The following is a 92,844-nucleotide window of genomic DNA, read 5'->3' on the forward strand; positions in this document are numbered from 1 at the left end:
CTGGCGGTACGAATGCCGGCACATCGAATGTTGTTTCGAACGTGACGACGGATAATGCACCGAGCGTGCCTCTTACGGACTTCGCCAATACGGCGGAAACGAGTACAACCGCAAGCTTTAGCTGGACAGCAGCCAGTGGAGCAATAGGGATCGTGATCGAACAATCGCCAGCGGGCGCGAACACGTGGACAGCGTCATCCACAAGCGGAGCCCTTGCGGCCAATGCCACAAGTGCCACGGTAACAGGATTAAACCCGGCCACGTCGTATGACTTCCGACTCGTGGTCACTGGCGGTACAAATGCGGGTACATCGAATGTAGTCTCAAACATCACGACGGACAATGCATCGAGCGTACCGCTCACCGATTTTGCGAGTACAGCGAAAACGAGTACAAGTGCAAGCTTTAGCTGGACAGCAGCGAGCGGAGCAATAGGGATTGTGATTGAACAATCGCCAGCAGGCACGAATACGTGGACTACAGCGTCCACAAGCGGAGCTCTTGCGTCCAATGCCACAAGTGCAACCGTAACAGGATTAAACCCGGCCACGTCGTATGACTTCCGACTCGTGGTCACTGGCGGTGCGAATGCGGGCACATCAAACATTGTCTCGAGTGTGACGACGGATAATGCACCGAGCGTGCCGCTCACGGACTTTGCGAGTACGGCGAAGACGAGTACAACGGCAAGCTTTAGCTGGACAGCAGCGAGCGGAGCAACCGGAATTGTGGTTGAACAATCTCCAGCGGGCATGAACACGTGGACAACGGCACAAACGAGTGGAGCGATTTTAGTAAACGCCACAAGTGCCACGGTAACAGGATTGAACCCAGCCACGTCCTACGATTTCCGACTCGTGGTCACTGGCGGTACAAATGCGGGTACATCGAATGTAGTCTCAAACATCACGACGGACAATGCACCAAGCGTACCGCTCACCGATTTTGCGAGTACAGCGAAAACGAGTACAAGTGCAAGCTTTAGCTGGACAGCAGCGAGCGGAGCAATAGGGATTGTGATTGAACAATCGCCAGCAGGCACGAATACGTGGACTACGGCCTCTACAAGCGGAGCCCTTGCGTCCAATGCCACAAGTGCAACCGTAACAGGATTGAACCCGGCAACGTCATATAATTTCCGCCTCGTAGTCGCTGGCGGCGCGAATGCCGGTACATCGAACGTTGTCTCGAACATCACGACGGATAATGCACCGAACGTGCCTAACAACCCTAACGTACCAAGTTCGCCGACTAGTTCGATAAATAGCGGTTCTGGTAGCATCGCTCCTTCAAGCGGCACTACTGGAGTAGACATTCTTGTTAACGGGAAAGTGGAGAGTGCGGGTACAGCCACGACATCGCAACGCAACAATCAAAGCGTGACCACGATATCCGTCGACCAGAACAAGCTGGACAACAAGCTTGCATCGGAAGGTTCAGGAGCCGTAGTGACTTTACCGGTTAATACGAAATCGGATATTGTGATTGGTGAATTGAACGGTCAGATGATTAAAAATCTGGAAAACTATAGTGCAACATTGGAGATTAGAACAGCCCGAGCAACATATACCTTGCCAGCTCAACAAATAAATATTAATGCCCTATCCGCCCAATTGGGTAAAGAGTTGAACCTGCAAGACATCAAAGTTCGCATTGAAATTGCCGCTCCAATAACGGATATGATGCAAGTGGTAGACCAAGCGGCAGGGAAGATTGGGCTCACGCTCGTTGCTCCACCGACGGATTTCAAGATTAGCGCAACATATGGAAGTACGACCATTGACGTATCAAAATTTAACGCATATGTTGAAAGAAGCGTTGCTCTTCCGAACGGTATTGATCCGAATAAGATCACAACAGGCTTGGTGGTAGAGCCGGATGGATCGGTAAGGCATGTACCAACCAAAGTGATTTTCAAGGAGGGAATGTATTACGCTCAGATCAACAGTTTAACAAACAGCACTTATAGCGTTGTCTGGCACCCACTAGAATTCAGTGATGTTGCAAAGCACTGGGCTAAAGAAGCTGTGAACGATATGGGTTCCCGAATGATTGTCAACGGTACCGGCAATGAACAGTTCAATCCCGACCAAGATATTACACGTGCCGAATTCGCAGCCAGCATTGTTCGAGGACTGGGACTTAAACTTGAGAACGAGACTACGCTTTTCTCGGACGTTAAGTCTTCCGATTGGTACAGCAGTGTAATTAGTACGGCTTATGCATACGAATTGCTTGATGGCTATCCAGATGGTACCTTCCGTCCGATGGATAAGATTACACGTGAACAGGCAATGGTGATCCTTTCCAAGGCAATGACTCTGACCAGATTGAAGGAAAAGCAGCCTGTACAATCGACAGATGGAATACTTCATTCATTCCAAGATGCGGCTAGTGTCTCTCAGTGGGCACAAAGTAGCGTTATGGAAAGTGTACAAGCAGGCATCATATCTGGCAGAAGTGCCACAGCACTTGTACCTAAGGCTTATATTACAAGAGCTGAGGTAGCCACGATTATCCGGAAGCTTCTTCAAAAGTCCGAATTGATCTAATGTAAATACAGTTCTATTCATCAAGTGATCTAAAAAAAGAGAGTTGACTAAAAAAGGGTGATCTCTGCATCTTGCAGAAATCATCTTTTTTTCGTAGTGAGTTTTATTGTTACTGGAGTCACAGGTTTTACTAGAAATAGCCAACACAATTCAATGATTTGGTTGAATCATAAAAATAAGGGTACACAAATGATAGGAAATGAACTAAAATGAACTCATATGAACTTTAATAAACATAGTGAACTTCATTGAAAGCCACAAGGCATCAATGAGCTCAACTCTAAACTTAATTCACAAGACGAAAGGAATGGATTACTAATGGAAAACCGTTATGCAGCACACCCGAATGAAGTGAAAACGTATGATACAGCTCGTTTGCGTGAGGAATTCCTCATGGAGCAATTGTTTGCCAAAGACGAACTGGTGACTGTGTACTCCCATGTGGATCGTTACATCGTAGGAACTGCAGTGACACAAAGCAAGGACATCACCCTTGAAGTCAACTTGAAAGATATCGGAACCGACTTTTTCCTGGAACGCCGTGAAATCGGTATCATTAACGTGGGTGGACAAGGTACAGTAACCGCGGACGGAGAAGTGTATGAGATTGGAGCCAAAGAATGCCTCTACATCGGTAAGGGCGTTAAGGAAGTGGTATTCAAGAGCAATGGCACAGAGCAGGCGGCTCAGTTCTACTTTGTTTCTACACCGGCTCACCATACCTACCCAACGGTAAAAGCAACTCAAGAGCAAGCACAGCCGAACCACCTCGGGAGCATTGAAACTTCCAACGAACGTACCATCTACCGTTACATTCACCAAGGTGAAGGCGGAATCAAGAGCTGTCAGCTCGTTATGGGTATCACAGAGTTGAACAAAGGTAACATGTGGAACACGATGCCGGCACATACGCATAACCGCCGCTCCGAAGTATACCTGTACTGGAATCTGCCTGAAGATGGCGTTGTATTCCATATGATGGGCGAGCCAACGGAAACACGTCACCTCGTGGTGCGTGATCGTCAGGCGATCATCTCTCCAAGCTGGTCCATTCACAGTGGTGTGGGCACAAGCAACTACACCTTCTGCTGGGCAATGGCTGGAGAAAACCAAACGTTCGAGGACATGGACGGCGTAGCGATGAAGGATTTGAAATAAGAAAGAAATAGGAAGTTGATTAGATGAATCCATTGAAACGACATGAAAAGATCATGGAGGCTCTGCTGGAACGCCAGGAGGTCACGGTTAGTGACCTGAGCGAACTGTTGCAGGTGACTGGAAAAACGGTGCGAGAGGATCTCGATAAGCTGGAGAGTATGGGATTGCTCGTGCGTGTACACGGCGGAGCTATGCTGGCTCAGAATGACCAATATGGGATTCTGAACAGCCGCGGGGCACTGGAGAAACACCAGTCCGAGAAAACCGAGATTGCGGAACGTGCTCTTGCGTACATTAAACCTGGTGACATTGTAGCACTGGATGGTGGAAGCACGACGTTAGAGATGGCCAAGCGGCTTGATAACCAGCCGATTACGGTGATCACAAGTGACTTGTACATCATTGCAGAGCTAACCAAAAAGGAGCAGGTGCGACTGGTCGTTCCTGGAGGAGCGCGTGTGCGTAATATGTTGGTGGGTGAAGATACAGCGGCGTTTATCTCCGGTCTGAACATTCACAAAGCCTTCATTTCCACAACGGCGCTGCATCCCGAATTTGGATTGTCGATCTATACAGGGGATTTGGTTCCGCTGAAAAAAGCGATGATCGGCGCCGCACAGCAGGTATTTGGCGTAGTGGATCATTACAAATTCGGGCAATTTGCACTCCGTACCTTCGCACAGTGCTCTGAACTGGATTATATCATCAGTGACCGGAATCTGGACGAAGAGACAGCAGCTTTATACAGGCAGAGCGGTGTCAACGTGGATTACCAAAGTTAACTTCATGCACTTTTAACGGAATGAAATATTAATATAAATAGTGTTGTTATTTGCATATCAAAGACATGCGGAGGAATTGTTCATGAACCCATTTGATTTAAGTGGACAAGTTGCAATGGTGACAGGTACTTCTGGAGGACTCGGGCAAGGAATGGCTGTTGGCCTCGCTGAAGCGGGAGCAGATGTGGTGCTCGTGTCTTACTCCAAACCGGCAGAGACGGCTAGTGCTATTGAAGCATTGGGACGCAAAGCGTATATCATCGAAGCAGATCTGAGCAAGGAAGAGGAACTGTCAGCTGTGTTTGAAAAAGCGCTCGCTTTCCAAGGTCGAATTGATATTCTCGTCAACAATGCCGGCATTATTCGCCGTACTCCGGCAGCAGATCACGCACATCAGGACTGGCATGACGTGATTGCTCTGAACTTGAACAGTGTGTTCTTCCTGAGCCAATTGGCAGGCAGACATATGATTGAACGTGGAAGCGGTAAAATCATTAACATCGCATCGATGCTTTCTTATCAAGGCGGCATTAATGTACCGGGATATACGGCGAGTAAACACGGCGTTGCCGGGTTGACAAAGGCACTCGCCAATGAGTGGGCTGGCAAAGGCATTCAGATTAACGGTATCGCTCCAGGTTATATGGAAACGGATAATACAACCCAAATTCGAGCGGACGAGAATCGTTATCGTGATATTACGGCACGTATTCCAGCAGGTCGCTGGGGAACACCTGAGGACTTGAAAGGTCCAGTGGTGTTCCTGGCTTCTGCTGCATCGGATTATTTGAATGGTCACGTACTTAATGTGGATGGCGGATGGATGGCGCGTTAATCCGTCATCCAAGATCCGTATTGCAGAAGGAGGCAATGAGATGAAACTTGGTGTTCTGGCCCATACGTTTGGTAAACGGCCTACAGCTGAGCTGGCGCAAATCATTGCGGACAACGGATTCAACTCCGTGCAACTGGCTCTTGCCAAAGCGTTGTCGGACATGGATTCAGCGAATGGCAAATTGAGTCCTGGATTCGCTAACGAGGTGGGAGAACAATTTGCTAGCCGCGGGGTGAAAATTGCTGTTCTGGGATGTTATATCAACCCAATTGATCCTGATCCAGTGAGTCGTCGCGCAGACATTAACCGGTTCAAGGAACATTTGCGTTATGCCCGGGATTTTGGGTGCAGTATGGTTGCAACAGAAACGGGTGAACGAACTACGTATAAGGATTCCCATCCAGACACATATGATGAAAAATCATGGAGTGTTTTGAAAGATACGCTGGAGGAGATCACAGAGGAAGCTGAAAAATGGGGCGTACATGCTGCCATTGAACCCGTGGCGACCCATACGCTTCATACCCATGAACATATGACCCGGTTGTTTGAAGAGATTCCGTCATCCAATCTGGGCATGTTGTTTGATCCGTGTAATCTGATTAAACAGCATCATACAGCAGATCAAGGAGCTTTTCTGCGTGAAGTCATGGAGAAGCTGTATGAGAAGATGATCGTGATTCATGCGAAAGATGTAGCTTTCAATGCACAGGGTGAGAAGTATAATCCCGTTCCTGGTGCGGGCATTCTGGATTATCCGTTGTTCTTCGAATTGCTCAAGACATATAAACCACACATTGATATCTCGCTGGAAGGTGTGAATGCAGAAGAGGCTGTGCCTGCTGCCAAGCATCTGCGAGCGGTATGGGACGCTGTGAAGGTTTAATAACCGTAAGCATTGAATGACTAGTAGAGAATCGGTCAACGATCCGTTCCTTTAGCGGATGAAAAATTTTATGCTGAATGATGAAGCTGCACGAAATGCAATGAGAGATTAGAAGAAATTCTAACGATGAATGAACTGAAAAACCTTTGCCATGGCAAAGGTTTTTTTAGTACAGCAGGATCATACTTTACATATTAACATTTCTTATCGGAAAAATCGGAAATAACTCTTTTCAAAACCGACATCTTGTGAGAGAATATGGAAAACATAAGCCGCCATGATGAGACATCAAGAAGCCAGTAATTGAGATCAGGATGCACAAGAATGCATATATCAAGGGAGGATTCAGAATTATGTCAAACGAACGTGAGCTTTCATTTGAAACATTAGCTATTCATGCAGGTCAAGAGATTGACCCAACAACTCAATCAAGAGCTGTGCCTTTGTACCAGACAACATCTTATGGATTCCGTGATACGGAGCATGCTGCTAATCTGTTTGGTTTGAAAGAGTTTGGCAACATCTATACACGTCTGATGAATCCAACAACGGATGTATTTGAACAGCGGATTGCGGCACTGGAAGGTGGAGCAGGCGCATTGGCTACGGCTTCGGGTCAGGCAGCCATTACGTTCTCTTTGCTGAATATCGCCGGTGCTGGTGATGAAATTGTGTCCTCGGCAAGTCTGTATGGCGGTACGTATAACCTCTTCTCTACAACGTTGCCGAAACTGGGCCTTGATGTGAAATTTGTAGATTCCAGTGATCCGGAGAACTTCCGAGCGGCGATTACGGAGAAAACAAAAGCGTTGTACGCTGAAACGATTGGTAACCCGAAAGGTAACGTACTTGACATTGAAGCCGTGGCAGCAATTGCCCATGAACACGGGATTCCTCTGATCGTGGATAACACGTTCCCAAGCCCGTATTTGCTTCGTCCAATTGAACATGGAGCGGACATTGTCGTTCACTCGGCGACCAAGTTCATTGGCGGGCATGGTACATCTATCGGTGGTGTCATCGTGGACAGTGGTAAATTCGACTGGAAAGCAAGCGGCAAATTCCCGGGACTGACTGAACCGGACCCAAGTTATAAAGGGGTTGTATACACAGAAGCGGTTGGCCCGATTGCTTATATTATCAAAGCACGTGTACAGTTGCTACGTGATTTGGGAGCGTCCATTTCACCATTTAACTCCTGGCTGTTGGTACAAGGTTTGGAGACATTGCATCTTCGCGTGGAACGTCATAGTAGCAATGCGCTGGCAGTTGCAGAGTATCTGGAGAAACATGAGGATGTCCTGTGGGTGAGCTATGCAGGTCTGCCAAGTCATCCATCCTATGAGCTTGCGCAGAAGTATCTGCCAAGAGGCCAAGGTGCGATTCTGACATTTGGCATCAAAGGCGGTGTAGAGGCAGGGCGTAAATTGATCGAAAGCGTGAAACTGTTCTCCCACCTTGCTAACGTTGGCGATTCCAAGTCATTGATCATCCATCCGGCAAGTACAACCCATGCTCAATTGACGGAAGAAGAACAAACAGCAGCTGGCGTAAATCCGGAATTGATTCGTCTGTCCATTGGGACGGAGAACATTCAGGATATCATCTATGATCTGGAGCAGGCGATTAAAGCAAGCCAAGGTGCAAGTGTAGGCGCGTAAAAACAAGTTACAATTGTAGGTGTATCAAAGTATGTAAAATGGATTAGAGCGATGTAACAGAATTAGAGTGGTGTAACAGAAAACAACATGTAGTACATTGAAAGGTCAGAGCCTTGTTCAGAGGGGCTTTGGCCTTTTTATATGGAGACTTCTTGGTGTGAAGAGCCTGCGGTGAGTACCTAGCGAAGGAGCATGTCTTTGTCTTTTTGTAATTTGGTCAAGTGGGGTGAGAAAGTAGCGCTAACGATCTCCACGGAGTTTATTTGCCTTTTTTACCGAGATTTAAAATCTAACGATTAGCAGAGATGTTATTTATTCATTTTTCAGCATTTAGGGGCGAGAAATGGGCTAAATGCAAAGAATAGCGTTCCTAGTGATCGATAGCATTAAAAATGATGCATTTTCGATGAAATAAGGTTTCTCATGATCGTTGGCCTGAAACACCCATTTACAAATGAACAACACAGGCATATAATTGAGAAAAAGTTGTATTGAGTAAAAATAATTGTATAAGCGCAAAAATGATTATCATTCTCACTGGATTACAGATCTATGAAAATGCCGATCGTCTCAAAACCATGCTGCTGCGGGAATCCCGCAGCAGCATGTGCCATTTTTAGGGCAATAACAATGGCTCTCATTCTCAATACAACTTGGGTAATGCAGTCAGATGAGAACAAAACCTTCGAAGGGAACGTGATTTATATGCAAGCGATACATCAGCCTTTACAAGGGAAACAGCAAGCCAAGCAACAATCGGCCCATACTCCTGGACCCAAACGGGGTAAGAAACCGAATTTTCGCGCGATGTTGCAGAACAAGGAGATGCAGGCAGCGCTGGGCAGTGGCATCATGATGCTGATTGCATGGGGGATAGCACCTTATTTTGCCACGTTGTCTGTGATAATCTATATTGCCGCTTATGGGATTGGCGGCTGGACGAAGGCCAAAGAAGGTATCGAGACTTTGGTTAAGGATCGTGATCTGGACGTTAACTTGCTAATGATTGCCGCATCACTTGGAGCGGCGACAATTGGTTATTGGAATGAAGGAGCGATGCTAATCTTTATTTTTGCCCTTAGTGGAGCATTGGAAAGCTACGCCACGGAGCGCAGTCATAAAGACATCTCATCCTTACTGGCACTTAAACCGGAGACGGCACTACGGATCGAGGATGGACAAATGAATGTCGTGGCGATTGAAGATTTGCAACCGGGGGATCTGCTACTCGTGAAGCCAGGCGAGCTGATTCCTGCGGATGGAGTTGTTTATCGTGGAAGTTCTTTTATTAATCAATCGTCGATTACCGGGGAATCGATGCCAGTAGATAAGAGTGCAGGGGACGAAGTTTACGCTGGTACAGTGAATGGTGAGGGGGCGTTATATGTTGAAGTCACCAAGTCGGCCGAGGGCTCACTATTCGGAAAAATCATCAAGCTGGTGGAGGAAGCGCAAGCCGAGGTACCGGATTCGCAACGTTTTATGGAACGTTTTGAAGGTATCTATGCACGAATTGTTGTAGGTGTTACGCTTCTTGTTATTGTAGGAGCACCACTACTCTTGGGATGGACGTGGAATGAAGCTTTTTACAAAGCCATGGTCTTTCTTGTCGTGGCATCACCTTGTGCACTGGTGTCTTCCATCATGCCTGTGATGCTGTCTGCAATGTCCAGCAGCGCTCGCCGCGGGATTTTGTTCAAGGGAGGAGCGCATATGGAGAATATTGCTCATACCCGAGTGGTCGCTTTTGACAAAACAGGTACGCTCACGATGGGAACTCCCAAAGTAACGGATATCCTAACTGCACCGAGCGTAAGCAGAGAGCAATTATTGTCCGCAGTGGCGTCTGTTGAAAATCTCTCGATGCATCCCCTTGCTCGGGCTATCGTGGAACAGGCGAGTAAAGAAAACTTACCTCTACAAGAGGCAGAGCATGTGCAGTCTATTACAGGACACGGCATTCAAGGAAGCATAAATGGCGTCGTGTGGAAGATTGGGCGGCTGGATGGAACAGTGTGGGCACAAGAGATACAAGAGAAGCAGACGATGGAAGAGAGAGAAGCTACGGAAACACTAGCTGTAACGCCAACTGGCGAATTAAAGACTGGCGAATTAAAGAATGGTAAAGCTGTGGAGTCTATAGCCAATGATGTACTCGTAAACGGTGAAGCAGACTGGGAAGCGGTATGTACCCGACTGGAGCAGGAAGGCAAAACGATATCTGTTGTAACTGTCAATGGTGAGTTTGCGGGTTTGATTGCGATGCGGGATATGATCCGTCCACAGACTGTTGAAGCTGTGAAGAAGCTGGAGAGCATGGGGGTCAAAGTAGCGATGTTAACCGGTGATCGTGCCCGTTCAGCTTCGGTCATTGCCGGTGAAACCGGGGTTAGTCTGGTCTATGCTGATCTGCTACCTGAAGATAAGGTCACACAGGTGCAAGCGCTCCGTGAGCAATATGGTCATGTGCTGATGGTTGGTGACGGGGTTAATGATGCGCCTGCACTTGCGGCAGCAACAGTGGGGATGGGCATGGGGTTATCAGGCAGTGGGACAGCAATCGAAGTGGCCGATGCGGTGCTTATGAATGATAATATCGAAGAGATTGCTTGGGTAATCGGGCAAGCTCGGCGAGCCGAACGCACGGTGAAGCATAATATGTGGTTTGCCATTACAGTTATTTTAGCGTTAATCGCAGGTAACTTCTTACAAGATATTGCTTTGCCACTTGGAGTGGTTGGTCATGAAGGTAGTACCATTTTGGTGATTCTGAATGGACTTCGACTGTTGCGTTAAGTTGTGCTTTAACGCCCAGTGCCCCAGCAGCTCCCGTTTGAACCTGTTGTCAGAGGGTAATAGTCGAAGAGACGATACAATGTAATGCAATGTATCTCACTGACGATAATTACTTTTAACGATAAAGGGAGCTGTGAACAATGGGCCGTTATGTACAAGTTGAACCGAATGTAAAAGTATATGTTGAAGATATTGGTGAAGGGACTCCGGTACTGTTTTTGCATGGCTGGCCTGTCAATTATAAAATGTTTGAATACCAATTGAATGTGCTACCGAACCACGGCATTCGTACCATTGCAATGGATTTCAGAGGTTATGGTTTATCCGATAAGCCGTCTACTGGATATGATTATGACCGCATGGCAGACGATGTTCGTGCTGTTATTGACGACCTGGGGCTGACAGATGCCATACTCGCTGGTTTCTCCATGGGTGGTGCTATCGCGGCACATTATATGGCGCGTCATCAGGGACACGGAGTATCGAAGCTGGCACTGCTGTCGGCGGCGGCACCTGTATTTACGCAGCGTGAAGGTTATCCGTACGGTTTAACGCCGGATGAGCTGAATGAGCAGATTATTGAGCCGATCTTCACGGATCGTGCGAAGCTATTGGATACGTTCGGCGGAATGTTTTTTGCGAAGAAGCACAGCCAGCCTTTCATGCAATGGTTCCATGCACTAGGCATGGAAGCTTCGTCTTATGGTACGATTAACAGTGCGATGGTGTTGCGTGATGAGGATTTGCGCGGGGAATTGGAAACGATCCAGGTGCCTACAGCCATTTTCCACGGTAAAAAAGATGAAATCTGTCCGTTCGAATTCGCTGAAGAGATGCACAAAGCGATCCCTTCGGCTGAAATGGTTGTGTTTGAAGAGAGTGGACACGGTGCATTTTACGATGAGTTGGAAAAATTCAATGCTGAACTGATTCGATTTATTCAATCTTGATCGTTTAAATAAAAAGAAAATATAAATTGCCTTACAGATGATTTCAGCAATTTCAGTAATTTCATGGAATCTTCATTTATGGCTAAAAAAAGAACCCGACTTCAGCATCCGCTGTGGTCCGGGTTCTTTTGCCTTTCACCAATCTAGAACAGTTCGGTTAGTCCAATCATCGTAATCAGACCAAACAGGAAGGAGATCGTAGCTGCGCGTGCATTGCCGTCCCCATGACTCTCAGGGATGAGCTCTTTATAAACGATGAACATCATTGCACCTGCTGCGAACGCGAGACCGTAAGGCACCAGTCCGGCAACAAGACTACTGAGTGTATATCCGATCATGGCCGTTATAATCTCTACAGCCCCAGTTAATGTTGCAATACCAAGTGCTTTAAAGCGACCGATGTTCTGATTGACGAGAAAGAGAGCGACCAGAAAGCCTTCCGGTGCATTTTGCAAACCGATAGAAAAGGCAATCAGGTTCCCTAAGTTTTCATCCGTACTTGCATAACTTACACCGACAGACAAGCCTTCCGGCAAGTTATGCATTGTGATGGCTGCGATAATCATGAAAGCTTTGCCTTCAATTTTGAAAGGCATCTTTTCGGGGTTTTCCAGATCTACGTGCGGAATACGCATCTCCAGCACCAGTAGAACCAGACTGCCGAGCATAATGCCAAAAGCAAGAACAAATAAATTAGATTGTCCCAGTGCTTCGGGAATGAGATTGTACACCGAGGCTGAAGTCATAATACCCGCTGCGTAAGCGAGCAGAATGTCGCGCAAACGATGTGATATTTTACGCATAAATAAGATCGGTACGGCCCCAAGTCCGGTAGACATGGCCGAAATAATACTGCCGAGTAGAGCGTCGTTCATGCTTCCATTTTCCCTCCTGATGAAGACTTCTTCATAATCGCTGCCGAGCATTGACACCGTACATAAAAGAGATCATAATGAACAACAGATTAGAATGATTATAAATTAGAATTCCGTTTCTGCATAGGTGAATCGTCATATTCGTAGGCAGCTCTTATGGACATGATGTGGGCTATCCGTTCTAGTGTATGCAAAGGCTCGCGCTTTTGATGCCGGAGAGCTTGATCTTTTTGCAGAACATGGGGGAGGAACTATACATGTATAAATCAATTATTATCGGAACAGGCCCTGCAGGGCTGACAGCAGCAATCTATCTGGCACGTGCCAACTTGAACCCACTCGTTATTGAAGGACCGCAACCGGGTGGACAACTTACAACAACGACAGAAGTGGAGAACTTCCCGGGTTTCCCTGATGGCATCATGGGCCCTGAACTGATGGACAACATGCGTAAACAAGCGGAGCGTTTTGGCGCAGAATTCCGTACGGGCTGGGTAAACAACATCGACATGAGCGAGCGTCCTTTCAAAATTCAAGTCGAGGGTATGGGCGAACTCGTATCCGAGACGTTGATTCTGTCTACAGGCGCATCTGCTAAATATTTGGGTATCCCAGGAGAAGAAACAAACGTGGGCCGCGGTGTCAGCACATGTGCGACATGTGACGGATTCTTCTTCCGTAATAAAGAAATTATCGTTATTGGCGGTGGCGATTCCGCACTGGAAGAAGCAAGCTTCCTGTCCCGTTTCGGTTCCAAAGTAACACTGGTGCACCGTCGTGAAGAACTGCGTGGCTCCAAAATCATGCAAGATCGTGCACGCAGCAACGAGAAAGTAGAAATGGCACTGAATCGCACGCCACTTGAAGTGATTGCTGGCGACAACGGCGTAACTGGCCTCAAAGTGCTTAACAACGCAACTGGTGAAGAAGAAGTGATTCCGGCAAGCGGCGTATTTGTAGCGATTGGTCACACACCAAACACAGGTTTCTTGGGTGGTCAGATTACTACAGACGAGCATGGTTACATTTTGACAACTCCAGGTACTTCTGAGACAAACATTCCAGGCGTATTCGCATGTGGTGACGTTCAGGATACACGTTACAAACAAGCCATTACCGCTGCAGGTAGCGGATGTATGGCTGCAATGGACACCGAGAAATTCATTGAAAGCCTGGAGCACAGCGCAGTAGCGTTGTAATTCGGAAAGCCCGATGTTTAAACAGTGCTTCATTTAGCTTATAAATAATTAACCATATATAACAAATAATAATTCTGAGGTGAACTAAACATGGAAAACGTAATTGTATACACATCCACGAACTGCCCGAACTGCAAATCCGTCAAGACTTTCCTGGCTGATAAAGGTATTGCTTATGAAGAGCGTAACATCGAGACAAGCGACGAGTTCGCACAACAAGTATGGGATATGGGCGTACGTGCAGTTCCTTTGACTGTAATCGGTGAACACCGCATTCTGGGTATGAATAAAACACAATTTGCTAAAGCATTGGACGCTTAATTCATGCTTGGCTAGCTATGGTTGCTGGCTATGTAGTTTAACAGAATTGAAGCTATTCCGGTTCGCGCGAGCCGTTTGAATATAGAAGTAAGATTGGGAAGGGACCGTACCGTATAAGGTACGGTCTTTTTTTTAATTTTTCTGATGTTGGAAGAAATGGGAGGAAAACAAAAAGAAGACGCGTAAGACAACGTCTGGACTTGAGGACATTGCGCATAAGCGTCTCCTTTTTAGTCGGAGCAACATCATTTGCCTTTGAGTATAGGAGTACATTCAAGCGTAAAGAATTCTCCGCTAGAAAAAAATACTCATGCATGTCTGAAATACGACATACACCAGTAAGCCTGACAGCATGTACATGAGACCAGCCTTCTTTTTGCTCTGAAAAAAACGAAGTATGCCCAGGCTGAACAGGGGCGCAAGCACAATCAGGAACAGGAGTACGGTGACAAATACTGGCGCCGAGATATCTGATGTATCCACGTAGGTCACGAGTTTCACTCCGTTTCATTATCGGATAACACGGCAACGATAACGCTGCCATGACAAAAATCACATAATCTCATTATACCTCTGGATTTCTTTAACAAAAAGGGAGGAAATGGGGCGAAATCTTGTCAATTTTAATGATTTTTAGCTAAATATTAAACAGAGACCCTTACATTACCTAAAAATTGGGATATTGCAGAATAAGCAGCCCCTATTCGAGTCGAACGGCTACCAAGTGCAGCCCATTCCACTTGCAGACTTCGACGGTGATAAGGCAGAGTACGTTCCTCGACCACCTGTTTGAGGGCTGATTCAATCCAAGGTTTAGCTTCCGAAAGCGGCCCGCCAATAATAATACGCTCCGGGTTGAAGCTATTTACGATGTTGGTAATGCCAACGCCCAGCTTGCGTCCGATGATATTGTATAAGGCGATCACGTCCTGATGTCCATCCTGAGCATGTTCAACCAGTTCCTTGGTCGTATGTGCAGGCAGGTGCTGCTGATCCGGGTGTTCGTATACTTTTTCCGAAGCATATAACTCCCAGCATCCCCGATTACCGCAAGAACAAGGCAGTCCCTCTGCTTCAATGGACATATGTCCAGTCTCACCCGCGTAACCCCACGCACCCTTATATAATTCACCATCAACCATAATGCCTGAACCAATCCCGATCCCTGCACTGATATAGATCAGATGACGCACACCAACACCTGCACCAAAGTTTAATTCGCCCCGTGCTCCCGCGTTGGCCTCATTATCAATCGTGACGGGAAGCTTGAAGCTTTCTTCCATCATGGATCGCAAGGGCACCATCTCCCACTTCAAGTTGGGCGCAAACAGCACGGTGCCTTGTTCATCCACCATCCCTGGAACACCGATGCCTATGCCAATTACTCCATGCGGAGAGGGGGGAGCCTGCTTTATCAGGTGACTAGCGGCCAGCTTTAATTGTTCAAATACAGACGTTGCATCGTGCTGCTCCAGGTCGATGGCATATTCAGCAACGATATGTCCTTCAAGGTCGGTGAGTACTCCCTTCAAACGCGTTACGCTCAGTTCCAGACCTACAGCATATCCAGCCGTACCTCTAAAAAGCAGCATTAGCGGTTTACGTCCACCGCTGGATTCTCCTGGCCCAATCTCCTGCACCAACTCATCGCTGATCAGATCCGCTACCAGATTGGAAACCGTTGCTTTGTTGAGACCGGTCACTTCGGACAATTTCGCCCGGGAAAGGGGGGCATGACGGCGAATCGTATCCAGTACGATCGACTTGTTTATTTTTTTGACCAGCATCTGGTCTCCGGTAATTTTCATATCGATAAGGCACTCCTATTCTTTCTCTTTTTATATAAATTGAACTGAACAGATTTACACGGACACTTCGATGACAGAATAACCTTTCGATCGCTGTTATCCCCAGATTTTTCGATTCCCCTATTAAAGGGGAAAATCCGGTGATAAATGCGAACACTTCGCTTCTACAGGTTTTTTCTGTCCTCTCCGTTCATGTGTAAATTAAATGGTTCAACTTATATAAGTAAAGGCTCTCATGTACATCCGCTAAGAAGCTATTCGACTATTATAGCGTAAACGAACTAGGAAAAAACAATTTTATTTTTACTTTGTTTAACCAATAGACAAAGTAAATCTGATGTGTTAGGATAACGGTGTAAACGATTTCTTAAACAAACTCTTTTAAAACTTTTGAGGAGGCATTTATCACATGGCCTATTTTGAATCCGTTAATAAGATTGCATTCGAAGGTAAAGATTCCAAGAATCCATTTGCTTTTAAACATTATAATCCACAAGAAGTTGTCGCTGGCAAGACGATGGAAGAACACTTCCGTTTCGGTATGGCTTACTGGCACACATTAACTGCAGGCGGTAGTGACCCGTTCGGTGCCGAAACAGCAGTACGTTCATGGGATAGCTACTCCGGTCTGGATAAAGCGAAAGTTCGTGTGGAAGCGGCTTTTGAATTTATGGAAAAAATGAATCTGCCATACTACTGTTTCCACGATGTAGACGTGGCTCCAGAAGGCGCATCACTGCGTGAATTCTACAGCAACATCGATACGATCGTTGATTTGCTGGAAGAGCACATGAAAGCAAGCGGCAAAAAGCTGCTGTGGAACACGGCTAACATGTTCTCCAACCCACGTTTCATGTTTGGTGCAGCATCCACTTGCAACGCAGATGTATATGCTCACGCAGCAGCGCAGATCAAAAAAGGTCTGGAAGTAGGTAAACGTCTCGGTGCAGAAAACTATGTCTTCTGGGGCGGTCGTGAAGGGTACGACACATTGCTGAACACGGACATGCAACTGGAGCAAGACAACATTGCTCGTATGTTCCACATGGCTGTTGACTATGCAAAAGAAATCGGCTTCGACGCTCAGTTCCTGATTGAGCCTAAACCTAAAGAGCCAACAAAACACCAATACGACTTCGACGCAGCAACTTCCATTGCGTTCTTGCAAAAATATGATCTCGACAAACAGTTCAAACTGAACCTTGAAGCGAACCATGCAACGCTGGCTGGTCACACATTTGATCATGAAATCCGCGTAGCGCGTATCAACGGCATGCTCGGTTCCCTGGATGCGAACCAAGGCGATCTGCTGATTGGCTGGGATACGGACGAGTTCCCGGTTGATATGTATGATGCTACTCTGACCATGTACGAAGTGTTGAAAAACGGCGGTTTGGGCAAAGGTGGCGTAAACTTCGACGCGAAAGTTCGTCGTGGCTCCTTCGAACCTGAGGATCTGTTCCTGGCTCACATCGCAGGTATGGATACGTATGCGAAAGGTCTGAAAGTCGCTTCCAAGCTGATCGAAGATCGCGTATTCGATGAATTCATCGAGCAACGTTACAGCAGCTTCAACGAAGGCATCGGTGCAGAGGTTGTTGCAGGTAAAGCAACACTTGCTTCCCTCGCGGAGTATGCTTTGAACAACGAAAACCCACGCAAAAACCAATCCGGACGTCAGGAATTGCTGAGAGCAAAGCTTAACCAATACATCCTGGCTGACTAGGGTGGGTCTGAAAACGCTGAAGGAAGCAGATTTTGCCGAATTTTCGTTCCAAACCAGGAAGTTTACCGCAGGCGTGCCGGGGCACGTCAAGGGAAAGTGACGCAGTATGGGGCGAAAAGGGGTAAAAGATGCACTTCAGTGGGTTTCAAGACACGCCCCGATAACAGTCTTAGAGGAAGAGTAGATTCCTGCCCAAGCGTACTGCCTATGGCTAGATCATTGCCGTAGATAAAGCAGGAATCATACCTCTTCCTACTCGGTGCAAAAGTATGTTGCACCCTGGACGTTGAATAAGCGTGACATTCAAACCGTCCCCGCTTTCCTTTGGGAAGGCGGGGACGGTTTGTTGTCATTGTTGGCCCCCGAGTTGCCCCAAACGAGTACGTTTGTACCGTTTGAAAGCAACGTTAGAAGCGGCATGCAGAAACGGAGTGGGCAGAAAGAACCCGGAGAAACGAAGTGTTCGCATTTACAACCGGATTTCACCCTTGAAGAGGGGACAGTGAAGAAATCCGGGAGTAAGGGGCGATCGCAGGGTTTTCTGCACGCGGAGTGGCTCAGCATACCGCACCACCAACGCTTTATGCTTTTAAATAAACCAATGATGATTGAAATGTCATTGGAACCCACGTTGCCCCAAACGAGTACGTTTGTACCGTTTGAAAGCAACGTCACAAGGTACATGCAGAAACGGATTGTGCAGAAAGGACCCGGAGAAACGAAGTGTTCGCATTTACAACCGGATTTCACCCTTGAAAAGGGGAAGTGAAGAAATCCGGGGGTAAGGGCGATCGCAGGGTTTTCTGCACACGGAGTGACCAGGCATGCCGCACCACCAACGCTTTATGCTTTTAAATAAACCAATGACGATTGAAATGTCATTGGCCCCCGAGTTGCCCCAAACGAGTACGCTTGTACCGTTTGAAAGCAACGTTAGAAGCGGCATGCAGAAACGGAGTGAGCAGAAAGGACCCGGAGAAGCGAAGCGCTCGCATTTACAACCGGATTTCACCCTTGAAAAGGGGAAGTGAAGAAATCCGGGGGTAAGGGGCGATCGGAGGGTTTTCTGCACACGGAGTGACCGGGCATGCCGCACCACCAACGCTTTATTCTTTTAAATAAACCAATGACGATTGAAATGTCATTGGAACCTAAGTTGCCCCAAACGAGTACGTTTGTACTGTTTGAAAGCAACGTTACAAGGGGCATGCAGAAACGGAGTGAGCAGAAAGGACCCGGAGAAACGAAGTGTTCGCATTTACAACCGGATTTCACCCTTGAAGAGGGGACAGTGAAGAAATCCGGGGGTAAGGGGCGATCGGAGGGTTTTCTGCACGCGGAGTGGCTCAGCATGCCGCACCTAAGGTTTCAATCCTGTATAAACGAAAGGAGTATACTTATGAGTTATGTGATTGGCGTCGATCTCGGAACGAGCGCGGTTAAGACCGTTTTGGTCAATCGTGAAGGCAAAGTGGCATTTGAAGCATCGGAGGCTTATCCGCTCTATCAGCCTAAGGCTGGGTATAGTGAACAAAATCCAGAGGATTGGGTGGAGCAGACGATCGTTTCGCTTCACAAACTGCTGGAAGTATCAGGCGTGCAGCCTTCCGAAATCGAAGGATTGAGCTTCTCGGGCCAGATGCATGGGCTAGTACTGGTGGATACAGAAGGCAAACCACTGCGCAATGCCATCCTGTGGAATGATACCCGAACGACAGCACAGTGCCGCCGGATTGAGAAGGTGCTTGATAGCAAGTTGCTCAGCATTGCCCGGAACCGTGCATTGGAAGGGTTTACGTTACCTAAAATCTTGTGGGTGCAGGAAAATGAACCTGAATTGCTGGAACAAGCGTCTTTGTTCCTGTTGCCAAAAGACTACGTACGTTACCGCCTGACGGGCGATTACGCGATGGATTATTCCGATGCAGCGGGTACGTTGCTGCTGGATGTGGCAGGTAAACAATGGAGCACGGAGATCGCATCCGCATTTAATCTGCCGATGACGCTTTGCCCGCGCCTAGTTGAATCATTCGACGAAGTCGGCACCTTGTTGCCTGAGATTGCAGAGCAAACAGGCTTGGCGCCAGCAACCAAAGTATTTGCTGGCGGTGCCGATAATGCCTGCGGTGCAATTGGTGCAGGCATATTGAGTGAAGGACAGACGATGTGCAGCATCGGGACGTCCGGAGTTGTTCTCTCGTACGAAGAACGAAAGGATCTCGATTTCGAAGGGAAAGTGCATTTTTTTAACCATGGTGAGAAAGATGCCTTCTATATTATGGGTGTGACGCTGGCAGCAGGATACAGTCTCTCCTGGTTTAAAGACACCTTCGCAGCGGACAAATCATTTGATGCTCTTCTACAGGGCATTGACCAAATTCCGGCAGGAAGCAACGGTCTGTTGTTCACGCCATATATCGTAGGGGAGCGCACACCTCACCCGGATGCGAATATTCGCGGCAGTTTTATCGGCATGGATGCCGGGCATAAACTGGAGCATTTTGGACGTGCTGTAATGGAAGGCATCACCTTCTCGTTACGTGAGTCGATTGATATTTTGCGTGGTGCAGGCAAGACGGTCAATGAGGTGATCTCCATTGGAGGCGGAGCGAAGAACGAAGCTTGGCTGCAGATGCAAGCGGACATTTTCAATGCAACGATTGTGAAGCTGGAGAGTGAGCAAGGTCCGGCGATGGGGGCAGCTATGCTGGCGGCTTATGGCAGTGGCTGGTTCCCGACAATGCAAGAGTGTGCGGCGGCGTTTATTCGTCCAGCGAAATCTTACGTACCAAACCCGGAGACGGTAGCGGTATATGACGGTTTGTTTGCCCTTTATCAAGAGGTGTACGGACAGACACGCGGCTTGAATGATCGTTTGGCGGCATATCGTTAAATCGAAGGTTTTCATAAGTAGTCCGTATTCAAAAATAAACAGAATAGAAGTATCCTGATCCAAAAGCATTCGCGCAAGCGAGTGCTTTTTTTGTGTTAGGTGTGAAGTAAATCCCGAGGTGGCTATGCGGGAACACTTTGCCCTGCATAACCGGATTCCAGCTTAGCATAGATTGGATATAGAGGGTTTGCGTCTAAAAGAACCGGAAGCATGGGGGTGTGGGGTTGGAAGAACAGGAGCAACACAAACGGGAACAGGGCAAGGAACGACCAGTTAGGAACAGGCCGCATATCACCTTATCCATGATTGTATGCAACGAGGAGAAGCGATATCTTAGGCAGGCACTTATGACACATCGTGCATGGATTGATCGGGCTGTCATTATTGATGATGGAAGCACGGATGGGACGGCTGCCATGTGCAAAGAACTTTTACACGGTATCCCTCTTGTACTAGTGCAGAATCCGGTCTCGCGTTTTTCTGATGAAGTGAGTCTGCGAAAGCAACAATGGGAGGAGACCCTTTCAACTAACCCGGAATGGATTCTTAATCTGGATGCAGACGAGGTTTTAACGCCGGATTTTGGTGTTTTGAGGGATGACCTCTTAAGTGGAATGGAAGAAGCTATTTACTTCCGTTTATATGATATGTGGAGTGAGACTGCGTACCGGGAAGATATGTACTGGCAGGCTCATATGTATTATCGGCCTTTTCTAGTCAAGTATCGTCCCGGGATGGTCTATGAATGGAAGGAAACACCGCAGCATTGCGGACGATTCCCGTTGAGCATTCAGCATCTGCCCTATGCCTGTCATCCCCCGCGAGTAAAGCATTATGGCTGGGCAAGAGAGGAAGACCGTGTTCGCAAATATGAGAGATACCAAACACTGGACCCCGAAGCAAGGTATGGCTGGAAAGAGCAATATGAATCGATATTGGATGCAGAGCCACGGCTTATTCCATGGTCTGATTAAGGGAAGGAAGTGAGCATCATTGGTGAAAGACCCGCTAGACCGCAAAAACAGTAACAAAAGTGTTCAAGGTGAACCACAAGCGGATACCATACCCTCCAAATCTCAGAAGGAGAACCAACATCAACATCCACAGCCACAGGAAAAGGAAAAGGATGAGGATGAGGACATCTCGCAAAGTACCCGTGAGCGTATCCTGATTGCTAGCCCTGTACGGCAGACAGCTGCCATTCTGAATGAATTTCTGAATTCCCTGCAGAGCCTTGAGCGAAAGACGGTGCGTACAGACTATTTGTTTGTAGATGATAATGAGGAGGAAGCCTCCTCCCAAATGCTGAACGATTTTGTACTTCGACATAACGGTAAGGTGATTCATGTTCGCGATATGAATGGTACGGAGAGTGGAGACGCGGACGATCCAGGGAACTACAACAAAGATGAAGGTGGTCACTACTGGAGAAACGAACAGGTATGGCGAGTGGCCAGGCTGAAAAATAACATTTTACAGTATGCACGTGAGCATCAATATGATGGCGTGTTTCTGATCGATTCTGATCTGGTGTTGCACCCTCGAACGCTGGAACAACTGGTATCGAGTCAAAACGAGATTGTATCCAACATTTTTTGGACCAGCTGGCAACCGGGAACAAAGGAAATGCCGCAGGTATGGCTTCAGGATGAATATGCACTTTATCGGCGGGGTGGTTCAGCTCTCGAAGCAACAGAGGCGCAGGATGAGGACGCACAGGCAAGCGCCTTTCTAAACCAGCTACGTATTCCGGGTTGTTATGAGGTGGGCGGGTTAGGCGCTTGTACTCTAATTCGGCGATCTGTACTTGAAGCGGGAGTGAATTTTGACCGTATTCCGAATGTTTCTTTTTGGGGAGAGGATCGTCATTTCTGCATTCGTGCTCAGGCGTACGGGTTTCAACTGTTTGTGGATACCCACTACCCAGCCTATCATATCTATCGTTTGTCCGATTTACCGGGGGCGGCGGCCTATAACCGCAGAATTAAACGAGGCGAAGAGGGAATTCGAATTAGCTTATGTATGATTGTAAAAAATGAAGAAACTTCCCTCGCCAGATGCCTGGACTCCGTAAAAGGAATTGCCGATGAGATCGTCATTGTGGACACAGGTTCCACGGATCGTACAAGGCAAATTGCGGCTCAGTACACCGACTGTATTTTCGATTTTGAGTGGGTGGATGACTTTGCGGCGGCGCGTAATTTCGCCTTCGACCAAGCTTCCTGCGAATATATTATGTGGCTGGATGCCGATGATGTGTTTGAACCGCAGGATCGCGCCAAGCTGATCGCATTGAAACAGTCGCTTGATCCGGCTGTGGACAGTGTAACGATGGATTACAACCTCTCCTTCACGCCAGAGGGCAAGGTCTCGTATAGTCTACGGCGAAATCGTCTGGTGCGGCGGGATCGCCAGTTTCGCTGGATTGGTGCAGTGCATGAATACCTTGCTGTAGCAGGCAATTTGCTGCATAGTGATGTGGCTGTGACCCATAAGAAAGATAAGGTGTATACAGATCGAAATTTGCGAATATATCGCAAACGTGAACAGGCCGGTGAAGACTTCTCACCGCGTGACCTCTATTATTTTGGCAATGAACTGAAAGACCATGCTTTTCATGAGGAAGCCATAACTTACTATGAGAAATTTCTGGACACCGGACTGGGATGGGTGGAGGATCGGATCGCCGCCTGCCAGAAAATCGCGGATTGCGAGGCAGTACTGAAACGTCCGGAACGGGAATCAGCCGCGTTGTTCCGTTCCTTTGCCTATGATTTGCCTAGAGCAGAGGTGTGTTGCCGACTGGGGGGATATTTTGCAGATAGAGAAGACTATCGCCAAGCTATATTCTGGTACGAACAGGCTGTGCAGGCGAACCGTCCAGGTGATCCGATGGTTGTACTGAATGAAGCCGCATGGACTTGGATGCCGCATCTGCAATTATGTGTATGTTATGATCGAATGGGCAATCGAGCGAAAGCGAAGGAGCACAACGATATTGCCCTAACTTATCATCCAACTCACCCAAGCATGTTGTACAATGATCGATATTTCAAGGATTTGGCGAAGGAAAGTGTAATGGAGAACGCATAGAATTTAGTTTAATGGGTTTGAATAGCGATACATGATCAGCGCGTTAGTTGCCATAATGCATGTAATGCACGGAAATGTTGCATGTGTAACTCCTCCTTTTCAAAAAAACTAGAATGAATCCCAAGGTTAAAAGAGTCCACCTCTTCGCGATGAAGAGGTTTTTTGTTTCTATTTTAAAAACCAAAATTAAGGTAGTGTGCTCACAGGGGAGAAAATCGGCAGTGTTATAAATGAAGAATTTAAGTAACAAGCGGTGTATCTCGGAGTGGATGTTAGAATGTCGGAGCGGTTATTACATTACGTTAATGGGATTCATGGTGCGTGGGTAATTGGCTCCGACTTTATTCTAACGATCACAGGAGAGCTTATTTCAAGACTTTTGGGGGTTTGAAAATTCTAATGATCACCACAGACGCTATTTCGCCAAAAATGGACAAAATCGGGTGAAATCATAACTAATTTGAGTAAATAAGCTCTCTGGAGATCGTTAGAAAATAAAAAGTGGCGAATCAGGCCAAATAAGCTCACTGGTGATCGTTAGAAGATTTAAATACTATAATGCTATGCCTAAACCGAATCGGCTTTCATAAATTGCAACCACATAATGAAAATGTCTTGATGTCTTGATGTCTTGATGTCTTGATGTCTTGATGTCTTGATGTCTTGATGTCTTGATGTCTTGACACCACTGGTGGACTTATTGTTGCTTTGTTTAAATTCCCTATCTTCACATCACTATGTCCACAGTACCTATTATGGATTAATGTATTTCGTTCAATGGAGCATATGCATTACAATAGTTTTTAACGGAAAAGCAGTGTACACCAAGACGGGTCCTCGGCTGCCGAATCTGAACGAAGTAAGGGAGTGAATGGATATGAATCTGACAAAAGTATTACTCGAATCCAGACTGGTCGCGATCGTTCGCGGTATAAGCCGGGAAGCGGCGGTGACAGCCGGTCAGGGAATGACCGAAGGCGGCATTCGTCTAATGGAAGTCACGCTGAATACACCGAATGCGCATCAGATCATTGCTGACTGGCGCGAACGTCACGAAGGACAAGCCTATGTCGGCGCAGGCACGGTACTCAATGTGAGCATGGCGAAGGAGGCCGTGTCTGCAGGGGCACAATTTTTGGTATCCCCCAATGTCGATCTGTCTGTCATTGAATATGCTGTAGAACACGGTGTTGAGATTTGGCCCGGGGCCATGACGCCTACGGAGATTGTTGCTGCGCATGAAGCAGGAGCACGGGCTGTTAAGCTGTTTCCTATGGCTAGTCTGGGTATTCCATACCTGCGTGAAATCAAGGCGCCTCTCGATCACATTCCACTGCTCGCAACGGGTGGTGCGACGCTGGAGAATATCGCTTCCTATTATGAGGCAGGTGCAGCCGCAGTAGGCTTGGGAAGTGCACTTTTGCCGAAAGAAGCTCTGAATTCAGGAGATAGCGCACAGATTGCAGAGCGAGCGAGAGCATTTGTGAAGGCGGCGACAACGAGAACAGACCAGTAGACTGCGGTTAGGTAACGGTAAGAGTAAAGGCACTGGAGTAGAGGTTTTAATTTAAGAACAAATAAGTAAATTAGGCGTAATGGGGTATATATATAAAGAGTTTACAAGGTTAATCGTTATAACAAACAAAAAGTGGAGATCATTTAACGTGTAGTTGATCCTGTTATCGTATGATAAGCGTATGTCAGTAGCCAGAGAGGAGAGAGGCCTTGTGAAAGCGAGAACGATGATTGGCGGTATGTTGGCAGTGGCCGCTGTAACTGCGGGTGGTTTATGGAAGGCAGCGGTAAAAAGCCAGACACCCAAAAAAATTCCGATTACGTTGACACCGCCGATGCCTTTTGAGGATATTACCTTTGAAAGTGGAGGGGGACAGGTGCAAGGTTGGTTCATTCCAGCGAGACCCGATGTTCCTAAACCCTGGCCGCTCGTAATCATCGCACATGGCTGGGGTTCCAATCGCTCTCGTGTATTACGCTATGCACGCCCCATCTGGGAGGCCGGGTATGCACTGTTTATGTATGATGTACGTAGTCATGGAGCCAGTGATCCTGTTCGTGCTGCATCGGCCTATCTGTTCAGGGACGATCTACTGGCTGCGTTGACCTATGTATCAGGCCGATCCGAGATTGATCCCGAAGCTATTGGCGTGCTGGGGCATTCCTTAGGTGGACTGGGGACGATTCTAGCAATTACAGAAGGCATTCCAGTTTCGGCCGTGGTTACCGACTCCATGCCATCCCAATTTCAGGTGATCGTCAGTTCGGAGCTGAGACGCCGGCGTTTGCCGCTGTTCCCCCTGGCACAGTTGATCCCCCGAATCTGGTTTTGGCGGTTAGGTGAGTCTTTAAAGACTTATCAGCAGAATGATGCCGTAATGATGCTGAATGAGCGGAGAAGAAGCATGCAGTTGCCATTCCTGATGGTACACTCCAAAGGGGATAACTTTATTCCGCCGAGTGAACTGGAATATTTTATGTCCAAAGCCGATCCGCCGGTAGAGCATCTATGGGTTAACAGTGAAGGACACAGTTGCTCAGAGGAAGACCCGGCTTTCTGGGACACGGTGATTCCGTTCCTGAAAATGCATGTTCGTTCTGCTCCAGAGCGAGTTACGCATGATGAAGCTACAATAAATCAGGACGGAACAGATATGCATCATAGTGCAGGTTGATAGATGGAAACGCCAACTTGATTGGCGTTTTTGTTGTGTTTTTTCATTATACAGAAATTCACAATTGTAAAATTACCCGGAAAACAGCGATTAAAAAGGAAGCTTATGGTATCATAGATTAGAATGGCAAAATTCATGCGAGAGTATTTATGATGCATCCTGCATGAGATTGAAGGGAGAGGTAACCATTTTGAGTTGGGATTGGAACATGAATGGAAGGCTAAAAACGTTCACAGCCAAAGCCGCAGCAACAGCAATGGCAACTCTGCTGTTTACGACACAGGTACCGGGTTTGACGGGGAGCGCATCCGCTGCTCAGGCGGGGACTGGCTCAGTGAATGAAGCAGTGTCGGGGGAAAACGATCAACTAGACGTAACAAGCAATGACGTGCCGGAGGGTGCAAAAATTTCATCCAGGCAAGCCGCTGAAAATATATTAAAGCTGTTTCCGTTATTAAAAAAAGCGACGATCTCGTCCGCTAATTTCGATGTATCCAATTCCTATCCACCGCCGGATTACAAGGTATGGGATATTGGATTTCAAATTGTACAAGGTAATCATTCCATGGGATTCAGCGCGAATGTGCATGCAGGTACGGGGGAAGTCCTAAGCGTACATTTGCCATCTGAATTAGTGGAGAGTCAGCTGTCATCCGGTTCAGATGTTCAATTTACCAAGGAAGAAGCTGAAAAAACAGCTATGGAACTGCTACATCAGGCTATTCCTGAACTACAGGAAGGACAGTATGTGCCGCTAGGAGACACGGTTTCACCTGCGGAACAACAAGCGTTATTTGGCCGTAATGAATATCAGTTTGTCTATAACTTAAAACATGATGGCGTCGTGTCGGATGCAGAGACAGTCTACATAACTGTGGATGAGAGAGGTCAGGCCACATCGTATTCACGTTCGACCATCTCGGCGAAATATCCTTCCTCCAAGCCGAAGGCCTCGGAAGAGCAGGCCAGACAGGTATTTGAAGATGGATTTGATGTAGAGCTTGCCTATATCTCCAAAGAACAATGGTCATCCAGACAAGGGCAAAAATATGTTCTCGGTTATTTGCCCAAAGGTGATAGTATGGGGCCGATTAACGCTAACACGTTAGACCGAATTGACGTGATGACAGGAAAAGCCGTGGACAAGAGCAGTTCACAACAAAATAAAAAAGTAACAGGCAATGGGCCGGCATTTGTTGCAGCCAGCGGTCAGCGCTTAAATGTGCAACAGGCAGTAGAGCGGGTTGCAGCCAATTTTGACATTCCCAAGGATTACAAACTCGAACACAGTCAATTAACCAAAGGTTACTATGGTAATGCGAACAGCCAGGTCTGGAGTCTTAGCTGGAGCAATCGCAATGCAAACATATCCTATATGTTCATGCGTGATATTTCGGCACAGGTCGATGCGGTTACCGGACAGGTCTACAGCTACAATTTGATGCAACGGGTTGGACCAGAGATGGGGCAAGAAAAACCTTCTCAAGAGAAGGAGAAAAAGACGGTTACTTCAACACAGGCCGAGAAACTTGCGATGAATACGATCATTGCCGCTGTTCCACAAGCCAAAGAGCAGTATCAACTGGCCAGAATGATAGAAGCAGACGATGCTCGTACGTTTGTATTTCAGCGTTATTTGAACGGGATTCTGGTTCAGGATGACACGGCACAGGTGCAGGTAAGGAACAATGGGGATATTACTGAATTTTATACACGCCTCGCGGCATCTCCTGAGCAACTACCGGCAGATATTACACCTGCAATCTCTTACGAAAAAGCTAAAGAACTCTATCTGAAGAAATATACGTTAACGTTGAATTATGCTCGTTACGGTGGGTTCGGCTTGGGTACTAGTGAACCTGTACCTGTGGGGGTGAATTTGGCTTATGTACCTGTAAGCGGTAAGAAATCTCTATACAATTTGAACGAATTACTGGATGCTAATACAGGTCAATGGTTCTTCATGTACGGTCTAGACCATGCGGCATCTCAGATCGAACCGACAGATACTGCGGGTCATATTGCTGAATCAGCTTTGCGTAACATGACCAAGCATAAGGTGTTGATTGCTGACGAGCAGGGACGTGTATTTCCGGATCGGGTCATTACCCGGGGGGATTGGTTTAATTATCTGGCAAGAGCAATTAATCCGAACATGGACATGTACTATAACAGCGAGAGCAATGAAAAACTTTTTGCTGATGTAACGATAGAAAGTCCGGATTACAAGGCAGTGAAAGTCCTTATAGATCAACGATGGATCGGTGGAGCTGACCCTGAGAAGCAGCTAAAACTTGAGGAAGAAATGACACGTGAAGAATTGGCGGTCTTTCTGATGCGTATTCTACGTTATGAGAAGCTCGCTGGATTCTATATGCAGCCGTCAGATTTGCCTAACATTGCCGATGCCGGTGCGATCAACAATAAGGGTGCTGTTTCTCTGAGCTTGAAGCTTGGCTTGTTACCTTCTATTGAGGGAAGATTCATGCCTGCGCGCAAAGTAACGGTAGCTGAGGCATCTCAAGTTCTTGAACGACTTGCCAAGTTGCAAGGGAAGACGGACACGTTCATGACGGGTAGCCGCCTTTATTGATTCCAGGCAGGCTGAACTGCATTAATGTGTACGAATCTGTACGCATGCAAAGCCACTCATAATTTGCTCTAGGAAGACATAGGATGAAGTGAAGCGGCAAACATGATGACTGCAACTAAAGTTCAAGGGGCCTTCCGAGAAGGTCCCTTTTCCACTTGATTCCACTAAGATTGGAAAGATACAAGTTGAATTATTCTTTTACACGTTAACGAAGTGGACTGTGTGAAATTTTTAATTCAACTTATATAGAACACTGAAAGCAAGACCTTTTATGATACAATAGGGCATGAGAATGCTACGAAGAAGGGTGGGGTCCTTTCATGGGTAAGAACGGTAAACGAGTGATCACCATGTTGCTGGCAGGCTGTCTTGTTGCCGCTTGGTTGCCGCGTACAGTTGACCTGGATCAATTGTATGCAGCGTCAGGCACGTCCGAACTATCTACAGCGACGGATTTGCGTCAGACACTGTTGAATGCGATGTCGCAGCGTACAGAGAAAGTGGTGTTTACCTATAAGGGGAACGTGAAGGGCCTCAAGAAACAGTTGCAGACTTCTATCGATGAAGCAATGAAGAGTGATCCTTATATTCAATATACAGTGAAAAGTTATGCGTTTAACTATAAAGGCTCCAATACATCGGCCGAGGTGGATGTGACCCTCTCTTACCGGGAAACGAAGGCGCAGACCGATTATGTGAATCGGAAAGTAGCTAGTGTGCTCAAAGAAATTATTAAACCCGGCATGACGAGTCATGAGAAGGTTAAAGTTATTCATGATTGGATTGTGCTGAATCTTGCTTATGATACTTCATTACAAAAATATACGGCTTATGACGGACTTGCGACAGGCAGTACCGTATGTCAAGGATACTCCTTGCTTACTTACCGCATGCTGGAGCGGGTAGGGATTGAGAATCGCATCGTCGAAGGTCAAGCAGGCGGGCAACTTCATGCCTGGAACCTGGTGAAGCTGGATGGAAAGTGGTACCATATGGACACGACGTGGGATGATCCAACACCTGATCGCAAAGGCGTTGTGAGTCATAGCTACTACTTGTTAAGTGATAAAGAGATGGCGCGTGACCATGTCTGGACAGGCAAAAACAAGTACCCTGCAGCCTATGCACCTTACCGTGATGCTCTGCTTAAACTGGCGAAGACGGACGGAAACAAGCAGGAGGTATACCAAAAGCTGTACCATGCACTGGAGTATTCTCTGTATAATGAACAGGATGCAGTCAAGGAACGCGCAGTGCTCAAAACCAAAGTTCAGGGTGTGCTAAATGAGGGCGGAACTTCGTTAACCTTCAGATATAAGGGTACAGAGAGCAGTTTGATCGAAGATTTGCAGGATCTGTACCAGTTGGGTATGAAGTCTATCTCCTATTTTGTCTCCAAGATGGAAGATACAACAGACCTGCGTGTCAAAATTAACTGGACCTTGTAATAGAGGGCAGGAGCATATAGTCTGGTTCAGGTTCAGTGGCGTCAAATATAGCTGTATCAACGTATCTTCGTACCAAGAGCACCGCATGACGGGTGCTCTTTTTGTTGTCCAGTCTGCCAGCATGTCCATTGTCTATTTTTTGTATAGGTTCCCCTGTTATTCTATTCCTCGGCGTCTGCCAACATTATGAGCGAGGAGGATATGCGGAACATGAAGAGACAAGTGGGCATCATGATGATTGCACTTTTGCTGGTTACGCAATTGCTACAAGGGATGGTGTTAACATCAACTGTGCATGCTCAGGATGACACGAACCTGATCTCGGCGGGTACAATGAATAATTTAGAACCACCTTCACCAGAAGAGGATGACACGGTTCCTGAGGAACAGGACAATACGGATACTGCTACGGATGATGAATCAGTCCAGGGAGATGTGGATCAAACGGCATCTGTAGAGGAAGCGAACCATACAAACGTAAGCCTTATGGCTACCGCTGCTGCAGCTCCCGAGATTCAGGAGAATCTGATTACGAGTGTGCAGATGTACAACCAGAAGCCGGATTATGACGGCAACGGTCAGATCGAAGTCAGGGGAGACAAGATTGAGGATATTCGCCCACGGATATCGGATGAAGTTGCGGTGGTTTTTAAATGGGGATTTGGGGATGATACCCATTCTTACGGGGATGGATCGACCTTCACATTCCACCTGCCTGACAAGTTTATGATAGGCTCACAGCTGAGGGGCAGTTTGGATGGGGGCGTCGGAGAATACGTCGTGAACCCGGACGGCACCATTGTATTTACCTTTAATGAAATGCTCGAGCATGCCAAGCTGGAAGGAAACTTCTATGTGTGGATCAAATTTGACGAGAGCAAGATGCAAGATGGACTGAAACAGAAGATTGATTTTAGTGGTGCAGGTCAAGGCATTATTGATGTGAATTTTGCAAACACCGCGAAGGATGAACTTCAGAAGACAGGAAAAGCAAACAAAAATAATTTCAATTCGGATGAGATTGAATGGAACGTAGATTTTAATCAGGCCGAAAAGATCATGAACAATGTGGTTTTGGAGGATACATTACCGCTGGGGCTGTCACTTCAAGGGGATATTGAGATCCGCGAGCTGGAGGTCCAGTTAAATGGTTCCGTGAAGGAAGGTCCTGTTGTTAACACAGCAACCCAGTTCCCTGTAAACTTGGGCAATATCGACAAAGCATATCGTGTCACATACAAGACGAACATTCAGGCACCGACTAGTGCTCCCTATACAGGTGTAACTTATTCCAATGAAGTGACACTGACAGCAGATCAGAGCGAGTATAATGAATCCGATCTTGGACGTGTTACGGTTAGTTTCAATGAACCGCTGAACAAGTCGGGACAAGAAAGTGCATACGATCCAGTTACTCAGACGATTACATGGAAGGTTCAGTACAACTATAATCAGCAAACCATTGTACAGGCAAGTGCATGGCTTGAAGACCGTTTTGATACGGCAAAACAGAGGCTGATTGCAAGTTCACTTCGCGTATATGAAGTACAGATTCAATCGGATGGTCGCCCTGGTACAAGAACAGAGGTTGATCCTGCAAACTACACAGTGACTGGTGTCGGCACCGGTTTTAATGAAGGTTTTAAGCTGCAGTTCAACAACGATATTGATAAAGCCTATGAGATTGAATATGACACCCAGGCCATACAGCGGATATACGAAAATGAGACTGTAGTTAATACAGTAAACACACAGGATGGCACGACTAAGGAAGGTCAAAAAAATATTGAGGAAGTTATTTTTGCGAAGAGTGTAAAAAATGAAAATTTCAATGCCAAGGAAATCGAGTGGCAGATTGTGCTGAACCGGGATCAGAAGGAGATGACGGACATCGTCATCACAGATGATTATACAGGCAGACATATGAAGCTTATTCCGGGCAGTCTGCAGATCAGTGGCGATCAGCAGGATCAGTTCGAGGCAGAACCTGTAGCAGACCCGGCGGATGTGAATTTTGAAAAAGGGTTTACGATTCGCCTGAAACCTGGCGGTATGATTAATAAAGAACATGTGATCACTTATAAAACAAGCTTTGATCCAACGGCTGGAATGCCAACAAACAATGAATATCGCAACACGGCAACGCTAAACTGGAATGAATCAGGCTTTCCGCAGACCGCTATAACAAAGTTTGCTGTGGTCAGACCCCAGAATTACACAATTGAGAATGGTAACAAGAGGGGCGAATACAGCGCCAGAGACAAAGCGATTACCTGGACCATTGATGTGAATTACAATCTGTTCGATCTTCAGGAGGCCATTCTCAAGGATGCCTATATCGGGAATCAATCCTTTGTGGATGGATCATTGAAAGTGAATGAGCTTGAATTGAGGGGTGCCAACAATGTTACATCAGTTGGTGATGAGGTCACGTTGACATCGGGTCAATTCCAGCTTAACCCGGATGGCAAAGGTTTTACGCTGAATCTGGGTGACATCGGCAAAAAAGCTTATCGCGTGGTGTATCAAACGAGTCTGGACGGAGCGTATGCAGTGGAGGGTTCGTACAGCAATCATGCTGTTCTGACGGATGCTGAAGGCGGGCCTGTACGTTTTGACAAGAAGGCTGTAGTTACTCCAGCCCATGGCGGAGTATATGTGAACAAAACAGGCCGTCAGGTGGGGACATCAGATCTGGCCTCATGGGTTGTAAACATTAATCCAAGTCAGTCATTCATTGCCGCGGGTTCTGAATTAACGGACACGTTATCCGGCAACCAGATTTTGCTTGCCGATTCAATGAAGCTGTATGAAATTCAACTGCCTGCAAACAATTCAGGCGATGTTTCGGTGAAGGATCGGCTGGTTGATCCATCGGAATATGAATTGGCAGTGGACGGTAACACATTTACTTTCACATTTAAGCACGACTTAAACACGGCATATCTTCTGGAATATCAGTCCTACATCAATGCTGATGATGGCGAGAGAATTCAAAATCAGGTTGATTTTGCAGGACAGTCCTCTTCCGTTGCGGGAGAAGGTAGCCAGGCTGGTATCAAGGTATCGATGGCTGGTGCAGGCGGAGGGGCATCCACCGGAGTGGGGAAAATCAAAGTGCATAAGGTGGATGACAGCGGACAACCGCTGGAAGGAGCCATCTTCGCGATCTATAATGCATCTGGAACAATTCTTTTGGAAACATTGAAACCGACAGATGCGAACGGAATGGCCGAAAGCAGTCGGAATTATCGACTGCATCTCACGAGTGGTGTACCCTACCGTCTCAAGGAGGTTGCAGCACCCGCTGGATATCTAACAGACGCTGAGTATGGTTCTATTTCAGGCAAAACGATACAGTTCAAGGATGCGGATGCAGCCTTCGAGATTGTAAACGAAAAGATTCGTCAGGGCTTTGAACTGACCAAGGTAGATGCAGCAAATCCAGCCAAGACGCTGGAGGGGGCTGTTTTTGAGTTATATCACATTCAGGGCTCAACGCGTGAGAAGCTTAATGAACTCACGTCAGGAGTGAACGGCAGAATCACCAAAGGAGATTTGGAAGCAGGGGCGTATGAATTAATTGAAATTCAGGCGCCGGAATTTTATACAGTGGATAGTACACCTATTCCGTTCACGATTACTGCGAACCAGACACAAATTGTGACACTTACAAAAACGAACCACATCGGTACGGGAGGTAAACTGACCGTAACGAAAGTAAATGCCAAGGATCAAGCTCCATTGAGCGGAATTGAGTTCGAACTGCGTGATTCCTCCAACACGATTGTGGATACCGGGGTTACGAATCAACAGGGTATCATTGAATTTGGCAATCTGACTTATGATGTGTATACACTGGTGGAAACCAAAGCTGAAGGTTTCGTGATAGAAACCCCGGAGACTTCGGTATCCATTACCAAGCCAGACACTCAAGTGACGATCGAAAACAAGGAAAATGACCGTTCGGTAAAGCTGGTGAAATATAATGCAAGCCGAACGCAGCATCTGCAAGGTGCGGTCTTTGAATTACGTGCTCAATCAGCACTTATGGGGCCGGATGGAGAATGGCTGTTTAACGTGGTTACAGGCATCAACCCGACATTATTGACAACCGATCTCCACGGTGAGATTAAATTACAGCAGCTTGAACCCAATATGTATCAGTTGGTTGAAGTGAAGGCCCCTGCTGGTTATCAATTGGATCAGACGCCAGTTGTATTTGAAATTACCAATCGACAAACCGAGGCCGTTGTTGTAGAAAAGACAAACCGGGCTATTCCGGTATCAGGCGGGCCGAGTGAGCCGTATAATCCGGGTACGCCTAACATTGGCAACACTCCAGAACCAACGAAACCAAATACACCTGATGGGAAAACACCGGAAATATCCGTGCCTGGTACGATTGTAACGAAGCCTTCGGAACCCGCAGAAGGAAGCGCGGGTGGAAGCAAGCCGGATGATGATTCCGAGACATCGCCTCCAGCGTCTGAAACGGTCGATGGAAATGAGACGCAGCCTCAGGTGACAGAAGGAAATGATACGGGCGAAGATGGTGAGCTTACACGTCCTACGGGTACAGATTCTGATCGTGAGGTTTCATCAGGGAACAGCAGCCATACGTCAGCTCAAGGCATGCTGCCCAAGACAGGTGAAGAGAGCTCCATCGTTTACACGGTCTCGGGATTAATGCTGATGGTTATGGGAAGTGCAGGGTACTTGTACTTCCGGCGCAGAGAGCAGTTCCAACGCTAAAGTGAGATGCTGGACACCCTGACCTGGACAAATACGAATAACGTATAATCAAACACCCTCCGGCCTATGCCACGAAGAATTGATCTTCGTGAGCAGGCGGGAGGGTGTTTTGACGTTTTTTTCTTGGTTAAGGCTGTATCACGGTGTAGCAGTCCATTTAAGTGTTTACTTTTACAGCGCGTATAATGAGCCGATGTGTTGCATCGATCAGCGGATCACAGGTGATCAACGTTAGAACTTCTCCAAGGCCCGGGTCTTCCAGAACAGATACATCGGAAGGCTCTACAACGGAAATCTGATCGATTTTGTAGTGTATGGTTGTTTGATTGGCAAGTATGATCTCTACAGAGTCGCCCATTTGAAGCTCACCCAGCCGGTTGAATAATCGACCTTTTCGATGAGCACGATGAGCAGCAATCGCCGCATTACCAGATTGTCCGATTGAAGCTGTCTCCATCAGATGGGCTGCAGCAAACTTCATATTTTCCTGAGTCGCACCTTCCAGAATAGGCAAGCGCACATCAATAACCGGAATAGAGATAATTCCAATTGTTCCGGGTGCAAGGGAATTATTGGCGGCAATGTCCCCGGTAGTTCCCTCTTGGTCTGAATGACCGGTATCTATACTGCGTTCAAAGGTAAGATTCAGTTGAGACAGGCCGGACTGAAGATGTTTCAGTTCACTCAGGACTCGGCTCTGCTGCCAGTCATAATACATTTCTTGCAGCGTTGGAAAGCTGATCGTCAACAGGCCTAATAGCACAAGCAGGACAGACCACTTTTTCAAAGTACATCTCTCCTTCGGTTGAGAGTATAATAGGTGTTCCCTTATCTATTGTACGGATCAACCTATACAAAATATGGACAGAAAAATCCCCTGTTCCAAACAGATTGCTCTGTAGAACAGGGGATGAGGATTAGTCTTTTACTCCTTAATACCTGAAGATTCAGCAGGTGTGAAGTCGCATTCCTGTAGAGGGACAACTTTGGTCTTTTTAATCCATTTGTAACCGAGCCATAGTATCAGGAATAACGGTACACTCAGGTAAGCAACAAGGACTCCACTCCAGTCGATCTGGTCACCTGTGAATGCCTGATAGTTCTGTCCAAGAATAACGATAATACACAAGACAAAAGCAAAGATTGGCCCAAAAGGGAACCAACGTGCACGGTAAGGCAAATCTCTCAAATCCCGGCCTTGTGCAACATAAGCTCGCCGGAATCGGTAATGACTGATCGCAATACCCAGCCACGTAATGAATCCACACATGCCGGATGCATTCAGCAACCATGTATACACAATGCCGTCACCGAAGAGGGAAGCCAAAAATGCAAGCATGCCAACAGCGGTTGTGACAAGCAGCGCGTTCATCGGAATGCCTCGTTTATTCAGTTTGCCAAGGAAACGTGGAGCTTTGCCATCCCGGGCAAGTGCATAGAGCACACGGCTTGAAGCGTACATGCCGGAATTGCCTGCAGAGAGCACGGAAGTCAGGATGACGGCATTCATGACAGAAGCCGCAATCGCAAGTCCTGCTTTTTCGAAGACAAGCGTAAATGGGCTGACCCCGATGTTCTCCAGATCACCTTTGAGCAGATTCGGGTGAGTGTAAGGAATAATTAAACTAATTACAGTAATCGCCAAAATGTAAAAGATCAGAATACGCCAGAAGACCTGGCGAATGGCACGAGGCACGTTTTCGCGCGGGTTCTCACTTTCACCAGCGGCGACACCGATTAATTCCGTTCCCTGGAAGGAGAAACCCGCGGCCATAAACACGCCGAGCACGGCGAAGAAGCCACCGTGGAATGGTGCATCACCGACTGTAAAGTTGCTGAAACCAACAGCTTCACCGCCTAGAATACCAAAGATCATTAACACGCCGACACTCAGGAAGATAATGACGGTGGCCACTTTGATAATGGCAAACCAGTACTCCGATTCCCCGTATCCTTTGACAGACAGGATATTCAAGGCAAAGATCAGTACCAGGAATAGCAGACTCCATAACATGGATGAGCTGTCCGGAAACCAATATTTAATCAGAACGGTAGCTGCAGCGAGTTCGGCGGCAATGGTTACCGCCCAGTTGTACCAGAAGTTCCAGCCCATGGCGAAGCCGAGAGCGGGGTCAACGAAACGTGCGGCATACGTATTAAAAGAACCAGAGTCCGGCATAAAGGTTGCGAGTTCACCCAAGCTGGTCATGAGGAAATAAACCATGATTCCAACAGCCGCATAGGCAAGTAATGCACCACCAGGGCCGGCAGTCGAGATGGCTGTACCACTTGCCAGAAACAGACCGGTACCAATCGAGCCGCCCAGGGCAATCATGGTCATGTGACGTGCACGCAATCCTTTTTTCAGTGTAGGTCCAGTTGTAGTGTGTGATTGGTTACTGCGGTCTTGCATGAAAACACTCCTTCATTTGTATTGCTGATGCAGTTCATAGATCCATAAACAAAAAAAGACCACAGGCATGAGCCAGCGGTCTTGAATTTTATATCCGCACCATGTCCCAGATGATTAAGATAGCTCAACACAGAAGAAGTCATACCTTTTTTAGAAAAAGATACGAATTTTGCTGTGACAGTTCTGCACCTTTCGGCTGCAGCCCCAGCTCACCGGACCGATAAAGGAACGTCCAGTAAACTTCGGCGGGTACACCTTTCGGCTGATCTCAACAGCGGCTCCTAGCGCCTTCTTCAGCTTACTGATCGCACCCGCGACCTCTACCTCACCATGCAATGGATGAGGTGTATCTATTGTTTATGAAGTTAGAAATCACGCTTCGAGCAGCGTGTAATCTGTTAATCAAACAGACAACAAGTATACCGCTCATCGATTTACAGTGCAATAACAAATGTTGGATTGTTCCCTGGAAGGCTCCTAAAGGACAATACTAAAAGATAAATCTAATCCTGCTTTTTATTCCGTCCTGCCATCTGCTGCCACACCGTTCCGGCGGCCTGTTCACCAGACTCGATACGTTCTAGCGCCATTTTAGCCTGTAAACTTACTTCAAATTCTGGATCTTCCGCGGCGAGACGTAAAGCCTGCTCCGCTTCTTCAGTTCCGACTTCATACAGAAAACGAGCCGCACGCCAGCGCACGAGTTTGCTCTTGTCTGTTAACGTTTCAATCATGGCCGGTGTGGCAACAGGGTCGCCGATGTCTGATAAAGTATCCCCGGCAGTACGCCGTACAGCGGCAGAACTGTCCCGAAGCGCTTCGTACAGAAGTTCCATCGCTTCAGGTGTACGAATGTCCCCGAGATAGACAACGGCCAAGCGACGAATTTGCATTTTGCTGTCACGCAGTGCCTTTGCTACCAGATGCAGTCTTTCCTCTGTTGGTTCCATACCATCCAGTGCGGCATAGCGTACATTCCAGTCTTCATTCTGAAGAGCTTCTTCCAGTTCCGGTCCAGCCAGCGCACGCCGATGCTCGACGAATTCTTCTGTATTTGTACCATGCGCAATAGCTTGCTGAATAACCTGCTCCAATCGCTCCGGTGGATAAGCCGCTTCCAGTTCTTGTTCAACTTCACGCGCAATATCCGGTAGTTCACCGTACCGTACCCCGTAATCGCTCAGTTTACGTTCTTTGATCAGTGTAGCACTGGCAACTTCCGTAACGGCTTTGACAAAACGGTCTGACAGTGAAATCCGTTCCTCTTTCGTTCCGGCTTTGACGCGAATTTGCATCGGCACTCCGCGGAAAAACTGAACAAAAACTTGTGCTTCTCCAAAGTGTTCACCTGAAGCATCTTCTGATTCAATCCAGTCCAGATTTACGCTTTCCTGACCCAGACGGCTCTGTACTTCACCAAGAATCACAGACCAGTCTGCATTGCCTTTACGATCCAGAGCAACGAAGTCAGTTGTGTGGAATACACTTTTCACGCCTGGAATGTGTAACATCTGGCGAATAAACGCCGGGGCTGAACGTTCGTTGTCCAGTGTATAGGTTCTGCGAATCCCGTCTTCCAGACGTTCGTCGAGATGTAACATCATCGTATTTGGACTCGGTGTTGGTTCAATGGAAACTATATTCATGGGTGAAACCTCCTATAATAGCAGATTGATACATAAGCTCCCGTAAAATAAATCACAAAGTACCTTTATTTTAACGGATACCTCTATTTTACATGAAATCAGGAAAACTGCGAAATTACATGCCGATGAGAAGCATTAGCGCAGGTATGTGAAGAAGTGCGAAGATTGTTAACACTTCTTTCATGTTCGTGCACAAACATTTTTAAATGAAACCTGACACAATAGAGGTAAGAAGCTATTGGAGGTTATATCTATGGAGCCTGTTACTGTGCTAACGGATGGAGAGCGTTGTATTAACTTTGAGAAAATCAAACCTTTGTTTGAGGATTGGATTGCTTCTGCGCCATCAGATTCAGTAAAGGGAACAGGAAGAGGGGATTGGGAGAATTCCCGTTTTTGCATTGTGGATTATAGGAACGCTGATCAGGCCATAGCCGCGGCGAAAGCCGTCCGTGCTTTTGTACCGGATGTTCCTCTACTGGTCATTACCGATTTTACATCCTTGGTTCGTAAGCGTCATCTGCAACAGATTACAGGTACTGGTGTTATGAAGTTGATGCTCTGGAATGAACAAGACCCCGATCAATTGGTTAGCGGCATCGAGAAATGGCTGCAAACTTTCGGGTACGAAACACCAATAACCATGCCTTCCGCTTTACACATTCGGTAAAACGAAAGAAGCATGGTGCTTGCAAACTGTTTTTATACAGCTTTGTTATGTTTATGTTTTGTGATGGCTGTACCTACGACCAACTAGACCATATATTTATAGCCTGTACCCCATACCGTTTTAATAAAACGGGGATTTTTGGGGTCGGGCTCTATTTTTTTGCGAAGACTAGAGATATGTACGTCGATGGTTCGATCCAGATAGGCGCGTTCAGAGCCTTTAATGCGGTCCATCAGTTCATTACGGGTAAATACTTTGCCCGGATTGCGATACAATTCCTTCATAATCTCAAATTCGATATGGGTTACATCGATTTCAACACTATCTACAAATAGCGTTCTCCTGTATTCATTTACACTAATGTGACCTGTCACTTCAGATGGCTGATTCTCTTTAACGGGTTTATCCTGATAAGTGATAATCGACCTGCGTAACAATGCTTTAATTCTGGCGTCCAACTCCTTCAGACTAAACGGCTTGCAGAGGAAATCGTCAGCACCGTTATGTAAGGCACGAAGTCGATCATTTAACATCGTACTTGCAGATATCATCAGGACAGGAACGGTGGAATGTTGCCGAAAAGAGTCAACAAGTTCGTTACCGTCAATTTCGGGCAACATCAAATCTGTCACCACAATATCAGGTTGAAACTGGGAAAATAAATGAAGAGCTTCACGGGGATGATGAACCCGCTCGGTTATGTATCCTTCCTCATCAAGAAAAAAAGCGATCATGTCCGCTAAATTCTTTTCATCTTCTATAAGAAGTACTTTGATTGACATAACTTCACACTCCTTACGAACGAGGATTTGTTAAGAAATTACGATGAAATGATGAAAAATACCGCAAAAAATTTAATGGTTCTATTCCAGAATATAGGAAGTAGCACCAACTTGCAAAAAGACTTTACCTTGATAGTGTAGTTTATCATGAGATTACTTTTTTTGCCGAATCATAATTTTTGCCATACGTATTATGCATGTTAATTAAAGTATAATGGATCAGAGTGCTTAAAGGGAAAAAAGGTTCGAAGTTATCGCCAGCTATTAGGGGGAACAGATGTTGTTAGAGAGAACAAAGAGGGCAGAAGTACCTCGAATCCACGGTGAGGACAGATGTATATGTATGGGATAACGGAAGCGAGGAACCTGTTGGAACGGATTCTACTGCACCTGAGAAGACCCTGGATTGGAACATGCCTTCTGGTGATCTTTGGCACACTAAGTTCCATTTTTCCGTTTACGTTGTTCTATGGTGTACAATTTGTACTCACTAGTGCCGCGGCATTGGTTGCCCTTCGTTTGTATGGAGGGGTATACGGTTTTGTAACACTTACGTTCATCCATCTGATTAAAATTCTGATCGTTGGTATAGATTCACATAGCCTGTATATCACGCTAGGACATTTTTTAGAGCTAATCTGGATGCTAGGGTGGCAAAGCTACTATAAAAAAGGCAGTCTGATCAAAGCTAACGCTGTGTTCTGGATTGTGATGTTACTTCCTGCAATTGGTTACGGATATTATGTTTTAGGCCTGACTGTGGAAGTGACCAAATATGAATATATGTACGTGGCTGTCGTAAGCATGGTCAACGCCCTGATAGCAGGCATTGTGGTTGATTTTTGGATCACTTTGGGTGAACATCAGGCTAAACGTGCAGGCACGATCCCCCTAGCGAGAATTGCATTTAAATATGTGGTTGCTTTTGTTGTGTTTGTCTCTCTTGTCCTGTTGTCAGTGGATAGTCGCAGACAATTGAGCCAGATGAACGAATCCATCTTACGGGATATGAAACATGCAGCGAATGCTGTGGTTCAGGATTTAGATGAACAGTATGTAACGCCGGATAACCTTGCAGAAAATGTAGAGCGTTACCACCATTTGTTGGGTATGAATGTGATTTTACTAGATCAGCGTGGAACTGTCGTTGTTTCTGGAATCCCCGAGTATCTTCCGGGAGAATTCATAAATCTGGATAGTTTTCAGGTGCTGACATCCAGGAGCGGCCCAATTCTTTTAAATTCAGAGAAAGCTCATTACAGCGATATATTGGATCATTGGAAGGAAGCTTCTTTTATCTATGAGGCTGAGGAAACGGCTATTACCCCTTATCAGGTGTTTGTTGAAACCAATTCGTCCCAGTATTACACGCAAATTGAGAAGATCTATCTGACTACTTTTCAATCTTTATTCGTTATTATCGTTACATCCATGATTGTGGCAGCTCCTTTGAGTAGCAAAGTGGTTAGTCCCTTACTTCGTTTGACCCGGTTAACAGGTTCTCTTCCTCGTCTATTGTTTCGAAACGGAAATATGGATTGGCCGAGCAGTCATGTGACCGAAGTGCAGATCCTCATTGGAAACTTACGCAAGATGGCGGATGTGTTACTCGAACAATTCGAACAGATTCGACTCGATAAGTTAACACTGGAGGACAGGGTCATTGCTCGTACGAAGGAACTGAAGAACAGCGAAGGCATTAAACGTGCCATTATTGAATCTTCAATTGATGCCATTATCTCGGTTGATTGTCAAGGGGTGATCATTGAGTTTAACCCCGAGGCCGAAAGGATGTTTGGATTGGGGCGGAAAGAGGTTTTGTTGCAGAAGAAAGCCTCATCTCTTTTCCAGGGGATTAGTTTACAGGAAATTAAGTTGATGTTAGAACAATATGAGTATGTCGAAGGCAAACGGTATATCACGGTTGATGAAATATTAGGTGTTCGCAATGACGGCTCCGTTTTTCCGATTGAGTATCGAATTGTAGAGATTCAATTGGGGAAAAACGAGACGTTATACAATCTGTTCATCAAAGATATTACAGAACGTACTCGTGCAGAAGAAGACCGGGTGCGTCATGCCCTTGTATTGGAGCACCTTAACCTGGAGCTGTTCCAAGAGAAGGCAGCAATTCAGGAACAGCGCGATATCAGTGAACAATTCATTGAATCGGTTCGCGAAGGACTTGTCATGTCTGACCGTTCAGGCACGATTACAATTGTGAATCGCCGAATAGAAGAGATGTTTGGACTAGGTAATTTTCTAGGAGAATCCATCACTGACTTGGCTCAAGCCATCGATTCAATGGTACAGACGGATAACTTCAATCTGACAGAACAGACAAGAGCATTTCTGGATGGAGAACAAGCATTCATCGAGACCAACTTCTATTTTGATAACGTGGAACAAAGCGTTTTTTCGTTGTACATGAAACAGTTGGACGTGCCAGGGAAAAATCATGGATTCCTGCTCGTATTTCGTGACTTAACGGGTGAAGAGCGGCTGAACCGGATGAAAAACGAGTTGATTAGTGTTGTTTCTCATGAACTTCGTACACCTGTGGCTACCATCATGGGATATGTTGAACTGATGTTAATGTATGACCTCCCGGCATCCCAACGTAAGGAGTTTATGGAGACTATTGCGTCTGAAGGCAAACGTCTGAGCAGCTTGCTGGATGATGTGCTTGATATCCAACGACTCGATAATGAAGGCATGACTTATCATATGACCTACGTTCCGCTCGTGGACCTTGTTGAAGGTGTAGCAGAACAATGGAACATGAAGTCTTCTCAGCGGATCTATGTGCATGTCTTTAATGGTGATCTCTTTGCTTATGCGGATCAGAACCGGATGGTTCAAGTATTGCATAATCTGATAGGCAATGCGGTAAAGTACTCTCCAGGAGCAGAGCGAATCGACGTCACATTATGGGAAGAAGAGGGGGCTCTGTGCATCGATGTACGGGATTATGGCATAGGGATTGCCGAGAGTGAGAAGGATCTCCTGTTTAACAAGTTTTACCGTGTAGATAATTCGGACCATCGTCAGATTGGTGGCACGGGCCTCGGTTTGTATATCTCCCGCAAAATTGTGGAGGATCATCAAGGAAGTCTGACCTTCATGTCGGCGCCAGGGAAAGGCAGTACGTTCAAAGTCAGGTTGCCCAAACAGGACGTTGTGCTTTAGTCTGTTTATCGAAAGTTATTATAGTATCGTGAGCTTTTATCTTTTGGCACGTGACCGTGCGGAAAGGTAAAGGCTTTTTTATTGTTCTAACTTTGTTTTTCGTCATATGGGATAAAAAAACGGGAACTTTTGCACACTGTATATAGAGCCATAATTTGCATTCTGTGCAAAAGGAGGGCACCACGTATATGTTTCGCAAACAAGAGAAAACGCTCATCATCGTTTGTTTGGTGGCGGCTGTAGTTGTACTGTACGCCGTAGTCAAAAGCATCATCCGTATTATGAGTTATTAAAAATCCGTTCAGGCATGTACATAACCCATAACGATTCAACGAAACAATCAAACAACGATAACGATTACGCTGAAAGAGGAGTGTACCCATGTCATCTCTGGACCCCGTACTGCTCAGCCGGATTCTAACCGGTCTGACCCTGTTTGTGCATATTATCTTTGCTTCTATTGGTGTAGGTGTTCCGCTCATGATTGCTTTGGCTGAATGGCGGGGGCTACGTACCAATGACATTCATTACACCTTGCTGGCTCGTCGATGGGCGAGAGGTTTTGTCATTACGGTGGCCGTAGGTGTAGTCACAGGCACATCCATCGGCTTACAGCTGAGCTTGCTGTGGCCCATGTTTATGCGTGTCGCTGGTCAAGCGATTGCGTTGCCGCTTTTTATGGAGACATTTGCTTTTTTCGTAGAAGCGATTTTTCTGGGGATTTACCTATACACTTGGGATCGTTTCAAAAAGAAATACACGCACATGTTGTTGCTCATTCCGGTCGCTCTTGGCTCATCCGCTTCCGCGATATTTATCACAACCGTGAACTCGTTCATGAACCAGCCACAAGGTTTCACCTTGATTAACGGCATCATGAAAGATATCGATCCCATTGCCGCAATGCTGAACCCGGCGACACCAACCAAAGTATCCCACGTGCTTGCTTCCTCCTATACCTTGAGTGCCGGTGTGTTGGCAGGGATTGCGGCATTTAGTCTGCTACGTGGACGAGATCATGTGTATTACAAAAAAGCACTCAAGCTCACAACAGTATCTGCGCTTGTGTTTGCGATCAGCACCGTCATGATCGGTGATTCTTCAGGTAAATTTCTGGCGAAATATCAGCCGGAGAAGCTGGCCGCTGCTGAGTGGCATTTCAAAACGATGAAGGAAGCACCGCTGGTGTATGGCGGTATTCTCGATGAAAACAACGAGGTCAAATATGCCATCGAAATTCCTTATGCGCTGAGCATTTTGGCTGGTAATCGACCGGATACAGAAGTGAAGGGACTGGAAGAATATCCTGCCGATCTCAGGCCGCCGTTGTCTATTCATTATATGTTTGACCTGAAAGTAACAACAGGAGTCATTATCCTGCTGATCCCCGTGTTGTACGTGTTACGCCGCTGGCTGCCTGGACGCAAACCTTATCCGAAATGGCTACTGCTTGGCATCGTGCTTCTCGGCCCACTGGCGATGATTGCGATTGAGCTTGGCTGGATGTTTGCCGAGGTGGGCAGACAGCCCTGGATTTTGCGCGGATATATGAAGGTGTCCGAGGCGGCGACGACCTCGACTTCGGTGGGGTGGATGCTCGTGCTTTTTATCCTGCTGTATCTGGTGCTGTGTTTCTCGTGCATTCGTGTGATCAGCAAGTTGTTCCGTAACAAGGAAGCGGAGAAGGAACTGGATTCGCTTGGCCTGGAAGGAGGCATAGTGCATTGAGCTTTGAAATTGCGGGCATCGCGATATTGTGGACGTTTCTGTTCGGTTATCTGATCGTGGCGTCGATTGACTTCGGCGCGGGTTTCTTCAGTTTTTACAGCATATTGACCGGACATGAAAACAAAATTCATAACATTATTCAGCGCTACCTCTCACCGGTGTGGGAAGTGACGAATGTGTTTCTCATCTTCTTTGTCGTGGGGCTGGTCGGCTTCTATCCCGACAGTGCGTTCTATTACGGTACAGCCCTGCTTGTTCCGGGTTCGCTGGCGATTGTTCTACTGGCGATCCGAGGAGTGTATTACGCCTACAATACTTATGGTAACCACGGGAAAAATAGCAGAATCTATCTGGCATTGTACGGAGCAACGGGATTGCTAATCCCGGCAGTGTTCTCCACCATTTTGGCGATATCCGAAGGTGGGATTATCGAACAGGTAGGCGAAAAGGTGTTCTTTCGTTGGCGTGAATTTTTGACAAATCCCTATACATGGTCTGTTGTATTGCTCGCTTTGGTGAGTGTACTGTACATTTCGGCGATGTTCCTGTCCTATTACGCGAAGCGGGCCGGGGATGAACCGGCCTTTGGCGTACTTCGGGAGTATGCGCTGCTGTGGAGCTTGCCCACGATTTTTGCGAGTTTTCTGGCTTTTCTGCAAATTAACAAACAAAATCCGGCACACTTTGAACGTATGGTGGACATGTCCTGGATGTTTATCGCATCCTTTATCTGTTTTGTTATCGCGGTGTCGCTTGTGTGGAAGGAGAAATACCTGGGCTGGTGTTTTATCGCGGTGATGCTCCAGTTTGCCTTTGCTTGGTACGGATATGGTCGCTCACATCTGCCCTATATTCTGTACCCGTACATCAATATTTACGATAGCTTCACGAACCGAACGATGGGGATTGCACTGATCACAGCATTCAGTCTCGGGCTCCTGGTGCTCATCCCATCTCTGGTGCTGATTATGAAGCTGTTCCTGTTTGATGCCAATTATGTACGCGGTAACGCCGGGAAAAAGAAAGGGTGACTTCGCCATGTTTGCGACGACGATTTCGAATATTCTCTATATGCTGTCTGCTCTGCTACCCCGGCAACTTTTGGTGCTGAGATCTGTATGGCCCGCAGGTATTTATCCGGGATTGCACTTGCATCCGCTTTTGGAAGAAGGGGTGAAAGGCATACCGGGCATCACGGGGCTTAGCTTTTTTGAGACGTTTACGATCATGTATGCTCCGCCTCTGATTATGGTGACCGCGATTGTCTTTCTGTTTATCTATATGGCGGTATGCAAAAATCCAAAGGACTGATTACATTGACACTGTACTTATGTCAGGTGGTACGTCCACTGCCGATCCGGGTAATCTGATGTTAAGACCTGAGGAAGGGAGGAGGCCCCTTCATGCCCAAAATTCGTTATAACAATATCGATAATGTCAGTACAGACAAAACGCTGAAGGAGTTCAAGCAGTGGAGAGAACAGCGGCGCCGCAAAGTAAAGGACTATTCCTACAAGGTGCCGAAGCACGAGCCTGAACTGGATTATTTACATGCCAACCGGGAAGAAACCACGATCACGTGGATCGGACACTCCACCTTTTTCATCCAATATTATGGACTGAATATCGTGACCGACCCGGTGTGGGCGGAAAAGATGGGATTCCAACGCAGGCTGGGTGACCCCGGCATTCCGATTCAGGATATTCCACCGCTCGACGTCATCCTTATCTCTCACTCACACTATGATCACTTGCATTTGGCTTCCCTGCGCAAATTGATTACATCGAAGACACTGCTGATTGTGCCGGACGGCTTGAAACGCAAGATGATCCGTAAGGGATTTCACCGTTGTCAGGAGATGAAATGGTGGGATCATATGGTGCTTGGTGGAGTGAAGATTACGTTTGTGCCTGCTCAGCACTGGACACGCCGAACGTTATTTGATACCAATACGTCCCACTGGGGCGGTTACGTATTGGAGCCAAATCATGTCGTACATGCATCAGAAGAGAGTGCGGCAGCAAGAGAAGTGCCGGAACAGTCCGCTTCAGCAATTTCTGAATCCCAGAAAGCTCACGATGACAAACAAGCAGGAGGTTATCCACCTGTCCTGTATTTTGTCGGGGATACCGGGTATTTCAAGGAGTTCAAAACGATTGGTGAACGCTTCGACATTGGCGTAACATTGATGCCGATTGGCGCGTATGATCCCGAATGGTTTATGACTTCCCAGCATGTGACACCAGAGGAAGCCTTGCAAGGATTCGTGGAGACAGGCTCACAGCTTATGGTGCCCATGCATTACGGAACCTTCAAGCTGGCGGACGACACACCCAAGGAAGCACTGGACCGGCTGGAGGCGGAGAGAGAACGGCTCGGTATTGCCAAGGAACGGATTCGGGTGCTGGGACATGGCGAGACTCTTCGCATTCGACATGAAGCTGATGAGACCGAGTGATTATTCATTAAAATTCCATGAAAAGTACAATAACTGGGCTAACAAAAGCCAGCCAGATATGGTAATCTATAAACATACGTGCATGAACAGCATATTTACCAAAACTTTAATCCGTAAAAAGCGGCTGATTTTCGAATTTGCCGCTTTTTTGTGTTATAATATGGTGCCAGAATAGGCATCGGATATTGAATCCATGATTTTACGCAGGTTGCTATTCATGCAGTATGCAGATTAACGAATAAAGGATGGTATGCTTAATGATCAGTACAAGCGGCATCACGCTCCGCTACGGAAAACGTGCACTTTTTGAAGATGTGAATATCAAATTCACGCCAGGCAACTGTTACGGCCTGATCGGTGCGAACGGAGCCGGCAAATCAACGTTTTTGAAAATTTTGTCCGGTGAGATTGAAGCCAACTCGGGAGAGGTGCACATCACCCCGGGCGAACGTATGGCCGTTTTGAAGCAAAACCACTTTGAATATGATGAGTATCCGGTTCTCGAAACGGTTATTATGGGTCACGCTCGTCTGTATTCCATCATGAAAGAGAAGGATGCTTTGTATGCGAAGGCAGACTTCACAGAAGAAGACGGTTTGCGTGCAGGTGAACTTGAAGGAGAGTTCGCTGAGCAGAACGGCTGGGATGCTGAGCCGGATGCAGCGGCACTCCTGATCGGTCTGGGCATTGATCGTGACATGCATGACAAAAAAATGATAGAGCTGAGCGGGAACGAAAAAGTCCGCGTATTGCTGGCACAAGCGTTGTTTGGCCGTCCAAACAACCTGTTGCTCGATGAGCCTACCAACCACTTGGATCTCGAATCGATTCAATGGCTTGAGAACTTCTTGATGGATTATGAAGGCACCGTTATTGTTGTATCCCATGACCGTCACTTCCTGAACAAGGTATGTACGCATATCGCAGATATTGACTTTGGTAAAATTCAGATGTACGTAGGTAACTATGACTTCTGGTATGAGTCCAGCCAATTGGCTCTTGCGTTGCAACGGGATGCCAACAAGAAAAAAGAAGAGAAGATTAAAGAGCTGCAAGCCTTTATTCAACGTTTCTCCGCGAATGCTTCGAAGTCCAAACAGGCGACTTCCCGGAAGAAACAACTCGACAAAATCACATTGGATGACCTTCGTCCATCCAACCGTAAATATCCGTTTATTAACTTCAAACCTGAGCGTGAAGCAGGGAAACAATTGCTGACTGTGGATCGTATTCACAAATCCGTCGATGGTGTGGAAATGTTGAAAGATGTGAGCTTTGTGGTGAACAAAGGTGACAAAATTGCATTTGTTGGCCCGAACGGAAATGCCAAATCACTGTTGTTTGATATTCTCATGGGTGAAACGGAAGCGGACAGCGGTGAATATACTTGGGGTGTGACGACAACTCAGGCTTATTTCCCGAAAGATAACTCCCAATTCTTTGACGGTGTGGATATGACACTCGTAGATTGGTTGCGTCAGTATTCCAAAGATCAGGATGAAACGTATCTGCGTGGCTTCCTGGGCCGTATGTTGTTCTCTGGTGAGGAGTCCCAGAAGAAGGCCAGCGTACTCTCCGGGGGAGAGAAAGTTCGCTGTATGCTGGCGAAAATGATGCAGACAGGTGCAAACGCATTGATTCTCGATGAGCCAACGAACCACTTGGATCTCGAATCCATTACTGCACTAAATAATGGTATGATTGACTTTGATGGAACGATGTTGTTTACTTCCCATGACCATCAGTTCATCCAAACGATCGCAAACCGGATTATCGAAATCACGCCTACAGGCCTGATTGATCGTCAAATGAGCTATGATGAATATCTGGAAAGCGACGAAATCAAAGAACTGCGCAACAAAATGTACCCGGTGGAAGCTTAATTCCACTTTAAATACGTGCAAGTGAAAAACCGCAAGTCCTCCTAGTGGAGGGCATGCGGTTTTTTGTCGTGCTCATGCTGATATACAGCTCTTATGCTGGCGCGAACCTAAGACCCGCCTGTACGGCGACGCTGGTTGTTCGGCTTTTTGTTGTTCTGGCTCTTCATGGCTTTAGGGCCGCCTTCAAAGTAAGCACCCGACTGGTTGCCGGAGTTTTGCTGTTCTTTCTTTTGTGCCAGCTTTTGACGGATCGCGTCTTGCAAGCTGACCTTTTTCGGTTCATTATTTTCGCTCATTATATATCCCTCCCGGTCTTGCAGTAAGCCGTCCAATTTGGACGGGATGTACTCATTTTATACGTTTTATAAAGGCCTCACAAGGGCAACCTGATAAAATGCCGTTTTCCACCAGTTTTACCTGAACCAACATTGTTTCTTCATCACTAAAGCCCTGCCTCTTGGAAACTTTGTTTCGGCTTGCCTACAGCCATGCTACCCGGCAACACTGTTTCTATAGACCCACACGGCTTGCATTTGGTACCATGGAAAAACTAGTTATTGGAAACGTGAAAAGGAGTGTCGTCCCCTTGAACGCTTATGAAGAGATACGTAAAGGAGAGCGGGGAGCCTGGATTAGCATCGCGGCGTACCTCGTATTATCTGCATTTAAGTTGATTTGTGGATATTTGTTTGCTTCCAGTGCTCTGGTTGCAGACGGAATCAATAATGCTACGGACATTGTGGCTTCTGTCGCGGTATTAGTTGGCCTGCGCATATCGCAAAAACCGCCGGATTCGGATCATGCCTATGGTCATTTTCGGGCCGAAACGATTGCGGCATTACTTGCCTCATTTATTATGGCAGTTGTAGGACTTCAAGTATTGGTTGAGGCGGTACGATCCTGGTATGCTGGCGATTACACTGCTCCGAACCTGTGGGCAGCCGGCGTAGCTTTGATCTGTGCTGTGGTTATGCTGGGGGTGTACCGTTACAACTCGCGTCTAGCCCAGAAAATTAATAGCCAGGCTTTGCACGCGGCGGCTAAAGATAATCGTTCCGATGCCTGGGTGAGTATCGGTGCTGCCGTTGGCATCGTTGGTTCACAATTCGGACTCCCTTGGCTGGATAAAGTGGCTGCTATCCTGGTAGGTCTGCTAATTTGTAAAACAGCCTGGGAAATTTTCCGTGATTCGACTCATCTGCTTACCGATGGATTTGATCAAAAGCAGTTGACGGATTTAAGATCTGCCGTTGCCCGAGTTCCTGGTGTAGAAACGATCAAGGATGTGAAGGCACGAGTACATGGTAGCCATGTTTTGGTAGATGTAGTCATTGAAGTGGACGGAGGATTAACACTGGTAGAAGGTCATGAAATCTGTAATCAGGTGGAGGCACGACTGAAACGTTCGCATAACATTATGCACGTTCATGTACATGTAGAGCCTCGATCTGAAGAAACACACCTGCCATAAATCACTTAAAGCAGGAGTTTTCACAAAATAGATATATCAAAAAGAGGACAGACGCGAGTGTGGCGTACTGTCCTCTTTACTTATGTTAGAAACGATTATACGATATTATTGAATCGCAACGTGAATCCAGGCTTTACCTTTCCAAGTGTATACTTGGACCCATTCGCCGCCGTCGAATCCGTCAACAATTTCACCTGTTGTATCAACAACTTGCGCGCTCAGAGCACCGATTGGTTTACCGTTTGGTGCATCATAGAACCATGTGCGCTCCAGCAAGTTGAGCAGCATTGTCGGCATCAGAACTTCGTCACCCGGTTTTACAATTGGCTCGTCGAACATTAAGTCAGATCCAGGCACAGGATTATTACCATTCTCACTGTAGGTACTACCTGTTACAGTTTCAACCTTGCCTTCAACAGTCTGAACAGCAGGTTTGTTTACTTCTACAGCCGGCGTTGTTGTTGCCGGTGAAGTTGTAGTTGCTTCAGTACCGGAAGTTGTTGGTGTTACCGTGCCGGTAACCGCTTCCTCAGCACCTGCAGCGGCAGCCATGGAACCCATCAATGTTAAAGCAGCGGCAAAACTTACGATTTTTTTCATTTGTTTTTCCTCCTCGGTTAAATATGTAGTTTTTGATGTCCTGTGTTAAAAGTAACCAAGCAAGCTGGTCTATGAATCACAAATTATAACAATTTTTTCTTGGTTCCTCCAGAGTCAACTGGCGCATATGTGGGTAAATAGAAAGCCTGTAAAAATCAGACTTACGAGGCATAAAATCGGGCTGGCTATATCATTAAAGTCCTGTTTTTCAGGACTCCTCGGCGGTGTATTTTGGAATAAAGCAGGAGGGAGTGTAATACATAAATATAGAAAAATAGGTAGGTGTACCTGTCTTGGAACGCACAAAAGCCGACGTGCCCGGAGGCATCATCGGCTTTTGTATGTAATGCAATCATCAGATTCAGACATCCGCTTTTATCGCATTCGGCTTCGTCCCGTAATGAGGGAGATAACGAAGAGTACTACAAAGATGAAGAACAATACTTTTGCGATCGAAGCAGCCGCTTCAACAATCCCGAAGAACCCGAAAATACCGGCAACCAGTGCAATAATCAGAAATATAACAGACCATTTTAACATGAGAATTCATCCTTTCGTGTTAAAGTTTGTGGCGTGAACTGTGCTGTCTCACTGCCCTGTGTAGTCTAACCTTAACCGAGGTCAAATGACTTGAAACATGGTGTTTTTTTCTTCTTCTATACATCGCTGAAGGACCATTTTTCTTTTGTTTCGCCCGGGAAAGCCTCGGGTAACTATAGCAATAACAAAACCGAACGCAACCATGGAAAGAGAGGTTCTTTTATGATCTATCAACTGAGCGTGGCCCTAATTGCAGTGGCATTTGCTGTACTGGTTTTCTTTTTGATTCGCACGTTAAAATCTGCCCAGAGCTCACTGGACAATGTTTCTCAGACACTGCAGGAAGTACAAAAAACGATTGATGAACTCAGTTATGAAGTAAAACAGACAGTACGACATGCGAATGACATTACGGCTGATGTACAGCACAAAATGAAGAAGATTGACCCGGTAATGGAATCCGTTGAGAATTTGGGAGAAGTTCTCAGTGAAGTAACGGCAGCTGCCAAGCAGGTGTCCACTACACTGATGACCCGATTTCAGAATAGACCATCCAAAGCAGAAGCAGGCAAAACGTCCGAATCCAATCAGGTAACAGCTCCACCTGCGACGCCTGCGGAGCGCACCGTGCAATCCTACGAAGCTACATATCAGGATAAAACAAAGGGTGGGAAGAACTGGATGAATTATATTGATCTTGCCGCTAATGTGTGGCAACGGATGCGTAAATAACATGACTGCTCTCTGATAATCGATGAAGCCTTCAGGGCGGTGATGAACTTGATGAAAGGGTGAGAATCATGATGAAACTACTGCTAGTGACTATGTTTAGCGTAATTTCTCCCTTTTCCGTTCAACCGGCAGCAACACCAGCTGCTCACGACATGCAATGGACGGTAATGGAGGAACAGGAGCCAGAGATGACTCTGGCTATGGATCGTTCCGAGACGTTCGAGCAGTTTCGGACTCTGAATGGCGTTTCACTAGAGGATGGAAAGCATGAATTATTTGCCAAGTTAGGTCAGCCAGATTCCATCAAAGAAGATCCTTATATGGGATGTCCAGAATATCATTTTCGTCATGTGAACGTTGGGATATGTGAAGACACAGACATGATTCAGTTCATACGTGTGGACGGTTCGCATAACTACTTGAACTTGAATGGGGAGTCTGTCCCAATGCATAAGGATGCTATTCATCAAATCTTGGGCGAGCCTTACGCTGTTGCTGAGGATGGCGAGGTGTTTCTTCGTGGTCATTACGCGATTAAAGTATATATGAAATCAGGCTCTAACCAGATTGACGCTGTTGACTTTTTCGACGATACGGTTTCCTGAGATTCTGATCCAACTTCCGTTTCAACGTAAAATAGTATGGTTATATACTATAAGAGCGCGATAAAGAAGATTAATCAGAGGAGAGTGGAAACGATGAATTCAACCAATGCACAGGCGTATGCCAAAGTGGTAGAAAACGGAGTTCAAGCAGTAGAAGCGGTGAAAGAACTGCAGACTACTGGATACTTAGCTGATCATATCTTCGTTCTTGCCCATGAGAAGGATCGTACAGATCGCATTGCAGATACCGCAGATGCTAACGAGATTGGCATCAAGGAGGAAGGTTTATTTGATTCCATGGCGAATCTGTTCCGTTCTCGCGGTGACGAACTTCGGGCCAAAATCGTATCGATGGGTTTTACCGAAGCCGAGGCTGATTTCTATGAAAGTGAATTGGATAAAGGCAAGGTACTGATCATTGCCAAAAAGAAAGACTAATATGTACATCCTGAGCGTAGGAGTGTTATATCAAATAGTGCCCTGCGGTGAACCAGGACAGACTTAATCAAAAACATAGATAAGGAATGGGGGGAACCCCATTCCTTATCTATGTTTTTGCAAGTTCTGCCTGAGTCATGGGCCAAGCCCCTGGTATAAACCGTTGCAAAAACCATAAAATCAAGGGAAAGCTACCTCTAATGGTTTGATTTACTGATAGTCATTTTCTGGATTTATCATTATAGTTAGACTAGGAATTGTTATGTCTACTGCTCGCTCTAGATGCAAATTTTGTATAAATAAGGTTGTTCGTTGAATAGATAACTATCGACAAACCCGGACGCCAAAGATAAGGAGATAGAAATGAGAATACTTATTGTTGACGACAATCCGACGAATGTCATTATCATTCGAGAAATTTTGAAAAAAGAAAATTACCGCGATATTGTGACAGCAAGCTCAGCTATGGAGATGTTCGAAGTATTGGGAATTGGTGAAGATAACAGCGAACTACGTCCCAAGCCGTCGGATATTGACCTGATCTTGCTCGATATGATGATGCCTGAAATGGATGGCATCGAAGCATGCAGTATTGTACAAAAATATGAAAACCTGAAAGATATCCCGATTATTATGGTGACTGCGATTGGTGATTCCAAGAAGCTGGCCGAAGCGCTCGATGCAGGTGCATCGGACTATGTAACGAAGCCGATTAACAAAGTGGAACTGATGGCCCGAATCCGGCTGGCCTTACGTCTGAAACAGGAGAAAGACTGGCACAAGGAGCGTGACCAGCGGATTCAGGATGAGCTTAAACTGGCAGCAATGGTGCAAAGTGCCGTGCTGAGTCATGCCATCGAAGATCCGTTGTTTCAGGTACATGCCATCTATAAACCATCTTTTGAGCTCGCAGGTGATCTTTACTCCTGGTTCCCGCTTGGAGAGGGACGATACGGGGTTTTGCTTCTGGACATGATGGGACATGGCATCTCTTCATCCCTGTTCACGATGTTTATCGCATCTGTGCTTAAGGATACAGTGACGACATATGTAGACCCGGAGAAGGTTATTCAGGAGTTAAATCGTCGCTTTAACCAATTGCATCTGGGAAAACAACTGGTGCAGTATTACTTTACAGCGATCTATTTAGTCGTAGACACGCGTATGAAACGGATTGATTATGTGAATGCGGGGCATCCTCCAGCTCTGTTTTTCCGTAGTGACGGCAGTGTAACTTCATTTGACAGCGTATGCTACCCAGTGGGATTGTTCGACAAAATGGATATTGAACCGCAGACTATTCATTACGAAGGCGAGGGACATATTGCGCTGTATACGGATGGCTTGCTTGAAGCCGTTCAGGGCGATCAGGAGCAACAGTTGGAATTTTTGAAAGAGCAATTAAGAGGCTCCCATGCATGGAATGAAGAGGCGATGCAGGCATTGTTCTTCGATGATGAATTGAATCCGGAACGAGATGATGATAAATGTCTCGTATGGATTACGCTAGATAAAGGGGCGGTAACGGAATGAAAATCAGAAATAAACTGCTGATTGGTTTTACCGCCTTGATGGCCATTATGATTGCTCTTACTTTTGTAAGCTATGAGCGGCTTAACAGCAGTAATAAACAGATCGACCAGATGTATCAGGAACGTTATCTCAAGGTGCGATTTACTTCCGCGGCACGTGGAGAAGTCAATGATATTGCCAAAGTGCTAGCTAACTTGTTGTTAAACCCGAGCAATTCGGTCAGTGCGACAGAAGCAGATCTTAAGGAAATGAAGGACAGAGGTGTCCGTTATCTAGAGCAGGTGAGAGACCGGGCAGATACCGCTTCTGAACATCAACTTGTAGACCGTGTGAATAATGCGTGGGATGCATACACGAATTATGCTACAAGAATAACCAGCTTGATGTCCCAGAAACGGGTGGAGGACGCTAACAATTATCGTAATTCCACTGGGCTTGCGGTGCAGAAGGAAACGGTGGACAGCTTGAATGCATTGTCTCGTTATCAGGATCAGGAGATTGATGCCGAGATCAAAGATGCCAACGCTGCATATACCAGAGCGGTTCAGATTACGATCAGTATTATGGTCGCGGGATTACTGCTTGCCTTGGGAATCATCCTGTGGGTGCTTCCTAGCATTACACGTGGGCTGAATATAGTGTCGATGATGATTACGAGTTTCGGCAAAGGACGATATAGAACCATCCGCCGGATTCAAATCAAGTCCACGGATGAGATCGGTCAGATTGCCACCGTGTTCAAAGAAGTCTCTAACGATCTGGAAGAGAAGCTTGAGATCGAGAAAGCCTATGTACAGGCTCAGCAGGATCAAAACTGGATGAGTTCCAACATTGCGAGAGTGCCCGAACTTCTGCGGGGAATCGGCTCCATTCGTCAAATTTCCCAGATGTTTATCAGTGAATTTACACCTGTGCTTGGTGCACAGCTTGGTGTGGTGTATTTGATTGACGAAGAGAAGCATCCAGATGAGCTGAGACGTTATGGTTCATATGCTTTTGAAGAAAATGGGGAGCTCGGTAAAGAGGTGTATCGGATCGGGGAAGGCATGATTGGTCAGGCTGCCCTGGATATGAGTCCAATTGTGCTGGATCATACACCTGACGAATATGTGAGCATTGGTTCTGCTTCGGGTTCTGCGCGAGCTGCAGGAATTATGATCTACCCGGTTGTGTTTGAAGACGAATTAATCGGTGTGGTGGAGCTGGCTTCGTTCGAAGGTTTTAATGAGATGCACAAGCAGTTGTTCGGTCAGTTGATTATGAATTTGGGTGTCATCCTCAATAATGTTCGGCGACGTCTTCGTGTGGAAGAGTTGCTGCGGGAGTCGCAGGCGCTTACGGAAGAGTTACAGGTGCAATCCGAGGAACTGCAGACACAACAGGAAGAATTGCGCCGTTCCAATGAGAATCTGGAAGAACAGACGGATGCGCTTAAACGTTCTGAGGAGTTGCTACAGCGTCAGCAGGAGGAATTGGAACATTTCAATACCGAACTGATTGCCAAAACGCGTGCGCTTGAAGAACAGGTACGTGAAGTGGAAGAGAAAAATGATGAAATAGAGAAAACGAAGACACAATTGGAACAACAGGCGATGCAATTGTCGATGACCAGTAAGTACAAGTCAGAATTTTTGGCCAATATGTCGCATGAACTTCGTACTCCACTGAACAGTCTGCTCATATTGTCTCAGTTATTGTCGGAGAACAAGGATGGCAATCTCAGCAGCAAACAGCAGGAATATGCACAAACCATTTATATGTCAGGTGCAGATTTGCTGAAGATGATTGATGAGATTCTCGATCTGTCTAAAGTAGACGCAGGCAAGATGGACATCAACTACGAAACCGTCCGATTGGATGAATTAACGGGCTTTGTCACCCAGAACTTTGGTCCGATGGCTAACAAGAAGGAACTGGATCTAAATATTGATTTTGATAGTTCACTACCGGAATGGATTTATACAGACAGTCATCGAGTGAAACAGATTTTAAGGAACTTGTTATCGAATGCATTCAAGTTTACAAACCGTGGTTCGGTAAGTCTGATTGCAAAGCGTATGAAGCCAGAGGAATTGCCTGGATATCTGAATACGAATCAGCAATATCTTGGATTCAGCATCAAAGATACCGGCATTGGCATTCCATCAGACAAGACGGATCTGATCTTCGAAGCGTTCCAGCAGGTAGACGGTACGACGAGTCGCAAATATGGCGGCACGGGTCTTGGTTTATCGATTAGCCGAGAATTGGCACGTCTGCTTGGTGGGGCAATACAGGTGAAATCTTCAGAAGGCGTCGGAAGCACCTTTACCCTGTTCCTGCCGGATAATCATGAAGAGGCTGAATGGGCGGAGGAAAAGGCAACAAGAGAAGCGGCAGTATCTTCAGAACAACAACAAACGCTGGTGTCGGATATTCAACCTGTCCGTATTCCGCAACAATCCATTTTGGCATCTGAACCGGAAGAAAGTCGTATGGCTGAATTATCGCCTGCTCGCAGTGCAGAGCTGTCACGAATAGAAGACGATGCTAACACCATCGTAGAAGGTGATAAAACGTTGCTGATCATCGAAGATGATGTGAAATTTGCTCATATTCTGATGGACATGGCGAGAGGCCGCGGCTTCAAGGCATTGGTTGCCCTTCAGGGAGATACTGGACTGGAGATGGCTCGGGAATACTTGCCTGATGCGATCATTCTGGATATACAGCTACCTGTGATGGATGGTTGGACGATCTTGGGTGAACTGAAGAGTAATTCCGTAACACGTCACATCCCTGTGCATGTTATTTCGGTTGTGGATGATATGAAACAGGGGTTGATGATGGGGGCCATCGCATATCTGAAAAAACCATCCAGCAAAGATTCGTTGGATAAAGCATTCTCCCATATCCAATCCTATACGGAAAATCAATTAAAACGACTGCTCATCGTTGAAGATGATGAAATTCAGCGCAAAGCAATCATTGAATTGATCGGTCATGATGATGTGGCTATCACGGCTGTTTCTACAGGGCAAGAGGCACTGAATGAATTACACAGCCAGCGTTACGATTGTATGGTACTGGATCTGATGCTAACGGATATGACAGGTTTCGAATTGCTTGATCAGATTCGGGATGATGAATATCTGAATGATTTGCCAATCATCATTTACACGGGTAAAGAGCTGGATTCCAAGGAAGAGATGAAACTTCGTAAATATGCGGAATCGATTATTATCAAAGACGTGAAGTCACCGGAGCGATTATTGGACGAAACGACATTGTTCCTGCATCGGGTAGAAGCCAACCTGCCAGAGGACAAACGCCGTATTTTGCAGAAGCTTCATAATAAAGAAACCTTGTTCGAAGGCAAAAAAATATTGCTTGTCGATGATGATATCCGGAATGTGTTTGCATTATCCAGTGTGCTTGAAGGGTACCGTATGGATGTTACATTTGCTGAGAACGGTCGTGAGGCGCTGGAGGCACTTGAGAAAAATCCGGAGTTTGATCTGGTGCTGATGGATATGATGATGCCAGAGATGGACGGATACGAAGCGATGACACGGATCAGACAGAATCCGAAATTTGATAAATTGCCGATTATTGCACTCACGGCGAAGGCGATGAAAGAAGATCGAGGGAAATGTATTGAGGCTGGAGCATCCGATTATGTGAAAAAACCGATTCAAACCGATCAATTGTTATCGTTAATGCGGGTATGGCTGTATTCGTAAGCGTATGGTTTGGGTAATGAAGGAGAATAACGCATACGCAAGTAACCAAAGACGAAGTGGAGAGAAGTTATGACACCGTGGGAACCTAACGAGACGGGAGCAGATACGATCCGTATACCGCAAGATGAAGAACGGGAACTGATCGAGATTGAATTGCTGCTGGAAGGAATGCATCGTTTGTATGGGTATGACTTCAGAAATTATGCGTTGCCGTCCCTAAGAAGAAGAATATGGCATTATGCGCATGCGGAAGGAGTGAAAAGCATATCCGGACTACAGGAAAAGGTACTGCACAATCGTTCATCGTTTGAACGGTTTGTACAGAATTTATCCATTCCGGTAACGGAAATGTTCCGAGACCCATCGCTTTTTCGCATGTTTCGGGAGAAGATCATTCCTATTCTGAGAACCTATCCTTATATTCGGATATGGCATGCAGGCTGCTCTACGGGTGAAGAAGTGTATTCCATGGCAATTATGCTGCATGAGGAAGGTCTGTATGACAAGGCACGAATCTATGCAACGGATATGAATGACCGCTCACTGCAACAGGCCAAGGAAGGCGTATACGGTATTGAGAAGATGAAGTTGTTTACAACAAATTATCTGGAGGCAGGGGGCACGAAAGCCTTCTCCGAATACTATACAGCGAAATATAATTCCGTTATATTTCACCCGTTTCTTCAGAAAAACATTATTTTTGCCGAACATAATCTGGCAACTGACAGGTCGTTTAATGAGTTTAACGTTATCTTTTGCCGCAATGTCATGATTTATTTCAACGATGAGCTGCGGAACCATGTGCACGGGCTGTTTCATGAGAGCTTGAGCCACTTTGGCATACTCGTTCTGGGATCGAAAGAATCCATTCATTTTACAGAATATAGCGATGCCTATGAGCCGTTAGACCGGACCGAAAAAATATACCGGAAGATCAAATAGGGGGTTAGGCTTAGTTATGGGGCTCAATGAACCAATCCACATATTATTGGTAGATGACCGCCCTGAGAACCTGCTTGCGCTCGAAGCGGTTCTGGAATCAGAGCAATACAAACTCGTCAAGGCAAATTCCGGAGAAGAGGCACTCCGGTGTCTGCTCAAAGACGAATTTGCGGTCATTGTACTTGATGTGCAGATGCCTGGGATGGACGGGATTGAGACAGCGAAATTAATCAAGGCACGAGACAAATCCAAAGATGTGCCCATCATCTTTATCTCGGCAAACAGTAGAGAGGCTGAGCATCTGTTTGCCGGGTATTCAGCGGGAGCCATTGATTATATGGTCAAACCGTTTATTCCTCAGATTTTGAAGTCCAAAATCGAGGGTTTTGTGGAGATGTTTATTTCAAACAAAAGACTCAAAACACAGACGATGCTGCTTCATCAGAAGACGCAGGAGCTGGAGAAGATGAATCAGCAACTCGTGCAGGCCAAAGAAGAAGCCGAGATTGCGGCTAATGCCAAAACGGAGTTTCTGGCCATGATGAGCCACGAGATTCGTACGCCCATGAACGGAGTCATTGGCATGGTTGACCTGTTGATGGAAACCGAGTTGAAGGAAGATCAGAAGGAATATGTGGATATCGTTCGCCGCAGTGCCGATGCACTCGTCACGGTAATCAATGATATTCTAGATTTTACCAAAATGGAGTCCGGCAAAATGGAGCTGGAGGAGCATCCATTTGAACTCGTTTCCTGCATACGTGAAGTGCTCGGTCTGTTCGCTGCAGAAGCAGGTAAGAAAAGTCTGGAACTGGATTTTTTCCTTGAAGATGCTGTGCCTGAATTAATCTATGGAGATATGGCACGCCTCCGCCAAGTGCTGCTGAATTTGATTGCCAACGCGGTGAAGTTTACGGAGCAGGGCGGTGTGTATCTCATTGTGTCCGTGAACGAAGAGAAGGACGGCAATATGTCTTTGGAATTTGCTGTTAAAGATACAGGAATAGGCATCGCACCTGAGAAAGTGGATCGCTTGTTCCAGCCGTTTTCTCAGCTTGATACGTCCATGACTCGAAAATATGGTGGAACTGGCCTTGGCCTTGCCATCTGTAAAACACTGGTCGAAATGATGGGTGGGCAGATTTATCTTGATATCTCTGAAAAGCGGGGGGCTACCTTCGTGTTTACCATTCAGGCCAAGCGTTACATTGAAACGGAACTGGTTCAGGGTAGCGGCGAAGAGAAGCTGACAGACGTTAATCATGAAGATAAACATGCAACGGTATTAATCGTCGATGACCATCCGATCAATCAGAAGTTGATGGCCATCATGTTGCACAAGCTTGGACTTCTCTCAGATATTGCGGAAGATGGGCAGAAGGCTCTCGACATGGTGCTCGAAAGCTCGTCGCCATATGACTTTATTTTTATGGATCTGCAGATGCCAGTGATGGATGGTCTGGAATGTACGAGAAAAATACGCGCAAGCGTGTCTCAGAAGCAACAACCTGTCATTATAGCCATGACAGCTAACGTAATGGAAGGTATACAGCAACGCTGTACCGAGGCAGGAATGGACGATTATATCAGTAAGCCGGTGAAAATGGGCAGTGTCAAACAGAAACTTTCCCATTATCAGAAGAAACGCCAGGTGATTAATCCGGGTGGTTCGGCAATGAATCAGGCCAATTGAAGTTTTTACCAGTTATGTTTCCTGTTTCACTCGTGCGTAAGTTGGGTTATAAGGTAAGGAAACCATTGATCAGGAGAGAGATGTCTAATGAATACAAATAAAAATGAAAAATTCAACGCAAGAACCGAAACACATGACGGTGTATGCACAGTGTATTTGACTGGCGAACTGGATTTGTCGGTTGCTCCTGACTTCCGTTTGGTAATGGAACCGCTCGTGGACAACAAGGAGCAGGATCTGATTATTAACATGAAAGATCTGAAGTACATTGATAGCACAGGGATTGGTATCCTGTTATCTGTTCTCAAGGCCAGACATGGAATGGAAGCTCGCTTTGAAGTACAGGAAGTTCCTGCGCAAATTCAGAAACTTTTTGATATGACGGGTATAGCTAAATTCTTTGTTACACAGAAGAATTCCCAATAGGAAAGGATCGAAAAAGGAATGAATGCAGAAGTCCAAAGAATTACGCTGAATTTACCGGCGACAGCTGAATATGTGGATATTGTAAGACTTAATTTATATGGTGTTGCGTCCAAAATGGGATTCTCTTATGAAGACATTGAGGATATGAAGGTTGCTGTATCCGAAGCCTGTAACAATTCCGTATTGTATGCCTACTCTCATGAAGGCGGTATGGTTGAAGTCGTTTTTGAAGTAGATGGTGAGATGCTCGCGATCACTGTCAAAGACGAGGGTTCCAGCTTCGAGAATGTGAACCCAGCCGCAACACGTTCCGGACTTCATGACAAAGAACTGACAGACGCTCAGATTGGCGGACTTGGGTTCTACCTGATGCAAGCCTTGATGGATGATGTCAGTGTTGAAAGTGAGACGGGCAAAGGTACGAAAGTAGTACTCGTAAAACGTCTTGCAAAAAGTGAGGAGAAAGTATGAATGAGAAAGTGACTCCCCCAGAGTCCATGTCTGAAGCGATTGGTTTGATCTGGGAATACCAACAAACACAGGACAACGAAATCGCTACGGTTCTGATCCGCAAGTATGAGCCGATGGTCAAAATGGCTGCGGGTAAAATTGCCCGGAATCGACCTGATTTATACGAGGATCTGTACCAGACAGGGCAAATGGCATTGATCCGATTGTTGAAGCAATATGATATCAATCTGGGGATTCCATTTGAACCGTATGCGATGAAAAGTATGATCGGTCATATGAAAAATTATCTACGGGATAAGTCATGGTACATTCAAGTACCGAGAAGAATCAAGGAAAAAGGGGCATTGGTGCAACATGCCATTGATGAGCTGACGGTGAAGCTGGAACGTTCACCCGGGGTTAATGAGATTGCTGAGTACCTGGATCTTACTCCGGAGGAAACGATTGAAGTTCTGGCTGGTCGGGAGTGTTACCACTATGTTTCTCTGGATTCTCCATTATCTCAGGATGACAGTGCTGCGACACTAGGAGAACTGATCAGCGCGGATGTGAATGACTTTGATTCGGTGGAAAAACGAATGGATTTGCAGCAGGCATTAGGTCAGCTTAAGGAACAAGAACAGAAAGTACTTATTTTAGCCTTTCAGGATGGACAGTCACAGCGGGCTATAGCCCAGAAACTGGGTGTCTCGCAGATGAGTGTCTCCCGGATTCAGAAAAGGGCTACGGAGAAACTGAAGCAGATTATGTCTAACGCTTCTCTGCTATGAACCATTATTCTAATTGTTGCCCCAATACGGCTTGACGAGGACACGGTATTGCACTGGAATGCATACGTGTCCTTTTTGAATTGATTGAGAGGGAAATTTAGTGGCAATGGAATAAATATGTTCAGGAGGAATGTCAGGTGGATCAAATCAAACTGGAAGCTCGGCGTGATCAGTTATCCTGCTCCGAAGATTGGCAGTGGTGGGATTGGGTAGCTCCGGATTCTAGTAGTATGGAGAGTGCACTTCGTGATCTGGAACAGTCATTTCCAGAGATGCAATACTGGCTAAGCAAAATACCGGAAGCCGAATCGAACTACTTGTCCGTTCGTTATTTTAACGGCACAGATGCGGTTATTTTTGGCTCCTTTTTATATGCTGTAAAAAATGAGAGAGAAGATCAACGAAGAGATAATCAGATGTTTTTTTATGTCGACAAGCAGAATTTGGTCACGCTTAATTTGGACGACAATACGAGAGGCATTATGAAATCGGGCGAACGAATGCACATGTTGCACCAATGTACGCAGGCTAGAGAAGGTATGTTTGTGCTTTTTCGGGCCATTCTACATTATTACCATGTCGGTATGGATCATTTTGAGATGAATCTGCGTGACCTGGAACGGAGAATGGAATCACGGAATGCGCGGACATTAATGGATCAGATTCTGGCAGCACGCTTCGAATTGCTGTACTGGAGTAACCTGTTCATTCCTTATACCGAATTAATGGCCGCTTCCCGGGAAGCCTATCTTCAAGAAATTACAGAGAATCGCTTCTATCAGCAACTTCAATACCGCGTTGAACGAATGGAGTGTCTGTTCCAGCATTATGAAAAGGAGATTGATACCTTAATCTCGATCGACAACGCGATATCAGGCGTACGCGGCAACGAAATTATGAAGACACTGACGATTGTGACATCCGTATTCACACCTGCAACAGCCGCAGGTGCTATATGGGGGATGAATTTCGAGAATTTGCCCCTGATCGACAAAACATGGGGAGTCGTGCTTGTTATTGCACTCATCATCTGCAGCATGATCAGTATGTATATATGGATGATGATGAAAGGATGGACCGGGGATTTGTTAAAAGTAAAATCTGCACAGTCCTCCGCTCGGGGAAACCGGGACAGAGGAAAAAAGGAACCGCGATAGTCACAGACTGGGCGGTTCCTTTTTTATTTTTTGTAATCCTCAATGTAACCGAGCAAGTCGGCGATGTATTGACCCACGATAGGCATATTGACAAATTGGCTAAGAATGAAGGCAAGCAAACCGAGCACAACAAACGTCCCGACGGTCAATCCAAGTCCACGAGCCATACCTGCTGTAAAGTTGGTAATGATTCGTTTCTTGGGACTACTGTAATTTTCAATGATGTCTTTGATCTGAGCCCTCTCCAGACTGTCGGCAATCTGATCAAGCCGTGTGTTCAGGCGCTTGACCTCGTGACGCAATTCGAATGGATGTTCACTGGTATCATACTGCTGTGCAGGTGTTCCTCCCGGTACTGAGGTGTTGCCATTAATCGTGACTTTACTCATATCTGTCATTCCTCCGTTCGCTTTGGATAAAAAATAGCCAGCTGGAATGCAGCTGGCTATTCATTGCTCGATCTCATCAGGCCTTACAGGCTTGTCGAGTTCAATTGTTTACGCGCATCTTCCTTCGCTTCTACGGAAGCGGCAGCCACTTCTTCAGATGCACGTGTTGCTTCCTCAGCAACATCTGCTGAAGCTTTTCTTACGGAATCCATAACGTCATTGCGCCCTTGGTTTACTGTTCTTGCCAGATCGGACGTTTTGGAAGATACCGTTTTGGCAATTTCAGAAGCTTTGTCACCAACAACAGTGGCCACTTCCTTTGTACGGTCAGTCACCATACCTACCTTTTCAGAAAGATCACCACGCAATTCGCGTCCAGGTTTAGGGGCGAATAACAGGGCAGCTGCAGCGCCCAACAAACCTCCGATGAAAATTCCTTTGGCGAAAGTCGAACCACTTTGTACAGGATATTGCTCTTCTGCTTTATTCATGTCTAATCACTCCTTCATTAATTTAGGAAACAAATACGAAACAACGAACACCATCTAACCCGAATCAGGCAGCCTGTCTTAGCAGTCTGGACACAAGCCCCAGCAAGAAAACAAAGAGCGCTGTACCAATGATGGCGGGAATGACGGCAAAGTTACCGATAACCGGTCCCCAGTTACCAAGCAAAAGTGCTCCTAGCCAGGCTCCGGCGAATCCGGCAATCATCGCACCAATCACGCCGCCCGGCATGTTATGACCGGCAAGTGCATCTCCAATCAAACCGATAATGATTGCCATGACAATGCTGATAATAATGCCCCACATAACAACCGCCTCCTTTCAACTTGATGCAGGATGTTGTCTGTTCGCGTTTGCTTACTTCGTATATAAACGCCGTGCAACATGGTGAAACAACTAACTGTCCGATGAATAAGCTGGAAATTAGATACAGGGGATCAAATGGCAGGGTGTTTTATTCCCTGAATCATACAGCCAATCCAGACGAAGCCTGCGGCAAATCCGGCAAAAACATCGGTAGGATAATGAACCCCCAGCATAACCCGACTCACGCCGATCAACAGAACAAATAGAATACCGCAAATAACAGGAAGCCATCTTCTAATTACATCCCGTTCCTTCCATTCGATGGCCCAGATGACAAAAAGCATACCGTAAAAACCCATCGAAATCATGGCATGACCACTGGGATAACTATATCCATGCACTACGAGAAGGTGATCCAGTTCGGGTCTGCTTCGTCTAAAGATTTCTTTTAAAAACGTGTTCAAAATCCACATCATTCCGAAACTTGCGCAGATGATATAACCATACATCATCGTTCTGGGATGACGCTGTAAGAAACATAATAGTGCGAACCCTGCTGCAGCAAGTGCTGATATTTTAAATGAACCCAGTGCCGTGATGAAGGAAGTGTAGGGTAGCAGAGACAGACGGGATTGCGAGTGGAGATAAAACATTTGCTGAACTTGACTGTCCAGTCGAATTAAACGTTCCAGACCCAGCCAGGCTCCAACACCAGCCAATAATAAAACAGTAGCTGAGCTTAGCAGTGAAGCAATCAGGACGTATTTCAGCAGAGATTGCAAAGACATCACATGAGATGATTCAGATGATAGATGTTGAGAATTGCGTAGCATGAAAACGTATCCCCTTCTATAAAGAGTAGTCCTTCAGTAAGGCTGATAAAGCTTTACCCGAAACGACTGTCGAAAAAACTGTAAAACCGTCGTTTTTGTACTATACTAATGAGGATATCCCATGCGGCGCCGTGAAGCAAAGCAGAGAAGTTATATAAGTTGAACTAAAGTTTTTACACAGCCCACTCCGACGACGGAATAACCTTCCAATCGCTGTTATCCCCAGATTTTTTGATTCCCTTTTCGAAAAGGGAAAATCCGGTGATAAAGGCGACCGCTCCGCTTTTTCAGGTTTTTTCTGTCCTCTCCGTTAACGTGTAAAAGAACAGTCAACTTATATAAATATGAAATTAGTAATTTAAAAGGAGAGAAACTCGCGTGGAGAGTGCTTTGTTAGTTAAAGAATACCGTGCGGGCGTGATGGAATGCGCTCACTACGGACACATATGTATTACAGATGAGCATGGCCGGGTTGTATATTCGGCTGGTGATCCTCATTTCAGAGCGTTCACACGTTCATCGGCCAAACCTTTTCAAGCGATTCCAGGTATTCGGGCCGGAATTGATCGACATTATAGTCTTAAGCCACAAGAGATTGCGATCATGGCTTCATCACATCGCTCTGAGCCGGAGCATATTCAAGTGCTGGAGCATCTGGCTCATAAAATCGGACTTGGTGAGGAATGTCTGATCTGTGCACCAAGCTATCCGCTTAATGAAGAAAGCCGCAATAACTGGTTGAGGGCGCAAGGAGAGAAACGCAGAATATTGCATAACTGTTCGGGGAAACATCTGGGCATTCTGGGTTATAGCCAGATGAGGAAACTTGATTTGAGCAGCTATGCCGAGCCGGATCATCCAGTGCAACGAGAAATCCTAGAAACACTGGCAGGTCTCGCAGGCATTGAAGAAAAAGAGATTCAACTAGGGACGGATGGCTGTGGATTTCCGGTATTTTCGCTACCTTTGTCTGCACTGGCCAATGCATATCTCAAGCTCGCATGTCCTGACCTGATTGCAGATGAGCCTACACGCATGGCTGTAAAGACGATCATTTCGGCTATGAATCAGCACCCTCTGATGGTCGGTGGCCAGAATCGGGTGGATTCGGTGTTGCTGGAAGACGATAATATTGTCGCCAAAGGCGGATTCAAGGGTGTATTTGGTTTTGCACTGAAAAAAGAAAGATTGGGCATCACCTTCAAAGTGCTGGATGGCTCTGAGGAAGAATGGGCTTCCATTGCACAATCGATATTGAAGCAACTAAACTATTCCAACCCTAAAACCATTGCACGCTTGGCTGAAGTATTTTCTGCAGACATTCGTAATGATGCAGGCACTATAGTGGGTCGGATGGATAGTGAATTTGTGCTCCACTCATGAAAAGATAGCGTGTAACCTTTAGAAGGAACGTGATTAGAATGACCGGACCCCGGGTAAAGATCACATACCAACTGGTATTGACCTATATCATTTTGAACACGCATGGATTATTGCCATACGGCAGTTCCAATCCTCTGGAGGTGGATGAATATGATTAAAGTAGTGACATCGGAAGAAAGACACACGTCGGATCGCGGTTGGATACACAGCGAATTCAGCTTTTCCTTTGCGGATTATGAGGACCCGAGCAATGCTCATTTTGGCTGTCTGTTAGCCCACAACGACAACATACTGATGCCGCAAGAAGGCTTTAAGAAACATCCACATCACGACCTTGAAATTGTCAGTTATGTGATATCAGGCACGCTTAAACATACAGACAGTATGGGCACAGAACAGTTGCTCGAAGCGGGGACAGTTCAGGTGATGAGTGCTGGCACAGGCGTAGAGCACTCCGAGACCAATCCAGCCACGGATGAACCGGTACGTTTCTTGCAAATGTGGTTTTTGCCCTCTCAGCGCATGCTGAAGCCATCTTATGCTTATCGGAAAATAGAAGAGTCCGCCCAGCTCAACCGGCTATGTCCAGTTGTGTCAGGTGCATCTGGCCAAACGGATGAATCGATAGAAGAAAACTCACTTCGCATCGCTCAGGATGTAACCTGTTATCTATCCAAGCTGGAGTCAGGAAAGAAATTAATGTTTCCGCAACATGAGGAGCGTCGTACACATTTGTTTCTCATTAACGGACATCTCGAAATGCAGTGTTCCGACGGAAACTTTAATCTCAAGCCCGGAGATGCGGCCCGTATCCGTAAAAGCTGTGATTTACAAATGACAAGTACGGGCAGCGAGCCTGCTGAATTCGTACTTGTGGATCTTCCTTAATACAACAAAAAGGACTTGTCCTGCATCAGTGTTCTGATGTAAGACAGGTCCTTTTTGTTGCTCATCTTGTGCCAGGTGTGAAGATCACATGTGGAGAGAGAAGTTTATTTGCGGAGTTTACCGAGTTCAGAAGCAACCGCTTCTACTTCGGAGATGCTCAAATGTTCTTTGCTCATCACCATTTCGTACAAATCCTGCAAATCTTCATATTTCTCAAGCGGGAACGCTGAAGCTTGCATCGCGGCACCACTGGCCATCCGCAGCTTGGTTTTGATCGCTTCAATTATATATTCCATATTTTCTGCTGTTGCTTGTGTTAAATCCATCGTTAACTTCATCCTTTCCATCTCCGGAGATGGGTTGCTCATTTGTCCAAACGGAACTTCTGTTATTGTAGCATGAGTAGAAGGGACAAGCTAATGATTTTGCGGGAGAATGGAGCATCGGTTACAATATGAGAATAGATCACAACGACTGGAAGTAAAGGTAGCACTAGGGTTGTCCAATATTCTCATGTGTAACAAGGAGGGAATTCAGTTTGGCCTTATATAAACGGGAACTTGTCCGGCAACAGAGCCGAGGTGTACGCAAAGGCTTGCCTAGAGACAAGATGGCCCTTTTTTTCAAGGAGATCTCCGAGCTCCATGAACTGGACGAGATTACGTTTCTATGTATCGGCACAGATCGCTCGACCGGGGATGCTCTTGGACCGATGACGGGGACTTTGCTGGAGGAGCGTGGCATACCTCATGTAATCGGTACACTGGCAACGCCTTGTGATGCAGATACTCTTGAAAAGAGACTGGCCCAGATTCCTTCACACCATAAGGTTATAGCAATAGATGCATGTTTGGGCCCAAAAGATGCTACCGGGACATACTATGTATCGGGAACATCCTTGCGCCCTGCCCAATCCGTTGGGGGTCATTTGCCTCCTGTTGGAGAATACAGTGTAGCTGCAGTAGTAAATGCCAACGGACCAAGACCCTATTCGATTTTGCAGATGACTTCGCTGTACTTGGTCATGGGCATGTCACAAACGATTGCAGATGCGGTGACGGAAGCCTGGAATGTATGATAAACGTTTCATTTATGAGATGAATGCTTAATAATATACAACCTGAAATATTACATTCGCGCAGAGAGAGGGATTAATATGGAAAAAGTGATGTGTGATGGAACAACGATTTGTTATGCTGAGCAGGGTAAGGGAGAAGTGCTTGTACTGCTTCACGGGTACTGCGGTAGTTCATCCTATTGGGATGAAGTAGTACCGGAGCTGGCCCGCAGCTATCGTTGTATCGTACCTGATCTGCGTGGGCACGGCAAAACGGATGCACCTGTAGGCAGTTACACCATTGAACAGATGGGCAACGATGTGTTGCAATTGCTCGATGAGCTAGACGTGGAAAAAGCAGTGATTCTGGGACATTCCATGGGCGGATATATTGCACTCTCCATTGCACAGCACCATCCGGAGCGACTCAACGCGTTCGGTTTGATCCATTCAACAGCGTATCCGGACGGCGACGAAGCGAAGGAGAAACGTTTGCGTGCAGTATCTACGATTCAGACCGAAGGCATTGTGAATTTTGTGGACGGGCTGGTACCTGGTCTGTTCGCTCCAGAGCATATTGAATCGATGTCGGCACATGTGAATCGTGTGAAGGAAATTGGGTATCAAACTGCCCCTCAAGGTGCTGTTGGCGCGGCACTCGCTATGCGTGAACGTCCAGATCGCCGTGATGTATTGTCTGCCACACCGCTTCCAGTATTACTTGTAGCAGGGGAGAAGGATGGGCTGATTCCACCGGAACGTACTTTTACGAGTGACAAGCCTCATATTGTGCAGGCCACCATTGCAGGTGCAGGACATATGAGTATGTATGAAGCGCCGGAACAATTGATTCAGGTAATTCAACAGTTTATGACGGGATTGTCTGACTAACCATAAGATCATTCAATCGAGTTTGTATATGTAGCCCCTGTGTGTCCATATGGACAAGCAGGGGCTTTGATGTGTTTGCTGACCGGCTTCGGAAGCAGGAGAGCAGGACTTTCGCTTTTTTTCACGGCATGAATTAAAATAAATCATATGAATACGCGATATTACGTATGCGATAAATGAGTGAAGATATAAGGGGGCGCACCGATGTTCAGGAAGGATTATCTGCTCCGCATGATGGAGGAAATGACAGAGGCTATTGGCAAGGCTTTTACGCTTAGACAACAACGTAAACATACGGAGGCTTTATCTGAACTGGATGAGTTAATGCGCAGACAATTTGGCATGAATCTCAATCTGCTGAACTCTTTGCCTGCAGAGGATGTGATTGAGATGTTCCGTTTTCGCGGCGTCATTGAGGTGGACAATCTGCAGCAAGCGGCGAGACTGATTGAGGAAGAAGCATATATCTATCACGAAAAGGCCAGAGTCGAAGGCATTGATGATGAGGAGAAAATGGATGCAGAAGATGCGGCGCTTGTTCGTTTAATGCGAGCTTTACATTTTTACCTGTACGCCCAGAATCATGGTGCTAATCGCGAGTTGTTGCAGGTGCCTGACCGTATAGAAGGAATTATAGAGCAAATTAAGGGATATGAGCTTCCTGCGCGAACGGAGAAGCAACTTGCGTTATATCGGGAGCAACAGGGCCGATATGATGCGGCGGAGAATGGCTGGTACAGACTGATGCATCTTGGTGCGGATTATCCGGTACAGTATGAAGAGGACGCGCGAGCATTTTATCAGAGGTTGACGGAACTTACGGATGAGCAGCTTGAACAGGGCGGTTTGCCGCGGGCTGAGGTCGAGGAGGGGCTGGCACAGATTACAGCACTGGAAACCAAACGTCAGCAGGTCGTAACAGAAGAATAACCGAATGAATCGCTGAACTTATAGAATATCTGATGACTGAACTAATGGAGAGTAGCTCTTCACTTGGAGAGGGAACGGAATTATGGTATGGTAACGGTTGACCAAACCAAACCGAAAGTGAGATGTACCCCGTGGATTCGTTGCGAAAGCTTATACAAGATATTTTTGAACAGAACTCGCTGATTACGGCGACCTGGAGTCAGCTGCGCAGACGGGACAATGTCTCGTTTACCAAAGTGCAGGTGAAGCCGGTTACCCTGAAGAATCAGCTTCATTATCAGTTTGCTTTTCATTATGCGAATAAAGTGCTGCATGAGAATTTGACCCCGGCTGAAGCGCTGGAGCGTATGACTTTGTTGTGTGAAGAGACGTTCCGTCAGGGATTGCTGTGTACGGCAGATGCGGATTATCAAATTTTGATCAGCAAAAAATATAAAGTATCGATTTTGACCAAATCCCCATCCAAAACAGCGGTGGATCTGTCCCATAATCGCAAAAAGCAATATGTACTTGAAGAGGGCGTTCCGGTTTCTTTCCTCGTTGAACTTGGGATTATGAACGAGGAAGGACGTGTGCTTGCACGTAAGTACGATAAGTTCAGGCAGATCAACCGTTTCCTTGAAATGGTGCAGGATGTTATTGCTCATCTGCCGGAAGGACGTCCGCTGACGATTGTAGATTTTGGCTGCGGCAAGTCGTATCTGACTTTTGCCCTGTATCATTATTTGTCCGTACAACAGCGACGTTCGCTTAACATCATCGGTCTGGATCTAAAGGCGGATGTTATTGAACACTGTAATGATCTGGCCAGACGTCTGCATTACGGTGATCTGAAATTCCTCGTTGGTGACATTGCGGATTATGATGAACTGAACGAAGTGGATATGGTTGTTACTCTCCATGCTTGTGATACGGCGACGGATGCGGCCTTGGAGAAAGCAGTGCGCTGGGGAGCTTCTGTCATTCTGTCGGTTCCTTGTTGTCAGCATGAACTGTATGACCAGGTAGAGTCTCCGGTGATGAACCCGCTGCTGTCTCATGGCATTTTGAAGGAGCGTTTCTCCGCACTGGCAACAGATGCGATTCGCGCCAAACTGCTGGATATTATGGGATATAAAACACAGTTGCTCGAATTCATTGATCTGGAGAATACACCGAAAAATATTCTGATTCGCGCCGTTCGTGGTCAGGCGGGTCAAGTGAAGGACATGTGGGACGAGTACACTGCATTCCGTGATTTCATTCATGCCGATCCATATCTGGAACGTGCTTGTGCGGATCTGCTACCGGTTGAAGGAAGCATAACTGGTGGGAAAGTGGACAGGGAAAACTTGGAGCGGTCTGCGAAGTGTAATCTTCACTAATTTTTGGTATGCAGGTAATGGACGAGAAAGGGTTCAAAAGAGAACATAAGAAAAGAAGAACCAAGGCAGGGATGTTTCGTGCACGACTGGTCTGTATACCTGAAGAAGGGGACATACTGGTACCAGGGTCGCTTTACTTGATGTGCAAGGTATAGGATGCCATTGATATCGGCATGATGCGTGAACAAGTTCATAATGGTTAAGGATGTAAACCAAGGCGGAAGGACCCGAAGAGGGATTCTTCTGCCTTTTTTTATTTTCAAATAAATAAAGGAAGGAGGAGATGGGGGTGAAGGACAGAGAGCGAACCTCTGACGGATCAGAATTCGTGGGAGTGAGTATGAATGTGAGCACAAGTCATCCTCTGAAAAAGGGGTGCTATTTCAGAGATGGGCACAATACATATAACGATATAGCCAGTCCACGCCGTTTCTTGATCTCTGGGCATGGGCCATCAGCGTCCAGTTGTGAGCTTGCAATGGGGAATAAGGGTAGTGAGAAGCGTAATCGTGAATCCAGATGGTGGATTGTAGTCTTAGGTTTAAGCATGGCAGCTATACTGCTGGCAGGATGTTTGCGAAGAGGATTGTTCCATCCGGCCGACTTGTACCCCGTTATTCTGATGACTGGTGTTATCGTGCTGTTCTCTCTTGTGGTGTATAAACGAGGTGTACTGATAAGGGGAATTGATGGCATGGTCTCCGTTCGGTCGGAATCCACTCGGCTGGGAGTCGTAGATTTAGTGCATGTGGGATTTCCTTTGGCAATCATGGTGTGTTATGCCCTGCATGCTTGGGCAGGCTCGGTAAGTACGCAGGGCAGTATCCATGAGATGTTGCGCTGGAGCTTGCTCGCGATGTTTGCCCTGCTCGCTGTGTTGCTGGCAGCGAGTAAGGGTGGTGTGCGCTGGCTGGCCTTTGGCTGGCAGCTGGCAGGCGGCATGCTTGTGCTAAGCGGCATTTTAGCCGTGTGCGGTGTGCTGCCGCTGCCCTACGGGGTCATGCGGACAGCTGACCCCGAGATCAGCTCCGCCGGTGCCCGGCTCGGCGGATTGCTGCAGTACCCCAATGCGTACGGTGCCGTTGTTGGCATGTACGCATTGGAGCGGCTGACGGCCGCCGCGGGGGTGCTGGCCGGGCGAGCCGTCCCGGCACGGCGGCTCTTCGCGGCGGTGCTGCCGCTCATGCCCGCGCAAGCCGCGCTCCTGCTGAGCGAGTCGCGCGGCGCCTGGCTAGCGGCCGGCTGTGCCGTGGCCGCCGCCTTCTTACAGCGGCGCGGTGCCCGCCTGCCGCTGCTGCTGGCCTTGGCCGCGCCCCTGGCCTGCGCGGCCTGGCTCTACCGCCAGCTGGCTGCTGCCCAGCTGGCGCCTGCACCCGTGCCCGGCCTGCTGGCACTGGCCGGGGCATGGGCAGCTGCGCTGCTCGGCACGCTGCTGCTGTGCCGTCTCTGGCACAGCGGCGGCCCAGCCGGGCGCGCCACTGCTCTTGCGGCCACCGTGCTGGCGTGCATCGCCGCCGCACTGATGGCCGCAGCCTCCACCGCCGAACGTTTCGCGGCGGGGGTCGGCACAGGGGCATCACGCCTGCAGCTGTGGCGGGATGCCCTGCGGTTATGGACCGAGGCCGCATGGCTCGGCCACGGAGGGGATACATGGCGCAACATGTTTCGCGCCATCCAGTCCTCGCCGTATGTCGGCGGCGAGGTACACAGCGGGCTGCTCGATCTGGCCCTGGATACGGGCCTGCTCGGCATCGCGCTGATTGCAGGGTGGATACTCTTCACCCTGCGCAGTATCCGCCGCTTCGCACCGCGGCTACTGCCGGCTGTGCTTGTCTTCGTCCTGCATGGAATCGTGGACTTCGACTGGAGTTATACGCTCAGCTGGATGCTCTTCATCTGGCTCGCGGCATGGGCGGTTGCGCTGAGAATAGAAGCGGGGCCAGTCTCATCGCATCAACACTGTCTTACGAATCACAGGGTTGAGACCCACCTCTATGCCTACGTTTGTAGCTACATCCGTACCTGGACTCGTACTTCGTTTTCTTACGTCATATCAGGCCACATCAAACGATATGTAGTCGTATTTATGCTTACATGCTGGCTGGGAAGTACCGTCTGGATCACAGCACGTTACGCATGGGCAGATATGCAATATCGTCACGCACTGACTGAGTCAATGGGAACAACAGCGAGTGCCCAGTATCTTCGATCAGCACATCGTTTGAATCCAAGTCGGCCTGATTTGGCGATTTCCCTTGCGCGTACGCTGCCTCAAGCGGAAGCCGAATTCATCTTATTGAACAGCTTGTCCCGTTCACCTGGTAATTCTGACCTCTATGTGGAGCTTGGCCGATTAGAAGCCAAATGCGGAGAAGGGGAGCAAGCGGGGGAATATTTCATTTCAGCCATTACCCTGAATCGTTATGATGCTATAACCCAGAGAACGGTGCTCTACTGGATAGAACAGGCGACGATGCGTGAGATTTCAGAAGGAAAAGTCCGACAAGCCCAAAAGACTGCGGCGCTAGGAATAGAAATATATGAACGTTACAAAGAGTTGGCATCACAGGTAAATACAGAACGAATGCGTAACGATCGTCGTTTTCAATTGCATCCTTCATCTTCGTTGGCAGCAGAGAATTTACACAGAATTGCTTGGGGCGGTGAACCATAACAAGCTTGAATCTTCGTACTGGTTTCAACCCGTTGCAATCGTTAATTCATTTAATGACGATTCTGTAGATGCGGAGATCCACACTGGCTTTTCTTTCTTGAATTTTGCAGCTTCATTGTAAAAGGAAAGCCCGGGCATATTGCTTTTTCTCGGCAGGTCTTGAACAGGCGGACGAGAATGCTTTCGCCGGCCTGTTCAAACTTTTCTACAGACGATAACCACCAAAGGCATGTTTGAAAGCTTCTTTCAGCGGTTCAACCTCAACGTCCCAGAGCGCAGCAATATCTGCGCTGACTTCGTTATTCCACCATTCGCACAGTTTTTTACGATCATTGCGGTTTTCTCCGATCCAGAGCAGATTCGCAATAACTTTGGCGTAGTATTTTTCCTCGGCCTGTTTCATACGTTCTGGAGAGATATACAATTTCAACCGCTTGGATGTCCGGTATAATTCCTTGCTGCAGGCACGACGAATGCCTCGGGCGGAGGGCAAATTTTGGCCGGATTGCTTATGCTTGACCGGGGGAGACCCGGGTACAGATTTAAATGACATGTTCCCACACTCCTCTCCCCATACCATATGCGAAGTAGTACCTGCGGGACACTGTCCCGTTCTCGCAAGTAGCCACGTTCAGGGGGCTGTGATAAAATAAGGACGAACACCCATGGTGCGTCAGAGCACCACCATTCAGGAAAAAGAAAGAGGGTTGAGATGGACGTTATTCATAGCATTGTCAGCCAATTATTCGACTGGATTCAAAGTCTCGGATACTTTGGCATCATGCTCGGGTTAATGCTGGAGGTTATCCCAAGTGAAATTGTGCTGGCATATGGTGGTTTTCTCGTTTCTCAGCATAACATTAACTTCTTCGGTGCGATGATTTTTGGTACAGTGGGCGGAGTGCTGGCTCAGCTGTTTATTTACTGGATCGGTCGTTATGGCGGCAGACCTGTACTTGAGCGCTACGGTAAATACATATTGATCCAGAAAAAACACATCGATCATTCTGAAGAGTGGTTCCGCAAATACGGCACAGGTGTTATTTTCACCGCGCGATTTGTACCGGTCGTAAGACATGCGATTTCGATTCCGGCTGGCATCACGAAAATGCACACAGGCAAATTCATTCTGCTGACCACACTCGCTGTTATACCTTGGACTGCATTGTTTATATATTTAGGGATGATTCTCGGAGATCAGTGGAAGCATGTAGATGAGAAAGCGGCCCCGTTTATTACGCCGATCCTGCTTGTCGCGCTTGCTCTTATGATTATTTATGTTGTTATCAAATGGATGAATGTACGTAAAAAGAGAGGAAGTGTGAAGTAATGTCCAAACCTAACTTGTCTCACAAATTCGGTAAAGGCTTGCCACCGAAGGAATTTATCGCAAGTATGACCAAAAACCAAAGTGAGTTTCAGACGAACTATGACAGCTTTGTCTGGGCAAGCGAAGAGGATCGCGAATTTTTTGAAAGTCTGAACTATCGTGACGACCTTCGTGTGCTGATTCTGGCAGCCGATTGGTGCGGTGACGTTGTGCGTAATATTCCGGTCGTATTTCAGGCGCTGGAGATTTCAGGCATTCCGACTGAAGTTCTGATTATGGAAAATCATCCGGATGTGATGGATGAATTCCTGACGATGGGTGGCCGTTCTGTGCCGATTGTGATCGTAGCAGATACAGGCGGACATGTGCTTGGTCAATGGGGGCCGCGCCCACAACACGTACAAGAGGTTATGGTCGAGTTCAAACGACTGAATCCTGATCGTGAAGCTGCAGACTACCAAGACAACATGGCCGAAGCGCGCAAAGAGATTTTGAAACGTTATGGGGAAGGAACGGAGTCCCATGCAGTGGTCATTCGTGAGCTGCGTGAACTGATTTCGGGTTTTTAATTCATATGCTTAGTATTCGTACATTTACGCTCGGGCCGTTGCAAACCAATGCCTACCTGTTACAGGGCGAGGACCCGGGTAAAGCTGTTATAGTTGACCCAGGCATGAATCCTGGCCCGCTACTCAAGGCTATTCAGGATCTGGAGATTGAAGCGATTCTTCTGACCCATGCTCATTTCGATCATATCGGCGGTGTGGAGGAGATTCGTAAGCTGAAGGGCTGTCCCGTCTACTTGCATGATCTGGAAAGTGACTGGCTGACTACGGCCAAGTTGAACGGGTCGTTGAATTGGCCGCAAGTCACACCACCAATCACGGCGAATCCGGCAGAGTTTGCCTTGGATGAAGGTCAGAAGCTGCAATTGATTGGTCACACGTTTCAGGTATACCATACGCCAGGACATTCTCCAGGGAGTGTCAGTCTCCTTTGCGAAAATGATCTGTTTGCTGGAGATGTGTTGTTCCGCATGGGCGTAGGGAGAACGGACCTCACAGGTGGACGTGAACGCGATCTGGTGGACTCCATTCAGAATAAGTTGTATCGTTTCCCGGATGAGGTTAAGGTATATCCGGGACATGGTCCCAAAACAACGATAGGGTATGAGAAAAAGAATAATCCTTACGTTCCTGCCAGATAATTCGACAGAATATATGAATTAAGTCTGGACAAGTGTCAGCTTTTTCATTAGAATAGCAATTAGTTATTACAAGCGTTAAGGCATCACTTAACTAAAGCGTTGAATAGAAATACCCTAACTTGCGAAGCACGCAGACTGTGGTCTATACCCGGTTTGCGTTCTTTTTTTGTTTTCAGCCTTTTTTTAGCTGAATTTAGAAGAATATAAGGAATAAATATTCATAAGCGAGAGTGAGGGAGAACGATGTGGAGAAAATAAACATGTTACAGACGCAACAGCCAGAATACACATGTCTTGATGATCGCCGACTTCAATTACATTCCGTCATGAATTCCGTTATTAAGGAAGCGGTTCATCAGAAAGCATACATACCTAATAGCAGTTTGAGTCCAATTCATAGAAATAAACATTCCCATTGGAGTGTAGGTCATCCTTGTACTGACTCAGATCATTCCATTTTAAGAAAAGCAAAGCAAGGCAGCTCTGAACAGGGGCATTCTAAAATTGTTTGTACTAAACCAGATCTCAACTTTCAGCAAAATATATGGACCAGTCATGTGTTGCAGAACGGAGCCCGAGATCAGCGGTGGTTCGACAAACTGCAAGATTATCGAAATGGAGTCTGATTGCCCGGGAAATTGTCGTATTCATATTACTCCAAAATCGAAACGATAAAGTCCTTCCCAAAAAAATATTTCATTTAGCGTTGAACGTTTGAACGGAGTCTATCGTATTACCTCTAGATTGAACAGGAAGCGGGTGATCATCATGATGAGAACGGCTGAATTGGAGGAAGTGCGCAGAGCGGCAGAGGGCGATGACAGTGCACTTGCAGCACTACTACAGCGACATTACTCGTTTGTTTATAAATATCTTGTGAAAGTTACGATGGATCCTAATCTAGCTGAAGAGATTGTGCAGGACACCATGATTCGCTGTATGGAAAATATTCGGCGTTATGATGGTACATCAGCGTTTTCATCATGGATGATCACCATCGGAACTCGTATCTACATTGACAGAATCAGGCGGAAAAAGAGGGAGCAGAGCTGGCTTGACCTGATTCGCCATCAGGCAATCCGTCGTTTTCGCTGGCAACTCGAAAGTCGAAACGAGGAATGGACAGATGTGATGGACGCGATGACGAGGCTAACCCCTGAGCATCGTGTTACTGTGCTGCTGAAACATTATTATGGTTATAGTTACGATGAGATCGGCGATATGCTGGGCATACCTGCCGGAACGGCAAAGTCTCGGACAGCTTATGGTCTCCGTCAATTAAGAAAGGAGTTGGAATAACATGAGCAGATCGAATGAGTCACAGGACCAGGAAATCGTGCAGCGATTACAACAGTCTATGAAAGCACTGGATGATGTCTGTGAACCTGCTGATATTCCATCCTTGGCAACACTCGAATCCCGTGTAAGGGAACAAAGACGTATCAAGCGCAGAGCCAATCTGGTTGAGATCATCTGTTTCTGGCTTGTCGCGTTGATGGTAATTACACTGGCGACGTTGTTGTTTGTTTCTTCTCCTGCCGTATATTTGGGTATACAAGTTCTGGGCACAGTCATTGCAGTTATAGCAGCTGCATTATGGTTGGTCCGGCACCGGAAGGAGACGATGCATCATGAATAGATTGCATTATTCGTTAGCAGAGATTCCTCCGGTTTTGCTTGTATTCCTTGCGCTTTTGTTGTTGTTTCAAGGAACTTGGATTTTTCTGGACGCACGTAAACGAGGTCGTTTTCCTTGGTTATGGGGATTGTGGGGCATTACTAGTGTTCCAGGTCCACTGTTAATTTACTGGTTAGTTGTCATTCGTACAGACATGAAACGACACAGCAAGAAGTGAACATAACAGATGATATGGGAACGATCGGGGTTGTCATGAGGAAAACCCCAAAAGATTTTGCACAAATATGTTGTTTAAATCTAGTATTCCTAGACATCGTTATTCTTTTCTAGTAGACTATACAAATAAATATGAATGATAGACTACCAGGAGGTTAGGCGATGCTACGATTAGGAGAGAAAGTTGTCATCGTCGCGGATGCGTTTGAGCAGAATCTTCCTGTGGGGGAATATGGATACATCATCGCTTATGACCGGAATCCGGACAATGCGTTCGATTACGTGCTTCGAGTGCCGTTGGTTAATCGGAACTTTTTTGTTCCATCCGGCGACATCGATCTGGAAGAGGTTCTGCTGAAGCAGGAAGCTGAGCGGGTCGAGCGAGAAGCGTTGATAGATTACGCCCTTGCGACACATAATGAGAAGCTGTTTCATCAACTGATGAACGGGGAGCCTCAAGCTGTGGAAGAGGAAGAAGAAACCGCGATTGATGTAATGTCTCAGGCGGATTTTATAAAGCAGGTTAATCTGCGTGCATGGATTTAAGGACTAGTATTTCAGGAGTCGGCTAATGCCGGCTCCTTTTTTGCATTTGCATTGAATTGTCGAACTAACTCACCTATAATGAGAAAAGTTATCTTGGGACTTTAGCCCGTTAAACGAACGCTTCGTTTGCAGGTTTGTCTCAGGCAAAGAACGATTGAAGGAGGCATCCGGTAATGAGTATTTCGAACAATGACGTTCAGCATGTGGCCAAGTTGGCTCGGCTCAATCTAACTGCTGAAGAAGAACAGACGCTGACAGGTCAACTGAACGCGATCTTAAAATATGCAGAGAAGCTGAACGAGCTGGACACGGACAATATTGAGCCAACAACCCACGTTTTGCATGTCAGCAACGTGATGCGTGAGGATGAAACCAAGGAAAGCCTGTCCATAGAACAGGTGATGCACAACGCACCAGATGAAGAAGATGGGCAGTTTAAAGTGCCTGCTGTGATGGAATAACGGATAATTGGAAGGAGGACAAGCACTGTGAGTTTATTTGAACAATCGTTGCCTGAGTTACATAACAAGCTGCACGCCAAAGAACTATCGGTCAGTGATCTAGTGGATCAGGCGTATCAGACTATCGGCGCGCATGACGACAAAGTGAAGGCTTATTTGACACTGGACGAGGAGAACGCACGCGCACGCGCTCGTCAGCTCGATGACCGACTTGTCAGTGGTGAAGAGAAAGGTTTGCTGTTTGGCTTGCCCGTAGGTATCAAAGATAATATCGTGACGAACGGACTGCGTACGACTTGCGGAAGTCAGTTCCTTCGTAATTTCGACCCGGTGTATGATGCAACCGTTGTCGAGAAACTCAAAGCAGCGGATACCGTAACCTTGGGTAAACTGAATATGGACGAATTTGCCATGGGTGGTTCCAACGAGAACTCCAGCTTCTCACCTGTGCATAATCCATGGGCACTTGATCGTGTTCCGGGTGGTTCCTCAGGTGGTTCTGCTGCAGCGGTTGCTGCGGGAGAAGCGTACTTCACACTTGGATCAGACACGGGCGGTTCTATTCGTCAGCCTGCTTCCTATTGCGGAATTGTTGGTTTGAAGCCTACTTATGGACTGGTTTCCCGTTTTGGCTTGGTGGCCTTTGCGTCATCCCTCGACCAAATCGGACCTTTGACCAAAAATGTAGAAGATTCTGCTTATGTATTGCAAGCCATTGCCGGTTATGATGCCAAAGATTCGACATCTGCCAAGGTGGATATCCCGGATTATTTGAGCGGACTGACAGGTGATGTCAAGGGATTGCGTATTGCCGTACCGAAGGAGTACATCGGTGAAGGCGTTGACCCGCAAGTAAAAGAGAAAGTTCTTGCCGCACTCAATGTGCTGGAAGGTCTTGGAGCGACATGGGAAGAAGTGTCTCTGCCGCATACCGAATATGCAGTAGCTACCTATTACCTGCTTGCTTCTTCTGAAGCTTCTTCCAACTTGGCTCGTTTTGACGGTGTACGTTACGGTGTACGTGCGGACAATCCGGAGAATTTGCTGGATCTGTACCACCAGTCCAGAAGTCAGGGCTTTGGTCCGGAAGTAAAACGGCGTATTATGCTCGGAACCTATGCACTTAGCTCCGGTTACTATGATGCGTATTATTTGAAAGCTCAGAAAGTACGCACATTGATCAAACAGGACTTCGATGATGTTTTTGCCAAATATGACGTGATTATCGGGCCTACTGCACCTACAACGGCATTTAAGATGGGGTCTCAGGTAGACAATCCGCTTACGATGTACCTGAACGACATTCTGACGATTCCAGTCAGCTTGGCGGGTGTTCCAGCGGTCAGCATTCCTTGCGGATTCGCAGACGGACTGCCTGTTGGTTTGCAGATTATCGGTAAAGCTTTTGATGAAACAACCGTACTGCGCGTAGCGCATGCGTATGAACAAAATACAGCATTCCACAAGCAGCGTCCGCAGCTGTAGACTGCCCGGAACGGAGGTAATAAGAAATGTCCGCATCTAAATATGAAACGGTCGTTGGACTCGAAGTCCACGTGGAGTTACATACCAACTCCAAAATTTTCTGTGGCTGCTCCACCGCTTTTGGAGCTCCGCCTAACACACACACCTGTCCGGTCTGTCTCGGACACCCGGGCGTATTGCCTGTGCTGAACCGTCAGGCTGTTGACTATGCGATGAAAGCCGCAATGGCTCTCAACTGCACAATCGCCGATGTCAGCAAGTTTGACCGTAAAAACTACTTCTACCCGGATTCACCTAAAGCATATCAGATTTCACAATTTGATCAGCCGATTGGCGAGAATGGCTGGATTGATATCGAAGTCAACGGAGAAACAAAACGGATCGGTATCACGCGTTTGCATCTGGAAGAGGATGCAGGAAAGCTCACACACGTAGATGGTGGTTATGCCTCACTTGTGGACTTTAACCGTGTCGGAACTCCGTTGGTCGAGATTGTATCCGAACCCGAGATTTCTTCTCCGGAAGAAGCGCGTGCGTATTTGGAAAAACTTCGTGCGATCATGCAGTACTGTGATGTTTCTGATGTGAAGATGGAAGAGGGGTCACTTCGTTGTGATGCCAACATCAGCTTGCGTCCACATGGTCAGGAGAAGCTGGGCACAAGGGCGGAGCTCAAAAACATGAACTCCTTCCGTGGTGTACAGCGCGGTCTGGAATATGAACAATATCGTCAAGCCGAAATTCTCGATGACGGCGGAGAAGTTGTTCAAGAGACACGCCGCTGGGATGAAGCTCAGGGCAAAACCTTGTCGATGCGTGGCAAAGAGCAAGCGCATGACTATCGTTATTTCCCAGACCCGGATCTGGTAAAACTGCATATTGATGCCGAATGGAAGGAACGCATCAGAGCTTCCATTCCTGAACTGCCGGATCAGCGTAAAGCCCGGTACACTGCGGATTACAGTCTGCCTAGTTATGATGCCGAGGTTATCACCTCTTCCAAAGCGATTGCAGACCTGTTTGAAGACAGTCTGAAATATACCCAGGATGCCAAATCCGTTTCCAACTGGATTATGGGTGACCTGCTTGGTTATCTTAACACCAATAACCTTGAAGTAACGCAAGTTCCGCTGACGGGGCAAGGACTCGGTGAGATGATCGGATTGTTGGAGAAAGGCACCATCAACAGCAAAATCGCTAAAACGGTATTTAAGGAAATGCTGGAAAGCGGCAAGCTTCCACAACAGATCGTTGAAGAAAAAGGACTTGTGCAAATCAGTGACGAAGGAGCGATCCTCGCCATTGTTGAGCAGGTCGTTGCGAACAATCCGCAATCTGTCGAGGATTACAAGGCTGGCAAACAAAAGGCCATCGGTTTCCTTGTAGGTCAGGTCATGAAAGAAAGTAAAGGCAAGGCGAATCCGGCCCTTGTTAATCAACTGCTCGCAGATGTATTGAACCGCTAATCCTTCCAGTGAGGTCGGACAGAAAGAGGCTCGTCCCTGTGACAGCCTCTTTTTTGGTATAAAGAATTCTGACGCACCGTGTTATTTAGGTTTTAACGGTTTATGAAGTCTGATACGGAGGAGTTGTGCTTAACCATGAGCATTCAAACATTGTCACTACGTGATGAAGATATGTTGGCCCAATTGTGGAGGTTGCAACATATGGCTTACCGATTGGAAGCAAAGATTATCGGATTTCAAGACATTCCACCTTTGCTTGATACGGTGGAAACATTACAGAACTGCGGAGAAACATTTTACGGATGTGTTGATAAGCAGGATGGAGAGTTGCTTGGCGCAGTGGCTGTGATGGAGGAAGAACGGGACACACTAACCATCACACGTATGATGGTACATCCCAACCACTTTCGCAAAGGGATTGCCGCTTCATTAATGAAGCATGTCTTCGAACAACATCCCGATCTGTCGCGTTATATCGTATGCACAGGAACGCTGAATATAGCAGCGGTGAATCTATATATGAAGTTTGGATTTAAACCTGTCGATGCTGCAGAGATCGCACCTGGAGTGGAATTAACGACATTTCATAAGAATAAGCTTTAAGCATGTGAACAACTTAGAGGAGGAACTAGAACGTTGAGCAATCCTTGGTTTATTGATGAATGGCATATTTTGCTTCGTTTATTGCTGGCAATGCTACTTGGTGGACTCGTCGGGCTGGAACGTGAGCGTTCCAATCATGCTGCTGGACTACGAACTCATATTTTGGTTTGTCTTGGATCGGCGCTGATTATGATGCTGTCTATTTATGGTTTTAAAGATTTTGCACATGAATTAAACGTGCGGATTGATCCTGCGCGTCTGGCTACAGCAGTAATCACCGGTGTCGGTTTCTTAGGAGCAGGTACAATTCTTTTCACAGGTAAGTCCATAACGGGACTCACAACCGCAGCGTCGATATGGGTGGTTGCCGCGATAGGTCTTGCCTCAGGGGCTGGCTTCTTTTTTGCCTCCATCGTTTCCACCGTGCTGGTACTCTTAAATCTTTGGGTTTTTAACAAATTAGAGCTGAGGTATTTACGCGGCAATAAGCTGCATGTCATTACCCTTCATACCTTGTCCGAACCAGGGACATTAGAGAAGGTCTCGTCTTTTATGGAACAGGAAAAGATCAGAGTTCGTAAGATTACCGTGAATGAACCAGATTTGGCTTTTGCAGAAGTTGTATCCGTTGAGCGGAAAATAGAAATTGTACTGCATGTGCAAGTGCCGCATGACTTTAAGACAATACAGATTGTCTCCAAGTTAAGACAGTGGGAACACATGACCAAAGTGTCGATTGAATAAAGGAATTCTTAACCCTCTGAGCGCAGGCATGGCAGAGGGTTTTTCTTAATATCCATTTTTATTCCAGTTACTCTTCAGGCGCTTTAGGGTACTATCTAACCAAATGCATGATGAGAGGTAACGGTCATTTTTTGGAGAAAGGAGCATGTTATGAAGAAGGGGAAGGGCCATACAGATCGCGCAAGAAGAGTAAAGACTAGGAAACCCAAGAAGGTGCGGAATAAAACACATAAGTTTATTGCGGGGCTTTTAAGTGCCATTGTTCCGGGCTTGGGACATATTTATTTACGTCTGTACATGCGCGGATTGACTTTTATTTTGCTTGTTTTGCTTGATTTATCCGCTCTGTTATACTTCTCGTCCATCGGCATACAGATCAATGTACCTCTACTGATCTTGCTGGCTCTTTGTATTCCGGTGATTTATTTCTACAACGTATATGACGTATTGCAATCAGCTGATTGGGTTATGCTGCGCAGGCGACGGGCTGTAACACAAGGCAATATGGACAAGCGGCTAGTTGGCGAACGATCTGAGCGGGATCGAATGATGGTGTGGGAACGTGGCATTTCGTTTGGCCTTCTGTTAATTGTGGGAGGTTCACTGATGGTGCTATTCTTCCGTAAACCACGCTGGTTTCAAGATCTGATTGCCATGTATGGCGGCTATTCTTTTGCTATTCTGTTGATCGCAGGCGGCTTATTGCTATTCGGCCGGGAATTTTGGGTTATGTTGCGTAAGAAGAAATTATAGGGTACGGATGTGGACGGAAGGAGGGAAAAGAATGAACCGCAAAATCAGGGTAGGACGTTTTACAGCTGCTTCTCTAATAGCTACTGTTGGTGTACTGCTTATAATGGATAAACAGTGGGGCACAGACTACCTCTACGAATTCGTGGATTGGTGGCCATTTTTGCTTGTGGCTCTGGGTGTGGAATGGATTGTATTGTTCCTGTGGACACGCATGAGAAGTAAACGAGATTTAGATCGTTTGTCCACGCCCGATGAGCGCCCAAAAGCACGTTTTAGACCGGATGCCAAAGGCATTCTGGCCTCTTTGATTCTAACCGCTTCTGTATTTATTGTGACAGAACAAGATCACTACATGCATCTGTGGAACCGCGTCAGTCTTAATCTGGGAGCTGCCTCAATGGACTACAGTCAGGCTGCAGGTTATAAGGAAGATAAGGTCACGATCGGAGTTCCTGTCCGTATGGATACTTCGGATATCGTGGTCGAAGGTGTGAACGGAGATATAACAATCCAGCGGGGAGATACGGATGAGATTAAAGTGAATACCGTTGTCTGGGTCGACCAAGCATCTGAAGTCCAGGCGAAGGCAGTAGCCGCGGCTTCTTTTGTAGAAGCGGAAGGGGATAAGGTCATTCATATTAAAGCGACAGGTAAAGCGTATGGTGAAAATGAAAAAATGCAACCACGCATGAATATGACGATCACCATTCCAGACGACCGCCGTTTCAATCTGGATATCCGCACATCGAATGGTGCCATTTTGTTAAACCGTCCTGAAGCCATCAAGACCATTCTTGCCGAGACAGGCAATGGACGAATTCGGATTACGAATGCGGTTGGCGATATCTCGGGGAAAACGCTCAACGGGGACGTAATCGTAGCGAACGCTATAGGCAACGTGGACATGGATAGCAACCGTGGCGATATGAAAGCACGCGGTGTTTCGGGAGATGTAGATTTAACCACGCAAGTGGGAAATGTCAGCATTACAGACTCTTTTGGCGAGTTTTCAGCTGAAACCCGGAATGGCAATATTACACTGGATGGTGCTAATCTGGGCGTCAAAGCTCAGTCCCTGAATGGCAGTATTAACATTGTTTCCGCTAAAGTCGGTGGAGATTGGGATGTATATAGTGCAGTGGGAGCCATTAACGTTGTGATCCCTGAACGTGGTGATTATAGTCTGTCGGGCTCCAGCAGTTACGGTGATTTGAAGACGGATATGCCGTTCAACGTCAAAAACAAAACGATTGAAGGACAACTGGGTGAGGGAGAATACAGAATCAAAATTGAAGGAAATAGTGATCTGACGGTAGAACGTAATCCGGCAGTTTCTACACCAGAATCCATATTGCAAGATTCTGTGGAAATAAATGGGGAAGGACAGCAGACGACAGGTGAAGGTCAGAATTCCCAAGAGGATACGACCGAAGTTCCTGCATCGCCGCGTTGACAATAAACTTGCAATCGCCGTACAATAAATGTACACTGGCAAGGTTACATGACGTCAAAGAGCGTTTGTCGTTGTGTACAGCCGGGAAATTATACTCTGTATGACAGCGAAGATTCATTTTTTCAAACAGAGAATGAAAGGTAAGGCGGTGGGCTTTATGGCAACACGTGTCCAACATGCGTTGGAGCAGCTCAAAACGACCGGTGTCCGTATTACACCCCAGCGTCATGCCATATTAAACTATTTGATGGAATCGATGGGGCATCCGACAGCCGATGAGATTTACAAGGCACTTGAACCCCAATTCCCTAGTATGAGCGTGGCGACCGTATATAACAATTTGAAAATGTTTCTGGAAGCCGGTATGGTTCGGGAACTGACTTACGGAGATAATTCAAGCCGTTTTGATGCCAATGTAACGGATCATTATCATGTGATATGCGACCAGTGTGGCAAGATTGAAGACTTCAGTTATCCATCGTTAAAGAGTGTGGAGCTTCAGGCTGAGTCAAGCACCGGATTTGAGGTACATGGTCACCGATTGGAAGTATATGGTGTGTGCAAAAGTTGCAGGCATCAATAGAGATGATTTACAATATTAACGTGTGGAATTCAGTATGGATTCTTCACGTTTTTTATTTATACAGAGTTCTGAGAAAAACATCCATGTGAATATATCCATGATTTTTGGGATGTTTACCATCATCTATGGAATTAACGGAGGTAGTCGTTTGGGTAGAAAAAGCAAATATACACGTCGTAAACGACGTTCATTTTGGCCAGGGTTACTTGGTGCATGTTTGGTGGCAGGTGGTGCCTATTGGCTTATTACCAGCGTATGGTTGAATAAGGTCTATGAGGACCCGGATTGGCTCGGGAGAAATCAGCCTATTTTTGTAGATGGACAGCTTATGGATGAGGATGCTTCCGGCACAGGTGGTCAGCTTAAACTGCCCGTGAAAGTGTTGCAAGAAACGGTAGATCCTGGAATACGATACGAACCTGACTCGGGGGATATCATTATCGCTTCTCCGCAGAGAGTGTTGCATATGAAAGAGGGCAGTACCCAGGCTGAACTGAATCATCAAAATTATCCGCTGAAAGTAAAGCCGGAGGTAAAGTCTAATGAGGCGTATATTCCCCTTCAACCGTTGAAGGAGGTGTACGGGCTGGCCGTTCAGGAAGATCCGACAACAGGAGCCGTTATTTTGATGCGCGGTGGAGATACGATCCAGTATGCTACGATTGATACGTTGTCATCCAAAGAAGATCAGACCGTTCCTCTGTATAAGAGCGGAGAAGAGTCGTCCCCCATTCTCACGGATATGAAGCAGAATGTAAGAGTGCGGGTGTGGAAGACGGGAACAGATCAGAGCTTTGTGCAGATGGATAACGGTTATGCCGGTTATGTAGATAATGATCATCTTGTTCTAGGTGAGAAAAAAACGCTGGACACGCCGAAGTTTACACCTACTGCCGCGGAGAAAAAGTGGAAAAACAAACCGGTGAATCTGGTGTGGGAGGCTGTCTACAATCGTCAGCCTGACGTAAGCTCCATTGGCAAGATGCCTGGGGTAAACGTAGTGAGCCCGACATGGTTCCATATTACGGATGGCAATGGCTCAGTGAAAAGCAAAGGAGACCAAGCCTATGTGAACTGGGCGAAGCGTTCAGGGATGGAAGTATGGGGATTGATGGATAACAGTTTCGATCCGGACATCACGAAGGAGGCACTGTCTACCTACGCCAAACGTACACACATCATTGAACAAATGCTGGACTATGCTAAAACGTTCCGGCTGGATGGTATTAATATCGACTTTGAAAATGTATATACCAACGATGGAGCGAATGTTACCCAATTTGTACGTGAAATGAAGGCGATGGCTCGTATTCACGGCCTGATGTTATCGGTGGATGTTACGCCAAAATCAAATAGTGAAATGTGGTCTGCGTTTTTGGATCGTCGTGGATTAGGAGCTTTTGCCGATTATATTGTCGTGATGGCGTATGACGAGCACTGGGCAGCCAGTCCGAAAGCAGGTTCTGTTGCCTCACTGCCATGGACCGAATCCTCGATGCGCCGCATACTGGAAGAAGATGAAGTGCCTTCAGACAAGCTGATTATGGCCGTTCCTTTATATACACGGATTTGGACTGAAAAAGCGAATGAGCAGGGAGAGATCAAAGTTTCCTCCAAAGCGGTAGGTATGAATTCCGTGCAGGAGTTAATTAAAGAGAAGAAACTCAAGCCTGTTCTGGATCAAGCAAGCGGACAAAACTATGTAGAGTATAAGGAAGATGGCGCTGTCAAAAAAATCTGGATCGAAGATGCAGTATCCTTGCAAGCAAGGGTAGATCTTATTTCTTCGTTGAAACTGGGCGGAGTAGCTGCATGGAATAGAAGCTTTGCTAATGCATCGGCATGGGAAACACTCAAAGAGGCTGGTTATTCTAAATAAATTAAAATAAATCGAACTTATTATTCTCATCATTTTCCATATCAAAAAAGACCCGGTAAAGATACCGGGTCTTTTTGTTGGGACGACTACTGTTTCAGAACGTGTTAACAACAGATACACCTGCAACTCTATGCACTACAAACCGCGCTGGATACCGTTTACCCACCTTGTAGGTTGAGTACAGAGTTTAAGAGTGTACGGTGAAGGTTTATGGACAAAATGCATTAATGGGATTTCGGCACCTGTGAGTTACTTGGAAGGCGCGGCTGGTGGAGTAGTTGGTTCCACAGGCGGACTCATCGTATTGGCTTTGTTCGGGTCCATCGTCAGAATCGTATGACAGAACATGCAACGATCTGTTTTACCCAGCATCTTCGTTAACTTGCCGCATTCTGGACAATCGACCTGCACAGCACTGGTTGAGAGCATGCCTGCCCAGAAATAAATGATCAAACTGCCCAGCATGGCAACAAGCCCGATCACAAGGCCGACCGCTGCGATGACCTTTCCGGCATGTCCCCAGAACACAATTCCGGCTGTGCCGAGTATCATTAGGCCCATTCCTAGCATGGTTAACAGCAATCCCCAAGTGCGAAAAGCATTAATTTTTGCTGATTTAAAAATCATAAAAAATGCTCCTATCGTATGAGTAGTATCGGACCTGAAAAAGAAGGAAACATTGTATATCATGTCGAATTACATTATAACTGACTTGGCGCTAAACTGCCATGAATTGTATAAATTGTATGGAGGGAATCGTGGAATTAAAGAACCTTGCTTTTTTGTCCGAGCAGTCGGAAGAGACAGGGGCAGTTGGGGCTATCGCTTATTCCCACCCGGGAGAGCGATTCCACGGCTCCCTGATCCAGGATTTTGACTTGATGGTACTGATCGTGCATAACACAGATCAATCGATGTCAACGGTCGAACATTACAGATACGGAGATCTTCGTTATCAGTTGATCTATGTCAGCCAGTCTGATTTACAGATTACTGCGGTTACGGGAGAACATGATAATCTCATGCAATGCCTTATTGATGGTGAGATTATCTGGGAAACGGGCAACCAGATTAGCGATTTGAGAGAAGAGTTATCTTCGTTCGGGAACGAGTTGCGTGAGCAAAAACTGTTTCACGAGTTTACCAGTTTTCTGAGGATGTACGTTGAGGCGAAGCGTCATATCCAGCAGGGGCATGTTGTGGATGCCTATTACAATGCATTGGAGGCACTGGGCAGCTGGGCAAGGATCGTGCTTATTGAACAGGGCATCTACCCTGATCATGCCGTCTGGACTCATGTGCAGCAATTAGATCGTGCATTATGGAAGCTGTATCAGGAACTGACGGTAAGTTCTGAGACTTTGGAACAGCGCGTGGAGCTTGTATTGCTCGCTTGTGAGTTTTCTGTCATGTCGAAAATGGGAGAATGCTCTGAACTTCTGCTCCGTGTGATTAGAAGCCGAAAAGAGCCATGGAGTATTAATGAACTGGTTCATCATCCTCAATTAAGATTTGTTCGCAAGGACCTGCCGTTGGTACTTCGAAAACTTGTGTTTCGTTCTATAGTTAAAGAATCAGCTGGATGGCCCTCACTAGAAGGGGAAGGCCGGGAAATTCGCTATTGGATCGAGAGTTGATTGATTCTATCAATGAGATAATGTGAAATGGTTTATAAAGGAGGGGTAACCTTCCTTTTTTGTTTGTTTAATAATTTATATGTTTAGGTGTTGACTCTGATCTGGAGATTATGGTACATTATATTTCGTTCCCCAAATGAGTGAATCATCATAAAATGACAAATTCAGTTGAGGAAAAGTGAAGAACATAAAGTGTTAGAAAAGAAATTCAAAAAAAGTTCTTGACGAAAACAAACGAAATGTGTTACATTATTCAAGTCGCCGCCGAAACTTGGTGAGGACGAGAAAGTAAGTAAAACAATCGTGTTTGATCTTTGAAAACTGAACAACGAGTGAGTAAACATTCTGCTTGCAGAATGACGTGAAAGTTTTTGGCACATGCCATCTGGCTGTATGGAAACTGGAACACAAATGAGATTTTCAATCTCGTCAGATTCAAAATGAGCTTATCGCTCTTTTCAATACCCCGATGAGTTTCACAGCGTTTAACGACGCTGACGAAATTCATCTTTATTGGAGAGTTTGATCCTGGCTCAGGACGAACGCTGGCGGCATGCCTAATACATGCAAGTCGAGCGGACTTGAAGAGAAGCTTGCTTCTCTGATAGTTAGCGGCGGACGGGTGAGTAACACGTAGGCAACCTGCCCTCAAGCTTGGGACAACTACCGGAAACGGTAGCTAATACCGAATACTTGTTTTCTTCGCCTGAAGAGAACTGGAAAGACGGA

The 92,844-nt window shown here is 46.6% G+C and carries 81 protein-coding genes, 1 rRNA gene and 1 riboswitch; of the genes, 65 read left to right on the forward strand and 17 right to left on the reverse strand.

The window, feature by feature from the left end:
- The 8 genes from BLQ13_RS25090 to BLQ13_RS25125 all read left to right on the forward strand — a co-directional run.
- On the forward strand, positions 1-2,552 hold a 2,552-nt coding region (locus BLQ13_RS25090), incomplete at its 5' end, for an S-layer homology domain-containing protein (RefSeq protein ID WP_090924442.1).
- A 318-nt stretch (positions 2,553-2,870) separates the two neighbouring features.
- Positions 2,871-3,710 carry a 5-dehydro-4-deoxy-D-glucuronate isomerase gene (gene kduI, locus BLQ13_RS25095; protein ID WP_090924443.1) on the forward strand — a complete coding sequence of 280 codons (840 nt, stop codon included), beginning with the start codon at positions 2,871-2,873 and terminating at the stop codon, positions 3,708-3,710.
- A 23-nt stretch (positions 3,711-3,733) separates the two neighbouring features.
- Positions 3,734-4,492 (forward strand): DeoR/GlpR family DNA-binding transcription regulator, encoded by a 759-nt coding sequence (locus tag BLQ13_RS25100; protein ID WP_090924444.1) that lies wholly within the window; start codon positions 3,734-3,736, stop codon positions 4,490-4,492.
- 82 nt (positions 4,493-4,574) lie between these two features.
- Positions 4,575-5,327: a 2-dehydro-3-deoxy-D-gluconate 5-dehydrogenase KduD gene (gene kduD / locus BLQ13_RS25105; RefSeq protein WP_090924445.1), complete on the forward strand. Its 753-nt coding sequence runs from the start codon at positions 4,575-4,577 to the stop codon at positions 5,325-5,327.
- Positions 5,328-5,367: 40 nt separating this feature from the next.
- Positions 5,368-6,213 carry a sugar phosphate isomerase/epimerase family protein gene (locus BLQ13_RS25110; protein WP_090924446.1) on the forward strand — a complete coding sequence of 282 codons (846 nt, stop codon included), beginning with the start codon at positions 5,368-5,370 and terminating at the stop codon, positions 6,211-6,213.
- Positions 6,214-6,566: 353 nt separating this feature from the next.
- Positions 6,567-7,874, forward strand: a complete 1,308-nt coding sequence (locus BLQ13_RS25115; RefSeq protein ID WP_090924447.1) for a homocysteine synthase — start codon at positions 6,567-6,569, stop codon at positions 7,872-7,874.
- Between the two features lie 705 nt (positions 7,875-8,579).
- A complete protein-coding gene (locus tag BLQ13_RS25120) occupies positions 8,580-10,670 on the forward strand; it encodes a heavy metal translocating P-type ATPase (RefSeq protein ID WP_090924513.1) in 2,091 nt (696 codons plus the stop codon).
- Between the two features lie 140 nt (positions 10,671-10,810).
- Positions 10,811-11,620: an alpha/beta fold hydrolase gene (locus BLQ13_RS25125; RefSeq protein ID WP_090924448.1), complete on the forward strand. Its 810-nt coding sequence runs from the start codon at positions 10,811-10,813 to the stop codon at positions 11,618-11,620.
- Positions 11,621-11,763: 143 nt separating this feature from the next.
- Here BLQ13_RS25125 and BLQ13_RS25130 read toward each other — a convergent pair whose 3' ends face one another.
- Positions 11,764-12,495, reverse strand: coding sequence for a ZIP family metal transporter (locus BLQ13_RS25130; RefSeq protein ID WP_090924449.1), 732 nt, complete (start codon positions 12,493-12,495; stop codon positions 11,764-11,766).
- 257 nt (positions 12,496-12,752) lie between these two features.
- Here BLQ13_RS25130 and trxB point away from each other — a divergent pair, with 257 nt between their 5' ends.
- Positions 12,753-13,694, forward strand: a complete 942-nt coding sequence (gene trxB, locus BLQ13_RS25135) for a thioredoxin-disulfide reductase (protein WP_090924450.1) — start codon at positions 12,753-12,755, stop codon at positions 13,692-13,694.
- Between the two features lie 90 nt (positions 13,695-13,784).
- Positions 13,785-14,015 (forward strand): glutaredoxin family protein, encoded by a 231-nt coding sequence (locus BLQ13_RS25140; RefSeq protein WP_090924451.1) that lies wholly within the window; start codon positions 13,785-13,787, stop codon positions 14,013-14,015.
- A gap of 294 nt (positions 14,016-14,309) precedes the next feature.
- On the opposite strand, the gene BLQ13_RS25145 is transcribed toward BLQ13_RS25140, so the two are convergent.
- Positions 14,310-14,507: a hypothetical protein gene (locus BLQ13_RS25145; protein WP_090924452.1), complete on the reverse strand. Its 198-nt coding sequence runs from the start codon at positions 14,505-14,507 to the stop codon at positions 14,310-14,312.
- A 152-nt stretch (positions 14,508-14,659) separates the two neighbouring features.
- A complete protein-coding gene (locus tag BLQ13_RS25150) occupies positions 14,660-15,823 on the reverse strand; it encodes an ROK family transcriptional regulator (protein WP_090924453.1) in 1,164 nt (387 codons plus the stop codon).
- A 409-nt stretch (positions 15,824-16,232) separates the two neighbouring features.
- On the opposite strand from BLQ13_RS25150, the gene xylA reads away from it, so the two are divergent.
- The 11 genes from xylA to BLQ13_RS25205 all read left to right on the forward strand — a co-directional run bounded on the left by xylA (position 16,233) and on the right by BLQ13_RS25205 (position 35,021).
- Positions 16,233-17,549 carry a xylose isomerase gene (gene xylA / locus BLQ13_RS25155; RefSeq protein ID WP_090924454.1) on the forward strand — a complete coding sequence of 439 codons (1,317 nt, stop codon included), beginning with the start codon at positions 16,233-16,235 and terminating at the stop codon, positions 17,547-17,549.
- Between the two features lie 343 nt (positions 17,550-17,892).
- The gene (locus BLQ13_RS25160; RefSeq protein WP_139168945.1) at positions 17,893-18,318 is read left to right on the forward strand and encodes a hypothetical protein; all 426 of its coding nucleotides are present in this window, start codon (positions 17,893-17,895) and stop codon (positions 18,316-18,318) included.
- 55 nt (positions 18,319-18,373) lie between these two features.
- On the forward strand, positions 18,374-18,580 hold the full coding sequence (locus BLQ13_RS25165; RefSeq protein ID WP_090924456.1) for a hypothetical protein: 207 nt from the start codon (positions 18,374-18,376) through the stop codon (positions 18,578-18,580).
- A 368-nt stretch (positions 18,581-18,948) separates the two neighbouring features.
- Complete coding sequence (xylB, locus tag BLQ13_RS25170) at positions 18,949-20,442, forward strand: xylulokinase (RefSeq protein WP_090924457.1); 1,494 nt, start codon at positions 18,949-18,951, stop codon at positions 20,440-20,442.
- A gap of 224 nt (positions 20,443-20,666) precedes the next feature.
- Positions 20,667-21,416, forward strand: a complete 750-nt coding sequence (locus BLQ13_RS25175; protein ID WP_244159460.1) for a glycosyltransferase family 2 protein — start codon at positions 20,667-20,669, stop codon at positions 21,414-21,416.
- A 1,048-nt stretch (positions 21,417-22,464) separates the two neighbouring features.
- Positions 22,465-23,535, forward strand: coding sequence for a glycosyltransferase (locus BLQ13_RS29225; RefSeq protein ID WP_090924515.1), 1,071 nt, complete (start codon positions 22,465-22,467; stop codon positions 23,533-23,535).
- Positions 23,536-24,412: 877 nt separating this feature from the next.
- Positions 24,413-25,051 (forward strand): bifunctional 4-hydroxy-2-oxoglutarate aldolase/2-dehydro-3-deoxy-phosphogluconate aldolase, encoded by a 639-nt coding sequence (locus BLQ13_RS25185; RefSeq protein WP_090924458.1) that lies wholly within the window; start codon positions 24,413-24,415, stop codon positions 25,049-25,051.
- A gap of 211 nt (positions 25,052-25,262) precedes the next feature.
- The gene (locus tag BLQ13_RS25190) at positions 25,263-26,225 is read left to right on the forward strand and encodes an alpha/beta hydrolase (RefSeq protein WP_244159466.1); all 963 of its coding nucleotides are present in this window, start codon (positions 25,263-25,265) and stop codon (positions 26,223-26,225) included.
- Positions 26,226-26,415: 190 nt separating this feature from the next.
- A complete protein-coding gene (locus tag BLQ13_RS25195; RefSeq protein ID WP_090924459.1) occupies positions 26,416-28,818 on the forward strand; it encodes a YcdB/YcdC domain-containing protein in 2,403 nt (800 codons plus the stop codon).
- 320 nt (positions 28,819-29,138) lie between these two features.
- On the forward strand, positions 29,139-30,266 hold the full coding sequence (locus BLQ13_RS25200) for a transglutaminase domain-containing protein (RefSeq protein ID WP_090924460.1): 1,128 nt from the start codon (positions 29,139-29,141) through the stop codon (positions 30,264-30,266).
- 210 nt (positions 30,267-30,476) lie between these two features.
- Positions 30,477-35,021, forward strand: a complete 4,545-nt coding sequence (locus tag BLQ13_RS25205) for a collagen binding domain-containing protein (RefSeq protein ID WP_167375845.1) — start codon at positions 30,477-30,479, stop codon at positions 35,019-35,021.
- A 157-nt stretch (positions 35,022-35,178) separates the two neighbouring features.
- Here the strand turns inward: BLQ13_RS25205 and BLQ13_RS25210 are convergent, their stop codons facing one another.
- From BLQ13_RS25210 to BLQ13_RS25220, 3 genes are all read right to left on the reverse strand, one after another.
- Positions 35,179-35,808: a class D sortase gene (locus BLQ13_RS25210; protein WP_090924462.1), complete on the reverse strand. Its 630-nt coding sequence runs from the start codon at positions 35,806-35,808 to the stop codon at positions 35,179-35,181.
- Between the two features lie 138 nt (positions 35,809-35,946).
- The gene (locus tag BLQ13_RS25215) at positions 35,947-37,434 is read right to left on the reverse strand and encodes an amino acid permease (protein WP_090924463.1); all 1,488 of its coding nucleotides are present in this window, start codon (positions 37,432-37,434) and stop codon (positions 35,947-35,949) included.
- Positions 37,435-37,546: 112 nt separating this feature from the next.
- Positions 37,547-37,765: riboswitch (Lysine riboswitch) on the reverse strand.
- A 172-nt stretch (positions 37,766-37,937) separates the two neighbouring features.
- Positions 37,938-39,080, reverse strand: coding sequence for a virulence factor (locus BLQ13_RS25220; RefSeq protein WP_090924464.1), 1,143 nt, complete (start codon positions 39,078-39,080; stop codon positions 37,938-37,940).
- A 253-nt stretch (positions 39,081-39,333) separates the two neighbouring features.
- Here BLQ13_RS25220 and BLQ13_RS25225 point away from each other — a divergent pair, with 253 nt between their 5' ends.
- Positions 39,334-39,750 (forward strand): hypothetical protein, encoded by a 417-nt coding sequence (locus BLQ13_RS25225; protein ID WP_090924465.1) that lies wholly within the window; start codon positions 39,334-39,336, stop codon positions 39,748-39,750.
- An 83-nt stretch (positions 39,751-39,833) separates the two neighbouring features.
- Here BLQ13_RS25225 and BLQ13_RS25230 read toward each other — a convergent pair whose 3' ends face one another.
- Positions 39,834-40,532 (reverse strand): response regulator transcription factor, encoded by a 699-nt coding sequence (locus BLQ13_RS25230; RefSeq protein WP_090924466.1) that lies wholly within the window; start codon positions 40,530-40,532, stop codon positions 39,834-39,836.
- A gap of 339 nt (positions 40,533-40,871) precedes the next feature.
- Here BLQ13_RS25230 and BLQ13_RS25235 point away from each other — a divergent pair, with 339 nt between their 5' ends.
- The 6 genes from BLQ13_RS25235 (at position 40,872) to BLQ13_RS25260 (ending at position 49,791) form a co-directional block, all read left to right on the forward strand.
- The gene (locus BLQ13_RS25235; RefSeq protein ID WP_167375846.1) at positions 40,872-43,721 is read left to right on the forward strand and encodes a PAS domain-containing sensor histidine kinase; all 2,850 of its coding nucleotides are present in this window, start codon (positions 40,872-40,874) and stop codon (positions 43,719-43,721) included.
- Positions 43,722-44,102: 381 nt separating this feature from the next.
- Complete coding sequence (locus tag BLQ13_RS25240) at positions 44,103-45,449, forward strand: cytochrome ubiquinol oxidase subunit I (RefSeq protein ID WP_090924468.1); 1,347 nt, start codon at positions 44,103-44,105, stop codon at positions 45,447-45,449.
- Positions 45,446-46,480 (forward strand): cytochrome d ubiquinol oxidase subunit II, encoded by a 1,035-nt coding sequence (locus BLQ13_RS25245; RefSeq protein WP_090924469.1) that lies wholly within the window; start codon positions 45,446-45,448, stop codon positions 46,478-46,480. The genes BLQ13_RS25240 and BLQ13_RS25245 overlap by 4 nt, the downstream gene beginning before the upstream one ends.
- Positions 46,481-46,487: 7 nt before the next feature.
- Complete coding sequence (locus BLQ13_RS25250; RefSeq protein ID WP_090924470.1) at positions 46,488-46,760, forward strand: hypothetical protein; 273 nt, start codon at positions 46,488-46,490, stop codon at positions 46,758-46,760.
- A gap of 92 nt (positions 46,761-46,852) precedes the next feature.
- A complete protein-coding gene (locus BLQ13_RS25255) occupies positions 46,853-47,908 on the forward strand; it encodes an MBL fold metallo-hydrolase (RefSeq protein ID WP_090924471.1) in 1,056 nt (351 codons plus the stop codon).
- A 257-nt stretch (positions 47,909-48,165) separates the two neighbouring features.
- Complete coding sequence (locus BLQ13_RS25260; RefSeq protein ID WP_090924472.1) at positions 48,166-49,791, forward strand: ABC-F family ATP-binding cassette domain-containing protein; 1,626 nt, start codon at positions 48,166-48,168, stop codon at positions 49,789-49,791.
- 107 nt (positions 49,792-49,898) lie between these two features.
- On the opposite strand, the gene BLQ13_RS25265 is transcribed toward BLQ13_RS25260, so the two are convergent.
- Positions 49,899-50,087 (reverse strand): hypothetical protein, encoded by a 189-nt coding sequence (locus tag BLQ13_RS25265; protein ID WP_090924473.1) that lies wholly within the window; start codon positions 50,085-50,087, stop codon positions 49,899-49,901.
- Positions 50,088-50,332: 245 nt separating this feature from the next.
- Here BLQ13_RS25265 and BLQ13_RS25270 point away from each other — a divergent pair, with 245 nt between their 5' ends.
- Positions 50,333-51,262: a cation diffusion facilitator family transporter gene (locus BLQ13_RS25270; protein WP_090924474.1), complete on the forward strand. Its 930-nt coding sequence runs from the start codon at positions 50,333-50,335 to the stop codon at positions 51,260-51,262.
- Positions 51,263-51,367: 105 nt separating this feature from the next.
- Here BLQ13_RS25270 and BLQ13_RS25275 read toward each other — a convergent pair whose 3' ends face one another.
- On the reverse strand, positions 51,368-51,862 hold the full coding sequence (locus BLQ13_RS25275) for a hypothetical protein (protein ID WP_090924475.1): 495 nt from the start codon (positions 51,860-51,862) through the stop codon (positions 51,368-51,370).
- A gap of 375 nt (positions 51,863-52,237) precedes the next feature.
- Positions 52,238-52,402, reverse strand: coding sequence for a DUF1328 domain-containing protein (locus BLQ13_RS25280; RefSeq protein ID WP_090924476.1), 165 nt, complete (start codon positions 52,400-52,402; stop codon positions 52,238-52,240).
- Between the two features lie 222 nt (positions 52,403-52,624).
- Here BLQ13_RS25280 and BLQ13_RS25285 point away from each other — a divergent pair, with 222 nt between their 5' ends.
- From BLQ13_RS25285 to BLQ13_RS25335, 11 genes are all read left to right on the forward strand, one after another.
- Positions 52,625-53,134, forward strand: a complete 510-nt coding sequence (locus BLQ13_RS25285; protein WP_090924477.1) for a DUF948 domain-containing protein — start codon at positions 52,625-52,627, stop codon at positions 53,132-53,134.
- A 68-nt stretch (positions 53,135-53,202) separates the two neighbouring features.
- On the forward strand, positions 53,203-53,739 hold the full coding sequence (locus BLQ13_RS25290; RefSeq protein ID WP_090924478.1) for a hypothetical protein: 537 nt from the start codon (positions 53,203-53,205) through the stop codon (positions 53,737-53,739).
- 93 nt (positions 53,740-53,832) lie between these two features.
- The gene (locus BLQ13_RS25295; RefSeq protein ID WP_090924479.1) at positions 53,833-54,177 is read left to right on the forward strand and encodes a YflT domain-containing protein; all 345 of its coding nucleotides are present in this window, start codon (positions 53,833-53,835) and stop codon (positions 54,175-54,177) included.
- 363 nt (positions 54,178-54,540) lie between these two features.
- Positions 54,541-55,710, forward strand: coding sequence for a PP2C family protein-serine/threonine phosphatase (locus BLQ13_RS25300; RefSeq protein ID WP_090924480.1), 1,170 nt, complete (start codon positions 54,541-54,543; stop codon positions 55,708-55,710).
- A complete protein-coding gene (locus BLQ13_RS25305) occupies positions 55,707-59,432 on the forward strand; it encodes a response regulator (protein WP_090924481.1) in 3,726 nt (1,241 codons plus the stop codon). The genes BLQ13_RS25300 and BLQ13_RS25305 overlap by 4 nt, the downstream gene beginning before the upstream one ends.
- Before the next feature lie 69 nt (positions 59,433-59,501).
- On the forward strand, positions 59,502-60,374 hold the full coding sequence (locus BLQ13_RS25310) for a CheR family methyltransferase (RefSeq protein ID WP_090924482.1): 873 nt from the start codon (positions 59,502-59,504) through the stop codon (positions 60,372-60,374).
- Positions 60,375-60,390: 16 nt separating this feature from the next.
- Positions 60,391-62,067: a response regulator gene (locus BLQ13_RS25315; RefSeq protein ID WP_090924483.1), complete on the forward strand. Its 1,677-nt coding sequence runs from the start codon at positions 60,391-60,393 to the stop codon at positions 62,065-62,067.
- A gap of 87 nt (positions 62,068-62,154) precedes the next feature.
- Positions 62,155-62,493 carry an STAS domain-containing protein gene (locus BLQ13_RS25320; protein WP_090924484.1) on the forward strand — a complete coding sequence of 113 codons (339 nt, stop codon included), beginning with the start codon at positions 62,155-62,157 and terminating at the stop codon, positions 62,491-62,493.
- Positions 62,494-62,511: 18 nt separating this feature from the next.
- A complete protein-coding gene (rsbW, locus tag BLQ13_RS25325; protein WP_090924485.1) occupies positions 62,512-62,964 on the forward strand; it encodes an anti-sigma B factor RsbW in 453 nt (150 codons plus the stop codon).
- On the forward strand, positions 62,961-63,734 hold the full coding sequence (locus BLQ13_RS25330; RefSeq protein ID WP_090924486.1) for a sigma-70 family RNA polymerase sigma factor: 774 nt from the start codon (positions 62,961-62,963) through the stop codon (positions 63,732-63,734). The genes rsbW and BLQ13_RS25330 overlap by 4 nt, the downstream gene beginning before the upstream one ends.
- A gap of 137 nt (positions 63,735-63,871) precedes the next feature.
- Positions 63,872-64,891: a magnesium transporter CorA family protein gene (locus tag BLQ13_RS25335; protein WP_244159470.1), complete on the forward strand. Its 1,020-nt coding sequence runs from the start codon at positions 63,872-63,874 to the stop codon at positions 64,889-64,891.
- A 23-nt stretch (positions 64,892-64,914) separates the two neighbouring features.
- Here BLQ13_RS25335 and BLQ13_RS25340 read toward each other — a convergent pair whose 3' ends face one another.
- From BLQ13_RS25340 to BLQ13_RS25355, 4 genes are all read right to left on the reverse strand, one after another.
- Positions 64,915-65,280 (reverse strand): DUF5665 domain-containing protein, encoded by a 366-nt coding sequence (locus BLQ13_RS25340; protein WP_139168946.1) that lies wholly within the window; start codon positions 65,278-65,280, stop codon positions 64,915-64,917.
- 83 nt (positions 65,281-65,363) lie between these two features.
- Positions 65,364-65,771: a YtxH domain-containing protein gene (locus BLQ13_RS25345; protein ID WP_090924487.1), complete on the reverse strand. Its 408-nt coding sequence runs from the start codon at positions 65,769-65,771 to the stop codon at positions 65,364-65,366.
- 64 nt (positions 65,772-65,835) lie between these two features.
- The gene (locus BLQ13_RS25350) at positions 65,836-66,093 is read right to left on the reverse strand and encodes a GlsB/YeaQ/YmgE family stress response membrane protein (RefSeq protein ID WP_090924488.1); all 258 of its coding nucleotides are present in this window, start codon (positions 66,091-66,093) and stop codon (positions 65,836-65,838) included.
- 131 nt (positions 66,094-66,224) lie between these two features.
- Positions 66,225-66,926 carry a phosphatase PAP2 family protein gene (locus tag BLQ13_RS25355; protein ID WP_090924489.1) on the reverse strand — a complete coding sequence of 234 codons (702 nt, stop codon included), beginning with the start codon at positions 66,924-66,926 and terminating at the stop codon, positions 66,225-66,227.
- 378 nt (positions 66,927-67,304) lie between these two features.
- On the opposite strand from BLQ13_RS25355, the gene BLQ13_RS25360 reads away from it, so the two are divergent.
- Together BLQ13_RS25360 and BLQ13_RS25365 are read left to right on the forward strand one after the other, a co-directional pair.
- Positions 67,305-68,309 carry an asparaginase gene (locus BLQ13_RS25360; protein WP_090924490.1) on the forward strand — a complete coding sequence of 335 codons (1,005 nt, stop codon included), beginning with the start codon at positions 67,305-67,307 and terminating at the stop codon, positions 68,307-68,309.
- Positions 68,310-68,459: 150 nt separating this feature from the next.
- On the forward strand, positions 68,460-69,197 hold the full coding sequence (locus tag BLQ13_RS25365; RefSeq protein ID WP_090924491.1) for a pirin family protein: 738 nt from the start codon (positions 68,460-68,462) through the stop codon (positions 69,195-69,197).
- Between the two features lie 104 nt (positions 69,198-69,301).
- Here BLQ13_RS25365 and BLQ13_RS25370 read toward each other — a convergent pair whose 3' ends face one another.
- Entirely contained in the window at positions 69,302-69,523 is a 222-nt protein-coding gene (locus BLQ13_RS25370) for a DUF1128 domain-containing protein (RefSeq protein WP_090924518.1), read from the reverse strand.
- A 212-nt stretch (positions 69,524-69,735) separates the two neighbouring features.
- Here BLQ13_RS25370 and yyaC point away from each other — a divergent pair, with 212 nt between their 5' ends.
- From yyaC to BLQ13_RS25395, 5 genes are all read left to right on the forward strand, one after another.
- A complete protein-coding gene (yyaC, locus tag BLQ13_RS25375) occupies positions 69,736-70,275 on the forward strand; it encodes a spore protease YyaC (RefSeq protein ID WP_244159472.1) in 540 nt (179 codons plus the stop codon).
- Between the two features lie 78 nt (positions 70,276-70,353).
- Entirely contained in the window at positions 70,354-71,145 is a 792-nt protein-coding gene (locus tag BLQ13_RS25380) for an alpha/beta fold hydrolase (RefSeq protein ID WP_090924492.1), read from the forward strand.
- A 204-nt stretch (positions 71,146-71,349) separates the two neighbouring features.
- On the forward strand, positions 71,350-72,075 hold the full coding sequence (locus tag BLQ13_RS25385) for a DUF6483 family protein (RefSeq protein WP_090924493.1): 726 nt from the start codon (positions 71,350-71,352) through the stop codon (positions 72,073-72,075).
- A 122-nt stretch (positions 72,076-72,197) separates the two neighbouring features.
- Positions 72,198-73,439, forward strand: coding sequence for a class I SAM-dependent methyltransferase (locus BLQ13_RS25390; RefSeq protein ID WP_090924494.1), 1,242 nt, complete (start codon positions 72,198-72,200; stop codon positions 73,437-73,439).
- Between the two features lie 547 nt (positions 73,440-73,986).
- Positions 73,987-76,113, forward strand: coding sequence for an O-antigen ligase family protein (locus BLQ13_RS25395; RefSeq protein ID WP_167375847.1), 2,127 nt, complete (start codon positions 73,987-73,989; stop codon positions 76,111-76,113).
- A gap of 205 nt (positions 76,114-76,318) precedes the next feature.
- Here BLQ13_RS25395 and BLQ13_RS25400 read toward each other — a convergent pair whose 3' ends face one another.
- Positions 76,319-76,666, reverse strand: a complete 348-nt coding sequence (locus tag BLQ13_RS25400; protein ID WP_090924496.1) for a dehydrogenase — start codon at positions 76,664-76,666, stop codon at positions 76,319-76,321.
- Positions 76,667-76,825: 159 nt separating this feature from the next.
- Between BLQ13_RS25400 and uptA the strand changes: the two genes are divergently transcribed.
- The 16 genes from uptA to BLQ13_RS25485 all read left to right on the forward strand — a co-directional run bounded on the left by uptA (position 76,826) and on the right by BLQ13_RS25485 (position 90,478).
- Positions 76,826-77,443: an undecaprenyl phosphate transporter UptA gene (uptA, locus tag BLQ13_RS25405; protein ID WP_090924497.1), complete on the forward strand. Its 618-nt coding sequence runs from the start codon at positions 76,826-76,828 to the stop codon at positions 77,441-77,443.
- Positions 77,443-78,012, forward strand: coding sequence for a thioredoxin family protein (locus BLQ13_RS25410; protein WP_090924498.1), 570 nt, complete (start codon positions 77,443-77,445; stop codon positions 78,010-78,012). The genes uptA and BLQ13_RS25410 overlap by 1 nt, the downstream gene beginning before the upstream one ends.
- 5 nt (positions 78,013-78,017) lie before the next feature.
- Positions 78,018-78,650 (forward strand): MBL fold metallo-hydrolase, encoded by a 633-nt coding sequence (locus BLQ13_RS25415; RefSeq protein ID WP_090924499.1) that lies wholly within the window; start codon positions 78,018-78,020, stop codon positions 78,648-78,650.
- Between the two features lie 768 nt (positions 78,651-79,418).
- Entirely contained in the window at positions 79,419-79,949 is a 531-nt protein-coding gene (gene sigY / locus BLQ13_RS25425; RefSeq protein ID WP_308723229.1) for an RNA polymerase sigma factor SigY, read from the forward strand.
- A 1-nt stretch (position 79,950) separates the two neighbouring features.
- Positions 79,951-80,289 (forward strand): YxlC family protein, encoded by a 339-nt coding sequence (locus BLQ13_RS25430; protein ID WP_090924501.1) that lies wholly within the window; start codon positions 79,951-79,953, stop codon positions 80,287-80,289.
- On the forward strand, positions 80,282-80,506 hold the full coding sequence (locus BLQ13_RS25435) for a hypothetical protein (RefSeq protein WP_090924502.1): 225 nt from the start codon (positions 80,282-80,284) through the stop codon (positions 80,504-80,506). The genes BLQ13_RS25430 and BLQ13_RS25435 overlap by 8 nt, the downstream gene beginning before the upstream one ends.
- 161 nt (positions 80,507-80,667) lie before the next feature.
- Complete coding sequence (locus BLQ13_RS25440) at positions 80,668-81,051, forward strand: ATPase (protein WP_090924503.1); 384 nt, start codon at positions 80,668-80,670, stop codon at positions 81,049-81,051.
- Between the two features lie 173 nt (positions 81,052-81,224).
- Positions 81,225-81,512 carry an Asp-tRNA(Asn)/Glu-tRNA(Gln) amidotransferase subunit GatC gene (gene gatC, locus BLQ13_RS25445; RefSeq protein ID WP_090924504.1) on the forward strand — a complete coding sequence of 96 codons (288 nt, stop codon included), beginning with the start codon at positions 81,225-81,227 and terminating at the stop codon, positions 81,510-81,512.
- A gap of 27 nt (positions 81,513-81,539) precedes the next feature.
- A complete protein-coding gene (gatA, locus tag BLQ13_RS25450) occupies positions 81,540-82,997 on the forward strand; it encodes an Asp-tRNA(Asn)/Glu-tRNA(Gln) amidotransferase subunit GatA (protein ID WP_090924505.1) in 1,458 nt (485 codons plus the stop codon).
- A 26-nt stretch (positions 82,998-83,023) separates the two neighbouring features.
- Complete coding sequence (gene gatB / locus BLQ13_RS25455; protein ID WP_090924506.1) at positions 83,024-84,463, forward strand: Asp-tRNA(Asn)/Glu-tRNA(Gln) amidotransferase subunit GatB; 1,440 nt, start codon at positions 83,024-83,026, stop codon at positions 84,461-84,463.
- 135 nt (positions 84,464-84,598) lie between these two features.
- Positions 84,599-85,066 (forward strand): GNAT family N-acetyltransferase, encoded by a 468-nt coding sequence (locus tag BLQ13_RS25460; protein WP_090924507.1) that lies wholly within the window; start codon positions 84,599-84,601, stop codon positions 85,064-85,066.
- Positions 85,067-85,099: 33 nt separating this feature from the next.
- Entirely contained in the window at positions 85,100-85,810 is a 711-nt protein-coding gene (locus BLQ13_RS25465; RefSeq protein WP_090924508.1) for an MgtC/SapB family protein, read from the forward strand.
- A 213-nt stretch (positions 85,811-86,023) separates the two neighbouring features.
- Positions 86,024-86,563, forward strand: a complete 540-nt coding sequence (locus BLQ13_RS25470) for a hypothetical protein (RefSeq protein WP_154960138.1) — start codon at positions 86,024-86,026, stop codon at positions 86,561-86,563.
- Between the two features lie 31 nt (positions 86,564-86,594).
- Entirely contained in the window at positions 86,595-88,016 is a 1,422-nt protein-coding gene (locus tag BLQ13_RS25475) for a DUF4097 family beta strand repeat-containing protein (protein WP_090924510.1), read from the forward strand.
- 157 nt (positions 88,017-88,173) lie between these two features.
- Entirely contained in the window at positions 88,174-88,599 is a 426-nt protein-coding gene (gene perR / locus BLQ13_RS25480) for a peroxide-responsive transcriptional repressor PerR (RefSeq protein ID WP_090924521.1), read from the forward strand.
- A 148-nt stretch (positions 88,600-88,747) separates the two neighbouring features.
- Complete coding sequence (locus tag BLQ13_RS25485) at positions 88,748-90,478, forward strand: glycosyl hydrolase family 18 protein (protein ID WP_090924522.1); 1,731 nt, start codon at positions 88,748-88,750, stop codon at positions 90,476-90,478.
- A gap of 249 nt (positions 90,479-90,727) precedes the next feature.
- Here the strand turns inward: BLQ13_RS25485 and BLQ13_RS25490 are convergent, their stop codons facing one another.
- On the reverse strand, positions 90,728-91,105 hold the full coding sequence (locus BLQ13_RS25490) for a DUF2614 family zinc ribbon-containing protein (protein WP_090924511.1): 378 nt from the start codon (positions 91,103-91,105) through the stop codon (positions 90,728-90,730).
- A gap of 131 nt (positions 91,106-91,236) precedes the next feature.
- Between BLQ13_RS25490 and BLQ13_RS25495 the strand changes: the two genes are divergently transcribed.
- Positions 91,237-92,115 (forward strand): nucleotidyltransferase-like protein, encoded by an 879-nt coding sequence (locus BLQ13_RS25495; RefSeq protein ID WP_167375848.1) that lies wholly within the window; start codon positions 91,237-91,239, stop codon positions 92,113-92,115.
- Between the two features lie 510 nt (positions 92,116-92,625).
- Positions 92,626-92,844: ribosomal RNA gene (locus BLQ13_RS25500) — 16S ribosomal RNA — on the forward strand; the annotation flags it as partial.

The sequence above is a fragment of the Paenibacillus polysaccharolyticus genome (genome assembly GCF_900102085.1).
Lineage (GTDB): Bacteria > Bacillota > Bacilli > Paenibacillales > Paenibacillaceae > Paenibacillus > Paenibacillus polysaccharolyticus.

Excerpts from the sequence above, each read along its gene's own strand:
- BLQ13_RS25355 (WP_090924489.1), bottom strand. The coding sequence starts at position 66,926 with ATGCTACGCAATTCTCAACATCTATCATCTGAATCATCTCATGTGATG.
- BLQ13_RS25295 (WP_090924479.1), top strand. The coding sequence starts at position 53,833 with ATGAATTCAACCAATGCACAGGCGTATGCCAAAGTGGTAGAAAACGGA.
- kduI (WP_090924443.1), top strand. The coding sequence starts at position 2,871 with ATGGAAAACCGTTATGCAGCACACCCGAATGAAGTGAAAACGTATGAT.
- BLQ13_RS25305 (WP_090924481.1), top strand. The coding sequence starts at position 55,707 with ATGAAAATCAGAAATAAACTGCTGATTGGTTTTACCGCCTTGATGGCC.
- BLQ13_RS29225 (WP_090924515.1), top strand. The coding sequence starts at position 22,465 with ATGATTGTAAAAAATGAAGAAACTTCCCTCGCCAGATGCCTGGACTCC.
- BLQ13_RS25185 (WP_090924458.1), top strand. The coding sequence starts at position 24,413 with ATGAATCTGACAAAAGTATTACTCGAATCCAGACTGGTCGCGATCGTT.
- BLQ13_RS25390 (WP_090924494.1), top strand. The coding sequence starts at position 72,198 with ATGTACCCCGTGGATTCGTTGCGAAAGCTTATACAAGATATTTTTGAA.
- BLQ13_RS25250 (WP_090924470.1), top strand. The coding sequence starts at position 46,488 with ATGTTTGCGACGACGATTTCGAATATTCTCTATATGCTGTCTGCTCTG.
- BLQ13_RS25275 (WP_090924475.1), bottom strand. The coding sequence starts at position 51,862 with ATGAAAAAAATCGTAAGTTTTGCCGCTGCTTTAACATTGATGGGTTCC.
- BLQ13_RS25320 (WP_090924484.1), top strand. The coding sequence starts at position 62,155 with ATGAATACAAATAAAAATGAAAAATTCAACGCAAGAACCGAAACACAT.
- BLQ13_RS25215 (WP_090924463.1), bottom strand. The coding sequence starts at position 37,434 with ATGCAAGACCGCAGTAACCAATCACACACTACAACTGGACCTACACTG.
- BLQ13_RS25395 (WP_167375847.1), top strand. The coding sequence starts at position 73,987 with ATGGCAGCTATACTGCTGGCAGGATGTTTGCGAAGAGGATTGTTCCAT.
- BLQ13_RS25165 (WP_090924456.1), top strand. The coding sequence starts at position 18,374 with ATGCCGCACCACCAACGCTTTATGCTTTTAAATAAACCAATGACGATT.
- BLQ13_RS25115 (WP_090924447.1), top strand. The coding sequence starts at position 6,567 with ATGTCAAACGAACGTGAGCTTTCATTTGAAACATTAGCTATTCATGCA.
- BLQ13_RS25385 (WP_090924493.1), top strand. The coding sequence starts at position 71,350 with ATGTTCAGGAAGGATTATCTGCTCCGCATGATGGAGGAAATGACAGAG.
- BLQ13_RS25230 (WP_090924466.1), bottom strand. The coding sequence starts at position 40,532 with ATGTCAATCAAAGTACTTCTTATAGAAGATGAAAAGAATTTAGCGGAC.
- rsbW (WP_090924485.1), top strand. The coding sequence starts at position 62,512 with ATGAATGCAGAAGTCCAAAGAATTACGCTGAATTTACCGGCGACAGCT.
- perR (WP_090924521.1), top strand. The coding sequence starts at position 88,174 with ATGGCAACACGTGTCCAACATGCGTTGGAGCAGCTCAAAACGACCGGT.
- BLQ13_RS25125 (WP_090924448.1), top strand. The coding sequence starts at position 10,811 with ATGGGCCGTTATGTACAAGTTGAACCGAATGTAAAAGTATATGTTGAA.
- BLQ13_RS25100 (WP_090924444.1), top strand. The coding sequence starts at position 3,734 with ATGAATCCATTGAAACGACATGAAAAGATCATGGAGGCTCTGCTGGAA.
- BLQ13_RS25365 (WP_090924491.1), top strand. The coding sequence starts at position 68,460 with ATGATTAAAGTAGTGACATCGGAAGAAAGACACACGTCGGATCGCGGT.
- BLQ13_RS25490 (WP_090924511.1), bottom strand. The coding sequence starts at position 91,105 with ATGATTTTTAAATCAGCAAAAATTAATGCTTTTCGCACTTGGGGATTG.
- BLQ13_RS25255 (WP_090924471.1), top strand. The coding sequence starts at position 46,853 with ATGCCCAAAATTCGTTATAACAATATCGATAATGTCAGTACAGACAAA.
- BLQ13_RS25380 (WP_090924492.1), top strand. The coding sequence starts at position 70,354 with ATGGAAAAAGTGATGTGTGATGGAACAACGATTTGTTATGCTGAGCAG.
- BLQ13_RS25415 (WP_090924499.1), top strand. The coding sequence starts at position 78,018 with ATGCTTAGTATTCGTACATTTACGCTCGGGCCGTTGCAAACCAATGCC.
- BLQ13_RS25300 (WP_090924480.1), top strand. The coding sequence starts at position 54,541 with ATGAGAATACTTATTGTTGACGACAATCCGACGAATGTCATTATCATT.
- BLQ13_RS25345 (WP_090924487.1), bottom strand. The coding sequence starts at position 65,771 with ATGAATAAAGCAGAAGAGCAATATCCTGTACAAAGTGGTTCGACTTTC.
- BLQ13_RS25340 (WP_139168946.1), bottom strand. The coding sequence starts at position 65,280 with ATGAGTAAAGTCACGATTAATGGCAACACCTCAGTACCGGGAGGAACA.
- BLQ13_RS25400 (WP_090924496.1), bottom strand. The coding sequence starts at position 76,666 with ATGTCATTTAAATCTGTACCCGGGTCTCCCCCGGTCAAGCATAAGCAA.
- trxB (WP_090924450.1), top strand. The coding sequence starts at position 12,753 with ATGTATAAATCAATTATTATCGGAACAGGCCCTGCAGGGCTGACAGCA.
- BLQ13_RS25220 (WP_090924464.1), bottom strand. The coding sequence starts at position 39,080 with ATGAATATAGTTTCCATTGAACCAACACCGAGTCCAAATACGATGATG.
- BLQ13_RS25150 (WP_090924453.1), bottom strand. The coding sequence starts at position 15,823 with ATGAAAATTACCGGAGACCAGATGCTGGTCAAAAAAATAAACAAGTCG.
- BLQ13_RS25225 (WP_090924465.1), top strand. The coding sequence starts at position 39,334 with ATGGAGCCTGTTACTGTGCTAACGGATGGAGAGCGTTGTATTAACTTT.
- BLQ13_RS25140 (WP_090924451.1), top strand. The coding sequence starts at position 13,785 with ATGGAAAACGTAATTGTATACACATCCACGAACTGCCCGAACTGCAAA.
- BLQ13_RS25130 (WP_090924449.1), bottom strand. The coding sequence starts at position 12,495 with ATGAACGACGCTCTACTCGGCAGTATTATTTCGGCCATGTCTACCGGA.
- BLQ13_RS25280 (WP_090924476.1), bottom strand. The coding sequence starts at position 52,402 with ATGTTAAAATGGTCTGTTATATTTCTGATTATTGCACTGGTTGCCGGT.
- BLQ13_RS25435 (WP_090924502.1), top strand. The coding sequence starts at position 80,282 with ATGAATAGATTGCATTATTCGTTAGCAGAGATTCCTCCGGTTTTGCTT.
- gatB (WP_090924506.1), top strand. The coding sequence starts at position 83,024 with ATGTCCGCATCTAAATATGAAACGGTCGTTGGACTCGAAGTCCACGTG.
- BLQ13_RS25265 (WP_090924473.1), bottom strand. The coding sequence starts at position 50,087 with ATGAGCGAAAATAATGAACCGAAAAAGGTCAGCTTGCAAGACGCGATC.
- BLQ13_RS25475 (WP_090924510.1), top strand. The coding sequence starts at position 86,595 with ATGAACCGCAAAATCAGGGTAGGACGTTTTACAGCTGCTTCTCTAATA.
- xylB (WP_090924457.1), top strand. The coding sequence starts at position 18,949 with ATGAGTTATGTGATTGGCGTCGATCTCGGAACGAGCGCGGTTAAGACC.
- BLQ13_RS25370 (WP_090924518.1), bottom strand. The coding sequence starts at position 69,523 with ATGGATTTAACACAAGCAACAGCAGAAAATATGGAATATATAATTGAA.
- BLQ13_RS25240 (WP_090924468.1), top strand. The coding sequence starts at position 44,103 with ATGTCATCTCTGGACCCCGTACTGCTCAGCCGGATTCTAACCGGTCTG.
- BLQ13_RS25235 (WP_167375846.1), top strand. The coding sequence starts at position 40,872 with ATGTATGGGATAACGGAAGCGAGGAACCTGTTGGAACGGATTCTACTG.
- BLQ13_RS25290 (WP_090924478.1), top strand. The coding sequence starts at position 53,203 with ATGATGAAACTACTGCTAGTGACTATGTTTAGCGTAATTTCTCCCTTT.
- sigY (WP_308723229.1), top strand. The coding sequence starts at position 79,419 with ATGATGAGAACGGCTGAATTGGAGGAAGTGCGCAGAGCGGCAGAGGGC.
- kduD (WP_090924445.1), top strand. The coding sequence starts at position 4,575 with ATGAACCCATTTGATTTAAGTGGACAAGTTGCAATGGTGACAGGTACT.
- BLQ13_RS25460 (WP_090924507.1), top strand. The coding sequence starts at position 84,599 with ATGAGCATTCAAACATTGTCACTACGTGATGAAGATATGTTGGCCCAA.
- BLQ13_RS25430 (WP_090924501.1), top strand. The coding sequence starts at position 79,951 with ATGAGCAGATCGAATGAGTCACAGGACCAGGAAATCGTGCAGCGATTA.
- BLQ13_RS25270 (WP_090924474.1), top strand. The coding sequence starts at position 50,333 with ATGGAAAAACTAGTTATTGGAAACGTGAAAAGGAGTGTCGTCCCCTTG.
- BLQ13_RS25120 (WP_090924513.1), top strand. The coding sequence starts at position 8,580 with ATGCAAGCGATACATCAGCCTTTACAAGGGAAACAGCAAGCCAAGCAA.
- BLQ13_RS25350 (WP_090924488.1), bottom strand. The coding sequence starts at position 66,093 with ATGTGGGGCATTATTATCAGCATTGTCATGGCAATCATTATCGGTTTG.
- BLQ13_RS25205 (WP_167375845.1), top strand. The coding sequence starts at position 30,477 with ATGAAGAGACAAGTGGGCATCATGATGATTGCACTTTTGCTGGTTACG.
- BLQ13_RS25440 (WP_090924503.1), top strand. The coding sequence starts at position 80,668 with ATGCTACGATTAGGAGAGAAAGTTGTCATCGTCGCGGATGCGTTTGAG.
- uptA (WP_090924497.1), top strand. The coding sequence starts at position 76,826 with ATGGACGTTATTCATAGCATTGTCAGCCAATTATTCGACTGGATTCAA.
- BLQ13_RS25260 (WP_090924472.1), top strand. The coding sequence starts at position 48,166 with ATGATCAGTACAAGCGGCATCACGCTCCGCTACGGAAAACGTGCACTT.
- BLQ13_RS25110 (WP_090924446.1), top strand. The coding sequence starts at position 5,368 with ATGAAACTTGGTGTTCTGGCCCATACGTTTGGTAAACGGCCTACAGCT.
- BLQ13_RS25315 (WP_090924483.1), top strand. The coding sequence starts at position 60,391 with ATGGGGCTCAATGAACCAATCCACATATTATTGGTAGATGACCGCCCT.
- xylA (WP_090924454.1), top strand. The coding sequence starts at position 16,233 with ATGGCCTATTTTGAATCCGTTAATAAGATTGCATTCGAAGGTAAAGAT.
- gatC (WP_090924504.1), top strand. The coding sequence starts at position 81,225 with ATGAGTATTTCGAACAATGACGTTCAGCATGTGGCCAAGTTGGCTCGG.
- BLQ13_RS25330 (WP_090924486.1), top strand. The coding sequence starts at position 62,961 with ATGAATGAGAAAGTGACTCCCCCAGAGTCCATGTCTGAAGCGATTGGT.
- BLQ13_RS25200 (WP_090924460.1), top strand. The coding sequence starts at position 29,139 with ATGGGTAAGAACGGTAAACGAGTGATCACCATGTTGCTGGCAGGCTGT.
- BLQ13_RS25410 (WP_090924498.1), top strand. The coding sequence starts at position 77,443 with ATGTCCAAACCTAACTTGTCTCACAAATTCGGTAAAGGCTTGCCACCG.
- BLQ13_RS25310 (WP_090924482.1), top strand. The coding sequence starts at position 59,502 with ATGACACCGTGGGAACCTAACGAGACGGGAGCAGATACGATCCGTATA.
- BLQ13_RS25285 (WP_090924477.1), top strand. The coding sequence starts at position 52,625 with ATGATCTATCAACTGAGCGTGGCCCTAATTGCAGTGGCATTTGCTGTA.